The organism is Idiomarina sp. Sol25 (assembly GCF_033052775.1).
Classification (GTDB): Bacteria; Pseudomonadota; Gammaproteobacteria; order Enterobacterales; family Alteromonadaceae; genus Idiomarina.
In genome coordinates, this window is the sequence record NZ_JAUPEW010000008.1 from 1 (window position 1) to 97,195 (window position 97,195).

Sequence of the window (97,195 nt, forward strand, 5' to 3'; positions counted from 1 at the left end):
TGTCGAAATTGGTTTTGGTCATATGTCATCTCTTTTTTGCTTAGTTTAACGAAATGACACAGAATTCTGAACACTACAATTTATTCAACGAAAGGTTAAGGTGTTACAACCATTATAATTAAATCTATCTAAACCTTAACTAAAAATGGCCGATAACAAAGAATGAACTGAATTGATCAAGGTAAATGTTATGACTTATTGGCTTCTCACTACAACTATCTTTTGTGCACTCATATTTTCCTCTGTAACTGTCCAAGCCCATAAGTTGAATTCACATGAGATCATTGCGGATGATCTAGCTGATCAATTGGCTCTACAACTGAGTGACGACATGAAAGAGTACCCAATGTCGCAGTTAGGTATTACTCGTTGGGTATTAGCAGAAAGCCTTAAACAACCTGATTATGGAGACTCCCTCTATTCGTTAAGCCACCAGTTGAGTGAAGAGATATACGCCCACCTAGAAGAGCGTGCTCTTAGGTTAGTTGAATTTAGGTCTCAAGACTATATCAGTCTGAGCAAAGCAGGCGCTGTGGTATTGAGTCGGGAAGCAGAAGAACTAAATGCTCACTCGAATTTAGATTGGGTATTGGTGGGCACTATGTCACGTAAGGATGATGGTGCGATGATTAATTTGCGAATTATTGATAGGCGTAGCCAACAAGTGTTAGCCGCTGCCAACCGTTATGTTCCTAAACACCTATACTGGTCGAACAAACAGACCGAACTGGTAAATGGCCACTTGCAGCGTAATTAAGAGGTTTTGATGATGAAATTATTTGTAGCCATATTACTAGCAGTGATCTTATCAACCGCCTGCACAATTTTACCGGGTAAACAGTCGGCTCATACTCATGAAGAAGAGCAAGAGCCTGCATCTTATCAGCAACCCAACAGTGCAAGTTTTACAGCAACACTCGCGCAGCAGCTTGTGGATAACGCCAATATTAAACCGCAGGATGCCAAAATCGGTGTAACACATATGGTTGATGTTACCGGTCAGTACAACAAAAGTTCGGCATTAAGTCAGGTTTTGTCAGAGCAATTAATGCTTGAAATGCATCGTCGGCATTGGAACGTTATGGACTTTAAAACCACTGATTTTATTAGGGTTACTGAAAACGGTGATTTTGCGTTAACCCGAGACTACCTCGAACTGGATGAGATTATGCCAATATCACATGTGGTGGTAGGTACGCTGTCTCATCACCGTGACGGCGTAATGGCCAATGCCCGCTTAGTGGACATTAATACTAAAGCTGTAGCCAGTGTGGCTCAGGTTTTTATTCCCGAGCACGTGGTGCAACAGCTGAGTGTAGGCTACGGCGAACCTGTAATCCGCAAAGCGCCATAACAGAAACAGCCTGACGTTATGTCAGGCTGTTTGCTTTTAATGAAATTAACGTAATTCAGACGTCAACATCGACATAAACTCCCGAATACGTTCAGCATTTTTACCGACATCGCTAGGACCTGGCGTGATTTACTAAGAATTGGACTTCCAAAATTTTACACTTGATTTACAAACTCTTAACAGTAACAATCCTATATGAATATTGTTTAGTTATTCAAAACTTTAATTTAAGGGATTGATTTATGAAAGTGCGCAATTTTGCAATTAGTGCAATAGCCGTGGCTTTATTAGCCGCATGTAATGACAGCGACAGCGATAGTGAGGTGAATGTTGCGCCTGTGGCGACCGCTGACTCGTCAGAGGTGAAAATAGGCAACAGTGTCACCATTGACGTATTGGCTAATGACAGTGACGAAAACAATGACACTCTGAACGTGGTAAGTACGACTGAACCGTCATCTGGTGTAGTTACTATTGCCTCTGATTCAGAGGTGGTATACACACCTAATGATAGTTTTCTAGGTTCGGATAGCTTCTCATATACGGTAAGTGATGGAGAAGAGGATGTTTCGGCTGAGGTAACTGTTAGTGTTTACAACGAAGTGGTTATCTCAGGGCGGGTCATTGACGATCCAATTGCAAATGCGGAAGTTACGATCCAGGTTGGAGAGAGTGAGGTACAAGCGACTGCGGATGCTGACGGTTATTACAAGAGCCCAATTCGCTTCACTAATAATGAGCAGTTAGTTCGTTTAAACGCTTCTGGAGTTGGGGAACAGCAAAATGTCCGGCTGTTAAGCTATTTAGGTAACGTAGGTGAAGCATTCCAAGCGGCCGGAGAAGATGGTGAGCTTACAAGGGAAGAAGCACCACATGTTAATGTCACTAATTTGACAACCGCATATACTATTCTGGCCGAGAGAAATAATGATGGTGAAGCATTTGCGACATATGAAGAGTATGAAGCCGCTGTCGATAAGGTTAACTCGGACGAAGCGATTGAAGTTGCTGCAGTCATAAAACTAATTGTTGATGATCCAAGCTTTGCCCAGCCCGAAGGCTTTGAAACTGTCGTCGATTTAGTCAAGGACTCAGAAGGCTATGGACAATTTCTTGAAGAAGTAGAGCAAGCATCTCCTGGAAAGCTTGACGAGGTAAAACAGGAGATTTTATCAGACTCTGAAGTTGCGCCTATTCCTTCTGTAAACACCATTGCTGGAACTTACTTTGCTGGCTTTGAAACACACCCGCTCTTACCAATGCGAGCGGAGTTTTTTTTTGAATTTAAAGCGGATGGTACTGGACGTTCATCTTACGTTTTCAGTTATGGGGAAAATAATTGGACGACTCCTTTGACGTGGTCTGTCACTGAAGACGGAAAAGTTAAAGTGATGTATGACGAGCCAGTTTCAATGGGAACCATAAATATGCCAACTGCCGACTTGACCAGTGACGAGGCTATTTTAGCTGCCTGCCCCCCGGAAGTTCCTGTAAACTTTGTCACCGATGGGCACACACTTCAATTAAAAGAGGCGTTGTCAGAGAGAACATCGGTGAATTGGACAGATCTTGATTACTACCGAGCTAACGAAACGGTTACCTGCGCCAATCAAAGTGATTTGCAGGCGCCTACAAATGGTGCTTTAAACTTAAGCTTTGTTCTTACAAAAGCCACTGCGTCAAACTATAAAACCTTGAGTAATGAAGCGGTTGTTGGCACGTGGTTACTGCCAATTGACAAAGAAAATACCGATACGGGTATAGAAGAGCTTGTATTTAGGGATGATAATAGCTTCGAGATCGTCAGTACCGGTGAAACCGCGACTTGGTCGCTGTCTGAAAACGGAAAAGAGATTGTACTTGAACGAGCCAACGGTGAAGAGCGCCTTGCTATCTTTGATGAGGCAGAGGGTTTTGTTTCAGTTCGAAATCAGTATACCGAGACTTCAAGTGCCAATATAATGAGTTTTAATTTTGGCTACAAAATTCCTGACCCCAGCTCGACAAGTATGACTCTTTATACCGAGGGAGACAAATACTATACAAATTTAAGCTTTGGGAACCGGACACAGCATTATGATTACAATGCGCAAGAGTTAAAACATTTTTCAAGTCCGTATAACCTTTTGCTGAATCAGGAACCGAGCGCTGCAATACTCACAGACTGGAGCGGTGAATCCAAGACATTTACTACAGAAAAGACAACTCAGTGGGCTAAAATTGGAGCCAATGAATTTGGGTACAATTTTGATCCAGATGTTAGCTGCACGACGGTTGACTGTTATTTAAGTTACAAAGTTTATGACGTTACCGATGAAGGACACTTAATTGTCCTTTCTTATGGGCACCTAAGTAAACTATTGTTGCGCCCAGTGCCGACTTCTCAAACGGCACAGTAGAACCAAAACTAATATAAGCCACTCTATCTAGAGTGGCTTTTGTTGTATGTTTCCCCTTAAACCTTTCGTGATAACGGGGTAAAACCCGCAGCTGTAATCAGGTAGACTAGTATTGCGGGATCCTACCTTGATTTTAAGGATCCAGCCAAAACTTGACTGGGTGCTGGTTGGGTAACAGTATCGTGCAAAGACAAGGGTACTATTGTAAAGATACGCATTATTGATCGTCATAGTCAGAAAATGTTGGCAACGACTTTGCACGACATAGAGCTCGACTAAATTATGCCAATAACCTACGTCATGGTCGGTACTTTATCTCAGGCTCGATACTGCTTAACGAAGTTCAGGTTTCAATAAAGACATAAACTCACGAATACGCTCAGCATTCTTACCAACATCGCTGCGCCCCACGCGTGACTTACTGCGAATATCTAACTCGCTACCATCTGCTGTACTACGAATTCGAATAACTACGTCGTCTTTAAAGCCAAACCAGGTAGTGGTTGCCGTGGCTTCAATTCTGCCTTCTGCTTCAGAGCTTTCCACTAACTCCCAGCCCATTTTATCTACGGCCAGTAATGCAGCCGAAAAAAGTTCATTGGGTGACTCCAGTGACTGGTATGTGCTTAGTTCAGGGTAAGCCTGACGCTGCTGTTTAGCTGTCTCTTCTCCGGCATATTCAACCGGGTTGGATGCATCTGCACGTAGCGGGGCTATGGCAACAAACTCAGGTGGGTTTTGTGTGTCGGTTGTTATGTCGTGAATGGCTGGTACATTCTGTGCTTTCAGGTACTGACTGAATGGCATGTAAAAGGCAAACCCTCCGGCAATAATGGCTAAACCACTAAGGCCGGCAACCAGTCCTTGTGGGCGGCGAATAAAGTACCAGATAATGTTAAGCACGAAGGTTGCCGCGCCAATATAAGCAGCCCAGCGCAGCAATAAGAATGCTGTGCCTAGCTCAGCCGTTCCGCTTTTGTATAAAGGCCCTGATATAGCAAGCAGCACGACAGATAATAAACCCAGAATAATAAATAAACCGTGTAACGCTTTCATAAAGACACCCTTAAAGTAATGTTGCCTGCTATTACGTCACTACATTGGGTTTGGGTCAATGGGAATTTTATTATCAACTCTTACATTAGAGAAGAATAACGTAGAAACTTGACAATAGCCTAGATGCTATATACCTTTAAAGCTATAAACATGGAAGCTTAAATGAGAAAATATATGTGGCAGGTCAGAACAACGGATGTGTTCGACAATTGGTATAACGCTTTAGATAGTACTGATCGGGAAAATGTACTGGCATACATGATATTGCTGAGAACGAAGGGACCAATGCTTAATCGCCCTTATGCTGATAAGGTGAAAGGCTCTTGCCACCATAATATGAAAGAGCTTCGAGTTCAGAGCAAAGGTAATCCGATAAGAGTGTTTTTTGCGTTTGATCCTGTCCGGGATGCCGTTTTGCTATGTGCAGGTGAAAAGACAGGTAACGAAAAACGATTTTATAAAGAAATGATACCGGTAGCTGACAAAGAGTTTTCAAAGCACCTGGACGATTTAATGAGAGGTAATTGAAATGGCCAGAACATTAGAGCAAATACTTGAAACAGAAAATAAGGATATTGTAGCCAATGCAGAAGCTAAAGCAGAGGCTATGCTGCTTGATATCCATTTAGCTGAAGTTCGTATGCTTATGAAAAAAACGCAAAATGATATGGCTAAAGCGCTGGGCGTTAAACAGCCCACTATAGCTAAGATGGAAAAGTCGGGCCGTGACGTAAAGCTCTCAAGTCTAAAGCGTTATATTGAAGCTGGCGGCGGTAAAGTGCGTTTGGATATTGAGCTACCAGATGGCCAGCATCATGGATTTGAAATTTAAAGTATAAAGGGGGGGGGGTATATTGTTGGCAATTCATAAGATTAGCGATTTCTAACACTATTTAGTTGCCAATTATAATCAGTATAGCGGATATTACTATTCTGCTTGAGCTTTTGTTGCTCAGTAACGGTGTCGGCGATTGCATCGCCGTAACGCGTTAGATAGTCTCGAAGCCCGTCAAAATCCTCCCGGTACCAGTCAAAAATTTTCGACAGATAAATACCTTTATCATCAATACCATTTTTATCACGGTCGCTTAAAAAAGTGACCATCTGGTTTTCTAGCTGAGCCTCTAGATTCATACCAGTAAAGGCACCCGCGCGCAGCTTAGGGCAGCTTACTGCTGCGCAGACTAAAGCGGCATGTATGCGGGGCTCGTCAAAGTCGCCCCGAATTTTTTCGTGCTCAACCCAATCCAAAGTACGTTTTTCACCTAAAAGCGTAAAAAACGATTTCTCCCATGGGCTGGAAAATAGCCCGCCTAAATCACGAATGGATTCTGCTTCGCCGGACTCAAATTTATCGATATTGTCGATGATAAGCTGCAGGGTGAACCCGTTGTATGCATTGATTAGAAAAGCCAGTTGCTGTTCATGCGTCCAACTTTCATACTGCCCGGGCTCAACTGCCGACAGCGATGCAAGATAACTGTCCAGCGACTGACGGTTTTGGGCCAATTCATGATAATTAACCACTGACTTCAAACCGTCGTTATAGACTGTAACGTGCTCACTTAAAACATCGCTGAAAGCAGTATGAGACTGGTCAAATGACTGTGCAGCTGCTGCCATCTGAAAAACTAAGCCTAAAATAAAGAGTATCGCTCGCATTACATGTTCCTATCTTCGGGTTACTATGTTTTCTACTCGTTGATTGTAGGGCATTAATTTAAAAACAGATCATCAATCTTAAAGCGATTCTGGCTAATCGAAAAATACAAAAACTGCGTATAACCACAGTCAATAAAAAATAAGGGAAACAAGAATGAAAAAATGGTTGTGGCTAGGGTTCTTGCCGTTAACGGTGGTTGCACAAGAAAAACCAATGGAAGTTATTGAGGTTATTGGTCGCGACGACGGAAGTGTTGTACTGCCATCGGAAGAAGCAACCGAAGGCTTATTTGGTTTAGCTGAAAGCTTGCAGGAAATTCCCCGTGCCGCCACGGCTATTAGCGCTTCGTTAATGGAAGAAGCAGCCATTAATGACTTGCATGATATTGCGCGTTTTGCACCTAACAGTTTTGCCGCCGCGGGTTTTGGTAATCCTTCGCTGCCGACCATTCGCGGACAGTTGGGTGAGTTGTTTGAAGCGGGTATGCGCCGTCAGGCCGGTAACAATGGGCTTGGTATTCCCATGTCGTTTAATGCCATTGAGGGTATCGCCGTTGTTAAAGGTGCGCCGCCGGTCATGCTGGGCACTACGCAACGCGTAGGTGGCTTTGTTAATTTGCAGCCCAAAACTGCTCGTCTGACTGAGTCGGACTCTACCTTAAAAGCCCAATTAGGTGAGTGGGAACAGTATCGGTTACAGCTTGACCATAACTGGGTGTTAAAAGAGAACGAGCAAGGCCTGCGGGTAAGCGCCGAGTACGTTGACGAAGACAGTTTTTACGACTTTCATCAGCACCGCAGTAATGACCTTTTGCTGGCGTATAAGTTTGCACCTAACGACGACACGCTGCTGGATGTATCCCTAGAGTATTATGACGTTGACTGGACAGACAACGCAGGCATTAACCGACCAACACAAAATCTGATAGACCATAATTTTTATATTACCGGGCAGGGTGTTCAGCCTAACGGATCGCGGGTTCCGGGAGCCGGGGCTGTTGTGAGCCCAACCGGAGAAGTTCGAATTGACCGCAGTACCACGTTAACTGACCCGCTCGACACCAATACCGCTGAAACCACTCTGTTGCACGCAAAACTTCAGCACTGGCTGAACGATGACATGGTGTTGGTTAATCGCACGTATTATCAGTATTTAACCCGCGAAGGCATTAACCAGAACAGTTTTGTTGAAATTATTGATGGCGCTCACACTTTTGAAAACCGCACCGAGCTGCACATAAACAAGAAAACGGTAGTGGGCGTTAACTTACGAATTAACGATGTCCTGGGTTACAGCCAGTTCTCAACCGAGGCGGATAACCCTATTGATTTGACAGGCCCGCTCAGTAACCGTCGCATTCCATTAACTAATGAGCAGAAAGCCAGTTTAATTGAGCTGCGCCCGGGTCTCTGGGTATCGCCAGGTAGTCAGTACGATATTGACGGCGATGGCACGGGCGATTTTATTACGTCAGACACCACCGACTCAAAAAGCTACCAGTGGGGTGTTTTCGCTCAACACGAGCTGGATATTACGGACAAATGGCGCGTTACCGGTGGCGTAAGAGCCGACTATTACGACGTGGACGCGAAAGATCCCATTCCACCAGAAGGCGTGCAAGCAGCGAGTGATACCTACAGTGACTGGCTAACGGCGATGAGTTTATCGACGCAGTATAACTGGACGCCCGATCTGACATTCTACGCAACCGCCTATGAGAGTGACTCTACGTCGAACGCGATGGCCGGTGGGACGGTATTAAATGCCGCCGGTGAAATTGATTCGCAAAACTTTGCCACAGAGAACTCGCTTTATGAACTGGGTGTGAAATACGCGCCAAGTGATGCTCGCTGGTACGCGGACGCTGTGGTCTTTGACCAGAAGCGAAGCTTACGCAACCGTGATGGCTCTAACAGCGGTATTCGCACCGAGGGTTTCGAAACTCAGTGGCATTTCTCTTCAGCCACAGGAACGCACGAAACCGGTTACTGGCTAACTCTGGCGGCCAGTTATATTGATGCGCACTATGACAACTCCACAGCGTCGCAGGGTACAGGTCAGGTGGCCGATGCGTTTGATGATTCACGCCCCGATATTATAGAAGGTACTGGTGTTGGCTCGCCGAATTTCACCGCGTTTCCTGCGTCAAACCAACAATTACAGGGCATTCCCGAAGTACAGGCTTCAGCAGTTGCCGGTTGGCGGATAACCTCTGAATGGTCCGTCGGTGGCGATTTAAGTTATACCAAGCATTACCCGTTAGATTACCTGCAAACCGTATTTATACGTGACCAGCACACCCTGAACCTGAATGCTCGTTATCGCTTTAATGAACAGTTAAGCGCCCGTATTGATGTGTTCAACGTTACCGATCAGGACAACTGGTCGCCGGTATTTGAAGGCGGTTATTTTGGTGCAACCCTGGCTTTTCCATCGCAGCCAAGACACGCGCGGTTGAGTGTTGATTACAAGTTTTAAAACTGGAGAATTAGATTTAATGACTTATAATTAGACCTGTTAAAAATCTTTTTGGAGGTCATATGAAGTCAGTTAGACCTATTTACGCACGCAACTCAACTAGCATTAGTGAGTTGAAAAAGAATCCAATGGCAGTTGTTGAAGAGTCTCATGGCGAGCCGGTAGCTGTACTGAATCGGAATCAGCCCGCATTTTATTGCATTCCGGCAGCAACCTATGAAGCGTTGATGGAAGAGCTGGAAGACAGGGATTTACTGGAGTTAGTTAAAAAACGCCAGCATGAAGATGAAGTCGAGGTGAACATCGATGATTTATAAGCTGACGTTTAAACGTTCAGCTTATAAAGAATGGAAAAAGTTGAACAAGGATGTTCAGGCGCAATTTAAAGCCAGACTCAAGCAAAGGCTTGAATCACCTCATGTCCCAGCGTCTCGCTAAAAGGGAATGGATAACTGTTACAAAGTGAAATTGCGAAAACTGGGTTATAGATTGGTTTATCAAGTAAGAGATTCCGAGCTTGTGGTTACGGTTGTAGCTGTAGGCAAACGTGATAAAAACAGAGTGTATATTAGCGCTCACAAGAGATTGGATTAATCTTTATGTCATTAAAAAAGCTGTTGTTGCTGTTAGTTATTATTGTGCTGTTTATCAGTGCGTTTGCATTCGACCTAACGCAGTATCTGTCACTGGATGTACTAAAAGAAAAGCAGCAACAGCTTAATCAGCTTTTTGTTGATTACCCCTTTCAAATATTTGCAGTTTATTTTGTTGTTTATGTGGCGAGCACGGCGTTGTCACTGCCTGGCGCGACTATTCTGACGCTGGGCGCTGGCGCTATATTCGGCCTGGGCTGGGGCTTGTTATTGGCTAGTTTTGCAGCATCTCTCGGTGCTTTTCTGGCCTTTTTAAGTGCCCGCTTTATTCTGCACGACTGGGTGCAGGAAAAATTTGGTGAGCGGCTAACGGCCACTAATCGCGGAATGGAACGCGATGGCGCGTTTTACTTACTCAGCTTGCGGCTGGTTCCGTTGTTCCCGTTTTTTGTTATTAACCTGGTAATGGGTCTGACCAAAATAAAAGCCTGGACTTTTTACTGGGTCAGTCAGGTGGGCATGCTGCTGGGGACCGCTGTATACGTTAACGCGGGAACTCAGTTAGCACAGATATCCAGCTTGGGTGATGTAGTTTCCGCTGACCTAATCGGTGCTTTTGTTTTACTGGGCATATTCCCGTTAATTGCCAAAGCGGTACTGGCTTTTTTGAAACGTCGTAAAGCTTTTAAAGGCTACAAAAAACCTAAGTCTTTTGACAATAATTTAGTGGTTATTGGTGCCGGTTCGGCAGGGTTAGTCAGTGCTTACATAGCGTCAGCGGTAAAAGCAAAGGTTACCTTAATTGAAAAGCATAAAATGGGCGGCGACTGCCTCAACACCGGTTGTGTGCCTTCAAAAGCTTTACTTCATGTGGCCGAACTTGCTCATAATGCGCGTAACGCTTCAAGTGCGGGGGTTCACGTTGGTGAAGTGTCGGTTGATTTCAAACAGGTTATGCAGCAGGTGAAGTCAGTTATAAAAGATATTGAGCCGCACGACTCGGTTGAGCGCTACACCAACTTGGGGGTGAATGTAGAGCAAGGGGATGCGCGCATTGTATCGCCCTGGGAAGTTGAAGTGACTAGCAATGTTGAAGGTAAGAGTGAAACCAAACGCATCACCACTCGCAGTATTATTATCGCGACCGGTGCGAAGCCCTTAGTACCAAACTTTGAGGGGTTGAATAAGGTCGACTATTTAACCTCAGACACCCTATGGGAGTTAGATGAACTGCCTAAACGCTTATTAGTATTGGGCGGCGGGCCTATTGGTTGTGAGTTATCTCAGGCGTTTCAACGCTTAGGTTCACAAGTGACTCAGGTGGAAATGGCCGAACGGCTTATGGGCCCGGAAGACGCCGACACAGTAGATCTACTAACGCAGCGTTTAACGGCAGAAGGCATTGATATTAAACTGAGCCACAAAGCCTTGCGCTTTGAGCAACACAATGGTGAGTCTGTGCTTATTGCTGAGCAGACGGTTGATAACGAAAGTGTTGAAAACCAGAATGCCGACCAGAGCAAAGAAGTGGAGATACCCTTCGACAAAGTATTAATTGCACTGGGGCGGCAACCGAATATAACCGGCTTTGGCTTAGAAGAGTTGGGCGTGCAAACCAATAAAACGGTCAGCACCAACGAGCTGCTGCAAACCAACTTCCCTAATATTTACGCCTGTGGCGATGTTGCAGGGCCTTATCAGCTCACCCATGTTGCCTCGCACCAGGCCTGGTATGCCTCGGTAAACGCCTTGTTTGATCCGTTCAAAACCTTCCGGGCAGATTACTCTGTCATTCCCTGGGTAACTTATACCTCGCCGCAGGTCGCCAACGTCGGTTTAACCGAGCAGCAGGCGAAAAAAGCCGATAAACCTTACGAAGTAACCGAGTACGATATTGGTGAACTGGATCGAGCCATTGCCGATGACAGCGCCTATGGCCGGGTAAAAGTGCTGACCAAACCCGGTAAAGACGAACTATTAGGTGTGAATATTGTTGGCCCGCAGGCCGGAGAACTGCTGGCGGAATATGTGCTGGCTATGAAGCATGGCATTGGCCTGAATAAAATACTGGGCACCATACACAGTTATCCGACTCTGGCAGAGGCGAATAAATACGTGGCCGGTGAGTGGAAGCGCGCCAATGCGCCGCAGAAGCTGCTAACATGGGTTGAGAAATTTCATCGCTGGCGCCGGGGTTAATATGCGTTTTACTGCTGCCATCAGTTTATTGCTAGTGACACTTTTTGCCGCCGTACCATTAAAGGCGGAAGTGGTGAACTTTTATGCCTGGGGGGGCTCGCCGGAAGTAAACAGTTACTTACGTTGGGCGCAAAGAGAACTGCAAGAGCAGGGCATTCACCTGCGCCATAATAAAGTGGCGGACGCTTCTGAGGTGGTTAAGCAGATTATCGACGGTCATTCCAATGCGGATATTATCTGGATAAACGGTGAAAATTTCCATGCACTGAAAGAGGCTGACGCTTTGCGTTCCATTGCCGGTGAAATTAAGGCAATGAACAACATTAACCCGGAGCTTAACTGGCAAACCGATTTCGGCGAATCGGTGGATGGGCTGGAAGTGCCCTGGGGCGTTGGGCAATTTAATTTGATTAGCCGCCCCGGGCTTTTCGATCAGAAAACAGTGACTGCAGAAAGCCTACTTAACGCCGCCCGGGAAAATAAAGGCCGCATTAGTTACCCTAAACCGCCGGAATTTCATGGCACTACCTTGTTAAAATCGCTGCTGTTGTCTCTGCACCCGCGGCAGCGCAGCGTATTTCAGCAACCTGTGGATAGCGTTAATGCACAAGAGCTGACAGAGCCTTTATGGAGCTATTTAGACCAACTGCACCCGCTGTTATGGCAGCAGGGCGAGAATTTTCCATCTTCAGCCGGTGAGCAAATTTCTTACCTGGCAAATGGTCAGTTACTGGTGGCGGTGAGTTTTAATCCCAATGATTATAAAACTCTGGTAAATCAGGGGCGGTTGCCTGCGGGCGTTAAGCGTCATACATTGTCAGACAAAGCCATAACCAATAACCATTATTTGGCGGTGCCGAGCAGTTCCAATAACCCCGAAACCGCGAAAGCGGTTATCGAATTTTTATTGTCTGAAAAAGCACAGCAACGAAAAGCCGATTCCAATCGCTGGGGCGATCCTTCCGTTCTTAAAAGTGCGCTAGGCTCTTCGCTGCTGGAACCCACCGACGACCTTCATGCAAGCTGGCAGGAGTATCTGGAGCGGGAATGGTCCGCACGTTATCAATAATTGTCTGGTTATTGCTGATCATTCTGCCGGTTGGCAGTGGTGTGCTCTTTCTGCTGTTCACGTCATTCGCTCCGGAAACCGGCGTCAACTTAGCGGCCTTAACTGAGCTGTTGGCCGATTACGATTCAATAGCTTCAAGCCTTATACTTGCCGTAGCCGCTCCATTCATTGCTTGTTATTTGGCGTTATGGATGGCGCCGGCATTGTTAAAACACACCCGCCTGCAGCAATTACTGTCTCCACTTTTGTCCATCCCGCATGTAGCTTTTGCGGTCGGCCTTATGCTGTTAATGAGCCCGTCCGGCTGGTTAATACGTTTAATCGAAAGCATCAGCGGTATTTTCCCTGCACCGCCGGCCGGTTGGCCATTGCCAGAGAAGTCGTTAGTGACGGTTATGGTGGTTCTGGTTTTAAAAGAGCTGCCTTTTTTGCTACTGATGGTATCAGCCCAATTAAAACAGTTGCCTGTTAACTCGTGGATGACGCAGGCGCAAAGCTATGGTTACAGCGAACGGCAAGCCTGGTGGCGCATTGTTACGCCGGAACTTTTACGACGGCTGACGCTGCCTATGGCGGCTGTCATTATTTACTCGTTGTCGGTGGTTGATATTCCGCTGTTAGTGGGCAGTAACACTCCGGGTGTGCTGGCGCAGCGCGTCTATGAATGGAGCTTTCAGTTCTCTGCCAGCAGTCAGGTTAAGGCAATAACCGGTGCATGGGTTTTAATGGCTATGGCTTTGGTACTTCTGTTAATGAATGCCCGGCATTATGCTCTGTATCGTCGTTTCGTGCTCGGTAAAAAAGTAACCCAACCCGTAAAACTTAACACAGATAAAGCCAGCCACTATACTTGGCTTTTTCTGGGTGTGCTGTCGTTGGGGGGGATTGTTGTTTTAGCCCTACAGAGCTTAGCGACACATTGGTTTTATCCAGACTTGTGGCCTGCGGACTTAAACCTTGAACGCTGGCAAACGGAGTGGGCTTACTTAGCAGAGCCAACAGTGAATAGCTTATGGCTGGCGCTGCTTAGTGCGTTACTGGGTACGCTAGCCGCAATGGTTCTATTACAACGGCAACGACAGAAAGCCGCCGATTCGTTTTACTGGCCTGTACTTGTGGCGTTGTTTATTCCGCAGGTGCCTTTGGTGCTTGGTTGGCAACGCCTAGTTGGTGGGCAACTGAGTAGTGGCTGGCAAGCCTGGTGGGTGCTCTGGTCTCATGCCGTCTATACTCTGCCTTACGCCTACCTGGTTTTGCACGGGGCTTACACCCGCTTTAACGAGCAGTGGCTAACCCGGGCTCAAAGTTTGGGTTATAGCTACAGGGCCGCCTGGTGGCGAATTATGCTACCCATGCTAAAGCAGCCCATTGCAGTAGCTTTTGCGGTCGCCTTTTCGGTTAGTATTGCTCAGTACCTGCCAACGCAATGGCTGGGGCAGGGTTTAACACCCACTTTAACCACCGAAGCCGTTAGTGTTGCCAGCGGTGGCGACTGGCGTATTGGCAGCCTTTATGCGCTGCTACAAATGCTACTGCCACTGGTGGTGTTTATTGCTGTCGGACTCATTGGGACAAAAAGTTATGCTGAACATTCGTAACCTCGAAATAAAAAGGCGCACAAAAAATGGCACTGAGCCTTTATTCAGTCTGAATGAACTGACGGTCGAAAAAGGTGAAATTGTCACGCTGATGGGCCCGAGTGGTGTGGGTAAGTCGACCTTGCTGCGCTGGGTGCTTGGTGAGCACTTGCCTAACTTTCATATTCAGGGCGAGTTAAGGTTAAACAGCGAAGATATCAGCGAGCGCTCAATTGCCGCGCGCCAACTCGGCATGATGTTTCAAAAAGGCGGTTTGTTTCCGCACTTAACGGTTGAAGAGAACTGCTATTTTGCGCAAAAACCCCGTTCACTATTAAACCGTCAGCAACAAAAAGACAAAGCTCTCGCCATGCTAAACAATCTGGGGTTAACGGATAAATGGACGGTTTACCCTGACAGATTAAGTGGCGGGCAATACGCTCGCGTCGCTTTAATCTGTTCATTATTAGCCGAGCCGCAGGCCATGTTAATGGACGAACCTTTTTCGTCATTAGATGCCAGTTTGCGAGAAGAAGTCAGGCAATGGACCTTTGCACAACTCAAAGACAAACAAATGCCAACCTTATTAGTCACTCATGACAGCGCAGATGCCTATGGCCGCGTGCTTGAAATACAGGGCACTGAGGTAAAAGGAGACGTCGCTAATGTTTGACCCTAAGCTACTTCCGGCAACCCGAAAAATTCTCGACCTCCCGGCGCGCTTACTCGTTCGTGTCGGCGTCACTGCTGATCAGGTCACCATAACGGGGTTTATCATCGGTTTGCTGGCGGTGCCATTTTTAGCCTTTGAGCTTTATGAATTCGCGCTGGCGGCTATTTTACTAAACCGCTTGTGCGACGGTCTGGACGGCGCAGTAGCAAGGCGCACTCAGCTAACCGACGCCGGCGGCTTTCTTGATATTGTGCTGGACTTCATTTTCTACAGTGCTGTGGTCTTTGGTTTTTTGTTGGCGTCGCCCGAACAGAACGCCATTGCTGCGGGCCTGTTGTTAGTCACATTTATGGGTACTGGCTCTACTTTTCTGGCCTTTGCCAGCGTTGCCGGAAAGCGCGGTATTGAAAATCCGGAATACCCGAATAAGTCGCTGCATTATATGGGCGGTTTAACCGAAGGTTTTGAAACCATTTTAGCTTTTGTGGCGTTCTGCCTGTGGCCACAGCACTTTTCCGTACTGGCCTATATATTCGCTGCCGCCTGCTGGCTTACCGCAATAACCCGCATTATTGCCGGTTACCGCACACTGAAACAGCCAACGGCAAATCCGGAGGATACCAATGTCTGAAACGGCCTGGCGCTTAAATATTTTCCTTGGCGTATTGCTTATTATGGTGTTGTGGGAAGTTGTCTCACCTAAGCGTAAGCCCCGCTACAGCCGTAAACAGCGCTGGCCGGCAAACCTCGCCATAGTTTCCGTCGATACGGTATTGCTGAGAATTATTGCGCCCGTTGGCCTGACTGGAGTGGCACTTGTTGCATCAGAAAATGGCTGGGGACTTTTTAATGACTTAAGCAAGGCGGGCTTTGAAATGCCTTTTTGGTTAATGATGCTAGCCAGTGTTGTCGCACTGGATATCGTTATTTACTGGCAACATAGGCTGTTCCACCGCATTCCTCTATTATGGCGCATGCACCGGGTGCACCACGCCGACCCCGACTTTGATGTCACCACCGGCCTGCGCTTTCATCCGGCTGAAATTGTGCTGAGTTTTTTTATAAAAGCGGCCGCCATTCTTGCTTTGGGCGCTCCGGCGTTAGCCGTTATTGTGTTCGAAATTATTCTTAACGCCTGCTCCTTGTTTAACCACGGCAACGTAGCTCTGCCCAAGCCTTTGGAAAAGCTCGTGCGCAAAGTGCTCATTACCCAGGAGCTGCACCGCATTCACCATAGTGTAGAAAAAGAAGAAACCAACAGTAATTACGGTTTCAGTGTCAGTTGGTGGGATCACCTCTTTCGTAGCTTCACCGCAAAGCCAAAGGCCGGTTCCGACAATGTGGATATTGGTCTGAACGAATACCGCGACGCAAAACTCACCACCAAACTTTGGGGATTACTGAAGATTCCGTTTACCCGAAAGTAATAGACATGGCGTCCCCGGCAGGAGTCGAACCTGCGACCTGCCGCTTAGGAGGCGGCTGCTCTATCCTGCTGAGCTACGGGGACGTGCCGCGAATTATGCCAGAAGCTGTCGCGGGTTTCACCCTCAGTTAACCGGTACCACCCAATCGTTTACCTGAATGTTGTGCAGCATGTTTCCTTTCGTCAACTTAGCGACAGCGGTAGATTGCTGCACCTGGGACACCTCAACTTCAAATTTACTCACTTGCCACTTCTGACGATAACGGCCCTGGTCGTCGGTAAAGTGGCTGGGTTGCACAATTTTCAGCTTGTCACCCCGTTGTACTCCGTGCTTTTCACCTAAGTTGAACTGAAGAGTATTTGCATCAACGGCAATAATTCTGGCTCGTACCGGTTTGCAGACTACCTGTTCTTTGACTCCGGAAGCTAAGTCGCGCAGGCCGCTGTCCAGTGCTGCACCAAAAGGTTCATTCCAGAATTGCGCGGTGCCAACATCGACGTTAGTGGAACGATCAAAGGTCCATGGCTGAGTGTTTTCAACTCGTGCACGGGTTACTAGCTGCCCTGTGGTGGCATCGAGAAGGTAAAGTGTTAATGCGTAATGTCGGTCGGGGTCGCTGGACCAAAACCAGCTAGATTTTGTGTCCATCATGGCCAGGTCGTCAAACATGCCAAAGATAACAAACTGACTGTCATTGGCTAAACCAATGCTGCGGGACATGCGGCCTAACTCTTCCAGATTCAGGCCGCTGAGAGCCTGGTCTAAACCGGCGTGACGGTGCAGGGTGTGGGCAATCTGCAACTGGCTGCCAACACCGCCTAATTCACGGGCTAAACGCTCGGCCGCAACTTTGCCTATTTCCCAAATTTGTCCCCAGGTACCATGAGCGCGGTCGCGAAGCTCAAATGGTACAACGGTCACGGAATTTTTGTAGCTGCTGCGGGTACAGTCGCCTTCGCGGTTCCAGATATCCGCGCGAAGCAAAACAATAACGCGGTCGTCACGTACTTCCTCGCGAACTATGGTTACCTGGTCAACATTGCCCTGACTATTCCACTGGGTTTCGGTGTTTTGTAAAACGCCGTCTACCACTTGCTGAATACTGGAGATGTTACCACCAGAGGTTAATAATGCCTGCTGAAGGGCGTTTTCTATGGCTTTCTCGCGGGCGGCATTGGTGTCACCATTAATAATGCGGGCAGTGCCCTGAGCTTCCACCCAACGTGCTTCGCTTGGCATAGCAATAAAGAAAACAGAGGTGATGAGTAGCAGGGTTTTCCAGTTCATGGTGTTAATGCATCCCTAGTGTCAGTTTTTAGTCGTTACTTTACCATAGGAATTAACTGCAAAAACCCTGCCATGTTTAGCTCAATATAAAGTGGGGCTTAATAATAGACGACGCGTTTCACTTTCTGCTGACGGTTGGTGCTTTGATACAAGCGGTGAACCTTTTCAAAGTCAAGGCGTAACTCCGTTGCATAGTAGTCGCCCACGGTATAGGTCTTAACCACTTCTGCGCCACGAATAACACCGTCAACTGAAGCCTGGAAACTGTCTTGGTTTAAGGTCCAGTCTTCAACGGAACTACCACCGGCAATACGTTGACCATACACTTGTTCGGCAAGCTCGCGGTAAGCGGCTAACTTGGAGGCGCGCATGGCGTTTAAGTCTTTTAGCTGTGCATTTTCGCCTTGCTGGGTTTCAATAGGGGCGTAACCAACCGCATTCAGCACCGGAAATTCACTTGGTGTCTGAGTGTCCCATTCAACGTGCTTTTGATCGTACACAATTTTGTTGTACGCACTACAGCCACTTAATAACAATGCGGATGCAAGTAGAGCGAAAGAGAGTAAATGCTTAGCCATAACGACCTCTGATTGAACAAAGTACTTATGGTTATAACGGCTGGGCTGGAAAAAACTTTAGCGTATTTTACCTTTGCTGTTGTAGGTAAGAGTGTCTTTTCGTGCGGACTGTAAAATGGTTTGTTTTAACTGATCGATACTGTTCAGTGTTGACTGAACCACGCGTTCATTAACCTGACTTTGATGCTGAATGTCAGAGAGGGTAGCCTCAATGGTGGCAACCGCTTCAGCTAAGTCCGGGTCATCTTTTAACTGGTCGTTGTCCGGGTGTTGAGCCAACTGCTGGTCGAGTTCACTAATATGGACTAGCGCTTTTTCTTTGGCGTCGGTAAGAGCATTAACATCGGCGTGTTGGCGCTCGACAATGGCATTAAGCTCACGCTGCTGAAGCAACGCAAGGTTTTCCAGCGAGTCTGCCATATCCTGTAATATATCGTTAACAGGCGCCAACACGGTCATTATTCGTTGCTGCCGTTACTGAACAGGTCAGACTCAAACTGAGCCAGTTTATTGGCCAGTTGTTCAACGTTAATTTTGTACGAGCCGCTTTCAATATCGGCTTTAATTTTATCAACTTTGGCTTGGTCAATGCCGCTGCTGTTCATTGCTTTTTCCTGTAAGCCACTCAGTTGTTGCGCTTCGCTGGTTAACGAAACAGCGTCACCACCTTTTTGCGAAACCGAAGCAGGCTTCGCCGGAGCATCGCTCTGTACTTGACGGTTACTGGACTTGCTATCAATGTTGGCATTTTTCAGCCCGGCATTGTTAATGTTAATTGACATGGTTTTTAGCCTCGCTAGATAATATTTCTCGGTTACTTATCGACCAAGCCTGCAAAAACTTAAATAAAAATTTCGGCAATTTTATAAAACATTATAAATTGACAGTCACTTCGTTTAGTCCTGTGACAACCGCTTGTATTGATTTGTTCGACCGTGCGTTTTCAACAACAACCGACTCACCTTTGAGACCATCAGCCAGAGCTTTTCCTGCTGCAGTAATTCGCAACGTTTTATCTTGGGCAACTATTGTAACGCTTTGCCCTTCACATACAAGACATGTATCGCTGGCACTTATTGCCTGACCTGCAGTAATGCGCTTTTTAATGCGGGCTCCCACTAAAGCTGTCATGTCAGTAAATACGTTTGAGCGAACCCGATTTAGGTCAACTTCAGAAAAAACTAAATCACTTTCGCTTATCATTTGACCTGGCGCCATAGGTGAGGCCGCGGTAACTACATTTTTATAACGATAAATTCGTACGGGCACATAGGTGCGCCAGTTGGCTTTACCGACGCATTCAATTTCAATGGTGGTATAGCTGTCGAGGTTAGCATTAGTTGCCAGACCGACTTTTGGTTGCTGCGCACAAATTTTGGGAGCCATTCGCGGGTCGAGGTTATTGGCAACCACCTCCACACGACCGTTATCCGGCGCAGAAACCCGCTGTTCTACATAATTATGAGCCAGCTCCTGTAGCGCTTTGTAATTAAAGCGCAGGCTGTCTTCCGAGACTTTGGTTTCTGCATTAACGGAATTAAAGCTACAAACTATAAAAAAAATCGAACTGATCAGCAGCGATTTACGTACTATCATAAAAATTCCTGATGTTATCCGTTAAGGTTATCTGGTCGAGTGCCGAAAAAAACGGTATAACGTCAAAAGTTCGGCAGTTCGATGGTTTCAGTATGGTTAATATAGATGTAAGCAAATACCGTGCCGAAGTAGAAGTAGCCTGCCACATAACAGGAGTGAATAATGGCTAGCATTCTCGATTCAGTCAATCAACGTACGCAAATGGTAGGGCAAAACCGGTTGGAGCTTTTGCTATTCCATTTAAACGGTAAACAGCGCTTTGGCATTAACGTATTTAAAGTACGCGAAGTATTGCCATGCCCCAGGCTGACTGCAATGCCTAACCGAAACCCGCTTGTTCGCGGTATTGCGCATATTCGCGGACAGGCAATATCTATTATAGATTTGAGTATGGCGACAGGGGGGCGGGCGCTAACCGATATTCAGAACCGTTTTGTCATTATATCTGAATATAACCGAACCATTCAGGGCTTTTTGGTTGAAGGCGTTGATCGCATTATCAACATTAACTGGGAAAGTGTCATGCCACCGCCTAAAGGTACTGGCAGAGACGCCTACCTGACGGCAGTGACAAAGATTGATGACGAGTTGGTTGAAATTATCGATGTAGAACGCATTCTGGCAGATATTATGCCTGCGAATACGGACGTCAGCGAAGAAGTTGCTAATGCAGCCATTAATGTGAAAAAAGAAGATTTGACCATTTTAATAACGGATGACTCCTCGGTTGCCCGTAACCAAATAAAACGTGCATTGCAGTCTTTGGGTATTACGCTCGAAGTCAAAAAGAACGGTAAAGAAGCATTAGACTACTTAAAAGACAAAGCTAAGGAAGTGGGGGGCTCGGTTCACCCTCATGTGCCTGTTTTGGTGTCGGACGTGGAAATGCCGATTATGGACGGTTACACTCTGACCGCTGAGCTAAAAGCAGACCCGAATTTACGCGATATTCATGTTATTTTACATACATCATTGAGTGGTGTGTTTAATCAGGCTATGGTTAAGAAAGTCGGCGCGGATGATTTTATTGCAAAATTTCATCCGGATGAGCTGGCGACCGCCGTACAAAAATGGCTGAATACAGAAGTTATTGCGTAGCCTGGTGCCACTGCATCAGGTGCGATGTTAGACCTGACGTAAACGTCAGGTTACGAAACGAATGAAACTGAAACGGAAGTTGTTTATATAACGTGATAGATCGCGAATTAAGTTTATCGGAATATCAGGAATTTCGTCAGTTCCTTGAACATCAATGCGGCATCGTATTGGGTGAAAGTAAACTGTATCTGGTGAAGAGTCGGCTGAGCCCTTTAATGGGCCGGTTTAATGTCGATTCGCTGGCGGAGCTTGTAAAACGCTCAATGAAGTTAAGTGAGCGCGCGTTGCGGGCAGCGGTTATTGATGCCATGACAACCAACGAAACCTTATGGTTTCGCGATACTTACCCGTTTGAAATTCTGAACGACCGTATTCTTCCTGAATATAAAAATCACACCGGGCCTTTAAAAATTTGGTCTGCAGCCTGTTCCTCCGGGCAAGAACCTTATTCTATTGCCATGACGTACTTAGAGTATAAGGCGAAAAACCCGGGAGGCCTAAGAGCTGGCATAAAAGTCACGGCAACCGACATTTCTAATAAGGTGCTCGAGCAATGCGCAATTGGTGAATATGATAGCCTGGCTCTTGCCCGTGGTTTATCGGCTGAGCGTAGAAATAAGTTTTTTACGGACGCCGAAAGTAAAGCCGGCTCCATGAGAGTAAAAGACGAGCTTAAGCAGTTTATTCATTTCCGTCACTTAAACTTGCTGGACAGCTATTCTTTGCTGGGCAAGTTCGATGTGATTTTTTGCCGAAATGTCCTTATCTACTTTGCCCCGGAAGTAAAGCGGAAAATTATTGCCCAATTCCGGCAATCGCTTAACCCCGGTGGCTATCTTTTCCTCGGTGCATCCGAATCAATTTCAGGACTTACTGACGATTTTGAAATGATCCGCTGCCAGCCAGGCATAATTTACCGAAGAAAATAGTTTCCTGCAGGAAATGTTCGCCTAAAAAAGCAATAATCCCTCCTTAAATTGGCACACTTCCTGCATTGTCTTCACTATCGAACACTGTGGAGACAAAAATATGGCACTTTCCATGGACAAACTTATGGGAATACAGCAACACACGTTGGGTGTACGTACTCAGCGCGCGGAGCTTATTGCCAATAACATCGCCAATGCCGACACCCCCGGCTACAAAGCGAAAGGCCTGGACTTCCAGCAAGCTTTACAGCAAGCGCAGCGCGGTATGGAAAACCACAAAATGGCGCGTACTCACGAAAAGCATTTCAGCGTTGAAATACAACCTCAGGGAACTGAAAAGTTCCGCGTACCTACGCAACCGGATACCGGCGACGGCAACACCGTTGATGTGCAGTTGGAACAAAACTTGTATGCACAAAATGCGTTGGAGTATGAAATGACCATGAACTTTCTTGATGGCCGCATCAGCGGTGTGAAGAAAGCCCTGGGCGGACAAGGGAGATAATAAGTCATGAGTCTGTTTAACATTTTTAATGTGTCGGGTTCGGCTATGAGTGCTCAGTCAGTACGACTGAATACAACGGCCAGTAACCTGGCAAACGCTAACTCAATCAGCAGCAGTGTTGATGAAACCTACCGGGCCAGAAACCCGGTTTTCGCAACGGCTTTAGCCGACGCTAAAGGTGACTATCGTGGTAATAGTCTGACGAATCAGACTCAGGCAGGCCAGGAAGCGGGTGTCAAAGTACTGGGTATCGTGGAAAGCCAGGACCCGCTGCAAATTGAGTATGCGCCAAATCATCCCATGGCTGACGAAAGCGGTTACATCTACCGTCCCAACGTCAACACCATGGAAGAAATGGCAAACATGATTTCGGCTTCGCGTTCCTACCAGACAAACGTGCAGGTAGCGGACACTGCCAAAACAATGACACAACGTTTATTGCGTCTGGGTCAAGGGTAAGCAGGAGATAACAAATGGAAGGCGTAAGCAATAACTCACTCATCGACAGCATGAAGTGGAAGAAAGACGAAGGTGCTGAATATGCTGATCCGGATGAACAGGGAAAGCTGGAGCAGGAAGACTTTTTCAAGCTGCTAACGGAACAGCTGAATATGCAAGACCCGTCTAAACCGGTCGAGAACGATCAAATGATTGCTCAAATGACCAGTTTTACGATGGCAGAAGGCATCAGCGGCTTGTCGGACCGTTTTGATCAGTTCGCAAATGATATGACCTCAAACCAGGCCCTGCAGGCTTCAACCATGGTTGGGCGTAAAGTGCTGGTTCCGACTGATCAGGCTAATCTGGAATCAGGAGCTGGAGTCACCGGTATGATAGCCACGCCCCAAACGGCTCAGAACGTGAAAATTAGTATTAAAGATGGCACTGGTGCAGTAGTTCGTACCATTAATATGGGTGATATGGCTCAGGGTACCAAAGAGTTTGAGTGGGACGGGAAAATGTCCAACGGCGAGGAAGCTCCAGCCGGAAACTACTCATTCTCAGTGAATGCCAGTGTGGGTGGTCAAACTGAAGAACTGCCCATACAGATGCACGCTCGCGTGCAAAGTGTCAGCACCGGCGGTGACCGCGGTGTGGTTTTGAATCTTAAAGGATTAGGCGGCATCAAACTGTCTGATGTCTCTGAAATTAGTTAACAGATGAGGTGACTTATGTCATTTAATATTGCACTTAGCGGTATCAATGCATCGCAAAAAGATCTGGATACGACCGCGAATAATATTTCAAACGTTAAAACAACGGGCTTCAAACAGTCTCGGGCAGAATTTGCGGACGTTTATGCCAGCAGCATTTTTAATGCAGGCAATACCAAAGTGGGTGATGGTGTTTTGACATCGTCAGTCGCTCAGCAGTTCAGCCAGGGTACTCTGGACTTCACTGACAACTCGCTGGATATGGCCATTAGCGGTAATGGCTTCTTTGCTACAACTGATGATCTTGGCTCTCGTGACATGACTTATACGCGTTCAGGCGCCTTCAAGCTTAACGACGACAAGTTTATTGTGGATAACCAAGGCAATTATTTGCAGGGGTATCAGGTCGATCGTAACAGCGGCGTTAACTCCTCAGTCGCTCTGGCAACTACGCAGCCCATTCGTATTCCTGATGTAGCCGGTGCACCGCAAAGTACCGATAACGTATTTACTGCGTTTAACGTGGATTCCCGTCGTTCAGAAATTGATGGCACAGCTAACCCATTTGACCCGGAAACTCCCAGCACGTATCACAGTTCTACCTCAGCAACTGTTTATGACTCTCTGGGTGAGTCGCATACACTATCAACGTATTACGTGAAGAGAGATTCCGAGGAAAGTCAGTGGGAGGTGTATGCCACTTTTGACGGCAAGGAAATAGATTTGCAGGCGGCTGACGCGGCTGATGAAGCGACGACAACATCAGTTAAAGGCGCTAAAGGTATCCGACTTGACTTCTTAGGTAACGGAGAACCTGAATTGGATTCCGGGCAAGTGACTTTTGATCCTGGCACCATTGATTTGTCTGGTGATGACTATGATGGTAATCCTTACTTAGATAATGGTGCGGAAGACCAGACTCTTCAATTTAACTTCCAAGATCTAAGTGGCACAACAACGCCAACTCAGTTTGCTTCAGATTTTGAGGTAACTAACCTAGACCAGGACGGCAGTACGGTCGGTCGCTTAACGAATGTTGATATTGGTAAAGATGGTCTTATTGCTGCAACTTATTCAAATGGTGATGTCCAGTATCTGGGGCAGGTGGCCATTGTTCGTTTTGCTAACGAGCAAGGCCTGACTCAAATTGGCGGTACTAAGTGGCGTGAAAGTATTGACTCTGGATCGCCGCTGTCAGGCGAAGCTAATACTGGAACCTTTGGTGGAATCGAAGCGTCAGCGCTGGAAAACTCAAACGTTAACCTGACCAAAGAGTTGGTTGATTTAATTTCAGCCCAGCGTAATTTCCAGGCGAACTCGCGTTCACTTGAAGTGAATAACACCATTAATCAGACCATTCTTCAGATTCGATAATAATTTCGGGTTACTGACTAAAAAAAGACGCCTTTGGGCGTCTTTTTTGTTTTTGGCACGAAATCTGCATTGCTTAACCCAGATGACAAAATTTTGGCTGGAGGTCAGCTATGGACAAGATGCTATGGGTAGCGATGAGCGGCGCGAAAGAAAACATGAACGCTGTCGCTGTTCGTGCCAACAACTTAGCGAACGCCAATACCACGGCGTTTAAAGGCGACTTGCAACAGGCGCGCGCCATGCAAGCCTTTGGCGAAGGTTTACCAACTCGGGTCTTTTCTATGACGGAAAGCCCCGGGCAAAACTTTGCCAGTGGAGCAATACAAACAACCGGCCGGAACATGGATGTTGCCATTAAAGATCAGGGCTGGATTGCGGTCGACGATGGCACTGGCAATGAACGTTATACCCGCAACGGGAGCCTCGAAGTGGGCACTGATGGCTTGTTAAAAAACTCAACAGGCCAGACGGTGCTCGGCAATAACGGCCCCATATTTGTTCCCATGCCCATAGACAACCTGGCAATAGGAGCAAACGGGAATATCTCAATACGCCCGATGGGCGCTCCGGCAAACGCGATGGAAGTGATTGACCGCATTAAATTAGTTAATCCGCCGAACGGCAATATGGAAAAAGGTAACGATGGCCTGTTTAAGTTAAAAGATGACCAGCAAGCCTTAGCCGATGCCAACGTAAAGCTGCAAATTGGCGCTTTGGAAGGCAGTAACGTGAACAGTGTCGAAGAAATGACGCACATGATTGCTCTGCAGCGTCAGTACGAAATGAACGTCAAATTAATGAAAACGGCCGATGAGAACGCCCAGCGTTCCGAGTCGCTGATGAGAATGAGCTAAGCTTAGCCCAGGAGAAAGACCATGAACCCAGCATTATGGATAAGTAAAACCGGACTGGATGCGCAGCAGCGCGATATTTCAGTCATTTCCAACAACCTGGCGAACTCCAGCACCATTGGCTTTAAAAAGAGCCGGGCAGTGTTTGAGGACTTGCTTTACCAGAACATTAACCAGCCGGGCGGTCAGTCGGCACAGGACACCGAGTTACCTAATGGTTTGATGCTTGGCGCCGGTACAAAAGTGGTTGCTACGCAAAAAGCGCATACCCAGGGCAATGTTCAGACAACGGACAACTCGTTGGATGTGATGATTGACGGCAAAGGTTTCTTTCAGGTGTTGATGCCAGATGGAAACATTTCTTATACCCGCAATGGTCAGTTTTCTTTAAATGAAGAGGGCGAAATGGTGACCTCGGGTAATGGCTACACTATTGAGCCGGCTATTCAAATACCTGACGACGCTATGTCGGTCAGTATTTCACAAGAAGGCGAGGTTACTGTCACGCAGCCTGGCAACGCCGATAACGTGGTGGTTGGGCAGCTTAACCTGGTGAACTTTATTAACCCGGCCGGCTTACAGCCTATGGGGCAGAACCTTTATAAAGAAACCGCTGTAAGTGGTGCACCTTTAGAGGCGGTTCCCGGCGTTGACGGAATGGGTAACACCATTCAGGGCGCCCTGGAAACCTCAAACGTGAACGTGACCGAGGAGCTGGTGAACCTAATTGAGAGCCAGCGTGGTTACGAGATGAACTCTAAAGTGATTTCATCTGTGGACCAGATGCTGAGTTACATTAATCAGCAGCTTTAATTGTTGTCGTCATTAAATAACAACGGGTGAGTCTATGCGTTTTTTACTTTTTTCTTTAACGGCATTGGTTTTGGCTGGCTGTGCGCAAACGCCGCATAAACCCATGCCGGATGACCCATATTACGCACCCGTGTTACCGGAAGAACGTGCTCAGCCGGTGGTACCTACAGGCTCTTTGTTTCAAGATGCTTACGCGGATAATCTGTATTCAGATATTAAAGCCCGCAGATTAGGCGACATTATTACCGTGACGTTGCAGGAGCAGACCACAGCCAGTAAAACGGCAACCACTGAAACCTCCAAAGAGAGTTCGGCAGAGCTAGGTGCCCCCACTATGTTTGGTCGCGATATTACCGTTGGCGGTAACCCTTTGTCGGCTGGAGTAAATGGAACCAGGGATTTCAGCGGCGATGGTAGCTCTGATCAAAGTAATCAGTTAAATGGTGAAATTACCGTAACCGTTATTAAAGTACTGCCAAACGGTAACTTAATTGTCCGTGGTGAAAAATGGATGCGCATTAATACGGGTGACGAATATATTCGCTTAACCGGTATGATCCGGCCTCAGGATATCACTGCCGCTAACCAAATCCCGTCAACTCGTGTCGCCAACGCGCGCATTGAATACTCGGGTACTGGCAGCCTTGCGCAGGTGCAGGAGCAGGGTTGGTTAACCCGCTTCTTTAACAGCCCGATATGGCCATTCTAAGGAGTAAGGCATGAGAACGCTTAAACTATTCGCGCTGCTGGTCAGTTTGTTGTCAATGCTGGCGGCACCGGTACAGGCTTCCCGAATAAAAGACATCGCCTCGGTACAGGGGGTTCGTTCTAACCAATTAATTGGTTACGGTCTGGTCGTTGGCCTGCCAGGAACCGGAGAGCAGACGCCATTTACCGATCAAACCTTCCGTACCATGTTGGGTAACTTTGGCATTAATATTCCGGCGAATGAGCGCCCTAAAATTGATAACGTTGCAGCGGTTGCTGTCCATGCCAACTTACCCGCTTTTGCAAAACCCGGACAGAAAATTGATGTGACGGTGTCTTCCGTCGGTAGTGCCGACAGCCTGACTGGCGGTACCCTAATGCAAACTTTTTTGAAAGGCGCGAATGGTGAAGTTTATGCCGTTGCTCAGGGCAGTTTAATTGTTGGTGGTTTAGGGGCTGAAGGCAATGATGGTTCGAAAATAGTTATTAATACGCCGACCGTGGGTCGTATTCCTAATGGTGGCGTTGTTGAACGTGAGGTTCGTTCTGGTTTCGGAGCGTCAGACTATCTTACTTTTAATTTGCACCAGTCAGATTTTACAACGGCCAAACGCATGGCTGAGACTATTAATAACTTAGTCGGCGAAGGCACTGCGCAGGCTATTGACGCAACATCGGTCAGGGTTCGGGCGCCGCGAGATTTAGACCAGCGCGTAAGCTATATGTCGACGCTTGAAAACCTGGAAGTTCAGCAGGCATCTGCGTCAGCGAAAATTATTGTTAACGCGCGAACTGGCACCATAGTGGTTGGTCAGAATGTCGAACTTCGCCCTGCAGCGGTTGCACATGGCAACATGCAGGTGACCATTGCTGAAAACGTGAATGTCGATCAGCCAAATCCATTCGCCGACGGGGAAACAGCGATTACGCCCCAGAGCATTATTGATGTCGACCAGGAAGATGCCCGCATGTTTGTGTTCGAGCCCGGAACCACGCTAAATGATCTGGTTCGTGCAGTGAACCAAATTGGCGCAGCGCCCGGCGACATGATTGCCGTACTGGAAGCATTGAAACAGGCCGGTGCGTTATCTGGCGAGCTTATTGTGATCTAGCGGCGGTTTAAACTATGACGGTTTCAGACTCTCATCTAAAACAAGCGCAACACGCCATGGATACCCACAGCCTGGACGGGCTGCGGAAGCGTGCGTTTAAACCGGATGATAAAGAAGCGCTGATGGAAGCAGCGCAGCAGTTTGAAGCTATATTTCTGAACATGGTGATGGGCAGTATGCGTAAGGCCAATGCGGTGTTTGAGGAAGACAACTTACTGGATAATCGCTACACCAATATGTATCGCGATATGTATGACCAGCAGTTGACCTCCGAGCTCTCAAATCAGGGAAGCCTTGGGCTGGCTGAGCTGATGGTAAAACAACTGGGTGGCGACGATAGCTACGTTCCTTCGTCTATGAACCGTAGCGGAGCAAACCTTGATGACCCGCGCATGAAGAACCGTGCAGATAGACCTGCGGATTCACAAAAGTTAAGTGACCAAGGCGGCATTGATGCTGGTTTGTATTACGGGAATCAGCGAGTGAATACCGCCAAGCTGAGCGATGGCGATGCGACCTTTAATTCCCCGCAAAGCTTTATTGCTGCGCTGAAGCCTCATGCTGAGAAAATAGCCAAAGAAGCCGGTTTGAACCCGGATGTTCTGATGGCGCAGGCGGCGCTGGAAACTGGCTGGGGCAAGCGGTTGGTGCCGGGGCGGCATGGTGGCTCCAGTAACAATCTGTTCAACATTAAAGCGGATACGCGTTGGGACGGTGACAAGTCTCATGTCAGCACACTGGAATTTGACGGTGAAGTCGCCCGCAAAGAACGCGCCGCATTTCGCTCCTATGCCAATGTGGAACAGAGCTTGCAGGATTACGTAAATTTTATAAAAGAACATCCGCGTTACCAGCAGGCACTAAAAGTAGCGGATGATCCGGCGCAGTACGCGGAAGCTTTGCAAAATGCCGGATACGCGACCGATCCGCAGTACGCGCAAAAGATTCAGTCGGTATTAAATAATCCGGCTTTTGTTGATAAAGAAATTTAGGAATGCGGCAGGCGGCAAAAAGTTGCCGCGTTGGCTAAATAATATTCGCTCGGTGCCGATAACGGTCACAGGGTAACTGGAGAAGCATCGATGAGTTTCGACTTATTAAATATCGGTAAAAACGGGATACTGGCACACCAGCAAAGCCTGCAAACTACCGGTCAAAACATTAATAATGCGAATACGGACAGTTACGTTCGAGAGCGCACAGAATACTTTGAGTCCTCTTATGGAGGGCTTGAGCGTGTTCGTGTGCAACGCATGATCGATGAATTCTCCAACCGTCAGTTGCGCACGGATATTTCAAAAGTCAGTTATTATGAAGCTAACCTGCAGCAAGCTGAGCAATTAGACACTTTACTGGGTGACAGCACAACAAACGTCGCCTCCAGTGTTGAAAGCTTTTTTAACTCCATGCAAGACGCAAATAATGACCCGGGTTCAGTCACCGCTCGGCAGCTGGTTTTGGCTGAAGCCGATTCTATGGTGACTAAATTTAACGACTTCTCTGGCTATCTGGATGAACAGAAAAGCATTATTAATGAACGTATTAAGCTATCGACTGACCGAATTAACTCTATTGCCGAAAATATTGGTAATTTGAATGAACGTATTTTTGCGTCGTCAGGTGGCAGTGATGCGAACGGCGATACGAATGCACTGTTGAATCAACGTGATGAAGAACTGAGGAAACTTGCTGAGCTTATCGAGTTTAATGTGGTAAAGCATGACACGGGCGCTCTCAGTGTTAACTTAAAGAACGGTCAGCCTCTAGTCTTAGAAGACGGTCGTTTTAATTCCGTTGCGGCGAAGAATAACCCCAACACGGAACGGTTAGAGTTTGTGCTGGAAAAAGAGCACGGCTCTGGTAGTAAAAGTGAGTTTTTGGTGCCGGTAGGCGATATAGGCGGCGAAGTCGGTGGTTATATGGAATACCGCGACGAAATACTGATGCCGACACAACGTCGCATGGGTCAGTTGGCGGTACGTATTGCTGATAGCTTAAATACCCAAAACCAAAAAGGCATGGATTTAGACAATCAGTTGGGCCGTAAGCTGTTCGACTTGACACAAACATCGGCTCAAGGCCTGGGGTATGACGAAAATACCGGCAATGCGACGGTGACCATGAATGTCCTTGAAGGTAACAGTGAATCGTTCCCCTCTGAAAATCTACAAGTCACAATGACCAGCGCAACGGATTACGAAGTGGTCGCGGTTGACGCAACCGGCAAGCCGCTACAAGGAGCTGAGGTTGTAACCGGTACGGTAGACGGTGCCGGTAATGCCGATATTGTTCGTTATGGTGTGTCTTTAAATGTGGCTAATACAGCCAATGCCGGCGACAAGTTCTTGGTAAAGCCAGCAGAGAGTGCGGCGTCAGAAATAAGCTTGTCGGTTCGTCGACCGGAAGATATTGCGTTGGCGAGTCCTGTACGTGTTCAGGATGGGATGAACAATGGAGGTGCTGCCGGGATTGAAATTGCCGCGATTAATACGCCGGATGATTATTACGACACGGCCAATAATACTTTACTGCCTGGGGCACCCGCCCGTATTGAAATTACCGGTCAGACAGGCAATGCGTATGATTTAGAGATATTTGCGAAAGATGGAACCAGCCTGGGTACAGTCACAGGGACTACCGACCTAAGTGGTGTTTTTGCCCAAGCGAGCCTACCTGACCCTGATTATGAAGTCGATATTAAAGGTGAGCCAGCCGTTGGTGATGAATATACAATTGAATATAACCTGAACGGTTTTGACGATAACAGTAACGGCCAGGAGTTATCTGACTTACAGCGCCAACAGCTAGTTCGTCGTGATGGCGCCGAAGACTACGAGCCAACCATGACGTTTAATGAAAGCTACGGTCGCTTAGTTTCCGACGTTGGTAGTAAAGTCAGCCAGAACCGGGTGCTTAGAGACTCTGCCGTAGCGGTAAAAGCACAGACTGAAGCCTTGTATGAGTCGCAGTCGGGTGTGAATTTAGAAGAAGAGGCTGCTAACCTTATTCAGTATCAGCAGGCTTACACGGCATCCGCCCGCATTATTACGACGTCGCAAACAATTTTCGATACGCTGCTGCGTTCGTTAGGTTAAGAGGTGAGATAAGATGAGATTAAGTACCGGTTTGTTTTATCAACGAGCTCAAGACACGCTTATGACGTCGCAGTCCCGGCTGGATAAATTGCAATTACAGCTGACTAAACAAACTCGTATTTTGAGTCCGGCAGATGACCCTATCGGTAACTCACAGGTTTTGGCGTTAGATGAAAAGCTGGCGCAAAATGCACAGTTTGACCGTAATTCCATTACACTTGAAAATAACTTGGGAAGAGAAGAGAGTGTTCTGTCCAATATGGTGGATTATGTGCAACGGGCACGTGCGCTGTCGGTAAACGCCGGAAATGGGAGTTTATCCCAAGAAAACCGTTCGGCTATAGCACTAGAACTTCGTAATATAGAAGATGCGTTGTTTGACTTTACCAATGCGCAAGATGAAGCGGGTGAATATATCTTCGCTGGCTACCAGAATCGCATTCAACCAATGGAGTATGATCAGGCTACGCAGTCATATTCTTACAGAAGTGATGATGGTCAACGTGAAATTCAGTTGTCACCGAGCCTTTACCTACCAGCAGGCGATCCGGGCAGCAAAGTATTCAATAACTTGTCGACCCGAGCAGATATTGAGCTTACGGCCGGAGATAACTTAGTGACTGAGTTAAGCGCACCGAATAGAGAAGCGCTAAAGAACTATTGGAACACGGCCGATCCTAACACACAGTCAGCAACGATAGAGTTTGGGGCCGGAACTTATCGAATACTCGATGGTGGGGGAAATGAAGTTCAGCCACCTACCGCGTATACTGCAGGTGATAGTATCACTTACCGAGGGGTTGAGTTTAATACCTCTGAAGATGTGGTTGCGGGTAATACTATTGAGTTTAATATAGGCGAACCTGTCTCGCGAAATCTTTTGACGCAAATAGGTGACTTAGCCGATGCCTTGGAAAATTCAGGGGCACAAGGAAAGAACTTTTTCCGCGATGAGATTGATTCTGCGCTTACGGCGTTTGATGATGCAATTACAAGCTTGACCAATACTCAGGCAAAAGTGGGAGCGCGCTTAAATGTGCTTAAAAGCTCTCGTTTGAGTAATACTGATATTTCGATTGTGAATGAGAAGGCAAGAGCTGATATTTCGGATGTGGATTACTCTAAAGCGATAACCGATCTGATTAAAAATGAAACGATTTATTCCGCTTCTCAGCAAGTTTTTAGCCGCGTGAGTCGATTAAGTCTGTTTGATTATTTATAATTACATTAATTGGAAAAGCTAAAAGGAATGGAAATGGAAGAGAGTGATGCGCAAGACCTCATGAAAAATCTGTCCGATGACGCGGTTACCTTTGCAAAATCAGAGTTTGATACGGTATTAAATTATTCGCCTCAAAGCATTCTTAAAATTGAACACTTGATTAAAGAGCTGAGAGAAAACTTTCAATCGGATATAGCCCAGGAAAAGGTACTGTATACACTTTCTAACATACTTGGCGCGTACTGCGGTGAGTGCTTTATTAGGCAGCACGGCGGGTCTTGGCTGATTGAAGATGACGGCGAAAAGAATATGATTTACTTGCAAAACGGAGACTTTACTTTTCCTTTTCCCGGCGTGGTCTATCTTAACTTAGTGGATAGCGAGAGTCTGTCTATAAATGATTATTACCGTGAAGCTTCTGTGAAGCTAGGGGTTCAATAACACAAGCGGAAAAGAATTGCCGCTTTTTTTTGAAAAAAAACTAAAGTCCCCTAAGTCACCGCCGATAACCTTTATGAGCGTACAAACATTTCGCTTTAACTGGAGAATGTATTATGGGACTTTACGTAAACACAAACGTTTCATCATTGAACGCACAGCGTCAATTAATGAACTCAGGCAATGGCCTAGACACAGCATTTGAACGCCTATCTTCTGGCTTCCGTATTAATAGTGCAGCAGACGATGCAGCAGGTCTTCAAATTTCAAGCCGCATGACGTCACAGGTTCAAGGCCTGGATCAAGCGGTTCGTAACGCAAGCGACGGTATTTCTGTTGCGCAAACAGCAGAAGGCGCATTACAAGAGACAACTAACTCGCTGCAGCGTATTCGTCAGTTGGCGATTCAATCGCAAAACGGTGTTAACAGTGCTGACGATAGAGCTGCACTTCAAAAAGAAGTTAGTGCTTTGAAAACTGAAATCACTCGTGTAGCAGAGACAACACAGTTCGCCGGAAAGACCTTATTGAATAGTTCGTTTGATGAGAGTTTTCTTGTCGGCGCTAATGCAAACCAAAATATCGATATTACCATTGACCAATCATTTGGAGCTACTGGTTTAGGTATTGATGCATTGACTATTGCATTAGCGAGTGATGCTTCTGCCGCGATTGCTACAATTGATACGGCGTTGAAAACAGTTAATGATCAGCGTGCTGATTTAGGTGCTGTACAGAACCGCTTCCAGTCAACGATTCGTAACCTTAGCAATATCTCTGAAAACGTAACTGGAGCCCGTTCTCGTATTAGAGATACTGACTTTGCGGCAGAAACAGCGAATTTAACTAAATTCCAGATCCAACAGCAGGCAAGTACGACGATATTAGCACAGGCTAATCAGCGTCCTCAGGCAGCGCTGTCGCTTCTTGGATAGAAAATTTAGTGCTGCTTGACTATAGTACAATCGTTAGGCAGCACTTATTTTTAATTCGAGGAAAATACCATGGGTATTGAAATCCATTCTAGGGTATCCGCTGTTGGGTTACCCAATGATTCTGAGCAGAAAAGTTCGACGCGTCCTGTTGAAACCTTTAACAAAGCTGAAAGCTCAAAAAGCTTAGTATCCGAAGGTTTAAAAGGCTCCGAACGTTCCACTGTGGGCTCGGAAGATGGCAATCAAAATATTCAAAAAGTGGCTGAGGAATTGAATGTAAATCAAAGCATTCGACAGCACAACTTGAAGTTTGACGTCAACGAAGACCTGGGGCGTACGATTGTCAAAGTTATCGATTCGGAAACAGGGGATTTGATTCGTCAAATACCGTCAGAAGAGCTGGTGGCGTTAGCGGAGCGAATTGAAACGCAGACTCAGGAATCCGGAAATTCAGTTGGGTATTTAATCGATAGCATTATTTAAGGGCAGTAGATTTAAGTTTACTGATATCTATCCTAGGAGGCAGACATGGGCATTTCATCGTTAGGGGTTGGCTCCGGTTTAGCACTGGAAGACTTAGTCAGTCAGTTAATTCAAGCGGAACGCAGGCCAAAACTGGAGGCACTGCAACAACGCCAGAATACCGTTGATGTGTCTTTATCTGGATATAGTAAACTTAAGTCTGCATTGTCGAAGGTCGAGGGAAACTTGGAATTGCTCAGTAGTCCTCGAGAAATGAACAGCCGAGTTGCGCTTATTAATGGGGCGCCTGGTAGTCCTTCAACGACGGAAGACGGTGAAACAACAACCTCCAATACCTATTTGTCGGCGACTGCGAGCAGCAATGCACCGGCAGCCAGTTACAACATTTCTGTGGAGGCTTTAGCACAAGGTAGTAAAGCTAAGTCGGGTGCTTTTACATCTGCCTCTGAAGTTATTTCTGCGTCGGCAGGAACCCTCTCATTCGCTACTGAAAACGGAGAGAGCAGCTTTGATGTAGCCGTTGAAGCGGGAGCTACTTTGCAAGACATTGCAAACGCAATTAACTCGAGTAATGAAAACTATGGTGTCAGTGCATCGATTGTGAATACAGGTGGCACTAATCCAGAAAGCCGACTTGTATTTAGTTCTAGCGTTACCGGGGCGGATAACGAGCTGGTAGTCACCAACGATAACGCGGAATTAGATGCTTTATCCACAGTAGCCACTGGTGGCACAGCAGGAATGACGATTGCGGCTGAAGATCAAGCTTCTGATGCTAAGTTGATTGTTGACGGCATTGAAGTGTTTAGTCCAACCAATACGTTTTCGGATGCTATTGGCGGGGTTGAGTTGACGGCAAAAATAGCGTCTCCTGGAGACTCTCAAACGGTTGAAGTGACAACGGATAAACAGGGCGTGAAAGATACCATTAATAGCTTTGTTGAGTCCTATAATAAGTTTATGGATGTCGCTAATGGGTTAACGAATGTTAATGTCGAAGGACGAAGCGGTGCGTTAGTCGGTGATTCTATGGTACGTGGATTACGCTCGGGCCTGAATAATATTTTAGGTGGGGCCGTGGCGTCAGCTGAAGTCGGCGCAAACACTTTGTATTCTATCGGGCTGAGTTTTGAGGAAGACGGTAAACTCGGCTTTGTGACTGGTGGTGAGGAAAAGCTGGATCAGGCTCTATCGGATGATTTTGACAAGGTCTCTAAGCTATTTTCCAACGAGGATGGTCTTGGGGCGAAATTAGATTCCTATATTAAGCAATACACACAAACCGGCGGGCTTTTTGAGACGAAAACAGACGTATTCGATATCCAAAAGAAAGACATCAAGAGTGAGCTTGAGCAATTTAATCGGTATATGGAAGGTTATGAACAAAACTTGCGTGAAGAGTATCAAGCGCTAGATTCTATGATTGCGCGAATGAATCAGACTATGTCTGCATTGCAGGGGCAACTCGGAAGCCTGCCTGGGTTTGGGGGGGAATAAATAATGAAAATGAAAGGCTTAAACGCGTATAAACAGGTCGGCATTCGCGATCAACTAGGAACTGCTGACCCTTATGAAGTGATTCAGATGCTGATGCAGGGCGGTATTGACCGTATGGTTATGGCAAAGAGTGCGATAGAGCATAAAAACTATTCGGCAAAATCAGAGCATATTAGCCGGGCGATAGCGATAGTGAGTGCTTTAAATGACTCTCTAAAACCTGTTGAAAATGGTGAGGAGATTACCAATAACTTGGGCAGTCTGTATGATTTCATTACTGAAAGTTTGTCAGAAGCGTCAGTTGAGAATTCGGCAAGCAAGGTGAATGACTGCCAACAAATATTGGCTACGATAAAAGAAGGCTGGGATGCGATTCCAAGAAACGTGAGAGAGTCAACCTTGAACTCAAGACCCGCAGCGGTGGCTGGTAGTTGATGACTAAAGTCTTTGAAGCAAAGTTGATAAGGTTCAGAGAGGAATTAACGACGCAGTTGACATCAAGTGAAGTTGATGTGAACGTGCTGGAAAATGCAATACAAGTTTATTGTTCTTTATTACCGGATTACAGTGACGAACTTCGTCATCACCTCCCCCCGCAGGATGTGGCAAAAAACTTGCAAAAAGAAATCCTGTTTGCACAGCATGTCATGTCATCTCTGGAAAATTTAAAATCTGAACGAAAGCAAGCCCTATTGACTGTAATGAAGGGCAGAAAAGCGACAAGTAAATATTGAATGGCATGGCAATTGCTAGTATTTTGAAATGAGTGTCAATAAATTGTTTCAAGGCTGGATAAAACATGCAGACAGAACTTCGGTTTCAGGTCGCCAACGATGAAGAACAACAAAAGATAGATGGCAATGCATTTCCTGCATTTAATGCGCTTAAAAAGAAAAACTTAGCTTTCCTGAAACAGTTTTATCCGGACCTATTTGAGCAAATCGCTGGTCGAAAGTTTGGTGAACACAGTATCTTTATTAATCGTCTGGGTAAACTGAACATAGTGGAGCTTAGTACGGGTGAAGCTTTGTACCCTTTAGACTCTGACAACGTCCAGCGTGCACATGCGCGACAAGCCTCGAAAACAACTTATACCCCAGGAGAAAGGATCACATCCCTTGGCGATAACCTGATGGAACAAGGTGGGATCGTGTTTGGGGAAGAAAGTCAGCCTAATCCAGGAAGTTCAGATACACTAATATGTCTCGGTTTAGGGGGCGGGCTTGCCATTGAAGAATTGGCTTTCAAAACTTCTTATAAAAGTATTATCGTACTGGAACCAAACTGGGATTATTTCCTCGCATCATTGTTTTCCGTTGATTGGCTGAAAGTTAACCGAACTCTTAATAATAGAGGGGGAATGCTAGCTTTTGATATCGAAGAGGCATCTTCCGTAGCGGCCAGTGTGAATGAAATTTTTTCTCAGCTTTCTCTATCGCAAGCCGATGTCTATGTTCATCTTCATTATCCGGAGTACGATGCCTTCATTCAAGCAGCCAGCGATGGATATAAAGGTGCAGAGCTGATAGATTCCGTGGCTAAAATGGAGCAAGAATATAATAAGCATTACCATGAGTCACCCTTATTCAGTCATACGGTTGCAACCGAATTTGCGTTAGGAAATGGAACTCGCGGGGATATCGAAAAGTTAAAGCATACTTTTGAACGTAACTTGACGGCTTTTGAATCGTTTTTTCCTGATATTGCGAACGCAATGAAGCATTACGCACCTCAACATTGGCAGTTGACGGTGAACCAGACTGGAGACTGTAACTTATTTAATCGAGATCGAAAGACTTTTTGGTATAACAATCCAGTTTCGGAAGATATTGAAGCATCTCTAGAGAGATTTCAGGAATCACCTGTAGAAACAGTACCCCATTCCAGAGCGCAAGGGGGAAAATTAAGCCATTATACTTTTTATCAATACAGTCAAAAAATAGCGGAGGTCATGGACCGGTTCGGAAAAACGCGGACCACGGCACCGAAAGAAATTCCTTCGTTAATATTCATCTCACTTGGGCTTGGCAGGGTACAGGAACAACTGTTAATGAATTATAATGTCGAGTATTTATATGTGATAGAGCCTAATTTGGATTTCTTTTTCTGGTCTCTTCACTGTATTGACTGGTCAGAGATACTAGACACCTTCGCAGCTAGCAGTAAACACCTGAGTTTTAGTTTAGGGGATGACGGAAGCCACTTTATTGACGATATGCGAGCGTCTATGGGGCAGTTTAATGGTTTCTTCTTATTTAACTCATTCATATTTATGGAGCGTCGCCAAAAAACGTTAGCTCCCTATATCGTTGAGTTCAGAGAAAACCTAATGAATTTGCTTTCGTTATCAGAGCATTTTCATTATGCACATTACGCACTCTCCCACACATATAGAAACTTTTCCTCGGGACATACATCTGTCAATGTTCGTTCGTTAGACTATGACAGTATGTCAACGGAGAAAACTGTTTTTGTCGTAGGTAATGGACCGTCGCTAGATAAAGATATGGCGTATTTAAAGGCGGTTCAGGATAAAGTTGTGATTGTATCGTGTGGTACAGTGCTGCGTTCACTTTGGAAAAATGGTATAACGCCAGATTTTCATGCGGAAGTGGAACAAAACAAATGTACCTACAGCATTATATCGCAAATTCCGGATAGCTCTTACTTAAAGGCGATTAACTACTTAGCTCCAACCAGTACCCACCCAGAAACTGCCAGCTTATTTAAGCACCATTATGCGATGCTCACTTCTTTAAGTGGCTCCATGCAGTTTTTTAATCGTTTGCAAGAGAGGCTAACGGTAGCAGTGGAACCGGTGTTGCCGGTATTACCCAGTCCAACGGTCACTAATTTTGCTGTGAGTAGCTTGTTAGGGCTTGGGATTAAAAATATTGTACTGCTCGGTGTGGACTTAGGTTTTAAGGATGTCAGTCACCACCATTCAAAAGACTCGTTGTATTATAAAGACGGGAAGGAACAAACGGTACCCACCTATGAAGAAACGATGGGAGGGAAGTTGATGGTCAGAGGGAACTTTGAACCATTTGTCTATACTAAGCCTGAATTTAAAAGATCCGCTAAAAACCTTGGTAAATCGATACTTGCCAGTGATAATGCACTTGTTCAGAACTGTAGTGATGGCGCTCGGATAGAAGGGGCATTACCGGTCAAAAGCTCCGATATTGAACTACCGCAAGGACTGTCGAAAAGCGAGTTCTTACATAGTGTATTAACTGAATCTTTTTCCCTAGAGCTTACCAGAGAGCTTTTTTCTGAACTTGATCGCTTATATCAATCAGAGCAAATAGACGAAAAGTTTCATTCCGTGATGAGTTATTTTGACAATATCGATGGCAGTTTTCGCTCTATAAAATCGGCAATAGAGGCACAAAAATCGATATTATTGCAGGCATATCATGAAGGCTACCCTTTATTTTACGGGTTATTTATCAGCACGTTTAATTTTGCGCATTCCTCTTTACTCAAAGTGGCTTTAAGCCAAAAAGATGAAACAGCTCAGGTGGAAATTGTTAAAGAAGTTAGAGATTTGTTGGTGGAAATGCTTAATCGATGCTTTAAAGAGTACCAGGACGCGCCTTTAAAGCTGGAAGAAACCGTGAATACTGAGCTTGTTGCGCCCTAAGGTAGTCGGAGTAAATTCTATGTTTGAAAACAAAACGATTTTAGTCACCGGCGGTACGGGCTCTTTTGGTCATAAGTTTATTCCTATGACCTTAGAAAAGTATAACCCGAAAAAAATCATCATCTTCTCGCGCGACGAGATGAAGCAATGGGAAATGGCGAAGCTTTTTCCTAACGATGACCGTCTTAGATTTTTTATTGGCGACGTGCGGGATCGCGACCGTCTTTATCGTGCACTGGATGGTGTCGACTACGTTGTACATGCCGCAGCCACTAAAATTGTGCCTACCGCCGAATACAACCCCTTTGAGTGTGTGAAGACGAACATTCATGGCGCTATGAACGTGATTGATGCGGCCATTGATAAAGGCGTTAAAGGTGTTGTGGCGCTGTCTACGGATAAAGCCAGCAGTCCGGTTAACCTTTACGGTGCAACCAAGCTGGCGTCGGATAAATTATTCGTTGCCGGTAACTCTTACGCCGGCGGCCATAAAACCAAATTCTCCGTGGTACGCTACGGGAATGTGATGGGCTCGCGGGGCTCGGTCATTCCGTTTTTTATGTCCATTCGCGACAAAGGCACGCTGCCCATTACAGACGAGCGTATGACCCGCTTTATGATTTCACTGGAACAGGGCGTGGAGCTGGTCTGGCACGCATTTGAGGATATGGTCGGTGGCGAAATCTACGTGAAGAAAATTCCGTCCATGAAAGTCACAGACGTTGCACGTGTGGTGGCTCCGGAGGCGGAGCAGGAAGTGGTGGGTGTCCGCCCCGGCGAGAAGTTGCGTGAACAGATGATTGGCTTTGAAGATGCGCCATACACCTATGAATACCCGGAGCATTTTAAAATTCTGCCGGCTATTCATGAGTGGGACAAAGACGCTAACCGCATTAAAGACGGCAAAAAAGTCCCGGAGGGGTTCATTTACTCCAGTGACAATAATCAGGAATGGATGACCGACGAGCAGTTACAAAGCTGGTTGAACACCAACTACGAACAGATTGGGAAAATCTGATGATACCCTATGGTAAACAAGACATTCAGCAAAGTGATATTGATGCGGTTGTCGAGGTATTAACATCGGACTTTTTGACTCAGGGCCCTAAAGTACCGGCGTTTGAGTCGGCTGTTGCTGAAAAAGTCGGTGCTAAACATGCTTTGGCTGTTAACAGTGCCACCTCAGCACTGCACATTGCCTGTCTGGCTCTTGGTTTAGGCGAAGGTGACTGGCTGTGGACCACACCGGTCACCTTTGTTGCCTCGGCGAATTGCGGTTTGTACTGCGGTGCGAAAGTCGACTTTGTTGACATTGACCCGCAAACCTACAACCTCAGTGTCAGCGCGCTGAAAGAGAAGCTTGAAAAAGCCGCCTCTGAGAAGCGCCTGCCCAAAGTGCTGGTGGTCGTTCACCTGTGTGGTCAGCCTTGTGAGATGCAGGCGATAAAAGCGCTGGCGGAAAGATACGGCGTTAAAGTCATTGAAGATGCCTCGCACGCCATTGGCGGTAAATACCAGAGCGAGTACATTGGTAACGGACGCTACAGCGATATTACTGTATTCAGCTTTCACCCGGTCAAAATCATCACCACTGCCGAAGGTGGTATGGCATTGACAAACTGTGATGAGCTGGCGACCAAGATGAATTTACTGCGGAGCCATGGTATTACCCGGGACTCTGAGCTTATGACGCATGAGCCGGACGGGCCTTGGTATTATCAGCAGGTGGACTTAGGCTTTAATTACCGAATGACGGAGCTTCAGGCAGCTCTTGGTTTAAGTCAACTTGAACGGCTGGATGACTATGTTGCGCGCCGGCATGAAATCGCAGAGCGCTACAGTGGGCTGCTAAAAGACTTTCCTTTAACGCTGCCGTGGCAGCACCCGGACAGCTACTCCGGCCTGCACCTGTATGTTATCCGCCTGAAACTTAACGAACTGTCTGTCAGCCATAAAGCGGTGTTTGAATCGCTGAGAGCTCAGGGGATCGGTGTGAATCTGCATTATATCCCGGTCCATACCCAGCCGTATTATCAGAAACTCGGTTTTAAGCCGGACGACTTCCCTGAGGCAATGGCTTACTACCACCAGGCTATTAGTTTACCGATGTACCCGACACTGAATAAAAATGAACAGCAAGACGTGGTCGAGGCACTGAAAAAGGCTTTGCAGGTATGAATGTTGCGATCATCCCGGCCCGTGGCGGCAGCAAGCGGATACCGCGTAAGAACATTAAACCGTTCTGCGGTAAACCAATGATAGCCTGGACCATTGAAGCCGCTGAAGCCAGCGGCTGTTTTGACGATATTATTGTATCGACGGACGATGATGATATTGCGGCGGTCGCAAAAGCCTGTGGCGCCTCGGTGCCGTTTACGCGCCCGAACAATTTGTCCGACGACCATACCGGTACTATTCCGGTCATTAAACATGCAATTGAATGGTACGAAGCGCATGTAAAGCCAATAGACTATGCCTGCTGCTTATACGCCACCGCTCCGTTTGTGCAGCCTGATGACCTTAAACAGGGCTTGCAGTCCGTGCAAAACGCGGATGTTGATTACGCCTTTTCGGTAACCAGCTACGCTTTCCCCATTCAGCGGGCCCTGCGTCTGTCAGACAGTGGCGGAGTCAGTATGTTTCAGCCGGAGCACTTCAACACACGCTCGCAGGATTTAGAAGAGGCATGGCACGATGCAGGACAGTTTTACTGGGGCCGGGCGGATGCCTGGCTCAATGAGAAACCGTTATTCTCGGAGCGCTCTGCGGCGGTGCCGCTGCCCCGTCACCGGGTGCAGGACATTGATACCCCGGAAGACTGGACACGGGCCGAGTGGTTGTTCAAAGCTTTGCAGGCAACCTGATGAAAGCGGTGTTCCGGGTCGATGCCTCACTGGAAATGGGGGCGGGCCATGTGATGCGCTGCCTGACGCTGGCGGATGAGCTTAGTCGCCGGGGCTTCGGGTGTGTCTTTGTGTCACGAAAGCAACCCGGAGATTTGATCAACACAGTGAAAGCGCGCGGTTATGTTGTTCATGAGCTGCCGACGTGTGATACCCCGGCGGACAGTCACCTTGCTCACAGTCATTGGTTAAAGGGTGGCTGGGAGAGAGATGCCAGGGAAAGTGAAGCCGTTTTAAAGAAGCTCGCCCCGGACTGGCTGGTGGTGGACCATTACGGTATTGATAAAAACTGGGAGCAGCAGGTAAGAGCCTGCGTTAAAGACCTTCTGGTGATTGATGATTTAGCCGACCGGGAGCACGACGGCAATGTCCTGCTCGACCAGAATTTAGGACAAACAGATGAGATGTACCACCCGCTGGTGCCGGCAGACTGCCGGATTTTAACTGGGTGTCATTACGCCTTATTGCGTCCGGAATTTGCAGAGTACCGTGAACGCAGCCTTGAGTACCGCAAAGGAAAAACTCAAATCGACCGGGTGCTGGTAACCATGGGCGGCGTGGATAAAGACAATTATAGCGGACGTATCCTGTCAGCACTGCAAAAAAGCAACTTAAAACAGCTGTGCAGAGTAACGGTGGTGCTGGGTCAACAAAGTCCCTGGTTCAACGAAGTCAGACAACAGGCTGATAAGAGCGTGTTAAACGTTGACGTTCTGCAGGGCGTATCGAATATGGCTGAATTAATGAGTCATTCAGACCTAGCGATAGGCGCTGCCGGCAGTACTTCCTGGGAGCGTTGCTGCCTCGGAGTTCCAACGATTAATTTTGTTATTGCAGATAATCAGAGGGAAGCTTCGCGGCAGCTTGTAAAAGCTGGGGCTGCTCTATCGATAGAGGGTGAAGATACGTTTGAAGCGTCGTTGATTTCATCCCTTCATTATTTGTGCGCAAATGTGGATGCTCTCCATGCCTTGTCGGATTGCTCGGCTCAACTCGTAGACGGTGTTGGTGTCCATCGGCTTTGTGATGTTATATCTAAACAGAATTAAGGGTAAAAAATGATTGAACTCAAGGGTGACAGACTTCGGGAAATGACGTCGAAAGACCTGAAGCAGGTGCTTCAGTGGCGTAATCATCCGGATGTCAGAAAGAACATGTATACCTATCATGAAATTACTGAAACCGAGCATGCGCATTGGTTTGAGCGTACGACGAATGACCCTGCCATTAAACACTTCATATTCGAAGCTGACGATAAACCGCTGGGTTTTGTGTCATTCAGTCAAATCGATAAACAGAACAAAAGAGCGCACTGGGCCTTTTATTCCGGCAGTTTGAATATCAAAGGGTTAGGAAGCCGGATGGAATCTTTAGCCCTGCTGTACGCGTTTGAATCTCTGAACCTGAACAAATTGTGTTGCGAAGTGCTGAGTTTTAATGAGCCGGTGGTGAAGTTCCACCAGCGCTTTGGGTTTGAAGTTGAAGGCACCCTGAAAGAGCATTACTTTCGTGACGGGGAAGCATTTGATGTGGTACTGCTTGCGTTGTTTAAAAGTAGCTGGCCGGCAGTAAAAGAGCGGATAATGAATAAGGTTAATAATGTCTAAAAAAGTACTCATTACCGGCGCTACGGGAGGACTGGGATACTCGGTTTGCCATTATTTCCATGAACGGGGTTATACCGTTTGGGGTACCACTCAGGACAAAAGTCGTAAGAAAGAGCTGAGTCTCTCGAGTCGCTGGGTGTAATGCTGTTTGAACTGGATATCACTGACTATAACGCATGTGAAGCGCTAATAAATGCGCTTGAAATGCGGTTCGCGGGTGTTGATGTATTAGTTAACAACGCGGGTATAACGGCGGATAAAACATTAAAAAGAATGACATCGGAGCAATGGAACCGGGTTATCGATACTAATTTAACCGGTGCCTTTAACCTGACCAGAGCAGCGCTTCCGGGGATGCTGGAGCGTGGTTACGGAAGGATCGTTTCTGTTTCGTCAATTAACGGGCATAAGGGCCAGTTCGGGCAGACGAATTATGCGGCTTCCAAAGCCGGCCTGTACGGTTTTACCAAGTCATTGGCTCAGGAAACTGCCGGAAAAGGTATAACGGTCAACACCGTGTCTCCGGGCTACCTGGAGACGGAAATGACAGATGCCATGCCTCCGGAAGTGTTATCGCATATCGTGTCAGAAATTCCGTTGAATCGTCTTGGTGAATCCTATGAAGTGGCCCGGGTTATAGAGTTTCTGGCCAATGAAAAAAGCGCATTTATTACCGGAGCTGATTACGCAATAGACGGCGGTCAGCACTAGGAGACGATTATGAAAATCAATGGAAAAACGGTCGGAGCCGATGCGCCTTACATTATCGCGGAGCTCTCTGCGAATCATAACGGGAATATTGAAACCGCATTCAACATCATATCTGCTGCCAAAAAGGCGGGGGCGGATGCGGTTAAACTGCAGACCTACCGCCCGAATACCATCACGTTGGACTCTGACTCCGATGACTTTAAAATCAAAGGCGGGCTCTGGGACGGACGAACCTTATATGAGCTTTATGAAGAAGCGCATACGCCCTGGGAATGGCACAAACCGTTGTTTGAGCACGCCCGAAACGAAGGGATAACTATATTCAGCTCGCCCTTTGATAACACCGCGGTTGATTTGCTGGAAGATTTGAATGCTCCAGCCTATAAGATTGCCTCGTTTGAAGCCATAGACCTGCCGCTTATCGAGTATGTGGCAAGCACCGGTAAACCGATGATCATTTCCACCGGCATGGCGGATGAGCAGGAAATACAGGAAGCGATAGACGCAGCACGCGGCGCGGGTTGTAAAGAGCTGGCTATACTCCACTGTGTTAGCGGTTATCCCGCCCCTGCGGAAGACTATAATCTAAAAACTTTGGTGGATATGCAGGATCGATATGGTGTGTTAACCGGATTATCCGACCACACACTGGATAACACTACGGCAATAGTGAGTGCTGCTCTGGGAGCCTCCATTATTGAAAAGCATTTTACCCTGAACCGAAACGGCGGCGGCCCGGACGACAGTTTTTCATTAGAGCCTGCAGAGCTTGCGGCTCTGTGTCGTGATACAAAAACAGCTAAAGCAGCTTTAGGTCAGGTAGATTACGGGCGTAAGTCCAGCGAACAGGGGAGTGTAAAATTTCGCCGTTCCTTATACTTCGTGAAGGATATGAAAGCTGGTGATGTTATTACCGAAGATTGCATTCGTAGTGTAAGACCTGGCTATGGGTTAGTGCCCAAGTACTTCAAAGAGTTGATAGGCAAGAAGGTAGCAGTTGATATAAAGATCAACTCTCCGGTAAGGCATGAATTAATTGAAGATTAGGTAGAAAAAGACCGCTAAAAAGTCTAATACCAGTCAGTTAAGCTGACTGATATTTCTTTTATAAGGATATTTTTATGGCTTTTTCCGGATAGCGCGAGGGTAGCGGTCAGGCACCGTCACTATCTTCATAAATGCGAAGCCAACCATTCTACAATATGACTTTTACCCACGGGCGAGTAGCGACTCAAGTGCGGTAAGCCGGCAATATACACTGGTATACCATTGATGTGACACTGAAAACCTTTTGCTGTCCAAGTGCCGTGACCGGACGGGATATGATCTTGCTCGCCTCCAAACATTGCGTGCAAGTATCCGTATGGAGAGTCGGCTGAATTACCATACGCAATAATCAGTTTGGGCTGTACGAGTTCCAGGATAGCCTCGTGAACAGGCCAACATTGTTTTGCGAGCGAAAAGCTAATGTCGTTCGCTTTGCGGCTTTGTACAAAAATTAAGTTGCTTGCACAGACATCCGCTGGGTTCAGCCCTAGCTCGCTGAGTAACCACTTCACTCTTTTTTGAAGCGGGGCTTCGCCAGCCCCCCAGGAGCCACTTCTGTTACCCCTTTCTTCATCAAGATAGGCGTTTTTGCTATTGAAGAGCATTGAATCCACGCTTTTCTCAAGGGGATTCCCGCCACTTCCACCGGGATTGAAACCAAGTAAATACACACTGCCCGGTTTCAACGTTTCGTGGCTGCTATAAAGAATACCGCCTGGCTCTTGTAATAGATCGGACAACACTTCTTTAGCAATCGTTGGGATATTAACTTTTGTCATCGTAAGTCCTTTTATCTTCTTGTTGTATTGGCTGTTACTCATAAGAACCTATTTTATGCCATTATCTATGGCTAGTAAGTATCTAGCAAGTCAGTGGCTATTTGTAAGCTATCTCTCAATTTATTCCCCACTCATTAAATGTGAACTAGACTATTAACTTCTTTTAGCTTGTTGACAGATGTCAACATTCGGTTAATATGGAGTCTAATATCAAAAAACACCCGAATAAGGAAATTCAGGCAGCTATTGACTTCGCCTTAGTCTATGGCTGGACGTTTAAGTTAAGTAAAGGTCATGCTTTTGGACGCTTAAAATGTGGAAAAGGGCATCGGCAACATCAAATTAGTGTTTGGTCAACGCCAAGAAATCCTTATAACCATGCTAAGCAAATAGTTCGACAAGTCATTGCCTGCGAGGAGTTAAAACCATGAACACCTACAATTTTTCTCTTGTCTTAGGTGGTATTTCTAACCGCACTCCGCTGTTGGAAGACAAGCTTTATAGCGCAGGCTGTGATGATGCATTGGTGTGCTTTTATGGCTCAACAGTTTATTTGCAGTTCGACCGGGAAGCGAAAAGCTTTCAGGACGCCGTGCTGTCGGCCATTCAACAAGTGGAATCATTGACCGACTGTCGAGTAACGGTCGTTGAAGCAGGTGGTTACGTCGGTATTAGTGATATTGCGGAGCGAAGCGGTTTAACTAGGCAGTCTATTTCTCTGTTAAAAGAGGGGAAGAGAGGGAGTGGTGATTTTCCATCGCCTTTATATCGTTTAACAGGTAAACAGCCATTATGGCAATGGAGTGAAGTGGCTGAGTGGTTGGCCAGCTATGAGAAAATTCCGAAGCAGTTAGCGGAGCACGCAGAGCTTGTCAGTAACCTGAACTTAGCCTTGCAGTTAAGAGACAAAAAAGTGCGAGCAAAGGTAGGTGAGCTAATGGAAGTTTTACAAAATAAATATTAGAAACAAAAAAACCGGCTCGAAAGCCGGTTTCTCTTTACCTGCGCCTAAGCCCAGGTCAGTAATTCTTCTTACAGTGCTTTGATCTTAGCATTCAAACGGCTCTTATGACGTGCCGCTTTGTTTTTGCTGATAAGACCTTTAGTTGCGTAACTGTCCAGCATTGGGGTTACGTCTTTCATTGCAGTGTTTGCTGCATCTTTGTCTTTCTTTTCAATAGCTGCGATTACACGTTTAAGGTAAGTACGCATCATTGAACGACGGCTTGCATTGTGGCGGCGATTTTTCTCGGCCTGGATCGCACGCTTTTTAGCAGACTTAATGTTAGCCAAGGTGAACTCCTAAATTCATTAACAGAACGCTTCTCTTATAAAGGCCGCAGATTATGCCTTTTCTGCTGTAAAAGTCAACAGCTGAAACAATAAAAACCGGTAATATCTTCGATTTTCGTTTTACAATTTGCATGGCTAAAAATGAGTCGATGAGTTATATTCCATTCACGACCTGGAGGTTTTATGAAGCACTTATCAAGGCTTTTACGTAAGAACCGCGAAGAGATTCAGAAAATTGTTGAAAAGCACCACGCTAAAAATGTGAAAGTGTTTGGTTCTGTGGCTGTGGGCAATGAATCTGCTGACAGCGATATTGATTTGCTGATAGAAACCACACCAGAGACCACTATGTTTGATATAGGTGCGATTAAGTTTGAACTTAATAATTTACTGGGTGTAGAGGTTGATGTATTGACACCAAACAGCTTACCTATGCAGTTTAAAGACAAAGTAGAGCAGGAAGCTCGTTTAATATGACAGACAAAGAAAGTAGAGCAAAAGATTATCTTCATCATATTGTTAACGCTATTGAGCGGATTGAATCATACACGACTGACCTTGATGAAAATGGTTTCCTGAATAACGAACTCGTGCAAGACGCGGTTATTCGCAATTTAGAAATAATTGGAGAGGCTTCAAATAACCTATTGAAGCAGTGCCCATCTACAGTAGCCCAGTTCCCTGATCTTCCTTTAACTTCTGCTTATCAAATGCGAAATGCCATTGCTCATGGCTACTTTAAAATTGATTATGAGCTTGTTTGGCGTACCATTGAAAAAGATCTGCCACCCCTGCGTGAGCAAGTTTTATAGGCAATAAAAACCTTTGAAAAATAGAGTTATCGCTTCAGAACGCGATAGATAGTTAAGGAACAGCTGTGTCCAAAGCCCTCTTAAAATCAGGATTTATCGTCAGTGCGATGACCCTAATCTCGCGCGTGTTAGGTTTAGTGCGCGATGTGGTCATTGCCAACCTGATGGGCGCTGGCGCTGCGGCAGATGTGTTCTTTTTTGCTAATAAAATCCCCAACTTTTTACGCCGCCTTTTTGCCGAGGGCGCTTTTGCCCAGGCGTTTGTGCCGGTGCTCACTGAGTACAAGCAGGGTAAAGAACTGCCCGATCAGCAATTACTGATTGCCCGGGTATCCGGTACTTTAGGTACTATTGTTACTGTAGTGACAATCTTCGGTGTGGTGGCTTCCCCGGTTGTGGCCGCGCTTTTTGGTATGGGTTGGTTTTTAGATTGGTGGAACGACGGGCCGCAAGGGGACAAATTTGTACTGGCCAGTGACTTACTCCGCATTACTTTTCCTTACTTATGGTTTATTAGCTTTACCGCTATGGCCGGCGCCATACTCAATACGCTGGGCAAGTTTGCCGTAGCCGCTTTTACACCGGTATTTTTGAACGTGGCTATTATTGCGGCGGCTATCTGGTTGGCTCCCCAGCTTGAGCAACCGGAATATGCACTGGCCTGGGGCGTATTTTTTGGTGGGCTAATTCAGCTTTTATTTCAGTTGCCGTTTCTGAAAAAAGCGGGATTATTGGTTAAGCCGCAGTGGGGCTGGAAAGACCCCGGCGTGACCAAAATTCGCAAATTGATGTTGCCGGCTATATTTGGTGTGTCAGTCAGTCAAATTAACTTACTGTTTGATACCCTCATTGCCAGCTTTTTAATGACAGGCTCCATAAGCTGGCTTTACTACTCTGACCGCTTGTTGGAATTCCCACTTGGGTTATTTGGTATTGCCATTGCTACGGTTATTTTGCCAGCGCTCTCATCACGCCATGTGGATAAATCGACTGAAAACTTCAGTGCTACGCTGGACTGGGGGATTCGCATGGTGCTGCTGTTGGGTGTACCGGCCATGGCGGGGCTTTTTGTATTAGCAGAGCCGATGCTTATGGTGTTGTTCATGCACGGCGCCTTCAGCCCGGACGATGCGCGTATGGCGTCCTACAGTCTTATGGCTTACTCCACCGGTTTGCTAAGTTTTATGATGGTGAAGGTGCTGGCAACCGGCTTTTACTCGCGGCAGGACACTAAGCGACCGGTGAAGTACGGCATTATTGCGATGGCAGCCAATATGGTATTTAACATTGCTTTGGCTATTCCTTTTAGTTACGTCGGCCTGGCACTGGCAACGGCGGCTTCGGCTGCTATCAACGCAGGCTTATTAGGCGTTACGTTATGGCGAGAAGGGGTTCTGAAAAAACAACCCGGAACCGGACGTTTTATTCTGCAGGTACTGTTTGCCACTACGGCGATGATAGCCGGTGTGCTCTGGTTAAGTCCGGATATTGCTACCTGGCGAACCAGTTCTTTAGTTGAGCGCCCCAGGCTTTTGGCTCAGGTGATTGGATTCGGCGCCGCCATTTATATTGGCGTGTTGGTTATTACTGGCATGAGACCGAGACATTTCCGTGCGCGCGAGTACTGATTATCGCCTCGGTATCAGTTATAATCGCGTTTTTCCGGAAAATAGTAAGATTGTGCGGGCATGGAACTGATTCGCGGTACTCATAACTTAAGAGCTGAGCATCACGGCTGTGTGTTGACCATCGGTAACTTTGATGGTGTTCACCTGGGCCATCAGGCGGTATTGAGCCAGGTCCGTGAACAAGCGCTGCAGTTGGGCGTCCCCTCCGCTGTGATGACCTTTGAGCCGCAGCCGCAAGAGCTTTTCCAGCCTGAAAAAGCGCCCGCGCGTTTAACCAACTGGCGCGAGAAATATCTCGCCCTCCAGGCACAAAATGTCGACCGGCATATTGTTATTGAATTTAATAAAAAGTTTGCCAGCCAGCCAGCGCGAGAGTTTATTGAACAGACTCTGGTTGGCAAGCTGGGCGTTAAGTTTCTGGTGGTAGGCGATGATTTCCGCTTTGGTTATAAACGAGAAGGTGACTTCGAGTTGTTGCAAAAAGCCGGTAAAGAACTGGGATTTGAGGTGGTCGATACTCGCAGCTATCGTCAACAGCAACAACGAGTCAGCAGCACCGCTATACGTCAGGCGCTGGAAGATGGCGACTTTGAACAGGCCGAACAAATGCTCGGGCGGCCTTATCAAATATGCGGAAAAGTCGTACACGGCCGTAAAAATGGCCGGACTATTGGTTTTCCTACCGCGAACGTGCCGTTAAAACGTTTAAAAAGCCCGTTACATGGGGTGTTTGCAGTAACAGCTCAGTTTGGTAAAGACGAAGAAATACATTCCGGCGTTGCCAACCTGGGAACCCGGCCGACATTAAATGGCGACGAAGTACAGCTGGAGGTGCATTTGTTTGAGTTTTCAGGCAATCTGTACGGTCAGCAGATGACGGTCACACCGGTGGCCAAATTGCGTAATGAGCAACGCTTTGCGTCGTTGCAGCACTTACAAGAACAAATTGAAAAAGATGCCGCCCGCGCACGTGAAGCATTAGCGTGCCGGAGTCAGTAACTATGCGGAAATGGAAACAGTGACCCATGAGTGATTACAAACACACCTTAAACTTGCCACAAACAGCATTTCCAATGCGCGGCAACCTGGCTCAGCGCGAGCCAAAAATGCTGGAGCAGTGGTATGAAACTGACCTGTACGGTCAAATTCGTAAAGCCAAAGCGGGCAAGCCTAAATTTATTCTGCACGATGGCCCTCCGTACGCGAACGGGCAAATTCACATTGGTCACGCCGTAAATAAAATTTTAAAAGACGTTATTGTTAAGGCGAAAACCTTAAGCGACTTCGACGCGCCTTACGTACCGGGCTGGGATTGTCATGGTCTGCCAATTGAACTGCAAGTTGAGAAAAAGCACGGCAAGCCGGGTAAAAAATTGAATCTGGCTGAGTTCCGCGAAAAGTGTCGTGAATACGCAATGACCCAAATTGACCAGCAACGTACGGACTTTAAACGTCTGGGGGTGTTGGGCGACTGGGACAATCCTTATCTGACCATGAACTTTAAGCAGGAAGCCGACAGTGTTCGAGCTTTGGCAAAAATTATTGATAACGGTCACATGCATCAAGGTTTCAAGCCGGTTCACTGGTGTACAGACTGTGGCTCAGCGCTGGCGGAAGCGGAAGTTGAATATCAGGACAAAAACTCCCCGGCCATTGACGTGCGTATGCCGGTTGCGGCTACAGCTGAAACGGTTGACCGATTCAGCACGCCAGAAGGGCATGTCGGTGAGGGCGATGTCAGCATGGTTATCTGGACCACGACCCCGTGGACCATTCCTGCCAACCGCGCTGTGACTTTGGCCGAAGGGCTCGAGTACACTTTAGTGCAAATTGAGGCCAGCGATGATCAGCCTGCCGAGCGTGTGATTCTTGCGGACGATTTGGTTAATGACTGCATGGAGCGCTGGAACATTACCCACTACCACAAGCTGGGTTTCTGCAAAGGTAAAGACTTAGAAGGTCTGCAGCTACAGCATCCGTTGTTTGAATTGCAGGTGCCGGTAATACTGGGCGACCACGTAACCACTGAAAGTGGTACCGGTTGTGTGCATACAGCGCCAGGCCATGGTGTCGATGACTTCCTGGTCGGTCAACGTTACGGTATTGAGGTTTATAACCCAGTTGGCGATAACGGTGTGTACAAAGATGATACGCCACTGTTTGCCGGACAGCATGTGTTTAAAGCAAACGAGCCTATTGTCGACAAGCTGCGCGAAATGGGCAACTTGATGCATGCCGAAAGTTACCGTCATTCGTACCCGCATTGCTGGCGCCATAAAACGCCAATTATTTTCCGTGCGACGCCGCAGTGGTTTATCAGCATGGACAAGAAGGGTTTGCGTGCAGGTGCTTTAGAGCAAATTAAGAAGGTGGGCTGGTTCCCTGAGTGGGGGCAAAGCCGCATTGAATCTATGGTAGAAGGGCGCCCTGACTGGTGTATTTCTCGTCAGCGTACCTGGGGTAACCCCATTGCCATTTTCGTGAATCGCGAAACTGATGAGCTTCACCCGAACACGCTGGAGCTGATGGAAAAAGTGGCTCAGTTAATTGAAAAAGACGGTGTTCAGGCGTGGTTTGACTTAGAGCCTGAAACTTTACTAGGCGATGAAGCTGATAAATACCGTAAAGTGACCGACACCTTAGACGTCTGGTTTGACTCCGGTGTAACGCACCATTGCGTATTGCGTGAGTTTGATGGTTTGCGCTGGCCTGCCGATTTGTATCTGGAAGGGTCAGATCAGCACCGCGGCTGGTTCCAGAGCTCTCTGGTTACCGGTGTTGCAATGTATGAGGAAGCGCCATACCACCAGGTATTAACGCACGGTTTTACTGTGGATGCACAGGGCCGCAAGATGTCTAAGTCTATCGGGAACGTAGTGGCTCCGCAGGACGTGATGAATAAGTTGGGTGGCGATATTCTGCGCTTATGGGTTGCATCAGCAGATTATTCCGGCGAAATGACGGTTTCTGATGAAATCCTTAAACGCTCTGCAGATGCGTATCGTCGCATTCGTAATACGTCGCGCTTTTTATTAGCGAACTTAACCGGTTTTGACCCTAAAACCGACTTGGTTGCCAAAGAAAATATGGTTGAACTGGATCGCTGGATTGTCGGCCGTGCGGCTGACTTACAACAAGAGCTGCTGGAAGCCTACAATAACTACCAGTTCCACAGTGTGGTGCAGAAGCTCATGCACTTCTGTTCTATTGAATTGGGCAGCTTCTACCTGGATATTATTAAAGACCGCCAGTACACCGCAAAATCGGAGGGGTTAGCGCGGCGTTCATGTCAGACGGCGCTGTATCATATTGCCGAAGCATTAGTGCGCTGGATGGCACCAATTTGCAGCTTTACCGCTCAGGAAATTTGGGACTTGTTGCCAAACGAACGCAGCCAGTATGTCTTTACTGAAAGCTGGTATCAGGGTTTTGGTGAATTTTCCGGTGTTAAAGACGATGAAAACGAGTTTTGGATGCAGTTACTGGAAATTCGTGATGTCGTTAACCAGGCGCTGGAACAGTCACGCCGAGATGATGTTATCGGTGGTTCGTTACAGGCAGAAGTCACATTGTACGCTGACGATAAACTGGCGACAGCCTTGAATCGTTTAGGCGAAGAGTTGCGCTTTGCACTGCTGACATCGGAAGCGCAAGTGGCTTCTATTAATGATGCCCCGGCCAACGCGGTAAAAGCTGAGAAATTAGCTTTGGCCGTTAGCGTAGTTAAATCAGAATATAAGAAGTGTGAGCGTTGCTGGCACCATCGCAAAGAGGTTGGCACACTAGAAAGCCATGCCGATTTATGCCAGCGTTGTGTGACTAATATTGAAGGTGAAGGTGAGGAGCGTCGTTTTGCCTGATTTTGCTGACCAGACTAACCGCGCAACCGGGCTACGCTTTTTGTGGCTGACATTGTTGCTGGTAGTTATTGATCAAATTACGAAGATTTGGGTCGCGGGTGAGTTTGAGCTTTATGAAAGCCGAGTTGTTATTGAAGGCTTGTTTAACTTCACCTATGTACATAACTATGGTGCCGCATTTAGTTTTTTAAGTGACGGCGGCGGTTGGCAGCGTTGGTTCTTTACCGCCATTGCTATCGCTATCAGCGTGGTGCTGCTCATTTGGATGCGCCGCAACCCGGTGGGTTTATGGCGCCAGAATTTAGCCTTTTCTCTGATTATGGCCGGGGCTATTGGTAACGTAGCTGACCGGTTAATGTATGGTTATGTCATCGACTTTTTTGATGTTCATTATCAGGGGTGGCACTGGCCGGCCTTTAACGTAGCCGACATGGCTATTACTATTGGTGCCGCACTCATGTTATTGGAAGCTTTTTTTGATAACCGTCGGGACAAAGCCGAGAACGGTCAAGGGCAGTAAGGAGTTTTATTTGAGTCGTTTACCTATAGAGCACGGACGGGAAGTGGTGATGCACTTCACTATTAAGTTGTCCGATGATTCAGTTGCAGACAGCACCAAAATGTCAGGTAAGCCCGCAAAGTTTCGGATGGGTGATGGCAACTTGACCGAAAACTTTGAAGCGTGCCTTGTGGGGTTGCGCGAAGGGGCGGAACGCAAGTTCACGTTAGAGCCTAAAGACGCCTTTGGTGAACCCAACCCGGACAACTATTATTATGTTGATTCGGCAAAGTTTAGCGACGAAACCAAACCGGAAGTTGGCGCTATTCTGGCTTTTACTCAACCGGATGGTACTGATTTACCGGGAATTGTTCGTAAAATTGAAGGTCCAACAGTGACCATCGACTTTAATCACCCGTTGGCCGGACAAACAGTGATTTTTGAAGTGGAAATTATCAGCGTTGAGCCGTGAGTGGTTACTGAATCAGGCTGAACGCAGGAGGAAATGATGCAAATTTTGTTGGCGAACCCACGTGGTTTTTGTGCCGGAGTTGATCGCGCTATTACCATTGTTGAGCGGGCTTTAGAAATCTTTGAGCCGCCAATTTACGTGCGTCACGAAGTGGTTCACAACAAATACGTTGTCAGTAAATTGCGCGAGGCCGGTGCGGTCTTTGTAGAAGAACTGCACGAAGTGCCGGATGACCAGATTGTTATTTTTAGTGCTCATGGCGTTTCTCAGGCGGTAAGGCAAGAAGCGAAAGATCGCGGCCTTCGTGTGTTTGATGCCACTTGTCCATTGGTGACCAAGGTTCATATGGAAGTGACACGAGCCAGTCGCAAAGGGCACGAATGTGTACTCATTGGTCATGCCGGACATCCGGAAGTTGAAGGCACCATGGGTCAGTATAAGAACACCGATGGTGGTATCTACTTAGTTGAATCGCCTGAAGACGTGAATAAGCTTGAAGTTAAAGACTTGAAGAACCTTCATTATATGAGTCAGACAACCTTATCGGTTGATGACACGGCCGATGTTATTGAAGCCTTACGTCAGAAGTTTCCTGATATTAATGGTCCTCGTAAAGATGATATCTGCTACGCCACCCAAAACCGGCAGGACGCAGTTCGTGAGTTAGCCAGTGATGCCGATGTCATGTTGGTGGTTGGAGCGCGTAACAGTTCAAATTCAAACCGCTTACGAGAGCTTTCCGAGAAAATGGGAACTCCGGCATACCTAATTGATGACGCCAGCTGTATTGATAAAGCCTGGTTAGAGGGGCACGACAAGGTTGCAGTAACTGCTGGCGCTTCTGCACCGGAAGTGTTGGTTAAAGAAGTGATTGCTAAGCTGCAGGAATGGGGCGGCAAAACCGCAGTTGAACTCAGTGGCCGCGAAGAGAATATTACCTTTTCAATTCCACCGGAGCTAAGACCGCACCCGGTGAGCTAGACGGTTTATCGGGAAAGCCAGAATGTTTGGATCAGTTCGTTATCTTTTCCCCAGGACACTGTGACTTTGCTGGTAGCGTTAAACTGGTCAATAGAAGTGAGTTCTGCTGTTAAATGAAGTTGCCCGGCTTTCCTCGATAGTTCTGGGTTATTACCTTTAGCCCACGCTTGTTGAGCCTCACTTAAATAAGTCATCAAAACCTCCACCGCCTTTGCTTTTGTATGGGCATGATCAATCGCCGATAGCCCAACTTGTAAAAGCTGCAGACTGCTCACGGACCAGAGCGCCACCAGGGCAGCTCCGGCCAAAACTTCAACCAGAGAAAAGCCCTTATTCTTGTGCCTGTTCATAAGCCCCGCGCTCTGCTTCTAAGTCTTTCTGAAGTTGCTGAGAAAGCTGTTGCCACTGATGATGTTGCTGAGCTTCTATCATTTGCGCGTAGAAGAGCAGTGCAGCTAAACTGGCTGAGCTTAAACTTATAAGTGTTACTAAGGTGAGTATCAGAGCGAATCCTTTCGCGTTCATAGTAAGCTCCATTTAGTTAACCAGAGGAGTGATTGTTCGTTTGAAAACATGTGTCTGTGCATTGCTGGTAACGGTAAAAGCTATAAAGAGTTTTGATAACCCACTACCGGATTCCGGATAGTAAGAGTCAGCAGTAAATTGCGTGACTTTGAATTGAGACTTATCGGTAAGGGACTGCCAACCATACCCGGCGCAGTCGAGAGTCATTGAGTTATGCTGTAGTTGTTCATTCCTGACTCGAAAGCCAACCGAGCCTCCGTTTTGCTGAGGAAACAAATAGCAACTGCCCTGAGGGTTCGAAATTTGCGTTGCGGCTGTATTTTTTAAGGTTTCAAAAAACTGATTTGCAACTGACTGAGCACTTAAGAGTAAATTGACCTGCATTAGCTTGCGGTGTTGCACTCCTGTTTGCCATTGCATTTGTTGCTGCGCCGCCAGAGCAACTATCGCGCCAATAGCCGAGGCTATAAGAACTTCTACCAAGCTACTGCCGCGCTCAGAAGTCATTAACATGAGGGGATTCCCGGAAGTGAATTACCCTCACTTAGGCATAGTCGAATACGACCGATACTGCTGATGATGACTTTTACCTGTCTGCTTTTGCCTATTAGCCTGATATGCCCCGGTGTCGCGGCAGCTGACTCTCCATAAAAAGTGAGCGACGCGGAAGAACTGTAAGTGTATCCGGTTTGAATACCTGAGGCTTCTGAGTCATTGCTGAATGTGACTAAGTCGACTTCAATAGATTCCTTATTTGCTATGGACTTGGCTTTTACCAACTGCAAATAAGACAGCCAGCGGCCAGCTTCTTTTTGAAGCAATAAAGACTCTGTCTGCTGAGTAAATATTGGCAGGGCCGAAGCGCCAAGCACCGCACTAACAGCCAATGCTACGACCAATTCCATAAGAGAGTAACCGCGCATAAACACACATTATTTTGAAAAAGAGCAACGAGTATAGAAGCTGCTTAAGCTTTGTCTGTAAGCCCCAACTGAAACGAATGTAAGATAACCTCCGAATAAAATGAAAGCTGGCTCGATTCTTGAATAAAACATCCCAGGTTCAACTTTTTGACGCAACAGGAAGACGTATGGCGAGCGGTGCCGAAAAGTTAGTAAATTTAAGAAATTTCACGCAAAACAATGCGCACCTTATCAAAGGTTTTGGAACGCCGTTGGCCATTATGGCTATTCTGGCGATGATTGTTTTGCCAATTCCGGCTGTGGTGCTGGATGTTCTCTTTTCATTTTCAATTACTTTGTCACTGGTGGTTATGCTGGTGGCTGTTTATACCCAACGTCCGCTGGATTTCGCCGCCTTTCCTACCGTATTGCTTATTGCTACGGTACTACGCTTAAGCCTCAACGTTGCCTCTACGCGTATTGTTTTATTAGAAGGACATAACGGGCCCGGTGCTGCAGGTTCTGTTATTGAAGCCTTTGGTAGCGTGGTCATAGGGGGTAACTACACTGTTGGTCTGGTGGTGTTCGCCATTCTGGTTATTATTAACTTTGTGGTTATTACTAAGGGTGCCGGTCGTATTTCAGAAGTAACCGCTCGCTTCACCCTTGACGCCATGCCTGGTAAACAAATGGCGATTGACGCTGACCTTAACGCGGGACTAATCAACCAGGAAGAAGCCAAAGCACGACGCAGCGATGTAACCCGTGAGGCCGATTTCTACGGCTCTATGGACGGTGCCAGTAAGTTCGTAAAAGGCGATGCTATAGCCGGTATTTTAATCCTCTTTATCAACATTATCGGCGGGCTGCTCATTGGTATGATCCAATACGGACTCACATTCAATGAGGCTGTTGAGGTTTATACGCTATTAACCATTGGCGACGGCCTGGTTGCGCAAATTCCATCATTGTTACTGTCAGTTGCGACTGCCATTATCATTACTCGTGAAAATAACAGCCAGGACATGGGCGATGCGGTTGTTCTGCAATTGCTCGATAACCCAAAGGTTTTGGTCATTACCAGCGCGGTATTGTTTGCTATGGGCGTTATTCCCGGTATGCCGCACTTTGCCTTTTTAAGCATGTCGGGCGTGTTAGCCGGCGCAGCTTACTTTAAACTTAAAAAAACCAAGACTGAAGAAGGCGAGCTGGTTGAAAAAGAACAGGAACAGCAAGTTCAGCAGGCGCAACAAAAAGAGCTCAGCTGGGACGACGTTCGCCATGTAGACACTATTGGTCTGGAAGTTGGCTATCGCCTAATTCCATTGGTGGATAAGCAGCAGGGCGGTGAATTGCTTTCACGCATTAAAGGTGTACGTAAGAAGCAGTCTCAGGAATTTGGTTTTCTCGTGCCAGCTGTTCATATCAGAGACAACCTCGATTTAGGCCCCAACAGTTACCGCATTACCCTTATGGGCGTAACCATGGGTGAAGCTGAAATTCGTCATGACTGGGAGATGGCGATTAACCCGGGGCAGGTATTCGGTGAGCTGGAGGGTGAGAAGACAAAAGACCCGGCCTTTGGGCTGGATGCGGTCTGGATCCGGCCAGAACAGCGCGAACATGCACAAACACTGGGTTACACCGTGGTTGACGCGGCAACCGTAGTCGCTACGCACTTAAGTCAGATTGTAACCAATCATGCATCTCAGTTGCTGGGTCACGAAGAAGCCCAAGAATTGCTGGATCGTCTCGGTCGCACACATCCTAAGTTGATCGAGGGGTTAATTCCGGATTTATTATCGCTGGGTAACTTTGTCAAAGTACTGCAGAACTTATTGGATGAAGGTATCGCTATTCGGGATATGCGTACCATCGTGCAAACTTTAGTTGAGTACGCCGGTCGCAGTCAGGATCCTGAAGTACTGACAGCTGCAGTCAGAATTTCACTGCGTCGCTTAATTGTTCAGGACATTGCTGAGGGAGCCGCAGAATTGCCTGTCATAACTTTGGCGCCAGAGTTGGAACAGATGTTGCATCAGTCATTGCAAATGGCTGGTAATGACGGAAATCAGCAAGGCGCCGGAATCGAACCGGGTTTGGCCGAACGCCTGCAACAATCATTACGCGAAGTGCACCAGCAGCAGGAAATGAATGGTGAACCTTCAGTACTGCTGACTTCGGGGCTTCTACGGTCAACCATGGCGCGTTTTGCGCGTCACGCTACCGATGGTATGCGCGTGTTGTCCTATCAGGAAGTACCGGATGATAAACAAATTCGCATTGTCAGCTCAATTGGTGGACAACAAAACGGTGGTGAATAAACCACCACACAAGAGTAACGGGAGTCGCTTGTGAAGATTAAACGCTTTTTTGCCGAAGATATGCGTCGTGGTTTACAACAGGTTAAAGAAACTTTAGGTCCGGATGCGATTATCCTGTCCAATAAGAAAGTAAACGGTGGTATTGAGCTGGTTGCAGCCATTGACCCCGATGCCCAGCAGGCACAGCCAATGGCTGAGCAAGCACCGAATGAGCCTGCCGCGTCAAAAACGCCAGAAGTGCCGGCCGAATCTTTGCAAGAATTATTGCAACGTCAGGCTCAGGCTGAACAGCCCGCACAACGCAACGCTGCGCAAGCGGTTACTGAACCGTCACAACGGCCAGAACCGGAAGCCGAACCACAAGCCTTCGCTGATACTCAGTTAAGCGACGATATTTTTCCTGAGCAAGTAAATGCACCAGCAGCGGACGACTCCCAGGCCATTGCTGAGCTGCGCTCTCAGGTCAACGGTATTCGCCAATTGCTGGAACACCAGTTGAGCGGCTTGATGAAGCAAGAAATGGATCGTGAAGAGCCAACCCGCTCTATGCTGATGAATCGGTTAATGGATATGGGCTTGAGCGAACGAGTTGCGGATCAGATTGCGTGTTTTATTCCCGAAGGCGGATCAGATGATGAGGTCTGGGAACAGACGCTGCATTTATTGGAAGGACAGCTGAATACCACCTCTGACGATATTTTGACACGCGGTGGTGCGGTGGCTTTAGTTGGCCCCACGGGTGTTGGTAAAACCACGACGATTGCAAAATTGGCGGCTCGTTATGCGCAACGCCATGGTGCCGATAAAGTGGCTTTAATTACCACCGACACTTTTCGTATTGGTGCCAGTGAACAATTACAAACCTATGGCCGTATAATAGGATGTCCGGTCAAAGTGGCAAAAAATGCACAGGAACTGGCAGATGCATTACTTGCGCTACGTCAAAAAAGTCTCATTTTGATTGATACGGCAGGCATGGGTCAGCGCGATAAGCGTTTGAACGAACAGTTAAGTCAGTTAATTCAGAATTCACGGCTTCGTATTCGCCCGTATCTGGTGTTGTCGGCAACATCACAAAGCCAGGTGCTGATGGATGCTGTTAAGCAATTTAAAGCGCTGCCTTTGTCTGGTTGTATTTTTACTAAGCTGGACGAATGCTTAAGTTTAGGTGAGAGTATCAGTGTAGCAATAGAACATGGCTTACCAGTTGGCTACTTAACAAATGGTCAACAAGTACCTGAAGACATTCGGGTAGCAGATGCCAACTTTATGGTTGCCGAGGCTGAGCGCCTGCTTGATAAAAGCATTTGTTCCTCAGTGTCAGACGTGCCAAAATCGTACTGGAATGAGGCGTTTTCTCGCTGAATGAGCCAATATAATATAAAGCTGTTATCAATTTAGTCAGAAAAGAGATACGCCCGATGGATCAAGCAAGCGGTCTGCGAAGAATGAAACAATCGAAAATAAAAGTTATTGCGGTAACTGGTGGTAAAGGCGGCGTTGGGAAAACTAACGTGTCGTTGAATATGGCTATCGCAATGGCTAAGCAGGGCAAACGAGTACTAGTGTTGGATGCTGACTTAGGTTTGGCTAACGTCGATGTTATGTTGGGCCTGCGGGTTGAGCGCAACCTTTCTCATGTGCTGAGTGGGCAGTGCGAGTTAGAAGATATTCTGATTGAAGGCCCGGCAGGAATCAAAATTGTTCCGGCGACATCGGGCACGCGCTCTATGGTCGACTTGAGTGAGTCGGAGCATGCCGGCTTAATAAGAGCTTTCAGTCAGCTTCAGGGAAGCTATGATGTATTAATTGTTGATACCGCAGCGGGTATTGGTAATACCGTTGTCAGCTTTGCCAGGGCGTCGCAGGATGTTTTACTCGTGGTTTGTGACGAACCGACATCAATTACCGATGCATACGCACTGATAAAAGTGTTAAGCCGCGAGCAAGGCCTGTTTAAGTTCAAGGTGGTTGCTAATATGGTAAGAAATCTGCGCGACGGACAAGTATTGTTCAATAAATTAACGAAAGTAACCGACCGGTTTTTAGATGTCGCTTTAGAACTTTCAGCAATTATACCTTTTGATGATAATTTGCGCTTGGCTGTTAGAAAACAACAACCTATGGTTTTAGCTTACCCAAGATCACCGGCCTCTTTGGCGATAAAAGCGTTGGCTAAGAAAGCCATTGACTGGCCTGTTCCGGCTCAAGCCGGCGGGCATTTAGAATTTTTTCTTGAACAATTGATAACTTCTGCCGATAACGAGAGTAAGCGGGATGTTGCCAATGAATAAAGCTGCCGTTTATGCTGCCACTGCTGACAACCGGAATGCTATTATTGAGCAGCATACCGGGCTGGTTAAGCGTATTGCACACCACATGATGGCGAGACTTCCAGCCAGTGTGCAAGTGGATGACTTGATCCAGGCGGGCATGATTGGCTTATTAGAAGCTGCGCGTAACTTTGACAACAGTAAGGGTGCCAGTTTCGAAACCTTTGCCGGCATTCGCATTCGTGGTGCGATGCTGGATGAAATTCGCCGTGGTGACTGGGCTCCGCGCTCGGTTCATCGTAATCATCGGCGTGTATTGGAAGCCATTCGGCAGGTTGAAAATGAAACCGGACGCGATGCAAAAGATACGGAAGTGGCCGCAAAGCTGAATATGGGTATGGATGAATACCACAATATTTTGCGGGATGTCAGCACGGGACGAATTGTTGGTATTGAAGATCTTGGTGTATCAGAAGATGCTATCATGCCAGAGCAGGTAACGGGTTCAGCCTATGAGCCACAAAAAGATGTTGAGAACGCGGCGTTTCATAAAGCGTTGGTCTCCACAATCTCTTCGTTACCAGAACGTGAAGCTTTGGTGCTTTCGTTGTATTATGACGAAGAATTGAATTTAAAAGAGATAGGTGAAGTGCTGAGCGTGAGTGAATCACGAGTCAGTCAAATTCACAGTCAGGCAATGTTGCGACTGAAGTCGCGAATGCAAAATTGGGTTGAATAAACTTTGGTTGTAATCGAGAGCCTCAGTGGAGGGTGCTTTGGATAAAAACATGAAAATTCTCGTTGTGGACGACTTTTCTACAATGAGACGAATCATTAAGAACTTACTTCGTGATCTTGGCTTTACTAATATACAGGAAGCAGATGACGGTAATACCGCATTGCCTATGTTGCAGAACGGTGATTTCGACTTTGTTGTAACCGACTGGAATATGCCCGGTATGCAGGGAATCGACTTGCTGCGTGAAATTCGCAAGGACGATAACCTTGCGCATTTACCGGTGTTAATGGTAACGGCGGAAGCCAAACGAGAGCAGATCATTATGGCAGCTCAAGCTGGAGTAAACGGTTACATTGTAAAACCATTTACAGCCGTAACGTTGAAAGAAAAGCTCGACAAGATTTTCGAACGAATCAGCTAAAGGGCGAACGACTATGTCTGATAACGCCCATGATATTTCTCTGGATCAAGCCAAGGAACTCGTAGCCTTGCTTGAAGACGGGAAACAACAGCAGGCTAACCAATTACTGGAAGATGTTTACAACCGTCGTAATGACAAGTTGTTCACCTCTGTAGGCCAGTTGACACGAGACCTCCACGAAGCGCTCCAGGATTTTCAGGTTGACCCTCGCATTGTGCAAATGACGCAGGATGATCTTCCGGATGCGCAAAACCGCCTGCTGTATGTCATTGAAAAAACGGAAGACGCCGCGAACCGCACTATGGATGCGGTAGAGGCCTGTCTGCCACTTGCAGACGATATGCATAACCGTGTCGAGAAAGTGATGCCGGCCTGGAATCGGTTAATGAGCAACGATATTCAGTTAAATGAATTCAAGTCTTTATGTCATGAGGTCGATGACGTACTTAAGCGCTGTGGCGAAAACATGCCTCAAGTGCACGGGTTAATGACTGAAGTGCTTATGGCGCAAGATTTTCAGGATATTACCGGGCAAGTTATTCGCCGGGTTATTCAATTGGTCGAAGACGTTGAAAAGAACCTGATTGAGTTACTGAAGATATTTGGTAAAGAAGAAGAACGTCGTAACGCGGAAAAAGCAGGGGCTGCGCCTAAGAATGATGCTGCCCATGCAGAAGGCCCAATTATCGATGCTGATCAACGCGATGACGTGGTTGGCGGACAAGACGAAGTGGACGATTTGTTGTCCAGTTTAGGTTTCTAGGAGCATCAGTCGCATGAGCTTTGATATGGACGAAGACATTCTGCAGGATTTTTTGATCGAGGCTGGAGAGATCCTCGAACAACTGTCTGAGCAGCTAGTTGAACTGGAAAATGATCCGCAAAATAAAGACCTGTTGAACGCTATTTTCCGTGGCTTTCATACGGTTAAAGGTGGTGCAGGGTTCCTGTCGTTAGGGGCTTTAGTCGATACCTGTCATGGTGCGGAAAACGTATTCGATACCCTGCGTAATGGCCAACGTACGGTCAACTCCGACCTGATGGATGTGATTCTTCAGTCTTTGGATACTATCAACACTCAGTTCGCGCAGGTGCGCGCCAAAGAAGAACCTGAAGCTGCTTCACCAGAGCTACTGGAATTATTGCATAAGTTAAGTGAACCAGAATCTGAGGACGAAGCGCCTATAGAGGTTCCAAAAGATGAACCTGCCGCAGAAACAGCCCCGGAGCCAGAACCCGTAGAAGAGGAAAATAGCAGCGAGAGTATTGACGAAATCCAGGATGATGAGTTTGAAGCTTTGCTAGACGAGTTGCACGGTGAAGGCAAAGGTCCCGGAAAAGAAGATAAGCCAGCGGCTTCTAAACCTGAGGTAAATGAAGACAGTGATGAAATTTCAGACGATGAATTTGAGTCATTGCTGGACGAACTTCATGGAAGTGGTAAAGCCCCTCAAAGTGCTGATAAAAAGCAAGAAAAGCAGAAAGAGCCTGCAAAAGACGACGAAATAACAGACGACGAATTTGAATCCTTGCTGGACGATTTGCATGGCAGTGGCAAAGCGCCGACACCGAAAGGTGATAAGCCAGCCAGTGAGCCTGCGCCGAAAAAGCCTGAAGCAAAAGAACAGCCAAAACCTGCGGCAAAACCAGCATCTAAGCCAGAACCGAAACCTGAGCCAAAATCAGAGCCTAAAGCGAAACCTGCAGCGGCTCAGCCAGTAGATAAAAAACCAGCTGCACCAGCGCCTGCTCCGGTTGAAACTACTGTCCGGGTCGATACCAAGCGCTTAGACGAAATTATGAATATGGTCGGCGAGCTGGTATTGGTTAGAAATCGTCTGTTGAGCCTGAGTAACTCTGATGAGTCAGACAGTGCTGAAATGGGCAAAGCTATTTCGAACCTGGATGTTGTCACTGGTGACTTACAGGGCGCGGTGATGAAAACCCGGATGCAGCCAATTAAGAAAGTGTTCGGTCGTTTCCCGCGGGTTGTTCGTGACTTGGCTCGTAGCCTTAAGAAAGAAATCAACCTTGAAATGTACGGTGAAGACACCGATTTAGATAAAAATTTAGTTGAGGCGTTGGCCGATCCTTTGGTGCATTTGGTCCGTAATTCTGTTGACCATGGTATTGAAATGCCGGATGAGCGTGAAGCGAATGGTAAATCCCGGTCGGGAACTGTCACCTTGTCGGCGTCTCAGGAAGGCGACCATATTATGCTGTCGATTAAAGACGATGGTGCCGGTATGGACGCTGAAAAACTGAGAGGCATTGCCGTTAAAAAAGGCATTATGGACGCAGACTCTGCTGCCCGTTTAAGCGATGAAGATGCTTATAACTTGATTTTCGCGGCTGGTTTCTCTACCAAAGACCAAGTTTCGGATATTTCCGGTCGTGGCGTTGGCATGGATGTGGTTAAGACCAAAATCAGCCAACTCAACGGTAGCGTTAAAATTAATTCAGAGCTAGGTAAAGGCACGGAGCTCTTGATTAAAGTGCCGCTGACTTTGGCAATATTGCCGACGCTAATGGTCGCCGTAAGAGATCAGACGTTTGCTTTGCCGCTTGCTGTTGTCAGTGAAATTATCGACCTGGATATGAAGCGTACCAATACCGTAGACGGCCAGTTAACCCTAATTGTACGTAACCGTGCTATTCCGCTGTTCTTCCTAGAAAAATGGCTAGTTCGTAACCATGATGGCTCCAGTCGTAAAGAACAAGGCCATGTAGTGGTAGTGCAAATAGGCAACCAACAAGTAGGCTTTGTGGTGAACGCATTGATTGGTCAGGAAGAAGTGGTTATTAAACCATTGGATAAGTTACTGCAGGGTACGCCGGGAATGGCTGGGGCAACAATCACCAGCGACGGTGGTATTGCTCTGATAGTTGATGTGCCCAGCATGCTCAAGTATTACGCTAAAAGATAACGGGATAAGCCGTTCATGACTGTAAAAGTTCTCGTGGTAGACGACTCGGCGTTTTTTAGACGCCGGGTGACTGAGATTTTAGAAAGCAATACCAACATTAAAGTGATTGGTAGTGCGAATAATGGCGAAGAAGCGGTAGAACAAAGCCGGATCCTGAAGCCGGACGTTATCACTATGGATATTGAAATGCCGGTAATGAACGGCATCGATGCTGTAAAAGCCATTATGAGCAGCAACCCTTGTCCTATTTTGATGTTCAGCTCGCTGACTCATGAGGGAGCGACGGCAACGCTGAACGCACTCGAGGCCGGTGCCGCAGACTTTCTGCCGAAGAAATTTGAAGATATCGCCCGTAACCGCGACGAAGCAGTAAAAACTCTGCAGGATCGCGTTATAGCGATTGCCCGGCAGCCGGTAAGCAGAACAACGTCGCGGCCATCAACACCGGCGCCCGTTGCGAAGCAACCAGAGCGTCCGTCAGAGCCCACTACAGCGCTGGATCGTATTCGGCAACGCAATAATGAACTGCAAAGTCAGCGTGAAAGTGACGCGCAGACTGCGACTTCGGCTGGCACATTAACAATAAACCGGGCTTATCAACTACTGGCGATAGGAACGTCGACCGGTGGCCCGGTTGCACTGCAAAAAGTACTTACCCAATTACCTGGCAATTTCCCTTACCCTATTGTTATGGTTCAGCATATGCCTGCAGCGTTCACAAAAGCTTTTGCACAGCGTCTGAATGGTTTGTGTCAGATTAATGTGAAAGAAGCAGAAGACGGTGATGTACTCAGAGCCGGGACAGCTTATTTAGCGCCGGGCGGAAAACAACTTATGGTCGAAGGCAGGCCTGGTAGTGCACGTTTAAGGGTAAAAGACGATACCAGTGGACGCATTACTTATAAGCCGAGTGTAGATTTAACCTTTGCCAGTATGTCAAAAACCTATATGGGTAAAGTACTTGGCGTCATTTTAACCGGCATGGGGGCTGATGGCCGTGACGGCTCACGTATGCTGAAAGACCAGGGCGCGACTATATGGGCTCAGGATCAGGCTAGCTGTGTTGTGTACGGGATGCCTCAGGCGGTTGCCCAGGCGGGCATTTCAACCCGCAGCATCGGCCTCGAAGGAATGGCCAAGGCCATTATGAAAGAAGTCGGTTACAGCGGCTTATAGCAGGATGAGTGAATGATCGTATGGACGGTAGCTAATCAAAAAGGCGGGGTCGGAAAGACCACCACAACCGTTGCACTGGCAGGCCTATTGGCTGAACAGGGGAAACGAGTGCTTTGTATTGATACCGACCCCCATGCGTCATTAACCTATTATTTTGGTATTGATTCGGAATCGCTTGAGTCCGGTTCCTTTGATGTTTTCAGTGCCGGTAAAGCCGTAACCGCAGACTTGATACGCCGCAGTATTTTGCCTACTCAATTTAAGCATCTGAGCGTTATGCCTGCCACTATGGCGCTGGCCACGCTGGACCGTAAACTCGGCACTCAGGGTGGTATGGGCCTGGTCTTAAAACGTGGCCTGGCAATGGTCGCTGACGACTTCGATTATGTGCTTATTGATGTGCCACCGGTACTGGGGGTTCTTATGGTCAACGCTTTAGCCTGTTGCCAGAGAGTATTGATTCCGGTTCAAACCGAATTTTTAGCGCTAAAGGGCTTAGAGCGCATGATGCGAACCTTAACGCTAATACATAAGTCTCGCGGTGAGAATTACGCTTATACTATTATCCCGACACTTTATGACAAGCGAACCAATGCGTCTTTGCAAACGTATAAGAAACTCATTGCACGTTATGGTCGCTCGGTCTGGAATGGCATGATCCCAATAGATACGAAATTCCGCGATGCCTCTAATGAGCAGCTAACGCCTTCTGCTTATGCACCGAAATCGCGGGGGGTGCTGGCTTACCAGTCACTATTAACTAATTTGAAGCAGTTGGAAGAGCGTTGATTTATGACGACTAAACGCGACCGCAGTGAAGCTGCTATGGCAGAATACCTCAATGCTTTATTGCTTGAGGAAGAAACGGTTGAGTTTGATAATGAACCGGTTAAACGACTGCTAGAGCAAGCAGCACCTAAAATTCAGGCGGTTGCTGAGGAAGAAACAGTTAGCTTAAACCGTGAACAGGATTTATTACCTTTAGTTTCTGCAAAAGCGGACGATAGCTATAAAGAGCCAGAGGTTGAAACGGTTACAGAGACAGAAATTGCAGTAGAGACTGTTAACCTGACAACTGCTGAGACAAATATTGACACGGAAGTACATACTGACACCCAGGCAGAAGTGGAAACTGAGGTTTCTGAGCCACCACCGGAGGCACTCCCTGATGCGATGTCAGAGTATATGGAACAGGACTTTCAGGCTTTATTTTTTAAAGTGGCAGGTTTAACCCTTGCGGTGCCGCTAAAAAGCCTGGGAGGTATCCATCAACTGGGCAAAATTAGTCCGCTGATGGGAAAACCTGATTGGTTCCGGGGTATTATGACCGAGCGTGACAATAAACTGCAGGTAGTTGATACGGCTCGTTGGGTAATGCCCGAAAAATGTACTCCGGAGCTGGAAGAGAATTTAGATTATCAATATCTAATTACTTTGAATGACAGCCCATGGGGACTGTTGTGTGAAGAATTAGTAACCAGTGAACCTTTGCAGCCGCAATCGATTCAGTGGCGTAAGGAAACAAATAATAAGCGACCCTGGCTTGCCGGGGTTGTCCGTGACAGAATGTGTGCATTGCTGGATGTTAACGCATTGATTACACTTCTGGATAAAGGTCTGGGACATATCCAGCAAGATTAATAACGCATGGCGGAGTAAGAGATGAGTAAAGACAATCGCGCTATAAAGAACGAAGCTGACGTTGATGGTAATGACGAGGTTCTGCAGTGGGTCACTTTCCAGCTGGAACAGGAAACTTACGGTATCAATGTAATGCAGGTTCAGGAAGTGCTGCGCTACAGCGAAATTGCTCCCGTACCCGGCGCACCCAGTTACGTATTAGGTATTATCAATTTGCGAGGTAACGTGGTCACAGTCATTGATACGCGTCTGCGCTTTGGCTTGCAGACGACCGAAGTCACTGACAATTCACGTATCGTGATCATTGAGTCTGAACAGCAGGTTATTGGCATACTAGTCGATAGTGTTGCCGAGGTGGTGTATCTGAAAACCTCCGAAATTGATAGCGCTCCGAATGTGGGTACTGACGAGAGTGCTCGCTTTATTCAGGGCGTAAGTAACCGAGATGACGAACTTCTGATTCTGGTAGACCTGGATAAAATGCTTACCGATGAAGAGTGGGATGAAATCTCCCGTCTGAGCTAAATGATGACGAACTGGTTATTTGCTATTTCAGCGCTGGCTCTTGGGCTGGCGCTTATTGCTTTAGTCGCGGTGGTTATTACCTCGCGACGGCAAGCCGAGCTTATTGAACGTCAGCAGCAACGCTTGCTCATGCTCACGGAAACCGCCAGTGAAGTGTTGTCGCTACGAGAACAGTTCAAACAACAACCCTCTGAAGCCTCCTCAAAGACCGACTTTGCTCAGCAGCAATTGGTTGCTCAGTTGCAACAGCAAGTTGCGCAGCTAAACGAGGAGCAACAGCAGTTACAGCAAAGGTTGCAAGAAGTTGCGGAGCAGGACCCGGGTAGTAAGCTTTACCAGCGCGCAGCTAAGTTAGTGGCAAGCGGAGCTAGTGTTGAAGAGCTGATGCAGGAATGCGACCTGCCGCAGGCTGAGGCTGAGTTATTAACCTCGTTGCACAAGAAAGGCGCATAAAGCGGTTTAACCCTCTTCCCATTGTCTAGGGAATTTGCCATCCAGTAGGTACGCGAAAGCGATAATTTCCGCAATAATAATGTACAGCTCGCGTGGAATTTCATCACCCACATTCAGTTTGGCCAGCGAATCGGACAGCAACGGATCTTCATGGACTAAGACGCCATGCTCTTTGGCAACGGCAATAATTTCTTCAGCAAGTTCGTCAAACCCCCGGGCTATGACTTTAGGCGCATTAAAGCCGTCGTAAGACAAACCTATCGCTTGTTTTTCTTTCTTGTCACTCATACTGTCACCCGAATAATACCGCTGTGCTGCTGCGCCAGGTTGTCCGGAATTTTACCTTGCTGAACCCGAAGCTTAACGCTGTTAACCTCCAGTTCGGCAAGCCTTTTTTCAAGCTTTTCGACATTACTCTCAACCACTTTTTGCGCCGCTTTCGTTTCAGTGTAGAAGTCAACCGATGACCCTTGCGGGTGGTAGCGACCTTTAACCAGCAAAGGCCCGGTACTTTCCAGTTCAAAGCGCAGGGTAAATAACCATAAGGTGCGGCGGTTACTCTCTTTATTACTGCTTTCGCGCTCACTGCGAATAAGCAGTTCATGCTGCTGTGGTTTTTGTGTATCAGCGGGTAGCAGAATGTAATATTCCGGTTGTTGAGGAGGCGAATCCTGCAACCTGGCCTGACTGCTTTGCGCCGAGTTAAGGATGCCGGTAAAAAGCTGTAGTAGTCGCTGCAACTGTTGTTGCGGTAATTGTTGCAACAGGGCATTAATGCGTTCGCGCACTTCACCTGCATTGTCAGGGGCAGGGTTAAGCACCTGCTGAATAAAGGCCTGAGTAAACTGATTTGGTGAGGTTCTCGCTGCTCCACTACTGCTGGTCGTTTCCGGCTGCTGCTGCATTGCCAGACCCAGCAGCGTCATTAGCATTTGTCCAAGACCTCCCATTTGCTGACTGGGTTGGGCGCTGACCGGGCGCGCCGCAAACCAATCGCTGACCCAGCTCTGCAAGGCTTGGGGGCGTTGCATCGCATCTGGTGTTGGCATTTGCTGAAGTACTTTGACCAAAAGCTGTTGTAAGGCCTTAGGCGGTGACTGCAATGCCTCTCTTGCCGCTTCTGCTGACAATCGGGCCGTTGGCTGCTGAATGCTTTCAGCCGTGCCTGTCGATGAGGGCGAAGGCCGCAGGCTTTGCGGTATAAAATTCTGCAATGCCTGTTGAAATTGTTTGGGTGTTATTTGTTGAGCTTGTTTTATTGCTAACCCGGTTGCCGTTGGTATCGAGACTTTTTGCGTTGGTGAGGTCTGGGCAGCGGTGTTTGGCTGACTTACTGGTGGGTTAACTGGTTGAGTGCCAGGCCTTGATGTTACCGGCTGTTGCGGTGACGGTTGTACCGTAGCAACCCGTCCCTGCTCAACAAAGGCTTGAATCAGTTTTGCCGGCAGTTGAGTTACCGGTACATCTGCAACAGCCACTGGCTTTGTTGCACCCGTGCTGAGAGCTACCCGAACTATCGGCTGTTTAGGATCTGGCTGAGTTATTGTCAGTTGCAATTTCGTTGCCACCGTTAATGGCGGCTGAATATTTTTGGGCGGGTTAGGCCATTGCCAGTTGTTACCCTGAATACGAGGTGGCTGCTGGCCTTTCGCGGGCTCAAAAGTTACCGGTAAACTGATCTGAACCAATAATTGAGCAAGTAATCGGGTCGTATTTGCCTGATTCAGCGAGCCTGCATTTATCGAAGGTGTTGGAATATTACCCTGTTGGGGAGCCTGAGTTGTGCTTGCGGTTGAATTGCCACCAGAGGTGGAGCCGCTAAAAATACGCATTAGACTGGACAATTGCTGCTGTTCGGCACGAGCTAAGGTTCGTTCCGGAGAGGCCATCATTTGTTGTAACAGTTGCTTAATATCAGCCATGCGCTTTACCTAATTTTTATGGTAGAATCTTGGGCATTTGCGTCAGCTTACCAGTAAGGTTCCGGTTGTAAAATCCGCATGACACAAGTTGCTTCCACCAACAGCCCACTATTGCACGCAGAGCAGCTAAGCTCAATCCGTGGCGGGCGAGTATTATTTGAAGAACTCGACTTTTCAGTGAGCGCGGGTCAGTTATGGCAGGTTAGCGGGCCTAATGGTGCCGGAAAATCGTCGTTGCTGCGAATTCTTACCGGATTACTGGAACCGTCCAACGGCGTTGTATATTTTGACGGTCAGCCGCTGAATCGGAACTGGTCTGAATACTGTCAGCAGTTACTGTTTATTGGGCACAAAGCTGCAGTTAAAGGAGAGCTAAGTGCGCTGGAAAACTTTCACTGGCAGCAGCAGTTGTCTTCTGTGCAAGACGTGGATGCCTGGGACTTACTCGAGAAGCTCGGGCTGCTGGGGTTAGAAGATGAATTAACCACGCGGCTGTCTGCCGGGCAGCAACGTCGAGTTGCATTAACCCGGTTATGGGCAACGCAAGCTTCGTTGTGGATATTAGACGAGCCTTTTACCGCGCTGGATGTACAGGGAATAGCCTTATTACAACAACGCTTTGTCGAACATTTAGAGGCAGGCGGCACCATTATTTTCACCTCGCATCAGTCACTGACTTTGTCCGGTTTAACACCTGAAAAACTGTCTCTGGAATACCGGGGCGAGGTGCTATGAGTCAGCTTTCGAACAGACAAACCTGGTTAACCCTGCTGAAGCGGGATTTACGTATAGCCGCACGGCGACGCAGCGACGCCTTAAACCCTTTGCTCTTTCTATTAATGGTGGTGACGTTGTTCCCGTTGGGCATTGGCCCCGGCCCTGACATTCTGGCTCGTATTGCCCCCGGAATTATTTGGGTAGCCGCTTTACTCGCCAGTTTATTGGGGCTTGAACGTCTATTTCGCGATGACTTTCAGGACGGTACGCTGGAACAGTTGTGTTTATTACCGCAGCCTCTGGCTTTTACGGTTACAGCGAAAATGATGGCGCACTGGCTGCTAAGTGGTTTGCCGCTGGTTATTCTGTCACCCGTTCTGGCTCTGCTGTTGAGTTTGCCGCTGCAGGGGTGGTGGGCACTGGCGTTGACTTTGTTGCTGGGAACTCCGGCGTTAAGTGCGTTGGGAGCTATTGGTGCGGCATTAACTCTGCAGGTTCAGCGCGGCAGTTCACTGGTCAGTTTAATCTTAATCCCGCTTTTTATTCCTTTACTGATATTTGCTACTGCAGCAGTCGAAAATGCCTCAATGGGGCTTGCAGTTCATGGTCAGTTAGCGATACTGGCGGCAATTTCAGTCTTAACCGTAACATTGGCTCCGCTGGCTGTAGCAGCTGGCATTAGAATGAGTGTAAATTGATATGTGGCGATGGTTACATCCGTACGCAAAACCCGAAGCAACTTATAATCTGTTGCAAAAGCTGCTGCCATGGTTTGTGGCATTAACACTTGTGACTCTTATTACCGGCGTAATTTGGGGGCTGGCATTTGCTCCGGGAGATTATCAGCAGGGTGACAGCTACCGAATTATTTTCCTGCATGTGCCTGCAGCGATTTTTTCTATGGGCGCTTATATGGGTATGGCCATCATGGGAGGCATTGCGCTCATCTGGCAGATTAAGACCGCAGAGTGGGCTATTCCTGCAATTGCGCCGGTTGGTGCGGCACTCACCGTTGTTGCCTTGTTAACCGGGGCTATTTGGGGCAAACCCATGTGGGGCACCTGGTGGGTGTGGGATGCCAGGCTAACTTCTGAACTGATTTTGCTGTTTCTTTATGTCGGCGTTATGGCGTTATATTTTGCTTTCGATGACGCCAGAACTGGTGCCAAGGCTGCGGCTATTTTATCTTTAGTGGGTGTTATCAATTTACCTATCATCCATTTTTCGGTGGAGTGGTGGAATACTCTTCACCAGGGCGCGACCATTACTAAGTTTGAACGACCCTCAATAGCCGCAAGTATGTTAATTCCGTTATTAATCTGTTTGGTCGGCTTTGCGTTTTTAACCGTATCTTTAGTGATGATGCGGTTAAAAAATGAGATACTAAGACACGAATTACACCGCCCCTGGGCACAGCAACGGCTGGAGCAAGACTAATGGCTTTTGATAGTTTTACTGACTTCGTCGCTATGGGTGGTTACGGACTTTATGTCTGGTTGTCATTCTTTTTGAGTTTTGTTGTTCTTGCCGGGGTTGCGTTAGAAACTTTATTGGCAAAACGACAGTTGGTTAAGAAAAGCCGGCAGTTACAACAGCGTCAACAGCGCTTAGCCAGACGCACAGCCAACCGTGCAGCAGTAGGAGACGGTAATGAACCCAAGACGTAAACAACGCTTAACCTGGGTCGCTATTTTAGTGATTGGGGTTTCGGTAGCAACGGGACTGATGTTGTATGCATTAAGCCAAAGTATCGATCTCTTTTATACCCCCACTGAGCTGGTTGAAGGCAAGGGCAAGGATAAACAAAAGCCTCAGGTTGGCCAGCGAATGCGAGTTGGCGGCATGGTGGTTGAAGGTTCAGTAGAGCGCAATAGAGAAACTCTGGAGGTTTCTTTTAAAGTCACCGATATCGGCCCTGAAGTTACCGTGTTGTATCAGGGAATTTTGCCGGACTTATTCCGCGAGGGGCAAGGAATTGTCGCTCAGGGTGAACTGATTGAGCCTACCGTGTTAAAAGCCAGTGAAGTTCTGGCTAAGCACGACGAAGAATATATGCCGCCGGAACTGGCAGAGCAGATGAAAGGCATCAAACATGTCAACCCAAATACAGTTGAAGAAGGTGAAGGGCAATGATTGCTGAAGCAGGACATCTTGCCATAGCCATTGCGCTGGCATTTTCTGTATTACTGGCGGTTTATCCTTTATGGGGTGCGGCAAAAGGCAACGGCGGCATGATGGCATTAGCCCGGCCGTTTGCTTACGGACAGTTTTTCTTTACCGCTATCGCTTTCGCCTTATTAGTCTGGGGCTTTGTCAGTAACGATTTTAGTATCGCTTATGTTGCGGCAAACTCGAATACTCAGCTGCCCGTTGCGTATAGGGTGACAGCTGTCTGGGGCTCACATGAAGGCTCTTTTCTTCTGTGGATGCTAATGCAGGCTGGCTGGATAGCGGCGGTCGCGATATTCTCCCGCTCAATGCCATTGCCGATGATAGCACGCGTACTTGCTATTCTGGGCTTAGTCAGCATTGGATTCTATTTGTTTATGCTAACGGTTTCGAACCCGTTTGACCGGAGCTTGCCGTTAATACCGGTGGATGGGCGTGACCTTAATCCACTATTGCAAGATCCCGGCATGATCATTCATCCGCCTTTGCTGTATATGGGTTACGTAGGGTTCTCCGTCGCTTTCGCTTTTGCTATTGCTGCTTTATTGTCAGGTAAGCTTGACGCGGCCTGGGCCCGCTGGTCTCGTCCCTGGACTCTCGCTGCATGGATTTTCCTGACACTGGGTATAGCCATTGGTAGTTGGTGGGCATATTACGAACTAGGCTGGGGTGGCTGGTGGTTCTGGGATCCGGTTGAAAACGCGAGTTTTATGCCATGGTTGGTAGGAACGGCATTACTGCATTCCCTTGCCGTAACCGAAAAACGAGGCAGTTTTAAGTCCTGGACAGTATTGCTGGCTATATCAGCTTTCAGTTTGAGCTTACTCGGCACCTTTTTGGTACGTTCGGGTGTTTTGGTTTCGGTGCACGCGTTCGCATCTGACCCCACCCGTGGTTTGTTTATTCTGATACTGCTGGGGCTGGTTGTTGGTGGTTCGCTTATTCTGTATGGCCTGCGTGCAGGCAAAATGCAAAGTTACAGCCGTTATGAACTGCTGTCACGAGAAGTTATGCTGCTGGGTAACAATGTCTTGTTAATGGCTGCCATGGTAGTTGTGTTCCTCGGAACCATGCTACCTCTGGTTCATAAAGAGATTGGCCTCGGCACCATTTCTATTGGCGAACCTTTTTTCAATGGAGTTTATAGCTGGCTGGTTATCCCGTTTGCTTTAATGCTGGGTCTTGGCCCCTTAATGCGCTGGCGCAGACAAGCCATGAAACCACTTCTGAAGCCAATAGCCTTAGCACTTTCGTTGGCACTGATTCTGGCCTACACGCTGCCTAAGATTTGGGCCGACGAGTTGCCTGCATTGGTGGTTATTGCTCTGTTTCTGGCGTTCTGGGTGGCTCTGGCGACACTGACCGAAGTACAGCAAACCGTAAAACAACGCAAACAGGGCTGGGCCGGGCTGACCCAAATTTCGGGTAGTCATTGGGGAATGGTTCTCGGGCATTTAGGTTTTGCCGTAACGCTCATTGGTATAACGCTGGTTTCAAACTATGAGCAGGAGCGTGATATTGCGCTTGCTCCGGGGCAGTCGGTTGATGTTATCGGTTATAACGTGGTGTTCGAAAGCCTGCAGCACCGCGAAGGACCTAACTATGATGCCGATGCGGGACTATTTACGGTTTACAAGGACGGGCAGGAAGTAACGCAGTTAACCAGTGAGAAACGTTTTTATCGGGTACAGCGTACCAGTATGACGGAAGTTGGACTTGATGCGAGTTTACTACGCGATGTTTACATTGCTATGGGCGAACCACTGGATGATGAAACCTGGGCCATTCGTTTCTACATAAAGCCTTTTGTCCGCTGGATTTGGCTGGGCGCTATTATCATGGCAATAGGTGGTGCCATGGCATTGGCCGACAAACGGTATCGTAAGCGTGGTAAAAAGGAGATAGCCAATGACTAAGTTTCGTTGGTTGATCTTATTTGGTCCGCTGGTTTTGTTCGCCGGTTTGGTGGTCTTTTTACTTAAAGGCCTTGGTAGCGATCCAACCGAGTTGGATTCAGCACTGATAAACGAGCCGATCCCCCAGTTTAAGGCCCGCGACTTGTATGAAACAGAGGTAACTTACGACCAGTCGGTGTTGCAAGAGGGACCGTTGCTGTTTAACGTCTGGGCGACCTGGTGTCCTACCTGCCGCGCCGAGCACGAGTTTCTGAATGAGTTAGCCTCAAGAGGTGTTCCAATTGTGGGTCTCAATTATAAAGACGATTCCCGGGAAAAAGCCGTTAACTGGCTGAATACGCTGGGTGACCCCTATAGTGTTAATTTATTCGACCCGAAAGGCGATGTTGCGTTTGAGTTTGGTGTTTATGGTGCACCAGAAACCTATTTTATCGACCATAGGGGCGTAATACGTTACCGCCATGTGGGTGATGTTAATGAACGCAACTGGTCAAATAAACTGCAAGGCATATACCAGCAGTTGCTGGAGGAGGCCGAATGATCCGCTCATTGCTAGTGACTGTTGCCGCTGTGTTTGTATTGATTTCTGCAGCGTCGGCGGAAAATGAAAACAGTTATAAGTTTGATAACGAACAACAGCGTGCAACCTACCAACAGCTCACCAAAGAGTTGCGTTGCCCTAAATGTCAGAATCAAAATATTGCTGACTCTAACGCGCCTTTGGCAGAAGACATGCGGGACCGTAGCTATCAGATGCTAAAAGAGGGCAAGTCACGGGAAGAAATTATCCAGTTTATGGTCGCCCGCTATGGCGATTTTGTGCATTACCAGCCACCTTTTACAACGGTTACCAGTGTTCTTTGGTGGGGGCCTTTGCTGATTGTCATTATTGGCATTGGCGTAGCCGTTGGCTTAACTCGCAAGAAAAAAGCGGCAGTTGAATTAACACCGGAAGAACGTGAACGTTTACAGCAATTGAGGAAGTCGGGCGATGAGTAGTTTATGGTTACTAATGGTGTTGATGTTGCTCGTTGCTGTGGTATTCGTATTTCTGGCTACAGGAAAGCAGCGGCGTTATCAGAAACGTCAGGACGAAAATCAGCGCTGGTACGAACAGCGTCTGTCAGAGCTTGAAGATGAGCGCTCTCAGCATGGGCTGCCGGAAGAAGATTACCAGCATGCAAAGCAGGAGTTGGATAAGACCTTTCTGAATGATAGCCAGGACGTTGAAGAGAGCGTGAACTGGCATCGGGCTCCGCTTATTGTACCAATTGTATTATTGGTGGTGATGTCTGCAGGGCTTTACTGGACTTTTGGTAGCTGGCAGCTGCAACTGCAGGCGGAAGATGCGCGCAAACAGTTACCTGAGTTAGGGAAAACCCTGTTGCAGCAACAGAATCAGCAGGCCAGCCGTGAAGACTTAAATACTTTCGCGTTGGGTTTACGGCAAAAGCTGATGCGGGAACCGGATGACGCGGTTGCCTGGTGGATTTATGCTGGATTAATGGTTGATCTGGGAGCCGGAGAAGACGCCGAAGAAGCTTTTCAGAAAGCCCTGGAGCTTGAGCCTGACAGAGTAAACACCTTAGTCAGTTACAGCCGGTTTTTGTTAATGTCCGGAACTGAAGGCGGGCAGCCCAAGGCGGCTCGTATGCTAGCCCATGCGCTGCAGCAGGAACCTGACAATATCGAAGCGTTATCATTACTGGGTTTTGTTGCTTTTGAGCGTCAGGACTGGGAGCAGGCGATTAATGCGTGGCAATTATTGAAAGAGCGTTTACCAGAAAATTCCAGTAGGTATCAAGCGGTTGTTAATGCACTGGAAAACGCGAAAAGCCAGCAGGAAAATGCTGAGATTCAATTACAGGTTACTGTCGAACTAAGTGATAACATGCGGCATCATTTACCTGCTGACGGTACAGTCTTTGTCTATGTTACGGGGTCTGAGCAACCCATGCCCGCCGCTGTGGTCCGTCAGCCCGTCAGTGAATTCCCCATTACGGTAACCTTGTCGAATAATAACGCCATGTTACCGGACTATAAGTTGAGTGATCTCGATGAGTGGCTGGTGCACGCGCGCATTTCGCAGGATGAAAAAATAGATCGCCAGGTAGGTGATCTGGAAGCTGAAACTGTCACTATACAAGCTGACGGTTCAACCGAATTAACTTTGACTTTATCGACCCGGATTGACGAATGAAAAAATATGGTTTTTTACTGCTGGTTTCCCTGTTTATGGTTGGGTGTTCATCGACACCTGAAGACCCTTATGCCGACCCACGCGACCCATTTGAAGATTTTAACCGTGATATGTGGGAATTTAACCGGGATGTTGATAAAGCGGTGTTAAAACCTGCCGCTGAAACCTACGAGTATATTCCTCAGCCGGTCCGTTCATCGTTATACAATGCAGTAGAGAACCTGGACGGGCCTTCGTCGTTTGTGAACAATTTACTGCAATGGAAAGTCGCCGATGCCGGCGTTTCACTTGGGCGATTTGTGGTTAATTCGACCGTTGGTCTGGTCGGTTTGTTCGATGTGGCAACCCCAATGGGCCTCACCAAGCGCGAGGAAAGCTTTGGCCAGACCTTAGCGGTTTGGGGCGTGCCGGAAGGTCCTTATTTAATGCTGCCGCTTTTGGGGCCAACCGTGGTGGTAGACCGGGGCGGAGACTATGCAGACGGTCAGTATTTTCCATACCCACTGCTGAGCTGGCCGGTGGATGTGGCTCGTTACGCTATAAAAGGGCTGGAACTGCGCCTGCGCTTGCGTGATCAGGAGCAAGTACTGGAAAACTCCCTCGATCCATACTCTTTTGTTAAAGACGTTTATTATCAGCGCTGGCAGGATCAAGTGTTTGATGGTAACCCACCGCTTGAAGAAGAAAACTTTGATGACTTTGACGATGACTTCGACGAAGACTTCGACGAATGAGTCGATGAGTCTTGTTGACGATTAGCCATTCCTGAACAATGCTTAGGGCATGAGTCATAACTAAGAATTGACAATGCCCCGAGCACACATCGCATTAATTGAAGACGATCCGGTATTTCAGTCTGTCGTCAGACAGTATCTGGTGAATAGCGGTTATGATGTGTGCTGTGCCGATAATGGTCAGCGCGGTATTCAGCTTTGTCAGGAGCAATGTCCGGACGTTGTGCTGTGCGATTTAAAACTACCGGATATTGATGGTCTTGAAGTTATAGAGCAACTGCTAAAAGTTTGCATCCAAATTCCAATTATTGTTATTTCTGCTTCGGAAAAAATGTCCGATATTCGTGAGGCTGTTCGCCTTGGTGCCTGGGACTATCTGGTCAAACCTCTGCAAGACCTTAGTGTCATTGAGAATGCGATAGAAGGCTGCCTGAAACGTTACCAGTTAGAAGAAACTTACCTGCACGATGTGTGGGAGTTGGATGCCCATATTGATAATTTGTATCAGGATAACGTTATCGTTGAGCGCCTGGTTGAGGAGTTGCTGCCGGACAGCCCATTAAACTTTAACGGTTATCAGTTTAGCTGCTCTATTAATGACTGCAGAAAAGCGCCCGTCTGGATTGATTACCGACCTTTAACCGAGGGTCGGGTTTTAGTCATTATGGCTGCTGCGCAAAATGCAACTGAGCAGAACCTGCTGCCCTTACTGGTATTGAAAACTCTTATTGACCCGCTTATTCGTCAGCATTTGTCCGGACACGATAATACTTTGCTTGCGCCCGGATTGTTATTACAGCATTTGAACCATGAGCTTTGTCGTTCTCAGGCGAGAACCGCCTTCGATGCTTTGGTTGGGGTTGTAGACACAGCAAAGCACCGTTGGTTATGGGCTCAGGCTGGAGATAAATTTGAGCCAGAGCCGGGAGCAAAACCTGACCTGGCATTAGGTATCTGGCAGCACGCTAATTTTTGTGAGCATCGCATAGAACATTTACATAAGTTACATTGTGGATACGAAAACACGGAGCTTATTGTGACTGCTGTGCCTCAAACTGTTTGATAGCTTTATCAAGATAAGGCAGTGACATGTTCAGATTAATGGGTTGCGTAAATAATGGGTACCCAACACCTGCCGCTAATAAAGCCGGGATTTTCCACCAACCTTCCACTTCTACAATAAAGAAAAAAATAAGACAAATGGGTACCAGTTTAGCCATGTTACAAATGAGGCGGCGCGGTACCGGCATTTTTTCCTGTGCCATGGACAAAATCATAGCTCGCTGAGTGAAGCTGTAGTTAGACAGTTGAGGAATGTGACGCGAAGAAAAATATAAAGCCATAGTCAGTCTTTCATTTGAATTTTGTTAATTGGGTTGCATTATAACATGGGAAAAGGTTATAAACTTGCGCTTCTGAAGTGAACAGAATTTAAGGACAGCTATTATGGTTAAAAAAGTCGTTATTCCAGTAGCCGGGCTCGGAACTCGGATGTTACCTGCTACCAAAGCCATTCCTAAAGAAATGTTGCCGTTGGTTGATCGCCCCCTTATTCAATATATTGTTGAGGAATGCGCCGCTGCAGGTTTGACCGATGTCATTCTGGTCACTCATTCCAGTAAGAACTCGATAGAAAACCACTTTGATACGAGTTTTGAACTGGAAACGACTTTGGAGCAGAGAGTAAAGCGCCAACTGCTGGCTGAAGTGAAAGCCATTTGTCCTGAAAAAACCACCATTATGCATGTTCGCCAAGGTGTCGCAAAAGGCCTGGGACACGCCGTTTTATGCGCGCGGCCTTTAATTGGAGATGAACCTTTTGCGGTCGTATTACCTGACGTATTGGTTGATGAAGCCAGCTGCAAACTGAATCGCGATAACTTAGCGGAAATGGTGAAGAACTTTGAAGAAAGCGGGCACTCACAAGTCATGGTTGAAAAAGTGCCGCAGCAAGACGTCTGTAAGTATGGCATTGCCGACATTAATGGTGCTGAGTTGAGTCCGGGCGAACAGGCGGGTATTACTCAGCTGGTTGAAAAGCCGTCAGTTGAAGAGGCGCCGTCGGATTTAGCCGTGGTTGGGCGCTACGTATTCTCCGCTGATTTATGGCCGCTGCTGGAGAAAACACCGGTGGGTGCCGGCAATGAAATTCAGTTGACCGACGCCATGGCGATGTTGTTGGAAAAGCAACCGGTTAATGCGTACTACATGAAAGGCAAGAGCCACGACTGTGGTAACAAACTCGGGTACGCTCAGGCCTTTGTTGAACATGCTTTGCGACACCCAGATTTGGGTGCCGACATGAAAGCCTATATTCAGTCTTTGAAGTGAGCCTATTAACGGGACTGGTACTTAAGTATCAGTTCCGATAAGGTTTTCGCGCAAGGTCCGGTGAGTTCCGCTTTGGGCAATACCATATACAAACTGCCTTTGCGCGAACTGCTTCCTTCAACTTCTATTTGGGCGAGTCGCCCTGAACCTAAATCATCCTGAGCAATATAGCCCGGTAACCAGCAAAAACCTAATCCGTTACGAATCAGTCTGAGTGCTTCATCAAAGTGGCTTACCGTCCAGCGTTGCTCGGCTTTTAACCAGCCCTCGTCTTCTACCGGCTGGCTGCCGGTATCCTGAATCACTATTTGTAAATATTGAGACAGCTCGTTCTGGTTAATCGGCTGCTCCAGCTTTGCCAATGGATGTTCAGGGTGACAGACCAAATCCATACTGTACTGACCTATAGGTTCCCCTATAAAACCACGTGGAATATGGTGAGAAATAACCACATCGGCAGCTTGTTCCTGAATTTGCTCCATCGTACCGGTAAGTACGGTATCACTGATCACTAAGCGGCTGCCTCGACTCAGCTGTTGAAATTCATTCAGCACCGGAACTAGCAGACTGCGGTCAAATACCATTTCTAAGGCGAGTTTAACTTCCGGTTCCCAGCCTTGCTCAAGGTTATCAGCCAGCTGCTCTATTTCTTCTGTCAGGTTGGTTAACTGACGTGAGCGGCGAAGCAAAACTTCGCCGGCCGCTGTTAGGTGAGCTTTTCGGCCTCTGACTTCCAATAACTGCACGCCTACCAATTGTTGCAGCTTGGCAACCGCGTGATTGAGCGACGACTGGCTCTTGTTCAGAGCTTCAGCCGCGTGCGCGTAACCGCCACAGTCAACAACAGCCTGCAGGATACGCCATTGCTCAATGGTCGATTTAGGTCGGTAAACACTCATCTTGATTCCACTCCGGTGGGGCTAAACCCGAGCGGTAATCACTGCTCGAATCGGTGCCTGGTAACCTTCAATAGTCTTATTTGTGTCATTTGGATCAAGAAAGTCGGCTAATGACTCTCCAGTCATCCAATCTGTGCGCCGCTGTTCTTCGGTTGAGGTCGTATTATGGTCAACTATAGAAATGTCTTTGAACCCTAACCGTTCTAACCAGACAGACAACGCACTGGCGCTGGGCAAAAACCAGACGTTACGCATTTGCGCGTAACGCTCGCCAGGCATCATGACGGTGGTTTCATCACCTTCCACAACAATGGTTTCTAAAACCAGTTGACCGCCCGGACGGATTAAAGATTTCAGTTGCTGTAAAAACTCAACAGGTGAACGGCGATGATAAAGTACACCCATGCTAAATACAGTATCGAAACTTTTTAGTTCCGGCATATGTTCAATACCAACCGGGAAAAAGTGTGCCCGCTGCTGCCACGACAAAGGCATTAACTGGCTAATGGCTCTGAATTGCATGAGAAAGAGTTCGCCCGGGTCAATTCCCCAAACTTGCTCGGCGCCGGCTTCCAGCATCCGCCATAAGTGGTACCCGCTACCGCAGCCAACGTCCAGTACCTGACGGCCGTTTAAGTCATCTAAATGTGGTGCTACGCGTTGCCACTTCCAGTCAGAGCGCCATTCCGTATCAATAAACACGCCGAATAAATTAAAGGGGCCTTTACGCCAGGGCTGTAACTGCTGGAGCAGGCCGGTTAAGCGAGCCCTGTCGGCATCAGAGGCCTCATCTGCTTTGCCTATCTGCACGGTATCGGACAATTCAACGTGTTTTGCAGTCAAATTTGGCAATTGTGTTAGAACCCGCTGCCAGCGTTTTAAGTTGCCGTGAGGGTTATTCTTAAAGGCCGTGAGTTGTGTTGCCAGAGTATCCAGCCACTGGCTGTGCGGACTTTGCACAAGTGCGCGAAGTTCTTTACTGAAATCAACCATAATATCCCTTATTTAACGGCCAGCATGGCGGCGAAGTTAAAGCACTGGAACCAGACCGAGCTGTGTTGAAAACCTGCTTTTTGAAAACGTTGTTGATGAGCCTGCAATGTATCAACTTTCATCACGTTTTCGATTGCCGCTCGTTTTTGGCTAATCTCAAGTTCACTGTAACCATTGGCTCGTTTAAAATTATGGTGCAGTTCAATGAGCAGATCATTCATAGATTCATCCGGATGGCGTACTTTTTCCGCGACTAATAGCGCGCCGCCTTTATTCATACCATTAAAAATGTTCTGTATAACCTCGTCTCTTTTATCTTGGCTAATAAATTGCAAAGTAAAGTTTAGTACCACCACTGACGCATTTTTAATTTCGGTTTCGGCTAGATCCTGACAGTGAAGTTCAACCGGAATTTGGCTTTTAAAGCCATCCAGGTGCAGTTGCGCACGCTCTATCATAGGTTGAGAGTTGTCTATTCCAATAATTTTGCAGTTTTCTGTCTGCTCGCACCCTTTACGTATAGCAAGGGTCGCTGCGCCCAATGAACAACCTAGATCGTACAAGCGACTATTAGGCTGAACATAGCGGCTAACAATTTGTGGCAAGGTCTGTAAGATACTGGAGTAGCCCGGAACCGAGCGGTTAATCATGTCAGGAAATACTTCGACAACCTGTTGGTCAAAACAGAAGTCAGAGATGCTGGGCAAAGGCTTTGAAAATATCGTGTCATGTTGCGTCATAGAAGCTACTTTTATTCGATAAAGAATTCAGATTAATAGGCATTTTACCGATAAATGCTACTGACGCACAGGCAATATTCGACTAAAATCCGCGCTATTGCTGTGGAGGGTAAAACATTGAAACGAGCTTTAGGTGTAGTAAGTGCTATTTTTGTCACTTTTACTACAACCGTCTTTAATAGTCATGCAGGCCAATCTGATAACTGGACCCAAGCCTATGAAGAGGTGCGTATAGGTGTGCCCGATCAGATGGAGCCTTTGGTATCAATAAAAGACGGTAAAGCTATAGGGCTCGATGTTGATTTAATTAAAAAGTTTACCCAGGACATTTCGGCCAAAATAGTCTGGAAGCCCTGCGGCCATTGGCGTGACTGCCTTGAGGCGATAAAAAACAAAGAGATTGATGTACTGACCAGCGTTTCTTACTCCGTTGAACGAAATCAGTTTATGGATTTTACCCAAAGTTACTGGTCGACGCCCTGGGCTGTAGCTTCCATGAATACCACTCAACTGAGCAGCGGCAGTCTCCATTTGGAGCAGTTAACCGATAGCAAAATTGGTGTGGTCGAAGGTTACAACATTGTGCCGCAGCTGGCGCAGCTTCGCAGCGTTCAAACCGTTGAAGTGGACGGCATACGTGAAGGTGTGAATTTGTTGCGTAATAATGCGGTTGATTATTATGTTGATAGCCTGCCGTTGTTGGTTCATGAGTTGCAAGAACGGCCGCTGCCGGGTTCCGAGCTTTCTGTTATTGATGATGCGCAGGGCGAAGAGCTGTATCTGGCGGTGAGAGATGACTGGCAACCTTTGGTCATGGCTTTAAATCATGGCATTGACAGTGTCACTGAAAGTGAGCGTAATGAACTAAAAAATAAATGGTACGGTTTTCATTTAGAACAGGGCTGGAGCAATAAAGAGTTACTTGATATTGCGATGAAAGTTGGCTCTGTCGTTTTATTAATTATTGTTGGCTTCGCTATATGGAATAGCCGTTTACGTCAGGAAGTTAAATTGCGTAAAGCGGCAGAGAGGCGTATTCGCCATATTGCAACGCACGATGAATTGACGGGTCTACCGAACCGAAATTTAATGCAAGATCGTCTTGAGCAAACCATTAGTCAGAATGAAAGAACGGGAAAACCCTTTGCTGTGCTCTTTTTAGATTTAGATGGATTTAAGAGAATAAATGACGAATTCGGACACAATTATGGCGATGAGCTCCTAATTCAGGCCGCACACCGAATGGGTACGTTATTAAGACGCTCAGATACGGTATGTCGCCATGGCGGTGATGAGTTCGTTATTTTGTTACCGACAGCGAACAGTGTCGGCTCATCACTGGCGGTGTCTCGTAAATTGGTTGTGCAGTTGGCCAAACCTTACAAAGTAAAAAGGCAACAACTGGAAATTAGTGTATCCATTGGCGTCGCACTTTATCCCAAAAACGGCACCAATATTGACGATTTGCTTCGCTCTGCGGACAAGGCGATGTACCGTGCCAAGGCCGCTGGAAAAAATGATGTGCGTCTGGCTGGCGACGACGGATGACATTCGGCGTCAGTCCGCTATAATGTTGCGCTTCGTAAAAACATTCATTGCAACAGCTAGCAGGATAAACGCGCATGCGAACTCATTACTGTGGACAAATAAATGCTGAATTAGCGGGACAAGAAGTTACGTTATGTGGTTGGGTTAATAAACGCCGTGACTTAGGCGGCTTAATTTTTATTGATTTGCGTGACCGGGAAGGGTTGCTGCAGGTCGTTTTTGACCCTGATCAGAAAGCGTTATTTGAAACAGCAAACAGCCTGCGTCAGGAATTCTGCGTGCGCTTAAGCGGCAAGGTTAATCGTCGTCCGGAAAGCCAGGTAAATAAAACGATGGCCACCGGCGAAGTTGAACTGCTGGCTACCGACTTAGAAATTCTCAGTCGCTCAGAACCGCTTCCAATCGACTTTAATCAACAAGTGAGCGAAGAAGCACGACTGCGTTATCGCTATCTTGATTTGCGTCGTCCGCAGATGAATGAAAAATTGCAGTTTCGCGCCAAAGTTACCAGCGCCGTGCGCCGTTTTCTGGATGACAGCGGTTTTCTCGATATTGAAACCCCTATGTTGACGCGCGCAACACCGGAAGGTGCGCGTGACTATCTAGTGCCAAGCCGTACCCACAAAGGTCGCTTTTTCGCTCTGCCGCAAAGCCCACAGCTGTTCAAACAATTGCTGATGATGTCGGGTTTTGACCGTTATTATCAAATTGTTAAGTGCTTCCGCGACGAAGATTTACGCGCTGATCGCCAACCTGAATTCACTCAGATAGATATCGAAACCTCGTTTATGAGCGCTGAGCAGGTCATGGAAATTACCGAGCAAATGGCTCGTGACCTCTTCAAGCAACTACTTGATGTGGACTTAGGTGAATTCCCGAGCATGACCTGGCACGAAGCCATGCGTCGCTTTGGTAGTGACAAACCCGACCTGCGTAACCCGCTGGAGTTGGTGGATGTTGCTGATGTCTTAAAAGACGTTGAGTTCAAAGTCTTTTCTGGTCCGGCGAATGACGAAGAAGGCCGTGTTGCTGCCATTCGCTTACCAGGGCAGGCTGAAAACGTTTCACGCAAGATGATTGACGAATACACACAATTTGTCGGCATTTATGGCGCAAAAGGTTTGGCCTGGATTAAAGTGAATGACCGCAGCGCAGGGCGGGAAGGACTGCAATCGCCTATTCTTAAATTCCTGCCGGACGACGTGATTGAGCCATTATTAGAGCGCACTGAAGCGCAAACTGGTGATGTCCTGTTCTTTGGTGCCGATAAAGCGAACGTTGTTGCTGAAGCTCTGGGTGCTTTACGCCTGAAGCTGGGTAAAGATTTTGAACTGGTCAGTAACGAGTGGAAACCGTTATGGGTGGTTGACTTCCCTATGTTTGAAGTCGCCGACGACGGCAGTCTGGCGGCATTACACCATCCGTTCACAGCACCGGTTAATGTCAGCCCGGAAGAGCTGAAAGCCAACCCGGCAGCCGCTATTTCAAACGCCTATGATATGGTGTTGAATGGTGTCGAGTTAGGTGGTGGTTCGGTTCGTATCCACGAAAACGCAATGCAGCAAGCGGTGTTTGAAGTTCTGGGGATTGAAAAGGACGAAGCACAGGAAAAATTTGGCTTCCTTCTGGAAGCATTGAAGTATGGTACGCCACCACATGCAGGTTTAGCTTTTGGTTTAGACCGCCTGGTGATGTTAATGGTTGGCGCAAGCTCTATTCGTGACGTTATTGCCTTCCCGAAAACAACCACCGCAGCTTGTGTTCTGACCGATGCACCTGGCGCAGCGAACCCGGCAGCATTGCAAGAGTTGGGCGTAAAAAGTATTGTGAAGGAAGACAAGTAATCAACAGAGGTGAAAAATGGCTGGTCATTCCAAATGGTCTAATATTAAGCACCGAAAAGCCGCGCAGGACGCTAAGCGCGGCAAAATCTTTACCAAGTTAATTCGTGAAATAACGGTCTCTGCCCGCGAAGGTGGCGGAGACCCTGAAACCAACCCGCGTTTACGTGCGGCTATCGATAAAGCCTTATCTAATAATATGAAGCGGGACACCATCGATACGGCGGTCAAACGCGGCTCGGGTGATCTTGAAGGCGAGAATGTTGATGAGCTGACTTATGAAGGTTATGGCCCCAACGGTGTGGCTGTTCTGCTTGAATGTATGACCGATAACCGAAACCGGACCGTGTCAGATGTTCGTCATGCGTTTAGTAAGTTAGGTGGTAACTTAGGTACTGACGGCTCTGTAGCCTACCTTTTTAATAAGAAGGGCGTTATTAGCTATGCTGATAATGTGACTGAAGAGCAGGTTATGGAACCGGCACTGGAAGCTGGCGCGGAAGATATCCTTACTTATGACGAAGGCAGTATCGATGTCATTACATCGCCAGAGAACTTTGGTGCCGTTAAAGACGCTCTGGATGCAAAAGAACTGGAAGCCAGCAACGCGGAAGTGACTCAGGTGCCCGACACCCGCGTTGATTTGGATGAGGAATCCGCACGAACCTTTTTAAAACTGCTGGATGCGCTGGAAGACTTAGACGACGTGCAAAACGTTTATCACAATGCCGATATCTCTGATGAGATCATTGCGCGACTGGACGACTAAGTGGCGGTTATTCTGGGTATTGACCCGGGGTCGAGACTAACCGGCTACGGCGTTATAGAGCAGCGCGGGCGTCAGCTAAATTACCTGGGTAGTGGTTGTATAAAGGTTATTGGTACCACTAAAAAGCCTTTAACCCTTGCGGAAAAGCTGCGTCGCATTCATGACAGCGTCAGTGAACTCATTACTCAGTTTAAACCAAACGAATTCGCAATAGAGCAAGTGTTTATGGCAAAGAACCCAGACTCTGCTTTAAAGCTTGGGCAGGCGCGTGGGGCAGCGATTGTGGCTGCTGCTTGTGCTGAGCTTCCGGTAGCGGAATATTCAGCGCGACAAATAAAACAATCCGTGGTGGGTAACGGTGGTGCAGAGAAGTCTCAGGTTCAGCATATGGTGATGGCGTTACTGAATTTGCAGCGTTGCCCTCAGGAAGATGCCGCAGATGCACTTGCCGTTGCCTTATGTCATGCTCACAGTGCACAAAACCTGATTAAAATGGCAGGCGCCGCGCGAAAAACTGTGCGTGGACGTTTGCGCTAACGGAGTACAAAAGTGATAGGTCATATTCAGGGCGTACTTACCAGCAAGCAGCCGCCGGAAGTGGTATTAGATGTACAGGGCGTTGGTTATGAAATTCAGTTGCCAATGACCTGTTTCTATCAGTTGCCGCCGGTGGGAGAAACCATAAAGTTAATCACGCATTTTGTGGTACGTGAAGATGCACAACTATTGTACGGTTTCATCTCAGCTTCAGAACGTTCGTTGTTCCGGTTGCTACTGAAAACTCAGGGAGTTGGCCCAAAGCTGGCTTTGGCTATTTTATCCGGCATGTCAGCCGATGAGTTTGTTATGGCAGTGAACCAAAACGACGTGACTCGTTTGGTGAAATTACCAGGTGTCGGCAAAAAGACCGCTGAGCGTCTGGTAATTGAAATGCGTGACCGACTCAAAGACTGGCAGCCGTCTACACCATTTACTGATCGGGCACCGCTGGATAGTCAGGGCATGGATGTCGGAGAACATCCGGCTGATGCAAGAACGGATGCGATTAGTGCCTTACAATCTCTTGGCTATAAAGAGAATCAAGCTGAAAAAGCCCTGCAAAAAGTGTACTCTTCAGAACATAATAGCGAGACCTTGATTCGACTGGCGTTAAAACAGCTGTCGTAAGGAAGCCTGATGATAGAAGCCGATCAAATACCCACTCAGCGGCTCATTGAACCCGACGTACAAGGGGAAGATGAAGCCGTTGATCGTGCCATACGGCCTAAAAACCTGGCGGATTATACCGGGCAGAAACACGTCGTTGAGCAGATGGGAATTTTTATTGAGGCCGCGCGGAAGCGTGGAGAAGCACTGGATCACCTTTTAATTTTTGGTCCTCCGGGGCTGGGTAAAACGACGCTAGCGAACATTGTGGCGAATGAGCTGGATGTGAGTATTAAAACAACTTCGGGCCCGGTTCTGGAAAAAGCCGGAGATTTAGCGGCGTTGCTGACCAACCTCGAAGCGCACGATGTTTTGTTTATTGATGAAATTCATCGTTTAAGCCCGGTTGTTGAAGAAATTCTGTATCCAGCTATGGAAGACTATCAGCTCGACATTATGATAGGCGAAGGTCCGGCAGCGCGTTCGATTAAATTAGACTTACCACCCTTTACCCTTATTGGAGCCACCACCCGTGCGGGAGCACTGACGTCACCGCTACGCGACCGCTTTGGTATTGTGCAGCGTCTTGAGTTTTATGATGTTAATGAACTAACCGACATTGTTGCGCGGTCGGCTCATTTTATGAATGTCCGGATGCTTGATGGTGGAGCTCGTGAAATAGCTCGCCGCTCAAGGGGCACTCCACGTATAGCGAACCGCTTATTGCGTCGGGTACGCGACTATGCAGAAGTCAGAGGTAATGGTGACGTTGACGAAGCAACAGCCAATGCGGCTTTGACTATGGTGGACGTTGATCAGGCCGGTTTTGATTATATGGACCGGAAGTTGTTATTGGCCATTATGGAAAAGTTCATGGGTGGACCTGTGGGGTTAGATAACCTGGCAGCAGCGATAGGCGAAGAAAAGGATACTATTGAGGACGTTCTGGAACCTTATTTAATTCAACAAGGGTTCTTACAACGCACGCCGCGTGGACGCGTAGCGACTCCCAGAGCTTATCAGCATTTTGGATTAAAGCCTGAAAAATAGGTAAAAAAAAGCCCGCACAATGTGCGGGCAAAAGAACAACAAGAAGGAAGTTAAATCCAGGGAACTATTACTGAATAAACAATCTCAGAAAAAGTGACAACCAATCTCTTCGTCTTTGATATGCTGAGTATTATAAAGTTAATCTGACTCTGATCAAACAAGAAAAATTAGATATTCGCATTATAATAACTAATCTGAAGGTTGATGTTTTTGTACAAAAAAAGCGCAACATATTTATAACAAAAAAGGGAAAGCCTTAAAAATCATGGTATTGAAATTTTTCTGTTTTCGTTCTGTTATAAAAAAAAGTCGGCTGACAAAATAGTTAGTTGTAGTTTTAAGGGCTTCTTTACAAAATATTACACAAAGGTAACTTTTCGGAACTTTACTTGAGGTGGTAATGTCTCACTATGAGTTTGAATGGCCTATCCGAGTTTATTACGAAGACACGGATGCAGGTGGTATCGTTTATTATGCTAATTATCTCAAGTTCATTGAAAGAGCTCGAACAGAGTGGTTAAGATCATTAGGGATTGAACAGGATACCTGGTTAGCTCACAATATAGCCTTTGTGGTTCGCAAGGTAGAACTGGATTTACGGCAGGCGGCTAAGTTTAATGCTGAGTTAACGGTCACTGTCAAAGTAACAAACATTAAGAAAGCCTCTTTGGTTTTCGAACAACAAGTTTTGGCGAAGGATGGCAGTGTGCATTGCCAGGCAACAGTTGTAGCCGCCTGTGTTGATAACCGGGCGATGAAAGCTGTGGCTATTCCGGAACCGATAATATCGCGTATTCAGTCAGGGGTTTAAAGCGTGGAAGCAGAACTATCGTTTATTGATTTATTCATGCAAGCCAGTTTCTTGGTCAAACTGGTGATGGTTATGTTACTGGCGATGTCGGTATGGGGTTGGGTATTAATTTTCCAGCGCAAAAAGGTGCTGAAGCAGGCTAGAAATGACGCGCTAAAATTCGAAGATAGATTCTGGTCAGGCGTTGATCTTGCGCGCCTTTATCAGGAAATCTCGGCTCGCGCTAAAAACGCACGAGGAATGGAGTTATTGTTTCACGCTGGCTTTAAAGAGTATGCCCGATTACGTAACCACTCAACAACGAATACGCAAACAATGCTTGAAGGCGCGTTTCGTGCCATGCGCGTAGCGCACGCCAGAGAAACCGAAAAGTTGGATAACAACTTAGGTATTCTGGCCACTATTGGTTCTATAAGCCCTTATATTGGTTTGTTTGGAACGGTATGGGGAATTATGAACGCCTTTATCGCATTAGGTGCCGTGCAACAGGCCACGTTGGCGATGGTTGCACCAGGTATCGCCGAGGCATTGATCGCTACTGCGATGGGTCTTTTTGCCGCGATACCGGCCGTTATTGCTTACAACCGATTCACCACCAGTGTGGAAAAAGTTGATAATCAGTACATGAACTTTATTGATGAATTCATCTCAATTTTACAGCGGCAGTCGTCGGCTCAGGCTGGCAAAAGTAAAGTAGAGGGCGAAACGGTATGATGGTAATGCCGCGCAAGCGTCGTAAGCCGGTTGCGGAAATTAACGTAGTGCCTTACATCGACGTGATGCTGGTGCTACTGATCATCTTTATGGTAACAGCCCCTTTGATCACTCAGGGGGTTAAAGTCGACTTACCGAAAGCAACGGCCGAGCCTCTTTCTGAAGAGAGTAAACCACCCCTGGTTGCATCGGTTGATGCTGAAGGGCGTTACTATTTAAATCAGGGTGACTCCCAAGATACGCCCATGCAGGCTGATGAACTCGCTACTCTGGTTGCTGCTCACCTGCAAGTAGAGCCTGACACCCCGGTTATGGTCAATGGTGATGGTTCGGTATCTTACAACCAAATTGTGCAACTGATGGTATTACTGCAAAGAGCGGGTGTGCCCTCAGTCGGTTTAATGACAGATTCGTCGGATAATTAGTTGTGGCAAAATCAGATAGCTTAACCTTACCGCTGATATATTCGATTGTGATACACGCTGCGATTGCGGGCGTGTTATTGATTAGCTTTGAATTTACCCCTTCAACGCCGGAGGCGATGGAAGTCAACTTAGATCAAAGCGAGCTGGGTATGTCAGAAGAGATTGTCAGTGCAGTCACAGTAGATAAATCCAAAGTTCAACAGCAGGCAGACAAAATTCGTCAGCAGAAAGCGGAAAAAGAGGCGGCTGAACAGCGCCGTATAGAGAGACTTGAGCAGCGTGCTGAAGAAGCGCGTAAAGCGCGCGAAAGAGAAGAGCAACGTAAAAAAGAAATAGAGCGTCAACAGGAATTAGAAAGGCAAGAAGCTGCAGAAGCACGCAAACAGGCAGAGCGAGAAAAGAAAGAAGCTGAACGCCTGGCGCAGGAGCGTGCCAAAGCTGAGGCGGCGGCGAAAGAAGCAGAGCGGCGTAAACGCGAAGCAGAGGAAGCCGAACGCCGTGCTGAGGAAGAACGTCGTAAACGTCTGGAAGAGCAGCGTAAACGTGAACAACAACAGCGTGAAGCGGCTGAACGAGAAGCTCAGTTGCAAAAAGAAATGGAAGCGGAACGGGCGCGTCGGCAAGCAGCTCGTCGTCAACAAGTACTGAGTGAAGTTGAAAAGTATCAGGCACTTATTCAGCAAACTATTCAAAGAAACTGGAATGTTGATGACTCAATGCGTGGCAAGTCATGTGAGTTAACCATACGAGTAGCTCCGAGTGGGTTCGTCAAGTCAGTAGACACCGGTAGTGGCGATACGAACGTTTGTCGTTCAGCGCAAAATGCCGTATTGAAAGCTACAACACTGCCGGTTTCTGAAGATCCGGAAATTTATGAACAAATGAGTACAATTAAACTGACTGTAAAACCGCAGTTGTAACAAGGTGACCGATGAAAAATATATTAATTAAAAGCATTTTACTCTTTGTTGCGCTAACTGCTTTTGCGCGAGCAGGAGTATTGGAAATCGTCATCACGGAAGGTATTGATACGGCAAGGCCGATTGCGGTAGTGCCGTTCGAGTGGAAAGGTGAAGGAAAGGCACCAAACGAGCTGACCCATGTTATTGCTGCAGATCTTATGCGCAGCGGTAAATTTAATCCGATTCCAGCAAGTGCAATGCCACAACGGCCGACTGCCGATGATGAGATAGATTACTCAGCTTGGGCTAAGATGGGCGTCGAAGCCATTTTAGTCGGTTCAATAGAACCGTATTCCGTTGACCGCTATATGGTTAAATTTGAAGTTATTGATGTACTCCGGGGACAAATTACCGGTGGTAACTCTCAAATGCTCCGCAATGGCGAGCTGGTGCAGAGTAATGACCATATCCTAGATTCCCGATCTAGTGTTATTGATGGTGATCAATTCCGCTCTTACGCACATCGAATTTCAGACGTGGCCTATGAAGCATTAACTGGCGAACGTGGTGCTTTCATGACCAAAATCGCTTATGTCACGGTAAATCATGATGACCGCTACCCCTATAAACTGGCTGTAGCTGATTATGACGGCGCAAACGAGAAGATATTGCTGCGTTCGCCCGAGCCATTGATGTCTCCGGCCTGGTCCCCAGATGGTAATAAACTGGCCTATGTTAGTTTCGAGAATAAAACGGCAGAAATATTCATGCAGGATATTTATACTACCCGGCGTGAGAAACTGACATCGTTTCCCGGGATAAACGGTAACCCCGTTTTCTCGCCAGATGGCGAAAAGTTAGCTATGGTCTTATCTAAGGATGGGAATCCTGAACTTTATGTGTTTGATATTAAAACTAAGGACTTGCAACGTGTTACTCGTAATCGTACGATTGATACAGAGCCTAACTGGACACCAGATGGTGAATCTTTAGTGTTTACCTCAGAAAGAGGTGGCAGACCGCAACTATATAGCGTAAATTTATCGTCAGGTCAGGTTCGTCGGTTAACCTTTGAGGGTGAGCAGAATTTGGGCGGTACTATATTGCCGTCTGGCGAAGATATGATTTTAGTGAACCGAACACGTGGCAATTATCATATCGCGAAGCAAGAGTTTCCACGTGGAAATATGCAGGTTTTAACGAAAACGTCTTTAGATGAGTCACCAAGTGTGGCACCAAATGGCAGCATGGTTATTTACAGTACAACGCATAATGACAAACAAGTACTGGCTTTGGTTTCTATCGATGGGCGTTTTAAAGCACGATTACCGGCAACCGATGGTGAAGTTAAGTCACCGACTTGGTCGCCATTTATGTAAAACAAAAGCCTGAATGGTTGAATTGTTCGATAAAAACGATAAGGACGAAAAGGATGCAGCTTAATAAACTTTTAAAAGCTCTGGCAATCGTTGTACCAATGGCGACTCTGGCCGCTTGTAGCTCAAACCAGGAAACTGATTCAGGTATGGGCGCAGGTCAGGAAACCAATCAACAAGCTGAGCAAGACTCTGGTGTCGAAGTTGGTGCAGCAGAACGCGCACAAACGATGGAAGAAGAACGTCAGCAAAAAATGGAAGCGTTACGTAAAGAACACATCGTTTACTTCGCTTTTGATACATCTAATGTGCAGTCAGAGTACACGGAAATGTTGTCAGCGCATGCTGATTACTTAGTCAAAAATCCGTCTGTGAAAGTTGTTGTCGAAGGTCATACCGACGAGCGCGGTACGCCTGAGTACAACATCGCGTTAGGCGAACGACGTGCTAAGGCAGTTGAGAGCTATTTGCACAACTTGGGTGTTCAGGATTCTCAAACCTCGACTGTTTCATATGGCGAAGAAAAGCCAATGGTAAATGAGTCAAACGAACGCGCATACGCGAAAAACCGTCGCGCTGTTTTAGTTTACTAATTTAAAAGTAACGGATAGTAATGAGAAAAACGCTGTTAGCTGTATGTTTGTGTGTGCCTGGGGTTGTTATGGCCCAGGCTCCTGTTTCTGGACTGTCGTCTTCAGGTGACGTTGAGCAACGACTAGAGCAGATCGAGCGCATGCTCGAAGCGCGCTCCAGTGCTCAGCTTGAAATGCTTAATCAGTTAGGTTCTTTGCAGCAAAATGTTGCTGAATTAAGAGGCATAACGGAAGAGCATGAATACCGTCTGGAGCAATTGCTGGAACGCCAGCGCGAACTGTATCAGGAAATTGATCGTCGTTTCAGTAATTTGAAGTCGAGCAGTAACCAGAGTGAAAGTGCAGGCGATGGTTACAATGATCTGGAGCAGGTACCGACACAAACAGACAATAGCAGCTATTCTCCAAACCTTAGCGAGAATGATGCTTATGACAAAGCGATAGCTTTAGTTCTTGAGGATAAGCGTTACGATGAAGCTATACCCGCATTTCAGTCTTTTCTGAAGAACTTTCCAAATTCAACATACTCTCCTAATGCCCATTACTGGCTAGGTCAGTTGTTTTTTGCTAAACGACAATACGATCAGGCAAAGCAACAGTTTGAAACTGTCGTTAATGACTACCCAGACAGTAATAAACGTGGCGATTGTTTATTAAAGCTTGGTGTTATCGCCAGTGAGCAAGATAAATCAGCGGATGCAAAAGCTTATTACGAGCAAGTGATCGAAGAATACCCGGAAAGTACCGAATCTAATTTGGCAAAACAACGCTTAAATAAATAACAACTGAGCAACATGTGTTCGTGAATTAAGCAATCGAACAGTTTTTTTCAATTTTCAGTTGCATACGCGCACTATTTCAGTAAACTATGCCGCCGTTGCCAAGCAGAAACGGGCAACATTATTGGCGTTTGGGTTGTTAGCTCAGTTGGTAGAGCAGTTGACTTTTAATCAATTGGTCGCAGGTTCGAATCCTGCACAACCCACCACGTCGCCAATGAAAATATTTACCAGAATTTGGGTTGTTAGCTCAGTTGGTAGAGCAGTTGACTTTTAATCAATTGGTCGCAGGTTCGAATCCTGCACAACCCAC

General features: G+C 47.2%; 106 protein-coding genes, 3 tRNA genes and 2 pseudogenes. 90 read left to right on the forward strand and 21 right to left on the reverse strand.

The annotated features are described in order from the left end of the window. Positions 1–190 precede the first annotated feature (190 nt). The 3 genes from Q5L94_RS10990 to Q5L94_RS11000 all read left to right on the forward strand — a co-directional run bounded on the left by Q5L94_RS10990 (position 191) and on the right by Q5L94_RS11000 (position 3,753). Complete coding sequence (locus Q5L94_RS10990) at positions 191–757, forward strand: FlgO family outer membrane protein (protein ID WP_317498449.1); 567 nt, start codon at positions 191–193, stop codon at positions 755–757. Between the two features lie 9 nt (positions 758–766). Then, positions 767–1,354: a FlgO family outer membrane protein gene (locus Q5L94_RS10995; protein WP_317498450.1), complete on the forward strand. Its 588-nt coding sequence runs from the start codon at positions 767–769 to the stop codon at positions 1,352–1,354. A 242-nt stretch (positions 1,355–1,596) separates the two neighbouring features. Further along, positions 1,597–3,753, forward strand: coding sequence for an Ig-like domain-containing protein (locus Q5L94_RS11000; RefSeq protein ID WP_317498451.1), 2,157 nt, complete (start codon positions 1,597–1,599; stop codon positions 3,751–3,753). 333 nt (positions 3,754–4,086) lie between these two features. Here the strand turns inward: Q5L94_RS11000 and Q5L94_RS11005 are convergent, their stop codons facing one another. Continuing rightward, the gene (locus Q5L94_RS11005) at positions 4,087–4,809 is read right to left on the reverse strand and encodes a DUF1499 domain-containing protein (protein ID WP_317498452.1); all 723 of its coding nucleotides are present in this window, start codon (positions 4,807–4,809) and stop codon (positions 4,087–4,089) included. A gap of 162 nt (positions 4,810–4,971) precedes the next feature. Here Q5L94_RS11005 and Q5L94_RS11010 point away from each other — a divergent pair, with 162 nt between their 5' ends. Both Q5L94_RS11010 and Q5L94_RS11015 read left to right on the forward strand, forming a co-directional pair. Beyond that, positions 4,972–5,337 (forward strand): type II toxin-antitoxin system RelE/ParE family toxin, encoded by a 366-nt coding sequence (locus Q5L94_RS11010; protein ID WP_411161938.1) that lies wholly within the window; start codon positions 4,972–4,974, stop codon positions 5,335–5,337. Between the two features lies 1 nt (position 5,338). Then, positions 5,339–5,641 (forward strand): helix-turn-helix transcriptional regulator, encoded by a 303-nt coding sequence (locus tag Q5L94_RS11015; protein ID WP_317498453.1) that lies wholly within the window; start codon positions 5,339–5,341, stop codon positions 5,639–5,641. A gap of 41 nt (positions 5,642–5,682) precedes the next feature. Here Q5L94_RS11015 and Q5L94_RS11020 read toward each other — a convergent pair whose 3' ends face one another. Beyond that, positions 5,683–6,471, reverse strand: a complete 789-nt coding sequence (locus Q5L94_RS11020; RefSeq protein ID WP_317498454.1) for a DUF547 domain-containing protein — start codon at positions 6,469–6,471, stop codon at positions 5,683–5,685. 154 nt (positions 6,472–6,625) lie between these two features. Here Q5L94_RS11020 and Q5L94_RS11025 point away from each other — a divergent pair, with 154 nt between their 5' ends. From Q5L94_RS11025 to Q5L94_RS11065, 9 genes and pseudogenes are all read left to right on the forward strand, one after another. Further along, a complete protein-coding gene (locus tag Q5L94_RS11025) occupies positions 6,626–8,950 on the forward strand; it encodes a TonB-dependent receptor (protein WP_317498455.1) in 2,325 nt (774 codons plus the stop codon). Between the two features lie 62 nt (positions 8,951–9,012). Next, entirely contained in the window at positions 9,013–9,267 is a 255-nt protein-coding gene (locus tag Q5L94_RS11030; protein ID WP_082815442.1) for a type II toxin-antitoxin system Phd/YefM family antitoxin, read from the forward strand. Continuing rightward, positions 9,257–9,544 (forward strand): annotated as a pseudogene (locus Q5L94_RS11035) (type II toxin-antitoxin system RelE family toxin). The gene Q5L94_RS11030 and the pseudogene Q5L94_RS11035 overlap by 11 nt, the downstream one beginning before the upstream one ends. 5 nt (positions 9,545–9,549) lie before the next feature. Continuing rightward, entirely contained in the window at positions 9,550–11,742 is a 2,193-nt protein-coding gene (locus Q5L94_RS11040) for an FAD-dependent oxidoreductase (protein WP_317498456.1), read from the forward strand. A 1-nt stretch (position 11,743) separates the two neighbouring features. Further along, positions 11,744–12,811, forward strand: a complete 1,068-nt coding sequence (locus tag Q5L94_RS11045) for an ABC transporter substrate-binding protein (protein WP_317498457.1) — start codon at positions 11,744–11,746, stop codon at positions 12,809–12,811. Beyond that, complete coding sequence (locus tag Q5L94_RS11050) at positions 12,790–14,409, forward strand: ABC transporter permease subunit (RefSeq protein WP_317498458.1); 1,620 nt, start codon at positions 12,790–12,792, stop codon at positions 14,407–14,409. Before Q5L94_RS11045 ends, Q5L94_RS11050 begins: the two co-directional genes overlap by 22 nt. Next, positions 14,393–15,061: an ATP-binding cassette domain-containing protein gene (locus Q5L94_RS11055; RefSeq protein WP_317498459.1), complete on the forward strand. Its 669-nt coding sequence runs from the start codon at positions 14,393–14,395 to the stop codon at positions 15,059–15,061. Before Q5L94_RS11050 ends, Q5L94_RS11055 begins: the two co-directional genes overlap by 17 nt. Continuing rightward, positions 15,054–15,692: a CDP-alcohol phosphatidyltransferase family protein gene (locus Q5L94_RS11060; protein WP_317498460.1), complete on the forward strand. Its 639-nt coding sequence runs from the start codon at positions 15,054–15,056 to the stop codon at positions 15,690–15,692. The genes Q5L94_RS11055 and Q5L94_RS11060 overlap by 8 nt, the downstream gene beginning before the upstream one ends. Next, positions 15,685–16,488, forward strand: a complete 804-nt coding sequence (locus Q5L94_RS11065; protein ID WP_317498461.1) for a sterol desaturase family protein — start codon at positions 15,685–15,687, stop codon at positions 16,486–16,488. The genes Q5L94_RS11060 and Q5L94_RS11065 overlap by 8 nt, the downstream gene beginning before the upstream one ends. A 6-nt stretch (positions 16,489–16,494) precedes the next feature. Here Q5L94_RS11065 and Q5L94_RS11070 read toward each other — a convergent pair. The 6 genes from Q5L94_RS11070 to flgA form a co-directional block, all read right to left on the reverse strand. Further along, positions 16,495–16,571, reverse strand: a tRNA-Arg gene (locus Q5L94_RS11070). 40 nt (positions 16,572–16,611) lie between these two features. Continuing rightward, positions 16,612–17,775, reverse strand: a complete 1,164-nt coding sequence (locus tag Q5L94_RS11075) for a flagellar assembly protein FlgT (protein ID WP_317498462.1) — start codon at positions 17,773–17,775, stop codon at positions 16,612–16,614. 98 nt (positions 17,776–17,873) lie between these two features. Further along, positions 17,874–18,353: an LPP20 family lipoprotein gene (locus Q5L94_RS11080; protein ID WP_317498463.1), complete on the reverse strand. Its 480-nt coding sequence runs from the start codon at positions 18,351–18,353 to the stop codon at positions 17,874–17,876. Between the two features lie 57 nt (positions 18,354–18,410). After that, complete coding sequence (gene flgN / locus Q5L94_RS11085; protein ID WP_317498464.1) at positions 18,411–18,812, reverse strand: flagellar export chaperone FlgN; 402 nt, start codon at positions 18,810–18,812, stop codon at positions 18,411–18,413. Continuing rightward, a complete protein-coding gene (gene flgM, locus Q5L94_RS11090; RefSeq protein WP_317498465.1) occupies positions 18,812–19,135 on the reverse strand; it encodes a flagellar biosynthesis anti-sigma factor FlgM in 324 nt (107 codons plus the stop codon). Before flgM ends, flgN begins: the two co-directional genes overlap by 1 nt. 91 nt (positions 19,136–19,226) lie before the next feature. After that, positions 19,227–19,949 (reverse strand): flagellar basal body P-ring formation chaperone FlgA, encoded by a 723-nt coding sequence (flgA, locus tag Q5L94_RS11095; RefSeq protein ID WP_317498466.1) that lies wholly within the window; start codon positions 19,947–19,949, stop codon positions 19,227–19,229. Positions 19,950–20,111: 162 nt separating this feature from the next. Between flgA and Q5L94_RS11100 the strand changes: the two genes are divergently transcribed. From Q5L94_RS11100 to pseI, 28 genes are all read left to right on the forward strand, one after another. Next, on the forward strand, positions 20,112–21,047 hold the full coding sequence (locus Q5L94_RS11100) for a chemotaxis protein CheV (protein WP_317498467.1): 936 nt from the start codon (positions 20,112–20,114) through the stop codon (positions 21,045–21,047). 92 nt (positions 21,048–21,139) lie between these two features. Then, on the forward strand, positions 21,140–21,976 hold the full coding sequence (locus Q5L94_RS11105) for a protein-glutamate O-methyltransferase (RefSeq protein ID WP_317498468.1): 837 nt from the start codon (positions 21,140–21,142) through the stop codon (positions 21,974–21,976). A gap of 100 nt (positions 21,977–22,076) precedes the next feature. Beyond that, entirely contained in the window at positions 22,077–22,481 is a 405-nt protein-coding gene (gene flgB / locus Q5L94_RS11110) for a flagellar basal body rod protein FlgB (protein ID WP_317498469.1), read from the forward strand. A 6-nt stretch (positions 22,482–22,487) separates the two neighbouring features. Then, positions 22,488–22,940, forward strand: coding sequence for a flagellar basal body rod protein FlgC (gene flgC / locus Q5L94_RS11115; protein WP_317498470.1), 453 nt, complete (start codon positions 22,488–22,490; stop codon positions 22,938–22,940). A 14-nt stretch (positions 22,941–22,954) separates the two neighbouring features. Then, on the forward strand, positions 22,955–23,638 hold the full coding sequence (gene flgD, locus Q5L94_RS11120) for a flagellar hook assembly protein FlgD (RefSeq protein ID WP_317498471.1): 684 nt from the start codon (positions 22,955–22,957) through the stop codon (positions 23,636–23,638). A gap of 15 nt (positions 23,639–23,653) precedes the next feature. Next, on the forward strand, positions 23,654–25,009 hold the full coding sequence (gene flgE / locus Q5L94_RS11125) for a flagellar hook protein FlgE (protein ID WP_317498472.1): 1,356 nt from the start codon (positions 23,654–23,656) through the stop codon (positions 25,007–25,009). Between the two features lie 110 nt (positions 25,010–25,119). Further along, positions 25,120–25,863, forward strand: a complete 744-nt coding sequence (locus Q5L94_RS11130) for a flagellar basal body rod protein FlgF (RefSeq protein WP_317498473.1) — start codon at positions 25,120–25,122, stop codon at positions 25,861–25,863. Between the two features lie 21 nt (positions 25,864–25,884). Continuing rightward, positions 25,885–26,673, forward strand: coding sequence for a flagellar basal-body rod protein FlgG (gene flgG, locus Q5L94_RS11135; protein WP_317498474.1), 789 nt, complete (start codon positions 25,885–25,887; stop codon positions 26,671–26,673). Between the two features lie 34 nt (positions 26,674–26,707). Next, positions 26,708–27,382 carry a flagellar basal body L-ring protein FlgH gene (gene flgH, locus Q5L94_RS11140; RefSeq protein ID WP_317498475.1) on the forward strand — a complete coding sequence of 225 codons (675 nt, stop codon included), beginning with the start codon at positions 26,708–26,710 and terminating at the stop codon, positions 27,380–27,382. A 10-nt stretch (positions 27,383–27,392) separates the two neighbouring features. Then, a complete protein-coding gene (locus Q5L94_RS11145) occupies positions 27,393–28,493 on the forward strand; it encodes a flagellar basal body P-ring protein FlgI (RefSeq protein WP_317498476.1) in 1,101 nt (366 codons plus the stop codon). 14 nt (positions 28,494–28,507) lie between these two features. Continuing rightward, positions 28,508–29,485, forward strand: a complete 978-nt coding sequence (gene flgJ / locus Q5L94_RS11150) for a flagellar assembly peptidoglycan hydrolase FlgJ (protein WP_317498477.1) — start codon at positions 28,508–28,510, stop codon at positions 29,483–29,485. Between the two features lie 90 nt (positions 29,486–29,575). Continuing rightward, positions 29,576–31,588 carry a flagellar hook-associated protein FlgK gene (gene flgK, locus Q5L94_RS11155; RefSeq protein WP_317498478.1) on the forward strand — a complete coding sequence of 671 codons (2,013 nt, stop codon included), beginning with the start codon at positions 29,576–29,578 and terminating at the stop codon, positions 31,586–31,588. Positions 31,589–31,601: 13 nt separating this feature from the next. Continuing rightward, on the forward strand, positions 31,602–32,810 hold the full coding sequence (flgL, locus tag Q5L94_RS11160; RefSeq protein WP_317498479.1) for a flagellar hook-associated protein FlgL: 1,209 nt from the start codon (positions 31,602–31,604) through the stop codon (positions 32,808–32,810). A gap of 33 nt (positions 32,811–32,843) precedes the next feature. Next, positions 32,844–33,251 (forward strand): hypothetical protein, encoded by a 408-nt coding sequence (locus Q5L94_RS11165; protein WP_317498480.1) that lies wholly within the window; start codon positions 32,844–32,846, stop codon positions 33,249–33,251. Between the two features lie 113 nt (positions 33,252–33,364). Then, positions 33,365–34,183, forward strand: coding sequence for a flagellin domain-containing protein (locus Q5L94_RS11170; RefSeq protein WP_317498481.1), 819 nt, complete (start codon positions 33,365–33,367; stop codon positions 34,181–34,183). Between the two features lie 69 nt (positions 34,184–34,252). Then, complete coding sequence (locus Q5L94_RS11175) at positions 34,253–34,666, forward strand: flagellar protein FlaG (protein WP_317498482.1); 414 nt, start codon at positions 34,253–34,255, stop codon at positions 34,664–34,666. Positions 34,667–34,711: 45 nt separating this feature from the next. Continuing rightward, positions 34,712–36,163, forward strand: coding sequence for a flagellar filament capping protein FliD (gene fliD, locus Q5L94_RS11180; protein WP_317498483.1), 1,452 nt, complete (start codon positions 34,712–34,714; stop codon positions 36,161–36,163). Positions 36,164–36,166: 3 nt separating this feature from the next. Next, positions 36,167–36,598, forward strand: a complete 432-nt coding sequence (gene fliS, locus Q5L94_RS11185) for a flagellar export chaperone FliS (protein WP_317498484.1) — start codon at positions 36,167–36,169, stop codon at positions 36,596–36,598. Beyond that, a complete protein-coding gene (locus Q5L94_RS11190; protein ID WP_317498485.1) occupies positions 36,598–36,897 on the forward strand; it encodes a hypothetical protein in 300 nt (99 codons plus the stop codon). The genes fliS and Q5L94_RS11190 overlap by 1 nt, the downstream gene beginning before the upstream one ends. A 65-nt stretch (positions 36,898–36,962) precedes the next feature. After that, positions 36,963–39,809 carry a 6-hydroxymethylpterin diphosphokinase MptE-like protein gene (locus Q5L94_RS11195; protein ID WP_317498486.1) on the forward strand — a complete coding sequence of 949 codons (2,847 nt, stop codon included), beginning with the start codon at positions 36,963–36,965 and terminating at the stop codon, positions 39,807–39,809. Positions 39,810–39,828: 19 nt separating this feature from the next. Next, positions 39,829–40,827 (forward strand): UDP-N-acetylglucosamine 4,6-dehydratase (inverting), encoded by a 999-nt coding sequence (pseB, locus tag Q5L94_RS11200; RefSeq protein ID WP_317498487.1) that lies wholly within the window; start codon positions 39,829–39,831, stop codon positions 40,825–40,827. Next, complete coding sequence (gene pseC, locus Q5L94_RS11205; protein WP_317498488.1) at positions 40,827–41,987, forward strand: UDP-4-amino-4,6-dideoxy-N-acetyl-beta-L-altrosamine transaminase; 1,161 nt, start codon at positions 40,827–40,829, stop codon at positions 41,985–41,987. The genes pseB and pseC overlap by 1 nt, the downstream gene beginning before the upstream one ends. Then, positions 41,984–42,673, forward strand: a complete 690-nt coding sequence (gene pseF / locus Q5L94_RS11210) for a pseudaminic acid cytidylyltransferase (RefSeq protein WP_317498489.1) — start codon at positions 41,984–41,986, stop codon at positions 42,671–42,673. The genes pseC and pseF overlap by 4 nt, the downstream gene beginning before the upstream one ends. Next, on the forward strand, positions 42,673–43,761 hold the full coding sequence (pseG, locus tag Q5L94_RS11215) for a UDP-2,4-diacetamido-2,4,6-trideoxy-beta-L-altropyranose hydrolase (RefSeq protein ID WP_317498490.1): 1,089 nt from the start codon (positions 42,673–42,675) through the stop codon (positions 43,759–43,761). Before pseF ends, pseG begins: the two co-directional genes overlap by 1 nt. Positions 43,762–43,770: 9 nt before the next feature. Beyond that, the gene (gene pseH / locus Q5L94_RS11220; RefSeq protein ID WP_317498491.1) at positions 43,771–44,319 is read left to right on the forward strand and encodes a UDP-4-amino-4,6-dideoxy-N-acetyl-beta-L-altrosamine N-acetyltransferase; all 549 of its coding nucleotides are present in this window, start codon (positions 43,771–43,773) and stop codon (positions 44,317–44,319) included. Next, the gene (locus tag Q5L94_RS11225) at positions 44,312–44,461 is read left to right on the forward strand and encodes an NAD-dependent epimerase/dehydratase family protein (RefSeq protein ID WP_317498492.1); all 150 of its coding nucleotides are present in this window, start codon (positions 44,312–44,314) and stop codon (positions 44,459–44,461) included. Before pseH ends, Q5L94_RS11225 begins: the two co-directional genes overlap by 8 nt. Further along, a complete protein-coding gene (locus Q5L94_RS11230; protein ID WP_317498493.1) occupies positions 44,461–45,030 on the forward strand; it encodes an SDR family oxidoreductase in 570 nt (189 codons plus the stop codon). Before Q5L94_RS11225 ends, Q5L94_RS11230 begins: the two co-directional genes overlap by 1 nt. 9 nt (positions 45,031–45,039) lie before the next feature. Further along, on the forward strand, positions 45,040–46,077 hold the full coding sequence (gene pseI, locus Q5L94_RS11235) for a pseudaminic acid synthase (RefSeq protein WP_317498494.1): 1,038 nt from the start codon (positions 45,040–45,042) through the stop codon (positions 46,075–46,077). Positions 46,078–46,202: 125 nt separating this feature from the next. Here pseI and Q5L94_RS11240 read toward each other — a convergent pair whose 3' ends face one another. Next, the gene (locus Q5L94_RS11240) at positions 46,203–46,856 is read right to left on the reverse strand and encodes a hypothetical protein (protein WP_317498495.1); all 654 of its coding nucleotides are present in this window, start codon (positions 46,854–46,856) and stop codon (positions 46,203–46,205) included. 427 nt (positions 46,857–47,283) lie between these two features. Here Q5L94_RS11240 and Q5L94_RS11245 point away from each other — a divergent pair, with 427 nt between their 5' ends. Continuing rightward, on the forward strand, positions 47,284–47,820 hold the full coding sequence (locus Q5L94_RS11245; RefSeq protein ID WP_317498496.1) for a hypothetical protein: 537 nt from the start codon (positions 47,284–47,286) through the stop codon (positions 47,818–47,820). A gap of 68 nt (positions 47,821–47,888) precedes the next feature. Here the strand turns inward: Q5L94_RS11245 and rpsT are convergent, their stop codons facing one another. Continuing rightward, positions 47,889–48,149 carry a 30S ribosomal protein S20 gene (rpsT, locus tag Q5L94_RS11250; protein ID WP_054486760.1) on the reverse strand — a complete coding sequence of 87 codons (261 nt, stop codon included), beginning with the start codon at positions 48,147–48,149 and terminating at the stop codon, positions 47,889–47,891. A gap of 183 nt (positions 48,150–48,332) precedes the next feature. Here rpsT and Q5L94_RS11255 point away from each other — a divergent pair, with 183 nt between their 5' ends. The 8 genes from Q5L94_RS11255 (at position 48,333) to ispH (ending at position 56,401) form a co-directional block, all read left to right on the forward strand. Then, the gene (locus Q5L94_RS11255; protein ID WP_317498497.1) at positions 48,333–48,626 is read left to right on the forward strand and encodes a nucleotidyltransferase family protein; all 294 of its coding nucleotides are present in this window, start codon (positions 48,333–48,335) and stop codon (positions 48,624–48,626) included. Further along, entirely contained in the window at positions 48,623–48,961 is a 339-nt protein-coding gene (locus tag Q5L94_RS11260; protein ID WP_317498498.1) for a DUF86 domain-containing protein, read from the forward strand. The genes Q5L94_RS11255 and Q5L94_RS11260 overlap by 4 nt, the downstream gene beginning before the upstream one ends. A gap of 65 nt (positions 48,962–49,026) precedes the next feature. Further along, entirely contained in the window at positions 49,027–50,589 is a 1,563-nt protein-coding gene (murJ, locus tag Q5L94_RS11265; RefSeq protein ID WP_317498499.1) for a murein biosynthesis integral membrane protein MurJ, read from the forward strand. Between the two features lie 60 nt (positions 50,590–50,649). After that, complete coding sequence (gene ribF, locus Q5L94_RS11270) at positions 50,650–51,588, forward strand: bifunctional riboflavin kinase/FAD synthetase (protein ID WP_317498500.1); 939 nt, start codon at positions 50,650–50,652, stop codon at positions 51,586–51,588. A 26-nt stretch (positions 51,589–51,614) separates the two neighbouring features. After that, complete coding sequence (gene ileS, locus Q5L94_RS11275; protein WP_317498501.1) at positions 51,615–54,449, forward strand: isoleucine--tRNA ligase; 2,835 nt, start codon at positions 51,615–51,617, stop codon at positions 54,447–54,449. Then, positions 54,442–54,969: a signal peptidase II gene (gene lspA / locus Q5L94_RS11280; protein ID WP_317498502.1), complete on the forward strand. Its 528-nt coding sequence runs from the start codon at positions 54,442–54,444 to the stop codon at positions 54,967–54,969. The genes ileS and lspA overlap by 8 nt, the downstream gene beginning before the upstream one ends. A 10-nt stretch (positions 54,970–54,979) precedes the next feature. Beyond that, entirely contained in the window at positions 54,980–55,420 is a 441-nt protein-coding gene (gene fkpB / locus Q5L94_RS11285) for an FKBP-type peptidyl-prolyl cis-trans isomerase (protein WP_317498503.1), read from the forward strand. A 36-nt stretch (positions 55,421–55,456) separates the two neighbouring features. Further along, on the forward strand, positions 55,457–56,401 hold the full coding sequence (gene ispH / locus Q5L94_RS11290; RefSeq protein WP_317498544.1) for a 4-hydroxy-3-methylbut-2-enyl diphosphate reductase: 945 nt from the start codon (positions 55,457–55,459) through the stop codon (positions 56,399–56,401). Between the two features lie 5 nt (positions 56,402–56,406). On the opposite strand, the gene Q5L94_RS11295 is transcribed toward ispH, so the two are convergent. The 5 genes and pseudogenes from Q5L94_RS11295 to Q5L94_RS11315 form a co-directional block, all read right to left on the reverse strand. After that, on the reverse strand, positions 56,407–56,595 hold the full coding sequence (locus Q5L94_RS11295) for a hypothetical protein (protein WP_317498545.1): 189 nt from the start codon (positions 56,593–56,595) through the stop codon (positions 56,407–56,409). 111 nt (positions 56,596–56,706) lie between these two features. After that, positions 56,707–56,751, reverse strand: a pseudogene (locus Q5L94_RS11300) (hypothetical protein); the annotation flags it as partial. Continuing rightward, entirely contained in the window at positions 56,732–56,926 is a 195-nt protein-coding gene (locus Q5L94_RS11305) for a Type II secretion pathway-like protein (protein ID WP_317498504.1), read from the reverse strand. The gene Q5L94_RS11305 and the pseudogene Q5L94_RS11300, both read right to left, overlap by 20 nt. A gap of 12 nt (positions 56,927–56,938) precedes the next feature. Beyond that, positions 56,939–57,439, reverse strand: a complete 501-nt coding sequence (locus tag Q5L94_RS11310) for a prepilin-type N-terminal cleavage/methylation domain-containing protein (RefSeq protein ID WP_317498505.1) — start codon at positions 57,437–57,439, stop codon at positions 56,939–56,941. Continuing rightward, the gene (locus Q5L94_RS11315; RefSeq protein ID WP_317498506.1) at positions 57,433–57,849 is read right to left on the reverse strand and encodes a prepilin-type N-terminal cleavage/methylation domain-containing protein; all 417 of its coding nucleotides are present in this window, start codon (positions 57,847–57,849) and stop codon (positions 57,433–57,435) included. Before Q5L94_RS11315 ends, Q5L94_RS11310 begins: the two co-directional genes overlap by 7 nt. A 167-nt stretch (positions 57,850–58,016) precedes the next feature. Between Q5L94_RS11315 and flhA the strand changes: the two genes are divergently transcribed. From flhA to Q5L94_RS11375, 12 genes are read left to right on the forward strand one after another with little or no spacing between them, the layout of a single operon-like run. After that, entirely contained in the window at positions 58,017–60,152 is a 2,136-nt protein-coding gene (flhA, locus tag Q5L94_RS11320; RefSeq protein WP_317498507.1) for a flagellar biosynthesis protein FlhA, read from the forward strand. A 30-nt stretch (positions 60,153–60,182) separates the two neighbouring features. After that, positions 60,183–61,517 (forward strand): flagellar biosynthesis protein FlhF, encoded by a 1,335-nt coding sequence (gene flhF, locus Q5L94_RS11325; RefSeq protein WP_317498508.1) that lies wholly within the window; start codon positions 60,183–60,185, stop codon positions 61,515–61,517. A 56-nt stretch (positions 61,518–61,573) separates the two neighbouring features. After that, the gene (locus Q5L94_RS11330; protein ID WP_317498509.1) at positions 61,574–62,446 is read left to right on the forward strand and encodes a MinD/ParA family protein; all 873 of its coding nucleotides are present in this window, start codon (positions 61,574–61,576) and stop codon (positions 62,444–62,446) included. Then, positions 62,439–63,164: an RNA polymerase sigma factor FliA gene (locus Q5L94_RS11335; RefSeq protein WP_317498510.1), complete on the forward strand. Its 726-nt coding sequence runs from the start codon at positions 62,439–62,441 to the stop codon at positions 63,162–63,164. Before Q5L94_RS11330 ends, Q5L94_RS11335 begins: the two co-directional genes overlap by 8 nt. A gap of 37 nt (positions 63,165–63,201) precedes the next feature. Continuing rightward, complete coding sequence (cheY, locus tag Q5L94_RS11340) at positions 63,202–63,585, forward strand: chemotaxis response regulator CheY (protein ID WP_016341317.1); 384 nt, start codon at positions 63,202–63,204, stop codon at positions 63,583–63,585. A gap of 13 nt (positions 63,586–63,598) precedes the next feature. After that, complete coding sequence (locus Q5L94_RS11345) at positions 63,599–64,348, forward strand: protein phosphatase CheZ (RefSeq protein ID WP_317498511.1); 750 nt, start codon at positions 63,599–63,601, stop codon at positions 64,346–64,348. A gap of 13 nt (positions 64,349–64,361) precedes the next feature. Then, entirely contained in the window at positions 64,362–66,512 is a 2,151-nt protein-coding gene (locus Q5L94_RS11350) for a chemotaxis protein CheA (protein WP_317498512.1), read from the forward strand. Between the two features lie 15 nt (positions 66,513–66,527). Continuing rightward, positions 66,528–67,688, forward strand: coding sequence for a chemotaxis response regulator protein-glutamate methylesterase (locus Q5L94_RS11355; protein ID WP_317498513.1), 1,161 nt, complete (start codon positions 66,528–66,530; stop codon positions 67,686–67,688). Positions 67,689–67,700: 12 nt separating this feature from the next. Next, positions 67,701–68,477, forward strand: a complete 777-nt coding sequence (locus Q5L94_RS11360) for a ParA family protein (RefSeq protein ID WP_317498514.1) — start codon at positions 67,701–67,703, stop codon at positions 68,475–68,477. A 3-nt stretch (positions 68,478–68,480) separates the two neighbouring features. After that, positions 68,481–69,329, forward strand: a complete 849-nt coding sequence (locus tag Q5L94_RS11365) for a chemotaxis protein CheW (protein ID WP_317498515.1) — start codon at positions 68,481–68,483, stop codon at positions 69,327–69,329. 21 nt (positions 69,330–69,350) lie between these two features. Beyond that, the gene (locus Q5L94_RS11370) at positions 69,351–69,854 is read left to right on the forward strand and encodes a chemotaxis protein CheW (RefSeq protein ID WP_317498516.1); all 504 of its coding nucleotides are present in this window, start codon (positions 69,351–69,353) and stop codon (positions 69,852–69,854) included. Next, entirely contained in the window at positions 69,855–70,307 is a 453-nt protein-coding gene (locus Q5L94_RS11375) for a DUF2802 domain-containing protein (protein WP_317498517.1), read from the forward strand. It begins immediately after the preceding gene. 6 nt (positions 70,308–70,313) lie between these two features. Here the strand turns inward: Q5L94_RS11375 and Q5L94_RS11380 are convergent, their stop codons facing one another. Further along, positions 70,314–70,595: an EscU/YscU/HrcU family type III secretion system export apparatus switch protein gene (locus tag Q5L94_RS11380; protein ID WP_011234359.1), complete on the reverse strand. Its 282-nt coding sequence runs from the start codon at positions 70,593–70,595 to the stop codon at positions 70,314–70,316. Next, on the reverse strand, positions 70,592–72,229 hold the full coding sequence (locus tag Q5L94_RS11385) for a flagellar hook-length control protein FliK (RefSeq protein ID WP_317498518.1): 1,638 nt from the start codon (positions 72,227–72,229) through the stop codon (positions 70,592–70,594). The genes Q5L94_RS11380 and Q5L94_RS11385 overlap by 4 nt, the downstream gene beginning before the upstream one ends. 78 nt (positions 72,230–72,307) lie before the next feature. Here Q5L94_RS11385 and ccmA point away from each other — a divergent pair, with 78 nt between their 5' ends. The 11 genes from ccmA (at position 72,308) to Q5L94_RS11440 (ending at position 81,028) form a co-directional block, all read left to right on the forward strand. Continuing rightward, a complete protein-coding gene (gene ccmA, locus Q5L94_RS11390; protein ID WP_317498519.1) occupies positions 72,308–72,964 on the forward strand; it encodes a cytochrome c biogenesis heme-transporting ATPase CcmA in 657 nt (218 codons plus the stop codon). Beyond that, a complete protein-coding gene (ccmB, locus tag Q5L94_RS11395; protein ID WP_114981598.1) occupies positions 72,961–73,644 on the forward strand; it encodes a heme exporter protein CcmB in 684 nt (227 codons plus the stop codon). The genes ccmA and ccmB overlap by 4 nt, the downstream gene beginning before the upstream one ends. A gap of 1 nt (position 73,645) precedes the next feature. Beyond that, complete coding sequence (locus Q5L94_RS11400; RefSeq protein ID WP_317498520.1) at positions 73,646–74,383, forward strand: heme ABC transporter permease; 738 nt, start codon at positions 73,646–73,648, stop codon at positions 74,381–74,383. After that, complete coding sequence (gene ccmD, locus Q5L94_RS11405) at positions 74,383–74,613, forward strand: heme exporter protein CcmD (protein ID WP_011234354.1); 231 nt, start codon at positions 74,383–74,385, stop codon at positions 74,611–74,613. The genes Q5L94_RS11400 and ccmD overlap by 1 nt, the downstream gene beginning before the upstream one ends. Beyond that, complete coding sequence (gene ccmE / locus Q5L94_RS11410) at positions 74,597–75,079, forward strand: cytochrome c maturation protein CcmE (protein ID WP_034819803.1); 483 nt, start codon at positions 74,597–74,599, stop codon at positions 75,077–75,079. Before ccmD ends, ccmE begins: the two co-directional genes overlap by 17 nt. Next, positions 75,076–77,031 (forward strand): heme lyase CcmF/NrfE family subunit, encoded by a 1,956-nt coding sequence (locus tag Q5L94_RS11415; RefSeq protein WP_317498521.1) that lies wholly within the window; start codon positions 75,076–75,078, stop codon positions 77,029–77,031. Before ccmE ends, Q5L94_RS11415 begins: the two co-directional genes overlap by 4 nt. Further along, positions 77,024–77,572: a DsbE family thiol:disulfide interchange protein gene (locus tag Q5L94_RS11420; protein WP_317498522.1), complete on the forward strand. Its 549-nt coding sequence runs from the start codon at positions 77,024–77,026 to the stop codon at positions 77,570–77,572. Before Q5L94_RS11415 ends, Q5L94_RS11420 begins: the two co-directional genes overlap by 8 nt. Continuing rightward, entirely contained in the window at positions 77,569–78,030 is a 462-nt protein-coding gene (locus tag Q5L94_RS11425) for a cytochrome c-type biogenesis protein (RefSeq protein ID WP_317498523.1), read from the forward strand. Before Q5L94_RS11420 ends, Q5L94_RS11425 begins: the two co-directional genes overlap by 4 nt. Continuing rightward, positions 78,023–79,231 (forward strand): c-type cytochrome biogenesis protein CcmI, encoded by a 1,209-nt coding sequence (gene ccmI, locus Q5L94_RS11430; protein WP_317498524.1) that lies wholly within the window; start codon positions 78,023–78,025, stop codon positions 79,229–79,231. Before Q5L94_RS11425 ends, ccmI begins: the two co-directional genes overlap by 8 nt. Then, complete coding sequence (locus Q5L94_RS11435; RefSeq protein WP_317498525.1) at positions 79,228–79,965, forward strand: VacJ family lipoprotein; 738 nt, start codon at positions 79,228–79,230, stop codon at positions 79,963–79,965. Before ccmI ends, Q5L94_RS11435 begins: the two co-directional genes overlap by 4 nt. 73 nt (positions 79,966–80,038) lie before the next feature. Further along, positions 80,039–81,028 carry a response regulator gene (locus Q5L94_RS11440; RefSeq protein ID WP_317498526.1) on the forward strand — a complete coding sequence of 330 codons (990 nt, stop codon included), beginning with the start codon at positions 80,039–80,041 and terminating at the stop codon, positions 81,026–81,028. Here Q5L94_RS11440 and Q5L94_RS11445 read toward each other — a convergent pair. After that, a complete protein-coding gene (locus Q5L94_RS11445) occupies positions 80,997–81,308 on the reverse strand; it encodes a DUF6170 family protein (RefSeq protein WP_317498527.1) in 312 nt (103 codons plus the stop codon). The two genes, Q5L94_RS11440 and Q5L94_RS11445, sit on opposite strands and share 32 nt — an antisense overlap. A 103-nt stretch (positions 81,309–81,411) precedes the next feature. On the opposite strand from Q5L94_RS11445, the gene galU reads away from it, so the two are divergent. Beyond that, positions 81,412–82,296: a UTP--glucose-1-phosphate uridylyltransferase GalU gene (galU, locus tag Q5L94_RS11450; protein ID WP_317498528.1), complete on the forward strand. Its 885-nt coding sequence runs from the start codon at positions 81,412–81,414 to the stop codon at positions 82,294–82,296. Positions 82,297–82,301: 5 nt separating this feature from the next. Here galU and Q5L94_RS11455 read toward each other — a convergent pair whose 3' ends face one another. The 3 genes from Q5L94_RS11455 to cmoA are packed head-to-tail and all read right to left on the reverse strand — an operon-like array spanning position 82,302 to position 84,928. Then, the gene (locus Q5L94_RS11455) at positions 82,302–83,195 is read right to left on the reverse strand and encodes a LysR family transcriptional regulator (RefSeq protein ID WP_317498529.1); all 894 of its coding nucleotides are present in this window, start codon (positions 83,193–83,195) and stop codon (positions 82,302–82,304) included. Positions 83,196–83,216: 21 nt separating this feature from the next. Beyond that, positions 83,217–84,188, reverse strand: a complete 972-nt coding sequence (gene cmoB, locus Q5L94_RS11460; RefSeq protein ID WP_317498530.1) for a tRNA 5-methoxyuridine(34)/uridine 5-oxyacetic acid(34) synthase CmoB — start codon at positions 84,186–84,188, stop codon at positions 83,217–83,219. A gap of 8 nt (positions 84,189–84,196) precedes the next feature. Next, positions 84,197–84,928: a carboxy-S-adenosyl-L-methionine synthase CmoA gene (gene cmoA / locus Q5L94_RS11465; protein ID WP_114981591.1), complete on the reverse strand. Its 732-nt coding sequence runs from the start codon at positions 84,926–84,928 to the stop codon at positions 84,197–84,199. Positions 84,929–84,982: 54 nt separating this feature from the next. Here cmoA and Q5L94_RS11470 point away from each other — a divergent pair, with 54 nt between their 5' ends. The 15 genes from Q5L94_RS11470 (at position 84,983) to Q5L94_RS11540 (ending at position 97,194) form a co-directional block, all read left to right on the forward strand. After that, positions 84,983–86,476: a diguanylate cyclase domain-containing protein gene (locus Q5L94_RS11470; RefSeq protein ID WP_317498531.1), complete on the forward strand. Its 1,494-nt coding sequence runs from the start codon at positions 84,983–84,985 to the stop codon at positions 86,474–86,476. Positions 86,477–86,550: 74 nt separating this feature from the next. Further along, entirely contained in the window at positions 86,551–88,320 is a 1,770-nt protein-coding gene (aspS, locus tag Q5L94_RS11475) for an aspartate--tRNA ligase (protein WP_317498532.1), read from the forward strand. Between the two features lie 16 nt (positions 88,321–88,336). Further along, positions 88,337–89,086, forward strand: a complete 750-nt coding sequence (locus Q5L94_RS11480; protein ID WP_317498533.1) for a YebC/PmpR family DNA-binding transcriptional regulator — start codon at positions 88,337–88,339, stop codon at positions 89,084–89,086. Then, the gene (gene ruvC / locus Q5L94_RS11485; protein ID WP_317498534.1) at positions 89,087–89,623 is read left to right on the forward strand and encodes a crossover junction endodeoxyribonuclease RuvC; all 537 of its coding nucleotides are present in this window, start codon (positions 89,087–89,089) and stop codon (positions 89,621–89,623) included. Positions 89,624–89,635: 12 nt separating this feature from the next. Further along, positions 89,636–90,253, forward strand: a complete 618-nt coding sequence (ruvA, locus tag Q5L94_RS11490; RefSeq protein WP_317498535.1) for a Holliday junction branch migration protein RuvA — start codon at positions 89,636–89,638, stop codon at positions 90,251–90,253. Between the two features lie 9 nt (positions 90,254–90,262). Next, positions 90,263–91,282 carry a Holliday junction branch migration DNA helicase RuvB gene (gene ruvB / locus Q5L94_RS11495; protein WP_317498536.1) on the forward strand — a complete coding sequence of 340 codons (1,020 nt, stop codon included), beginning with the start codon at positions 90,263–90,265 and terminating at the stop codon, positions 91,280–91,282. 400 nt (positions 91,283–91,682) lie between these two features. Further along, complete coding sequence (ybgC, locus tag Q5L94_RS11500) at positions 91,683–92,093, forward strand: tol-pal system-associated acyl-CoA thioesterase (protein ID WP_317498537.1); 411 nt, start codon at positions 91,683–91,685, stop codon at positions 92,091–92,093. 3 nt (positions 92,094–92,096) lie between these two features. Beyond that, positions 92,097–92,807, forward strand: coding sequence for a protein TolQ (tolQ, locus tag Q5L94_RS11505; RefSeq protein ID WP_034819846.1), 711 nt, complete (start codon positions 92,097–92,099; stop codon positions 92,805–92,807). Further along, on the forward strand, positions 92,804–93,232 hold the full coding sequence (gene tolR, locus Q5L94_RS11510) for a protein TolR (RefSeq protein ID WP_317498538.1): 429 nt from the start codon (positions 92,804–92,806) through the stop codon (positions 93,230–93,232). Before tolQ ends, tolR begins: the two co-directional genes overlap by 4 nt. A gap of 2 nt (positions 93,233–93,234) precedes the next feature. Next, on the forward strand, positions 93,235–94,152 hold the full coding sequence (gene tolA, locus Q5L94_RS11515) for a cell envelope integrity protein TolA (protein ID WP_317498539.1): 918 nt from the start codon (positions 93,235–93,237) through the stop codon (positions 94,150–94,152). An 11-nt stretch (positions 94,153–94,163) separates the two neighbouring features. Beyond that, a complete protein-coding gene (tolB, locus tag Q5L94_RS11520) occupies positions 94,164–95,513 on the forward strand; it encodes a Tol-Pal system beta propeller repeat protein TolB (protein ID WP_317498540.1) in 1,350 nt (449 codons plus the stop codon). Between the two features lie 53 nt (positions 95,514–95,566). Continuing rightward, positions 95,567–96,103, forward strand: coding sequence for a peptidoglycan-associated lipoprotein Pal (gene pal, locus Q5L94_RS11525; RefSeq protein WP_317498541.1), 537 nt, complete (start codon positions 95,567–95,569; stop codon positions 96,101–96,103). Between the two features lie 20 nt (positions 96,104–96,123). Next, positions 96,124–96,885, forward strand: coding sequence for a tol-pal system protein YbgF (gene ybgF, locus Q5L94_RS11530; RefSeq protein ID WP_317498542.1), 762 nt, complete (start codon positions 96,124–96,126; stop codon positions 96,883–96,885). Between the two features lie 130 nt (positions 96,886–97,015). Continuing rightward, positions 97,016–97,091, forward strand: a tRNA-Lys gene (locus Q5L94_RS11535). Between the two features lie 30 nt (positions 97,092–97,121). Next, positions 97,122–97,194, forward strand: a tRNA-Lys gene (locus Q5L94_RS11540). The last annotated feature ends 1 nt before the right edge of the window (position 97,195 follow it).

Excerpts from the sequence above, each read along its gene's own strand:
- cmoA (WP_114981591.1), bottom strand. The coding sequence starts at position 84,928 with ATGACGCAACATGACACGATATTTTCAAAGCCTTTGCCCAGCATCTCT.
- Q5L94_RS11040 (WP_317498456.1), top strand. The coding sequence starts at position 9,550 with ATGTCATTAAAAAAGCTGTTGTTGCTGTTAGTTATTATTGTGCTGTTT.
- Q5L94_RS11305 (WP_317498504.1), bottom strand. The coding sequence starts at position 56,926 with ATGAACGCGAAAGGATTCGCTCTGATACTCACCTTAGTAACACTTATA.
- Q5L94_RS11330 (WP_317498509.1), top strand. The coding sequence starts at position 61,574 with ATGGATCAAGCAAGCGGTCTGCGAAGAATGAAACAATCGAAAATAAAA.
- galU (WP_317498528.1), top strand. The coding sequence starts at position 81,412 with ATGGTTAAAAAAGTCGTTATTCCAGTAGCCGGGCTCGGAACTCGGATG.
- Q5L94_RS11100 (WP_317498467.1), top strand. The coding sequence starts at position 20,112 with ATGGCTAGCATTCTCGATTCAGTCAATCAACGTACGCAAATGGTAGGG.
- Q5L94_RS11455 (WP_317498529.1), bottom strand. The coding sequence starts at position 83,195 with ATGAGTGTTTACCGACCTAAATCGACCATTGAGCAATGGCGTATCCTG.
- Q5L94_RS11055 (WP_317498459.1), top strand. The coding sequence starts at position 14,393 with ATGCTGAACATTCGTAACCTCGAAATAAAAAGGCGCACAAAAAATGGC.
- fliS (WP_317498484.1), top strand. The coding sequence starts at position 36,167 with ATGAAAATGAAAGGCTTAAACGCGTATAAACAGGTCGGCATTCGCGAT.
- ccmI (WP_317498524.1), top strand. The coding sequence starts at position 78,023 with ATGAGTAGTTTATGGTTACTAATGGTGTTGATGTTGCTCGTTGCTGTG.
- Q5L94_RS11245 (WP_317498496.1), top strand. The coding sequence starts at position 47,284 with ATGAACACCTACAATTTTTCTCTTGTCTTAGGTGGTATTTCTAACCGC.
- Q5L94_RS11230 (WP_317498493.1), top strand. The coding sequence starts at position 44,461 with ATGCTGTTTGAACTGGATATCACTGACTATAACGCATGTGAAGCGCTA.
- Q5L94_RS11225 (WP_317498492.1), top strand. The coding sequence starts at position 44,312 with ATGTCTAAAAAAGTACTCATTACCGGCGCTACGGGAGGACTGGGATAC.
- Q5L94_RS11195 (WP_317498486.1), top strand. The coding sequence starts at position 36,963 with ATGCAGACAGAACTTCGGTTTCAGGTCGCCAACGATGAAGAACAACAA.
- Q5L94_RS11050 (WP_317498458.1), top strand. The coding sequence starts at position 12,790 with ATGGTCCGCACGTTATCAATAATTGTCTGGTTATTGCTGATCATTCTG.
- Q5L94_RS11080 (WP_317498463.1), bottom strand. The coding sequence starts at position 18,353 with ATGGCTAAGCATTTACTCTCTTTCGCTCTACTTGCATCCGCATTGTTA.
- pseH (WP_317498491.1), top strand. The coding sequence starts at position 43,771 with ATGATTGAACTCAAGGGTGACAGACTTCGGGAAATGACGTCGAAAGAC.
- Q5L94_RS11375 (WP_317498517.1), top strand. The coding sequence starts at position 69,855 with ATGATGACGAACTGGTTATTTGCTATTTCAGCGCTGGCTCTTGGGCTG.
- Q5L94_RS11345 (WP_317498511.1), top strand. The coding sequence starts at position 63,599 with ATGTCTGATAACGCCCATGATATTTCTCTGGATCAAGCCAAGGAACTC.
- pseF (WP_317498489.1), top strand. The coding sequence starts at position 41,984 with ATGAATGTTGCGATCATCCCGGCCCGTGGCGGCAGCAAGCGGATACCG.
- aspS (WP_317498532.1), top strand. The coding sequence starts at position 86,551 with ATGCGAACTCATTACTGTGGACAAATAAATGCTGAATTAGCGGGACAA.
- flgM (WP_317498465.1), bottom strand. The coding sequence starts at position 19,135 with ATGTCAATTAACATTAACAATGCCGGGCTGAAAAATGCCAACATTGAT.
- Q5L94_RS11435 (WP_317498525.1), top strand. The coding sequence starts at position 79,228 with ATGAAAAAATATGGTTTTTTACTGCTGGTTTCCCTGTTTATGGTTGGG.
- pal (WP_317498541.1), top strand. The coding sequence starts at position 95,567 with ATGCAGCTTAATAAACTTTTAAAAGCTCTGGCAATCGTTGTACCAATG.
- ybgF (WP_317498542.1), top strand. The coding sequence starts at position 96,124 with ATGAGAAAAACGCTGTTAGCTGTATGTTTGTGTGTGCCTGGGGTTGTT.
- Q5L94_RS11010 (WP_411161938.1), top strand. The coding sequence starts at position 4,972 with ATGAGAAAATATATGTGGCAGGTCAGAACAACGGATGTGTTCGACAAT.
- Q5L94_RS11480 (WP_317498533.1), top strand. The coding sequence starts at position 88,337 with ATGGCTGGTCATTCCAAATGGTCTAATATTAAGCACCGAAAAGCCGCG.
- Q5L94_RS11170 (WP_317498481.1), top strand. The coding sequence starts at position 33,365 with ATGGGACTTTACGTAAACACAAACGTTTCATCATTGAACGCACAGCGT.
- ruvB (WP_317498536.1), top strand. The coding sequence starts at position 90,263 with ATGATAGAAGCCGATCAAATACCCACTCAGCGGCTCATTGAACCCGAC.
- Q5L94_RS11370 (WP_317498516.1), top strand. The coding sequence starts at position 69,351 with ATGAGTAAAGACAATCGCGCTATAAAGAACGAAGCTGACGTTGATGGT.
- Q5L94_RS11420 (WP_317498522.1), top strand. The coding sequence starts at position 77,024 with ATGACTAAGTTTCGTTGGTTGATCTTATTTGGTCCGCTGGTTTTGTTC.
- pseB (WP_317498487.1), top strand. The coding sequence starts at position 39,829 with ATGTTTGAAAACAAAACGATTTTAGTCACCGGCGGTACGGGCTCTTTT.
- Q5L94_RS11000 (WP_317498451.1), top strand. The coding sequence starts at position 1,597 with ATGAAAGTGCGCAATTTTGCAATTAGTGCAATAGCCGTGGCTTTATTA.
- ccmE (WP_034819803.1), top strand. The coding sequence starts at position 74,597 with ATGAACCCAAGACGTAAACAACGCTTAACCTGGGTCGCTATTTTAGTG.
- flgA (WP_317498466.1), bottom strand. The coding sequence starts at position 19,949 with ATGATAGTACGTAAATCGCTGCTGATCAGTTCGATTTTTTTTATAGTT.
- Q5L94_RS10995 (WP_317498450.1), top strand. The coding sequence starts at position 767 with ATGATGAAATTATTTGTAGCCATATTACTAGCAGTGATCTTATCAACC.
- flgE (WP_317498472.1), top strand. The coding sequence starts at position 23,654 with ATGTCATTTAATATTGCACTTAGCGGTATCAATGCATCGCAAAAAGAT.
- flgN (WP_317498464.1), bottom strand. The coding sequence starts at position 18,812 with ATGACCGTGTTGGCGCCTGTTAACGATATATTACAGGATATGGCAGAC.
- pseI (WP_317498494.1), top strand. The coding sequence starts at position 45,040 with ATGAAAATCAATGGAAAAACGGTCGGAGCCGATGCGCCTTACATTATC.
- flgC (WP_317498470.1), top strand. The coding sequence starts at position 22,488 with ATGAGTCTGTTTAACATTTTTAATGTGTCGGGTTCGGCTATGAGTGCT.
- Q5L94_RS11260 (WP_317498498.1), top strand. The coding sequence starts at position 48,623 with ATGACAGACAAAGAAAGTAGAGCAAAAGATTATCTTCATCATATTGTT.
- Q5L94_RS11385 (WP_317498518.1), bottom strand. The coding sequence starts at position 72,229 with ATGGCTGATATTAAGCAACTGTTACAACAAATGATGGCCTCTCCGGAA.
- pseC (WP_317498488.1), top strand. The coding sequence starts at position 40,827 with ATGATACCCTATGGTAAACAAGACATTCAGCAAAGTGATATTGATGCG.
- Q5L94_RS11315 (WP_317498506.1), bottom strand. The coding sequence starts at position 57,849 with ATGCGCGGTTACTCTCTTATGGAATTGGTCGTAGCATTGGCTGTTAGT.
- Q5L94_RS10990 (WP_317498449.1), top strand. The coding sequence starts at position 191 with ATGACTTATTGGCTTCTCACTACAACTATCTTTTGTGCACTCATATTT.
- Q5L94_RS11030 (WP_082815442.1), top strand. The coding sequence starts at position 9,013 with ATGAAGTCAGTTAGACCTATTTACGCACGCAACTCAACTAGCATTAGT.
- Q5L94_RS11335 (WP_317498510.1), top strand. The coding sequence starts at position 62,439 with ATGAATAAAGCTGCCGTTTATGCTGCCACTGCTGACAACCGGAATGCT.
- Q5L94_RS11025 (WP_317498455.1), top strand. The coding sequence starts at position 6,626 with ATGAAAAAATGGTTGTGGCTAGGGTTCTTGCCGTTAACGGTGGTTGCA.
- Q5L94_RS11190 (WP_317498485.1), top strand. The coding sequence starts at position 36,598 with ATGACTAAAGTCTTTGAAGCAAAGTTGATAAGGTTCAGAGAGGAATTA.
- ribF (WP_317498500.1), top strand. The coding sequence starts at position 50,650 with ATGGAACTGATTCGCGGTACTCATAACTTAAGAGCTGAGCATCACGGC.
- pseG (WP_317498490.1), top strand. The coding sequence starts at position 42,673 with ATGAAAGCGGTGTTCCGGGTCGATGCCTCACTGGAAATGGGGGCGGGC.
- ileS (WP_317498501.1), top strand. The coding sequence starts at position 51,615 with ATGAGTGATTACAAACACACCTTAAACTTGCCACAAACAGCATTTCCA.
- ispH (WP_317498544.1), top strand. The coding sequence starts at position 55,457 with ATGCAAATTTTGTTGGCGAACCCACGTGGTTTTTGTGCCGGAGTTGAT.
- flgL (WP_317498479.1), top strand. The coding sequence starts at position 31,602 with ATGAGATTAAGTACCGGTTTGTTTTATCAACGAGCTCAAGACACGCTT.
- flgD (WP_317498471.1), top strand. The coding sequence starts at position 22,955 with ATGGAAGGCGTAAGCAATAACTCACTCATCGACAGCATGAAGTGGAAG.
- flgB (WP_317498469.1), top strand. The coding sequence starts at position 22,077 with ATGGCACTTTCCATGGACAAACTTATGGGAATACAGCAACACACGTTG.
- Q5L94_RS11415 (WP_317498521.1), top strand. The coding sequence starts at position 75,076 with ATGATTGCTGAAGCAGGACATCTTGCCATAGCCATTGCGCTGGCATTT.
- Q5L94_RS11425 (WP_317498523.1), top strand. The coding sequence starts at position 77,569 with ATGATCCGCTCATTGCTAGTGACTGTTGCCGCTGTGTTTGTATTGATT.
- Q5L94_RS11165 (WP_317498480.1), top strand. The coding sequence starts at position 32,844 with ATGGAAGAGAGTGATGCGCAAGACCTCATGAAAAATCTGTCCGATGAC.
- Q5L94_RS11255 (WP_317498497.1), top strand. The coding sequence starts at position 48,333 with ATGAAGCACTTATCAAGGCTTTTACGTAAGAACCGCGAAGAGATTCAG.
- Q5L94_RS11445 (WP_317498527.1), bottom strand. The coding sequence starts at position 81,308 with ATGGCTTTATATTTTTCTTCGCGTCACATTCCTCAACTGTCTAACTAC.
- Q5L94_RS11400 (WP_317498520.1), top strand. The coding sequence starts at position 73,646 with ATGTGGCGATGGTTACATCCGTACGCAAAACCCGAAGCAACTTATAAT.
- Q5L94_RS11295 (WP_317498545.1), bottom strand. The coding sequence starts at position 56,595 with ATGACTTATTTAAGTGAGGCTCAACAAGCGTGGGCTAAAGGTAATAAC.
- flgG (WP_317498474.1), top strand. The coding sequence starts at position 25,885 with ATGAACCCAGCATTATGGATAAGTAAAACCGGACTGGATGCGCAGCAG.
- Q5L94_RS11350 (WP_317498512.1), top strand. The coding sequence starts at position 64,362 with ATGAGCTTTGATATGGACGAAGACATTCTGCAGGATTTTTTGATCGAG.
- Q5L94_RS11075 (WP_317498462.1), bottom strand. The coding sequence starts at position 17,775 with ATGAACTGGAAAACCCTGCTACTCATCACCTCTGTTTTCTTTATTGCT.
- Q5L94_RS11380 (WP_011234359.1), bottom strand. The coding sequence starts at position 70,595 with ATGAGTGACAAGAAAGAAAAACAAGCGATAGGTTTGTCTTACGACGGC.
- Q5L94_RS11015 (WP_317498453.1), top strand. The coding sequence starts at position 5,339 with ATGGCCAGAACATTAGAGCAAATACTTGAAACAGAAAATAAGGATATT.
- tolB (WP_317498540.1), top strand. The coding sequence starts at position 94,164 with ATGAAAAATATATTAATTAAAAGCATTTTACTCTTTGTTGCGCTAACT.
- fliD (WP_317498483.1), top strand. The coding sequence starts at position 34,712 with ATGGGCATTTCATCGTTAGGGGTTGGCTCCGGTTTAGCACTGGAAGAC.
- Q5L94_RS11005 (WP_317498452.1), bottom strand. The coding sequence starts at position 4,809 with ATGAAAGCGTTACACGGTTTATTTATTATTCTGGGTTTATTATCTGTC.
- Q5L94_RS11175 (WP_317498482.1), top strand. The coding sequence starts at position 34,253 with ATGGGTATTGAAATCCATTCTAGGGTATCCGCTGTTGGGTTACCCAAT.
- Q5L94_RS11020 (WP_317498454.1), bottom strand. The coding sequence starts at position 6,471 with ATGCGAGCGATACTCTTTATTTTAGGCTTAGTTTTTCAGATGGCAGCA.
- cmoB (WP_317498530.1), bottom strand. The coding sequence starts at position 84,188 with ATGGTTGATTTCAGTAAAGAACTTCGCGCACTTGTGCAAAGTCCGCAC.
- Q5L94_RS11355 (WP_317498513.1), top strand. The coding sequence starts at position 66,528 with ATGACTGTAAAAGTTCTCGTGGTAGACGACTCGGCGTTTTTTAGACGC.
- flgK (WP_317498478.1), top strand. The coding sequence starts at position 29,576 with ATGAGTTTCGACTTATTAAATATCGGTAAAAACGGGATACTGGCACAC.
- Q5L94_RS11360 (WP_317498514.1), top strand. The coding sequence starts at position 67,701 with ATGATCGTATGGACGGTAGCTAATCAAAAAGGCGGGGTCGGAAAGACC.
- ccmD (WP_011234354.1), top strand. The coding sequence starts at position 74,383 with ATGGCTTTTGATAGTTTTACTGACTTCGTCGCTATGGGTGGTTACGGA.
- Q5L94_RS11130 (WP_317498473.1), top strand. The coding sequence starts at position 25,120 with ATGGACAAGATGCTATGGGTAGCGATGAGCGGCGCGAAAGAAAACATG.
- Q5L94_RS11310 (WP_317498505.1), bottom strand. The coding sequence starts at position 57,439 with ATGTTAATGACTTCTGAGCGCGGCAGTAGCTTGGTAGAAGTTCTTATA.
- Q5L94_RS11240 (WP_317498495.1), bottom strand. The coding sequence starts at position 46,856 with ATGACAAAAGTTAATATCCCAACGATTGCTAAAGAAGTGTTGTCCGAT.
- Q5L94_RS11440 (WP_317498526.1), top strand. The coding sequence starts at position 80,039 with ATGCCCCGAGCACACATCGCATTAATTGAAGACGATCCGGTATTTCAG.
- ccmA (WP_317498519.1), top strand. The coding sequence starts at position 72,308 with ATGACACAAGTTGCTTCCACCAACAGCCCACTATTGCACGCAGAGCAG.
- Q5L94_RS11060 (WP_317498460.1), top strand. The coding sequence starts at position 15,054 with ATGTTTGACCCTAAGCTACTTCCGGCAACCCGAAAAATTCTCGACCTC.
- Q5L94_RS11365 (WP_317498515.1), top strand. The coding sequence starts at position 68,481 with ATGACGACTAAACGCGACCGCAGTGAAGCTGCTATGGCAGAATACCTC.
- Q5L94_RS11470 (WP_317498531.1), top strand. The coding sequence starts at position 84,983 with ATGCTACTGACGCACAGGCAATATTCGACTAAAATCCGCGCTATTGCT.
- Q5L94_RS11065 (WP_317498461.1), top strand. The coding sequence starts at position 15,685 with ATGTCTGAAACGGCCTGGCGCTTAAATATTTTCCTTGGCGTATTGCTT.
- flgH (WP_317498475.1), top strand. The coding sequence starts at position 26,708 with ATGCGTTTTTTACTTTTTTCTTTAACGGCATTGGTTTTGGCTGGCTGT.
- ybgC (WP_317498537.1), top strand. The coding sequence starts at position 91,683 with ATGTCTCACTATGAGTTTGAATGGCCTATCCGAGTTTATTACGAAGAC.
- flgJ (WP_317498477.1), top strand. The coding sequence starts at position 28,508 with ATGACGGTTTCAGACTCTCATCTAAAACAAGCGCAACACGCCATGGAT.
- Q5L94_RS11145 (WP_317498476.1), top strand. The coding sequence starts at position 27,393 with ATGAGAACGCTTAAACTATTCGCGCTGCTGGTCAGTTTGTTGTCAATG.
- ccmB (WP_114981598.1), top strand. The coding sequence starts at position 72,961 with ATGAGTCAGCTTTCGAACAGACAAACCTGGTTAACCCTGCTGAAGCGG.
- Q5L94_RS11045 (WP_317498457.1), top strand. The coding sequence starts at position 11,744 with ATGCGTTTTACTGCTGCCATCAGTTTATTGCTAGTGACACTTTTTGCC.
- tolR (WP_317498538.1), top strand. The coding sequence starts at position 92,804 with ATGATGGTAATGCCGCGCAAGCGTCGTAAGCCGGTTGCGGAAATTAAC.
- flhA (WP_317498507.1), top strand. The coding sequence starts at position 58,017 with ATGGCGAGCGGTGCCGAAAAGTTAGTAAATTTAAGAAATTTCACGCAA.